This is a genomic window from Aeribacillus sp. FSL M8-0235 (genome assembly GCF_038000355.1).
GTDB classification, from domain to species: Bacteria; Bacillota; Bacilli; order Bacillales; family Aeribacillaceae; genus Aeribacillus; species Aeribacillus composti.
The window spans coordinates 2,230,488-2,345,830 of sequence record NZ_JBBOBW010000001.1 but is presented as its reverse complement, the minus strand read 5'-3'; the positions used below and the strand labels follow the sequence as shown (position 1 = coordinate 2,345,830).

At 39.4% G+C, this 115,343-nt stretch carries 116 protein-coding genes, 1 other RNA gene, 3 pseudogenes and 1 other annotated feature (2 of these 121 cut by a window edge); of the genes and pseudogenes, 102 read left to right on the top strand and 18 right to left on the bottom strand.

Annotation, left to right across the window (positions count from 1 at the left end):
• From qcrB to NSQ71_RS11305, 3 genes and pseudogenes are all read left to right on the top strand, one after another.
• Nucleotides 1–44: the final stretch of a menaquinol-cytochrome c reductase cytochrome b subunit gene (gene qcrB, locus NSQ71_RS11315; protein ID WP_063388568.1), read on the top strand. 631 nt of this gene lie to the left of the window's left edge; only the last 44 of its 675 coding nucleotides appear in the window; its start codon lies off the left edge, out of view; the stop codon is at nt 42–44.
• 64 nt (nt 45–108) lie between these two features.
• Nucleotides 109–876, top strand: a complete 768-nt coding sequence (locus tag NSQ71_RS11310) for a menaquinol-cytochrome c reductase cytochrome b/c subunit (RefSeq protein ID WP_063388567.1) — start codon at nt 109–111, stop codon at nt 874–876.
• 894 nt (nt 877–1,770) lie between these two features.
• Nucleotides 1,771–2,616 (top strand): annotated as a pseudogene (locus NSQ71_RS11305) (alanine/glycine:cation symporter family protein); the annotation flags it as partial.
• Between the two features lie 157 nt (nt 2,617–2,773).
• Here the strand turns inward: NSQ71_RS11305 and NSQ71_RS11300 are convergent.
• Nucleotides 2,774–4,024: an IS4 family transposase gene (locus NSQ71_RS11300; RefSeq protein WP_339192832.1), complete on the bottom strand. Its 1,251-nt coding sequence runs from the start codon at nt 4,022–4,024 to the stop codon at nt 2,774–2,776.
• A gap of 119 nt (nt 4,025–4,143) precedes the next feature.
• Here NSQ71_RS11300 and NSQ71_RS11295 point away from each other — a divergent pair.
• Nucleotides 4,144–4,737, top strand: a pseudogene (locus NSQ71_RS11295) (alanine:cation symporter family protein); the annotation flags it as partial.
• Nucleotides 4,738–5,125: 388 nt separating this feature from the next.
• Here NSQ71_RS11295 and NSQ71_RS11285 read toward each other — a convergent pair.
• On the bottom strand, nt 5,126–5,395 hold the full coding sequence (locus NSQ71_RS11285) for a hypothetical protein (protein WP_340733962.1): 270 nt from the start codon (nt 5,393–5,395) through the stop codon (nt 5,126–5,128).
• Nucleotides 5,396–5,545: 150 nt separating this feature from the next.
• Entirely contained in the window at nt 5,546–5,767 is a 222-nt protein-coding gene (locus NSQ71_RS11280) for a hypothetical protein (protein ID WP_340733961.1), read from the bottom strand.
• Between the two features lie 287 nt (nt 5,768–6,054).
• On the opposite strand from NSQ71_RS11280, the gene NSQ71_RS11275 reads away from it, so the two are divergent.
• Together NSQ71_RS11275 and ypjB are read left to right on the top strand one after the other, a co-directional pair.
• Entirely contained in the window at nt 6,055–6,654 is a 600-nt protein-coding gene (locus NSQ71_RS11275) for a DUF1405 domain-containing protein (RefSeq protein WP_327856242.1), read from the top strand.
• 64 nt (nt 6,655–6,718) lie between these two features.
• On the top strand, nt 6,719–7,498 hold the full coding sequence (gene ypjB / locus NSQ71_RS11270; RefSeq protein ID WP_063388562.1) for a sporulation protein YpjB: 780 nt from the start codon (nt 6,719–6,721) through the stop codon (nt 7,496–7,498).
• Nucleotides 7,499–7,707: 209 nt separating this feature from the next.
• Here the strand turns inward: ypjB and NSQ71_RS11265 are convergent, their stop codons facing one another.
• Nucleotides 7,708–8,577: a YitT family protein gene (locus NSQ71_RS11265; RefSeq protein ID WP_340733960.1), complete on the bottom strand. Its 870-nt coding sequence runs from the start codon at nt 8,575–8,577 to the stop codon at nt 7,708–7,710.
• A 141-nt stretch (nt 8,578–8,718) separates the two neighbouring features.
• On the opposite strand from NSQ71_RS11265, the gene NSQ71_RS11260 reads away from it, so the two are divergent.
• The 16 genes from NSQ71_RS11260 to NSQ71_RS11185 all read left to right on the top strand — a co-directional run bounded on the left by NSQ71_RS11260 (nt 8,719) and on the right by NSQ71_RS11185 (nt 21,516).
• A complete protein-coding gene (locus NSQ71_RS11260; protein WP_063388560.1) occupies nt 8,719–9,042 on the top strand; it encodes a nucleotide pyrophosphohydrolase in 324 nt (107 codons plus the stop codon).
• 15 nt (nt 9,043–9,057) lie between these two features.
• Nucleotides 9,058–9,837: a 4-hydroxy-tetrahydrodipicolinate reductase gene (gene dapB, locus NSQ71_RS11255; RefSeq protein ID WP_063388559.1), complete on the top strand. Its 780-nt coding sequence runs from the start codon at nt 9,058–9,060 to the stop codon at nt 9,835–9,837.
• An 11-nt stretch (nt 9,838–9,848) separates the two neighbouring features.
• Complete coding sequence (gene mgsA, locus NSQ71_RS11250) at nt 9,849–10,253, top strand: methylglyoxal synthase (protein WP_063388558.1); 405 nt, start codon at nt 9,849–9,851, stop codon at nt 10,251–10,253.
• A gap of 44 nt (nt 10,254–10,297) precedes the next feature.
• Entirely contained in the window at nt 10,298–11,440 is a 1,143-nt protein-coding gene (bshA, locus tag NSQ71_RS11245; RefSeq protein ID WP_340733959.1) for an N-acetyl-alpha-D-glucosaminyl L-malate synthase BshA, read from the top strand.
• Entirely contained in the window at nt 11,437–12,648 is a 1,212-nt protein-coding gene (locus NSQ71_RS11240; RefSeq protein ID WP_117016805.1) for a CCA tRNA nucleotidyltransferase, read from the top strand. The genes bshA and NSQ71_RS11240 overlap by 4 nt, the downstream gene beginning before the upstream one ends.
• Entirely contained in the window at nt 12,618–13,598 is a 981-nt protein-coding gene (locus tag NSQ71_RS11235; protein WP_063388555.1) for a biotin--[acetyl-CoA-carboxylase] ligase, read from the top strand. The genes NSQ71_RS11240 and NSQ71_RS11235 overlap by 31 nt, the downstream gene beginning before the upstream one ends.
• 246 nt (nt 13,599–13,844) lie before the next feature.
• Nucleotides 13,845–14,678, top strand: a complete 834-nt coding sequence (panB, locus tag NSQ71_RS11230) for a 3-methyl-2-oxobutanoate hydroxymethyltransferase (RefSeq protein ID WP_063388554.1) — start codon at nt 13,845–13,847, stop codon at nt 14,676–14,678.
• Complete coding sequence (panC, locus tag NSQ71_RS11225; RefSeq protein ID WP_063388553.1) at nt 14,675–15,523, top strand: pantoate--beta-alanine ligase; 849 nt, start codon at nt 14,675–14,677, stop codon at nt 15,521–15,523. The genes panB and panC overlap by 4 nt, the downstream gene beginning before the upstream one ends.
• Before the next feature lie 15 nt (nt 15,524–15,538).
• Nucleotides 15,539–15,922 carry an aspartate 1-decarboxylase gene (gene panD / locus NSQ71_RS11220; protein WP_063388552.1) on the top strand — a complete coding sequence of 128 codons (384 nt, stop codon included), beginning with the start codon at nt 15,539–15,541 and terminating at the stop codon, nt 15,920–15,922.
• Nucleotides 15,923–16,200: 278 nt separating this feature from the next.
• The gene (locus NSQ71_RS11215; RefSeq protein WP_065095534.1) at nt 16,201–16,371 is read left to right on the top strand and encodes a YpmA family protein; all 171 of its coding nucleotides are present in this window, start codon (nt 16,201–16,203) and stop codon (nt 16,369–16,371) included.
• Between the two features lie 12 nt (nt 16,372–16,383).
• Nucleotides 16,384–16,887: a cell wall elongation regulator TseB-like domain-containing protein gene (locus tag NSQ71_RS11210; protein WP_340733958.1), complete on the top strand. Its 504-nt coding sequence runs from the start codon at nt 16,384–16,386 to the stop codon at nt 16,885–16,887.
• An 18-nt stretch (nt 16,888–16,905) separates the two neighbouring features.
• On the top strand, nt 16,906–18,090 hold the full coding sequence (locus tag NSQ71_RS11205; RefSeq protein WP_340733957.1) for a pyridoxal phosphate-dependent aminotransferase: 1,185 nt from the start codon (nt 16,906–16,908) through the stop codon (nt 18,088–18,090).
• A 125-nt stretch (nt 18,091–18,215) separates the two neighbouring features.
• Nucleotides 18,216–19,508, top strand: coding sequence for an asparagine--tRNA ligase (gene asnS / locus NSQ71_RS11200; RefSeq protein WP_144598146.1), 1,293 nt, complete (start codon nt 18,216–18,218; stop codon nt 19,506–19,508).
• A gap of 104 nt (nt 19,509–19,612) precedes the next feature.
• Nucleotides 19,613–20,305: a DnaD domain-containing protein gene (locus NSQ71_RS11195; protein ID WP_063388653.1), complete on the top strand. Its 693-nt coding sequence runs from the start codon at nt 19,613–19,615 to the stop codon at nt 20,303–20,305.
• 41 nt (nt 20,306–20,346) lie between these two features.
• Nucleotides 20,347–20,997 (top strand): endonuclease III, encoded by a 651-nt coding sequence (gene nth / locus NSQ71_RS11190; RefSeq protein ID WP_063388548.1) that lies wholly within the window; start codon nt 20,347–20,349, stop codon nt 20,995–20,997.
• A 3-nt stretch (nt 20,998–21,000) separates the two neighbouring features.
• Nucleotides 21,001–21,516, top strand: a complete 516-nt coding sequence (locus NSQ71_RS11185; protein ID WP_133309192.1) for a YpoC family protein — start codon at nt 21,001–21,003, stop codon at nt 21,514–21,516.
• A 110-nt stretch (nt 21,517–21,626) separates the two neighbouring features.
• Here the strand turns inward: NSQ71_RS11185 and NSQ71_RS11180 are convergent, their stop codons facing one another.
• Both NSQ71_RS11180 and recU read right to left on the bottom strand, forming a co-directional pair.
• Nucleotides 21,627–24,254, bottom strand: coding sequence for a PBP1A family penicillin-binding protein (locus NSQ71_RS11180; protein ID WP_340733956.1), 2,628 nt, complete (start codon nt 24,252–24,254; stop codon nt 21,627–21,629).
• Nucleotides 24,255–24,294: 40 nt separating this feature from the next.
• The gene (recU, locus tag NSQ71_RS11175) at nt 24,295–24,891 is read right to left on the bottom strand and encodes a Holliday junction resolvase RecU (RefSeq protein ID WP_327863925.1); all 597 of its coding nucleotides are present in this window, start codon (nt 24,889–24,891) and stop codon (nt 24,295–24,297) included.
• 106 nt (nt 24,892–24,997) lie between these two features.
• Here recU and NSQ71_RS11170 point away from each other — a divergent pair, with 106 nt between their 5' ends.
• From NSQ71_RS11170 to NSQ71_RS11160, 3 genes are all read left to right on the top strand, one after another.
• Nucleotides 24,998–25,942, top strand: a complete 945-nt coding sequence (locus tag NSQ71_RS11170; protein ID WP_063388544.1) for a DUF2515 family protein — start codon at nt 24,998–25,000, stop codon at nt 25,940–25,942.
• 309 nt (nt 25,943–26,251) lie between these two features.
• Nucleotides 26,252–26,479, top strand: coding sequence for a hypothetical protein (locus NSQ71_RS11165; RefSeq protein ID WP_066251875.1), 228 nt, complete (start codon nt 26,252–26,254; stop codon nt 26,477–26,479).
• Nucleotides 26,480–26,529: 50 nt separating this feature from the next.
• The gene (locus NSQ71_RS11160; protein WP_340733955.1) at nt 26,530–26,895 is read left to right on the top strand and encodes a YppE family protein; all 366 of its coding nucleotides are present in this window, start codon (nt 26,530–26,532) and stop codon (nt 26,893–26,895) included.
• A gap of 243 nt (nt 26,896–27,138) precedes the next feature.
• On the opposite strand, the gene yppF is transcribed toward NSQ71_RS11160, so the two are convergent.
• A complete protein-coding gene (gene yppF, locus NSQ71_RS11155) occupies nt 27,139–27,324 on the bottom strand; it encodes a YppF family protein (RefSeq protein WP_063388541.1) in 186 nt (61 codons plus the stop codon).
• Between the two features lie 159 nt (nt 27,325–27,483).
• Here yppF and NSQ71_RS11150 point away from each other — a divergent pair, with 159 nt between their 5' ends.
• On the top strand, nt 27,484–27,798 hold the full coding sequence (locus tag NSQ71_RS11150; RefSeq protein WP_094246113.1) for a YppG family protein: 315 nt from the start codon (nt 27,484–27,486) through the stop codon (nt 27,796–27,798).
• A gap of 734 nt (nt 27,799–28,532) precedes the next feature.
• Here the strand turns inward: NSQ71_RS11150 and NSQ71_RS11145 are convergent.
• Entirely contained in the window at nt 28,533–29,000 is a 468-nt protein-coding gene (locus NSQ71_RS11145) for an Hsp20/alpha crystallin family protein (RefSeq protein ID WP_340733954.1), read from the bottom strand.
• Between the two features lie 147 nt (nt 29,001–29,147).
• Between NSQ71_RS11145 and NSQ71_RS11140 the strand changes: the two genes are divergently transcribed.
• The 11 genes from NSQ71_RS11140 to NSQ71_RS11090 all read left to right on the top strand — a co-directional run bounded on the left by NSQ71_RS11140 (nt 29,148) and on the right by NSQ71_RS11090 (nt 41,743).
• The gene (locus NSQ71_RS11140; RefSeq protein WP_340733953.1) at nt 29,148–31,430 is read left to right on the top strand and encodes a DEAD/DEAH box helicase; all 2,283 of its coding nucleotides are present in this window, start codon (nt 29,148–29,150) and stop codon (nt 31,428–31,430) included.
• Nucleotides 31,421–32,680 carry a ribonuclease H-like domain-containing protein gene (locus NSQ71_RS11135; protein ID WP_340733952.1) on the top strand — a complete coding sequence of 420 codons (1,260 nt, stop codon included), beginning with the start codon at nt 31,421–31,423 and terminating at the stop codon, nt 32,678–32,680. Before NSQ71_RS11140 ends, NSQ71_RS11135 begins: the two co-directional genes overlap by 10 nt.
• A 988-nt stretch (nt 32,681–33,668) precedes the next feature.
• Nucleotides 33,669–34,067: an IS200/IS605 family transposase gene (gene tnpA, locus NSQ71_RS11130; protein ID WP_094245197.1), complete on the top strand. Its 399-nt coding sequence runs from the start codon at nt 33,669–33,671 to the stop codon at nt 34,065–34,067.
• Between the two features lie 11 nt (nt 34,068–34,078).
• A complete protein-coding gene (locus NSQ71_RS11125; protein ID WP_003353586.1) occupies nt 34,079–35,191 on the top strand; it encodes an RNA-guided endonuclease InsQ/TnpB family protein in 1,113 nt (370 codons plus the stop codon).
• A gap of 278 nt (nt 35,192–35,469) precedes the next feature.
• Nucleotides 35,470–35,697, top strand: a complete 228-nt coding sequence (locus NSQ71_RS11120; RefSeq protein ID WP_063388536.1) for a CotD family spore coat protein — start codon at nt 35,470–35,472, stop codon at nt 35,695–35,697.
• 187 nt (nt 35,698–35,884) lie between these two features.
• Entirely contained in the window at nt 35,885–36,184 is a 300-nt protein-coding gene (gene gpsB, locus NSQ71_RS11115; RefSeq protein ID WP_063388535.1) for a cell division regulator GpsB, read from the top strand.
• Nucleotides 36,185–36,249: 65 nt separating this feature from the next.
• An RNA gene (gene rnpB / locus NSQ71_RS11110) (RNase P RNA component class B) lies at nt 36,250–36,625 on the top strand.
• A gap of 76 nt (nt 36,626–36,701) precedes the next feature.
• On the top strand, nt 36,702–37,847 hold the full coding sequence (locus NSQ71_RS11105; RefSeq protein WP_340733951.1) for a THUMP domain-containing class I SAM-dependent RNA methyltransferase: 1,146 nt from the start codon (nt 36,702–36,704) through the stop codon (nt 37,845–37,847).
• Between the two features lie 58 nt (nt 37,848–37,905).
• Nucleotides 37,906–38,079, top strand: coding sequence for a hypothetical protein (locus NSQ71_RS11100; protein WP_157728005.1), 174 nt, complete (start codon nt 37,906–37,908; stop codon nt 38,077–38,079).
• A gap of 200 nt (nt 38,080–38,279) precedes the next feature.
• Nucleotides 38,280–40,193: an ATP-dependent DNA helicase gene (locus tag NSQ71_RS11095; protein WP_445684691.1), complete on the top strand. Its 1,914-nt coding sequence runs from the start codon at nt 38,280–38,282 to the stop codon at nt 40,191–40,193.
• 26 nt (nt 40,194–40,219) lie between these two features.
• On the top strand, nt 40,220–41,743 hold the full coding sequence (locus tag NSQ71_RS11090; RefSeq protein WP_144597730.1) for a carboxypeptidase M32: 1,524 nt from the start codon (nt 40,220–40,222) through the stop codon (nt 41,741–41,743).
• A gap of 113 nt (nt 41,744–41,856) precedes the next feature.
• Here the strand turns inward: NSQ71_RS11090 and NSQ71_RS11085 are convergent, their stop codons facing one another.
• Together NSQ71_RS11085 and NSQ71_RS11080 are read right to left on the bottom strand one after the other, a co-directional pair.
• Nucleotides 41,857–42,294, bottom strand: coding sequence for a hypothetical protein (locus NSQ71_RS11085; protein ID WP_339210564.1), 438 nt, complete (start codon nt 42,292–42,294; stop codon nt 41,857–41,859).
• Nucleotides 42,295–42,621: 327 nt separating this feature from the next.
• Nucleotides 42,622–42,876, bottom strand: a pseudogene (locus tag NSQ71_RS11080) (IS110 family transposase); the annotation flags it as partial.
• Between the two features lie 139 nt (nt 42,877–43,015).
• On the opposite strand from NSQ71_RS11080, the gene NSQ71_RS11075 reads away from it, so the two are divergent.
• Nucleotides 43,016–44,266, top strand: coding sequence for an IS4 family transposase (locus tag NSQ71_RS11075; protein WP_340733408.1), 1,251 nt, complete (start codon nt 43,016–43,018; stop codon nt 44,264–44,266).
• A gap of 131 nt (nt 44,267–44,397) precedes the next feature.
• On the opposite strand, the gene NSQ71_RS11070 is transcribed toward NSQ71_RS11075, so the two are convergent.
• The 3 genes from NSQ71_RS11070 to NSQ71_RS11060 all read right to left on the bottom strand — a co-directional run bounded on the left by NSQ71_RS11070 (nt 44,398) and on the right by NSQ71_RS11060 (nt 47,691).
• Nucleotides 44,398–45,396, bottom strand: a complete 999-nt coding sequence (locus NSQ71_RS11070; RefSeq protein ID WP_340733950.1) for an IS110 family transposase — start codon at nt 45,394–45,396, stop codon at nt 44,398–44,400.
• A gap of 146 nt (nt 45,397–45,542) precedes the next feature.
• On the bottom strand, nt 45,543–46,628 hold the full coding sequence (locus NSQ71_RS11065) for a transposase (RefSeq protein WP_340733949.1): 1,086 nt from the start codon (nt 46,626–46,628) through the stop codon (nt 45,543–45,545).
• A 157-nt stretch (nt 46,629–46,785) separates the two neighbouring features.
• Entirely contained in the window at nt 46,786–47,691 is a 906-nt protein-coding gene (locus NSQ71_RS11060) for a COX15/CtaA family protein (protein ID WP_063388531.1), read from the bottom strand.
• A gap of 427 nt (nt 47,692–48,118) precedes the next feature.
• Here NSQ71_RS11060 and cyoE point away from each other — a divergent pair, with 427 nt between their 5' ends.
• The 6 genes from cyoE to ctaG all read left to right on the top strand — a co-directional run bounded on the left by cyoE (nt 48,119) and on the right by ctaG (nt 54,108).
• Nucleotides 48,119–48,991, top strand: a complete 873-nt coding sequence (gene cyoE / locus NSQ71_RS11055; RefSeq protein WP_340734429.1) for a heme o synthase — start codon at nt 48,119–48,121, stop codon at nt 48,989–48,991.
• Between the two features lie 105 nt (nt 48,992–49,096).
• The gene (gene coxB, locus NSQ71_RS11050) at nt 49,097–50,179 is read left to right on the top strand and encodes a cytochrome c oxidase subunit II (RefSeq protein WP_063388529.1); all 1,083 of its coding nucleotides are present in this window, start codon (nt 49,097–49,099) and stop codon (nt 50,177–50,179) included.
• 31 nt (nt 50,180–50,210) lie between these two features.
• Nucleotides 50,211–52,079, top strand: a complete 1,869-nt coding sequence (ctaD, locus tag NSQ71_RS11045) for a cytochrome c oxidase subunit I (RefSeq protein ID WP_339196681.1) — start codon at nt 50,211–50,213, stop codon at nt 52,077–52,079.
• Entirely contained in the window at nt 52,079–52,702 is a 624-nt protein-coding gene (gene ctaE / locus NSQ71_RS11040) for a cytochrome c oxidase subunit III (RefSeq protein WP_340733948.1), read from the top strand. The genes ctaD and ctaE overlap by 1 nt, the downstream gene beginning before the upstream one ends.
• A gap of 2 nt (nt 52,703–52,704) precedes the next feature.
• Nucleotides 52,705–53,034: a cytochrome c oxidase subunit IVB gene (gene ctaF / locus NSQ71_RS11035; RefSeq protein WP_063388526.1), complete on the top strand. Its 330-nt coding sequence runs from the start codon at nt 52,705–52,707 to the stop codon at nt 53,032–53,034.
• 174 nt (nt 53,035–53,208) lie between these two features.
• A complete protein-coding gene (gene ctaG / locus NSQ71_RS11030) occupies nt 53,209–54,108 on the top strand; it encodes a cytochrome c oxidase assembly factor CtaG (RefSeq protein WP_063388525.1) in 900 nt (299 codons plus the stop codon).
• Nucleotides 54,109–54,139: 31 nt separating this feature from the next.
• On the opposite strand, the gene NSQ71_RS11025 is transcribed toward ctaG, so the two are convergent.
• The gene (locus NSQ71_RS11025) at nt 54,140–54,499 is read right to left on the bottom strand and encodes a YugN family protein (protein ID WP_063388524.1); all 360 of its coding nucleotides are present in this window, start codon (nt 54,497–54,499) and stop codon (nt 54,140–54,142) included.
• A 200-nt stretch (nt 54,500–54,699) separates the two neighbouring features.
• On the opposite strand from NSQ71_RS11025, the gene NSQ71_RS11020 reads away from it, so the two are divergent.
• The 7 genes from NSQ71_RS11020 (at nt 54,700) to NSQ71_RS10990 (ending at nt 58,354) form a co-directional block, all read left to right on the top strand.
• Nucleotides 54,700–55,056 carry a CBS domain-containing protein gene (locus NSQ71_RS11020; protein WP_340733947.1) on the top strand — a complete coding sequence of 119 codons (357 nt, stop codon included), beginning with the start codon at nt 54,700–54,702 and terminating at the stop codon, nt 55,054–55,056.
• Between the two features lie 136 nt (nt 55,057–55,192).
• Nucleotides 55,193–56,224: a CAP domain-containing protein gene (locus tag NSQ71_RS11015; protein WP_340734428.1), complete on the top strand. Its 1,032-nt coding sequence runs from the start codon at nt 55,193–55,195 to the stop codon at nt 56,222–56,224.
• Between the two features lie 82 nt (nt 56,225–56,306).
• A complete protein-coding gene (locus NSQ71_RS11010) occupies nt 56,307–56,681 on the top strand; it encodes a YlbD family protein (RefSeq protein ID WP_063388521.1) in 375 nt (124 codons plus the stop codon).
• 5 nt (nt 56,682–56,686) lie between these two features.
• Entirely contained in the window at nt 56,687–56,923 is a 237-nt protein-coding gene (locus NSQ71_RS11005) for a YlbE-like family protein (RefSeq protein ID WP_063388520.1), read from the top strand.
• Nucleotides 56,924–57,104: 181 nt separating this feature from the next.
• On the top strand, nt 57,105–57,542 hold the full coding sequence (locus NSQ71_RS11000; protein WP_063388519.1) for a hypothetical protein: 438 nt from the start codon (nt 57,105–57,107) through the stop codon (nt 57,540–57,542).
• 64 nt (nt 57,543–57,606) lie between these two features.
• Nucleotides 57,607–58,047 (top strand): YlbF family regulator, encoded by a 441-nt coding sequence (locus NSQ71_RS10995; RefSeq protein WP_063388518.1) that lies wholly within the window; start codon nt 57,607–57,609, stop codon nt 58,045–58,047.
• A gap of 34 nt (nt 58,048–58,081) precedes the next feature.
• Nucleotides 58,082–58,354 carry a YlbG family protein gene (locus NSQ71_RS10990; RefSeq protein WP_063388517.1) on the top strand — a complete coding sequence of 91 codons (273 nt, stop codon included), beginning with the start codon at nt 58,082–58,084 and terminating at the stop codon, nt 58,352–58,354.
• A gap of 30 nt (nt 58,355–58,384) precedes the next feature.
• Here NSQ71_RS10990 and NSQ71_RS10985 read toward each other — a convergent pair whose 3' ends face one another.
• Nucleotides 58,385–58,774: a DUF7147 family protein gene (locus NSQ71_RS10985; RefSeq protein WP_130156241.1), complete on the bottom strand. Its 390-nt coding sequence runs from the start codon at nt 58,772–58,774 to the stop codon at nt 58,385–58,387.
• A 408-nt stretch (nt 58,775–59,182) separates the two neighbouring features.
• Here NSQ71_RS10985 and rsmD point away from each other — a divergent pair, with 408 nt between their 5' ends.
• Both rsmD and coaD read left to right on the top strand, forming a co-directional pair.
• Nucleotides 59,183–59,734, top strand: a complete 552-nt coding sequence (gene rsmD, locus NSQ71_RS10980) for a 16S rRNA (guanine(966)-N(2))-methyltransferase RsmD (RefSeq protein WP_340733946.1) — start codon at nt 59,183–59,185, stop codon at nt 59,732–59,734.
• Between the two features lie 21 nt (nt 59,735–59,755).
• Nucleotides 59,756–60,250, top strand: a complete 495-nt coding sequence (gene coaD, locus NSQ71_RS10975; protein ID WP_063388514.1) for a pantetheine-phosphate adenylyltransferase — start codon at nt 59,756–59,758, stop codon at nt 60,248–60,250.
• 40 nt (nt 60,251–60,290) lie between these two features.
• Here coaD and ylbJ read toward each other — a convergent pair whose 3' ends face one another.
• Complete coding sequence (gene ylbJ, locus NSQ71_RS10970) at nt 60,291–61,511, bottom strand: sporulation integral membrane protein YlbJ (RefSeq protein WP_094246100.1); 1,221 nt, start codon at nt 61,509–61,511, stop codon at nt 60,291–60,293.
• 153 nt (nt 61,512–61,664) lie between these two features.
• Between ylbJ and NSQ71_RS10965 the strand changes: the two genes are divergently transcribed.
• Both NSQ71_RS10965 and NSQ71_RS10960 read left to right on the top strand, forming a co-directional pair.
• A complete protein-coding gene (locus NSQ71_RS10965) occupies nt 61,665–62,459 on the top strand; it encodes a patatin-like phospholipase family protein (RefSeq protein ID WP_063388513.1) in 795 nt (264 codons plus the stop codon).
• On the top strand, nt 62,449–63,471 hold the full coding sequence (locus NSQ71_RS10960) for a SepM family pheromone-processing serine protease (RefSeq protein WP_340733945.1): 1,023 nt from the start codon (nt 62,449–62,451) through the stop codon (nt 63,469–63,471). The genes NSQ71_RS10965 and NSQ71_RS10960 overlap by 11 nt, the downstream gene beginning before the upstream one ends.
• Here the strand turns inward: NSQ71_RS10960 and NSQ71_RS10955 are convergent.
• On the bottom strand, nt 63,468–64,694 hold the full coding sequence (locus NSQ71_RS10955; RefSeq protein WP_066251837.1) for a nucleotidyltransferase: 1,227 nt from the start codon (nt 64,692–64,694) through the stop codon (nt 63,468–63,470). The two genes, NSQ71_RS10960 and NSQ71_RS10955, sit on opposite strands and share 4 nt — an antisense overlap.
• A gap of 135 nt (nt 64,695–64,829) precedes the next feature.
• Here NSQ71_RS10955 and NSQ71_RS10950 point away from each other — a divergent pair, with 135 nt between their 5' ends.
• The 4 genes from NSQ71_RS10950 (at nt 64,830) to NSQ71_RS10935 (ending at nt 68,955) form a co-directional block, all read left to right on the top strand.
• Nucleotides 64,830–65,354, top strand: coding sequence for a YceD family protein (locus tag NSQ71_RS10950; protein ID WP_063388510.1), 525 nt, complete (start codon nt 64,830–64,832; stop codon nt 65,352–65,354).
• A 28-nt stretch (nt 65,355–65,382) separates the two neighbouring features.
• On the top strand, nt 65,383–65,556 hold the full coding sequence (gene rpmF / locus NSQ71_RS10945; RefSeq protein ID WP_063388509.1) for a 50S ribosomal protein L32: 174 nt from the start codon (nt 65,383–65,385) through the stop codon (nt 65,554–65,556).
• 780 nt (nt 65,557–66,336) lie between these two features.
• Nucleotides 66,337–66,930, top strand: a complete 594-nt coding sequence (locus tag NSQ71_RS10940) for an RsfA family transcriptional regulator (RefSeq protein ID WP_339196664.1) — start codon at nt 66,337–66,339, stop codon at nt 66,928–66,930.
• Between the two features lie 255 nt (nt 66,931–67,185).
• Nucleotides 67,186–68,955: an IS1182 family transposase gene (locus NSQ71_RS10935; protein ID WP_445684709.1), complete on the top strand. Its 1,770-nt coding sequence runs from the start codon at nt 67,186–67,188 to the stop codon at nt 68,953–68,955.
• Here NSQ71_RS10935 and NSQ71_RS10930 read toward each other — a convergent pair.
• A complete protein-coding gene (locus NSQ71_RS10930) occupies nt 68,933–69,412 on the bottom strand; it encodes an N-acetyltransferase (protein WP_063388507.1) in 480 nt (159 codons plus the stop codon). The genes NSQ71_RS10935 and NSQ71_RS10930 overlap by 23 nt on opposite strands.
• 188 nt (nt 69,413–69,600) lie before the next feature.
• On the opposite strand from NSQ71_RS10930, the gene NSQ71_RS10925 reads away from it, so the two are divergent.
• The 43 genes from NSQ71_RS10925 to pyrF all read left to right on the top strand — a co-directional run.
• A complete protein-coding gene (locus NSQ71_RS10925; RefSeq protein ID WP_339196661.1) occupies nt 69,601–70,485 on the top strand; it encodes a 2-dehydropantoate 2-reductase in 885 nt (294 codons plus the stop codon).
• Nucleotides 70,485–70,868 carry a DUF3397 family protein gene (locus tag NSQ71_RS10920; protein ID WP_340733943.1) on the top strand — a complete coding sequence of 128 codons (384 nt, stop codon included), beginning with the start codon at nt 70,485–70,487 and terminating at the stop codon, nt 70,866–70,868. Before NSQ71_RS10925 ends, NSQ71_RS10920 begins: the two co-directional genes overlap by 1 nt.
• Nucleotides 70,869–70,934: 66 nt before the next feature.
• Nucleotides 70,935–72,590 carry a bacillithiol biosynthesis cysteine-adding enzyme BshC gene (gene bshC / locus NSQ71_RS10915; protein WP_340733942.1) on the top strand — a complete coding sequence of 552 codons (1,656 nt, stop codon included), beginning with the start codon at nt 70,935–70,937 and terminating at the stop codon, nt 72,588–72,590.
• A 123-nt stretch (nt 72,591–72,713) separates the two neighbouring features.
• Nucleotides 72,714–73,145: a division/cell wall cluster transcriptional repressor MraZ gene (mraZ, locus tag NSQ71_RS10910; RefSeq protein WP_063388503.1), complete on the top strand. Its 432-nt coding sequence runs from the start codon at nt 72,714–72,716 to the stop codon at nt 73,143–73,145.
• A 54-nt stretch (nt 73,146–73,199) separates the two neighbouring features.
• Complete coding sequence (gene rsmH / locus NSQ71_RS10905) at nt 73,200–74,135, top strand: 16S rRNA (cytosine(1402)-N(4))-methyltransferase RsmH (RefSeq protein ID WP_339192975.1); 936 nt, start codon at nt 73,200–73,202, stop codon at nt 74,133–74,135.
• Between the two features lie 10 nt (nt 74,136–74,145).
• Complete coding sequence (ftsL, locus tag NSQ71_RS10900) at nt 74,146–74,505, top strand: cell division protein FtsL (protein WP_130156250.1); 360 nt, start codon at nt 74,146–74,148, stop codon at nt 74,503–74,505.
• Nucleotides 74,506–74,510: 5 nt separating this feature from the next.
• Entirely contained in the window at nt 74,511–76,667 is a 2,157-nt protein-coding gene (locus tag NSQ71_RS10895) for a penicillin-binding protein (RefSeq protein WP_339192974.1), read from the top strand.
• A 141-nt stretch (nt 76,668–76,808) separates the two neighbouring features.
• Complete coding sequence (locus tag NSQ71_RS10890) at nt 76,809–78,746, top strand: stage V sporulation protein D (RefSeq protein ID WP_339192973.1); 1,938 nt, start codon at nt 76,809–76,811, stop codon at nt 78,744–78,746.
• 109 nt (nt 78,747–78,855) lie between these two features.
• On the top strand, nt 78,856–80,334 hold the full coding sequence (locus tag NSQ71_RS10885) for a UDP-N-acetylmuramoyl-L-alanyl-D-glutamate--2,6-diaminopimelate ligase (protein WP_339192972.1): 1,479 nt from the start codon (nt 78,856–78,858) through the stop codon (nt 80,332–80,334).
• A 102-nt stretch (nt 80,335–80,436) separates the two neighbouring features.
• Nucleotides 80,437–81,411, top strand: coding sequence for a phospho-N-acetylmuramoyl-pentapeptide-transferase (gene mraY / locus NSQ71_RS10880; RefSeq protein ID WP_339192971.1), 975 nt, complete (start codon nt 80,437–80,439; stop codon nt 81,409–81,411).
• Nucleotides 81,412–82,767: a UDP-N-acetylmuramoyl-L-alanine--D-glutamate ligase gene (gene murD / locus NSQ71_RS10875; RefSeq protein WP_445684690.1), complete on the top strand. Its 1,356-nt coding sequence runs from the start codon at nt 81,412–81,414 to the stop codon at nt 82,765–82,767.
• A 41-nt stretch (nt 82,768–82,808) separates the two neighbouring features.
• On the top strand, nt 82,809–83,909 hold the full coding sequence (gene spoVE, locus NSQ71_RS10870; protein WP_339192969.1) for a stage V sporulation protein E: 1,101 nt from the start codon (nt 82,809–82,811) through the stop codon (nt 83,907–83,909).
• A gap of 109 nt (nt 83,910–84,018) precedes the next feature.
• Nucleotides 84,019–85,125, top strand: a complete 1,107-nt coding sequence (murG, locus tag NSQ71_RS10865) for an undecaprenyldiphospho-muramoylpentapeptide beta-N-acetylglucosaminyltransferase (RefSeq protein ID WP_339192968.1) — start codon at nt 84,019–84,021, stop codon at nt 85,123–85,125.
• Between the two features lie 16 nt (nt 85,126–85,141).
• On the top strand, nt 85,142–86,053 hold the full coding sequence (gene murB / locus NSQ71_RS10860; RefSeq protein ID WP_339192967.1) for a UDP-N-acetylmuramate dehydrogenase: 912 nt from the start codon (nt 85,142–85,144) through the stop codon (nt 86,051–86,053).
• Nucleotides 86,054–86,226: 173 nt separating this feature from the next.
• Nucleotides 86,227–87,018, top strand: coding sequence for a cell division protein FtsQ/DivIB (locus NSQ71_RS10855; RefSeq protein ID WP_063388493.1), 792 nt, complete (start codon nt 86,227–86,229; stop codon nt 87,016–87,018).
• Nucleotides 87,005–87,712, top strand: coding sequence for a DUF881 domain-containing protein (locus NSQ71_RS10850; protein WP_063388492.1), 708 nt, complete (start codon nt 87,005–87,007; stop codon nt 87,710–87,712). The genes NSQ71_RS10855 and NSQ71_RS10850 overlap by 14 nt, the downstream gene beginning before the upstream one ends.
• 49 nt (nt 87,713–87,761) lie before the next feature.
• Nucleotides 87,762–88,484, top strand: a complete 723-nt coding sequence (locus tag NSQ71_RS10845) for a DUF881 domain-containing protein (protein WP_232515562.1) — start codon at nt 87,762–87,764, stop codon at nt 88,482–88,484.
• 2 nt (nt 88,485–88,486) lie between these two features.
• Nucleotides 88,487–88,858 (top strand): small basic family protein, encoded by a 372-nt coding sequence (locus NSQ71_RS10840; protein ID WP_340733941.1) that lies wholly within the window; start codon nt 88,487–88,489, stop codon nt 88,856–88,858.
• A 129-nt stretch (nt 88,859–88,987) separates the two neighbouring features.
• On the top strand, nt 88,988–90,274 hold the full coding sequence (gene ftsA / locus NSQ71_RS10835) for a cell division protein FtsA (protein ID WP_063388490.1): 1,287 nt from the start codon (nt 88,988–88,990) through the stop codon (nt 90,272–90,274).
• A 41-nt stretch (nt 90,275–90,315) separates the two neighbouring features.
• Nucleotides 90,316–91,449, top strand: a complete 1,134-nt coding sequence (gene ftsZ / locus NSQ71_RS10830) for a cell division protein FtsZ (RefSeq protein WP_063388489.1) — start codon at nt 90,316–90,318, stop codon at nt 91,447–91,449.
• A gap of 717 nt (nt 91,450–92,166) precedes the next feature.
• Nucleotides 92,167–93,093, top strand: coding sequence for a sigma-E processing peptidase SpoIIGA (spoIIGA, locus tag NSQ71_RS10825; RefSeq protein ID WP_327856266.1), 927 nt, complete (start codon nt 92,167–92,169; stop codon nt 93,091–93,093).
• Nucleotides 93,094–93,144: 51 nt separating this feature from the next.
• Nucleotides 93,145–93,864: an RNA polymerase sporulation sigma factor SigE gene (sigE, locus tag NSQ71_RS10820; RefSeq protein ID WP_340733940.1), complete on the top strand. Its 720-nt coding sequence runs from the start codon at nt 93,145–93,147 to the stop codon at nt 93,862–93,864.
• 131 nt (nt 93,865–93,995) lie between these two features.
• Nucleotides 93,996–94,772, top strand: coding sequence for an RNA polymerase sporulation sigma factor SigG (gene sigG / locus NSQ71_RS10815; RefSeq protein WP_063388486.1), 777 nt, complete (start codon nt 93,996–93,998; stop codon nt 94,770–94,772).
• Between the two features lie 95 nt (nt 94,773–94,867).
• Nucleotides 94,868–95,119 (top strand): YlmC/YmxH family sporulation protein, encoded by a 252-nt coding sequence (locus tag NSQ71_RS10810; protein WP_063388485.1) that lies wholly within the window; start codon nt 94,868–94,870, stop codon nt 95,117–95,119.
• 82 nt (nt 95,120–95,201) lie between these two features.
• Complete coding sequence (gene pgeF, locus NSQ71_RS10805) at nt 95,202–96,029, top strand: peptidoglycan editing factor PgeF (protein ID WP_063388484.1); 828 nt, start codon at nt 95,202–95,204, stop codon at nt 96,027–96,029.
• A 3-nt stretch (nt 96,030–96,032) separates the two neighbouring features.
• Nucleotides 96,033–96,704: a YggS family pyridoxal phosphate-dependent enzyme gene (locus NSQ71_RS10800; protein WP_130156254.1), complete on the top strand. Its 672-nt coding sequence runs from the start codon at nt 96,033–96,035 to the stop codon at nt 96,702–96,704.
• 22 nt (nt 96,705–96,726) lie between these two features.
• Nucleotides 96,727–97,188, top strand: a complete 462-nt coding sequence (locus tag NSQ71_RS10795; protein WP_063388482.1) for a cell division protein SepF — start codon at nt 96,727–96,729, stop codon at nt 97,186–97,188.
• A 9-nt stretch (nt 97,189–97,197) separates the two neighbouring features.
• Entirely contained in the window at nt 97,198–97,461 is a 264-nt protein-coding gene (locus tag NSQ71_RS10790) for a YggT family protein (protein ID WP_063388481.1), read from the top strand.
• A gap of 78 nt (nt 97,462–97,539) precedes the next feature.
• Nucleotides 97,540–98,316, top strand: coding sequence for a YlmH family RNA-binding protein (locus tag NSQ71_RS10785; RefSeq protein WP_063388480.1), 777 nt, complete (start codon nt 97,540–97,542; stop codon nt 98,314–98,316).
• Between the two features lie 95 nt (nt 98,317–98,411).
• Entirely contained in the window at nt 98,412–98,921 is a 510-nt protein-coding gene (locus NSQ71_RS10780; protein ID WP_063388479.1) for a DivIVA domain-containing protein, read from the top strand.
• Between the two features lie 51 nt (nt 98,922–98,972).
• Nucleotides 98,973–99,197: a binding site (T-box leader), on the top strand.
• Between the two features lie 52 nt (nt 99,198–99,249).
• Nucleotides 99,250–102,024, top strand: a complete 2,775-nt coding sequence (gene ileS, locus NSQ71_RS10775) for an isoleucine--tRNA ligase (protein ID WP_144597715.1) — start codon at nt 99,250–99,252, stop codon at nt 102,022–102,024.
• A 253-nt stretch (nt 102,025–102,277) separates the two neighbouring features.
• The gene (locus NSQ71_RS10770; protein WP_232515561.1) at nt 102,278–102,616 is read left to right on the top strand and encodes a molecular chaperone DnaK; all 339 of its coding nucleotides are present in this window, start codon (nt 102,278–102,280) and stop codon (nt 102,614–102,616) included.
• A gap of 109 nt (nt 102,617–102,725) precedes the next feature.
• Nucleotides 102,726–103,187 (top strand): signal peptidase II, encoded by a 462-nt coding sequence (gene lspA, locus NSQ71_RS10765; RefSeq protein WP_094246084.1) that lies wholly within the window; start codon nt 102,726–102,728, stop codon nt 103,185–103,187.
• A gap of 3 nt (nt 103,188–103,190) precedes the next feature.
• Nucleotides 103,191–104,105, top strand: coding sequence for an RluA family pseudouridine synthase (locus tag NSQ71_RS10760; protein WP_327873773.1), 915 nt, complete (start codon nt 103,191–103,193; stop codon nt 104,103–104,105).
• A 163-nt stretch (nt 104,106–104,268) separates the two neighbouring features.
• The gene (gene pyrR, locus NSQ71_RS10755; protein ID WP_063388474.1) at nt 104,269–104,814 is read left to right on the top strand and encodes a bifunctional pyr operon transcriptional regulator/uracil phosphoribosyltransferase PyrR; all 546 of its coding nucleotides are present in this window, start codon (nt 104,269–104,271) and stop codon (nt 104,812–104,814) included.
• Between the two features lie 783 nt (nt 104,815–105,597).
• Entirely contained in the window at nt 105,598–106,893 is a 1,296-nt protein-coding gene (locus NSQ71_RS10750) for a solute carrier family 23 protein (RefSeq protein WP_339209969.1), read from the top strand.
• Nucleotides 106,894–107,048: 155 nt separating this feature from the next.
• Nucleotides 107,049–107,963 (top strand): aspartate carbamoyltransferase catalytic subunit, encoded by a 915-nt coding sequence (locus tag NSQ71_RS10745; RefSeq protein ID WP_339196626.1) that lies wholly within the window; start codon nt 107,049–107,051, stop codon nt 107,961–107,963.
• Nucleotides 107,947–109,224, top strand: coding sequence for a dihydroorotase (locus NSQ71_RS10740; RefSeq protein WP_063388472.1), 1,278 nt, complete (start codon nt 107,947–107,949; stop codon nt 109,222–109,224). Before NSQ71_RS10745 ends, NSQ71_RS10740 begins: the two co-directional genes overlap by 17 nt.
• A gap of 1 nt (nt 109,225) precedes the next feature.
• Nucleotides 109,226–110,317 carry a carbamoyl phosphate synthase small subunit gene (locus NSQ71_RS10735; protein WP_063388471.1) on the top strand — a complete coding sequence of 364 codons (1,092 nt, stop codon included), beginning with the start codon at nt 109,226–109,228 and terminating at the stop codon, nt 110,315–110,317.
• Complete coding sequence (gene carB, locus NSQ71_RS10730; protein ID WP_066246575.1) at nt 110,310–113,498, top strand: carbamoyl-phosphate synthase large subunit; 3,189 nt, start codon at nt 110,310–110,312, stop codon at nt 113,496–113,498. Before NSQ71_RS10735 ends, carB begins: the two co-directional genes overlap by 8 nt.
• Before the next feature lie 13 nt (nt 113,499–113,511).
• Nucleotides 113,512–114,288, top strand: a complete 777-nt coding sequence (locus NSQ71_RS10725; protein ID WP_063388469.1) for a dihydroorotate dehydrogenase electron transfer subunit — start codon at nt 113,512–113,514, stop codon at nt 114,286–114,288.
• Nucleotides 114,282–115,217 carry a dihydroorotate dehydrogenase gene (locus tag NSQ71_RS10720; protein ID WP_063388468.1) on the top strand — a complete coding sequence of 312 codons (936 nt, stop codon included), beginning with the start codon at nt 114,282–114,284 and terminating at the stop codon, nt 115,215–115,217. Before NSQ71_RS10725 ends, NSQ71_RS10720 begins: the two co-directional genes overlap by 7 nt.
• Nucleotides 115,186–115,343, top strand: partial view of an orotidine-5'-phosphate decarboxylase gene (pyrF, locus tag NSQ71_RS10715; RefSeq protein ID WP_339209963.1) — the 5' end (the start) only. 559 nt of this gene lie beyond the right edge of the window; the window shows 158 of its 717 coding nt (coding positions 1–158); its start codon is at nt 115,186–115,188; its stop codon lies off the right edge, out of view. The genes NSQ71_RS10720 and pyrF overlap by 32 nt, the downstream gene beginning before the upstream one ends.

The following is a 115,343-nucleotide window of genomic DNA, read 5'->3' as shown; positions in this document are numbered from 1 at the left end:
ACTTCTTAATGATTCGCAAACAAGGGATTTCAGGTCCGCTATAAAATCCGGCTTATTCTTTTTTAGTAAGTTGTTCGTGGCGAACCGCTTAACAAAGGAGGGGAAACAATGCATCGCGGAAAAGGTATGAAGTTCGTTGGAGACTCTCGTGTGTCGGCTGAAAGAAAGCCGAACATACCGAAAGACTACTCCGAATACCCAGGAAAAACTGAAGCTTTTTGGCCCAACTTTCTTTTAAAAGAATGGTTAGTTGGCGCGGTCTTTTTAATTGGCTTTTTATGTTTAACCGTTGCCCATCCGTCACCGCTTGAGCGGGTTGCAGATCCTACGGATACTGGTTACATACCGCTTCCTGACTGGTACTTCTTATTTTTATACCAGCTTTTAAAATATTCTTATGCATCAGGTCCTTATACCGTTATCGGTGCAATCGTAATACCTGGACTGGCATTTTCTGCGCTACTTCTTGCTCCATTTTTGGATCGCGGACCAGAACGCCGTCCGCATAAGCGTCCGGTTGCTGTAGGAATGATGCTGCTAGCTGTAGCTTCCATCGTTTATTTAACATGGGAGTCGGTTGAGCATACGGACTGGGAATTAAAAGAGGAACAAGGGAAAATTAAAGCGGAAGCTAAAATTGATACAAATTCGGAAGGATACAAAATATTTCAGGAACAAGGCTGCGTCTCCTGCCACGGTGATAACCTGCAAGGCGGAGCGGCTGGACCTTCTTTAGTTGATAACGGATTGTCTCCGGAAGAAGTTGCGAAAATTGCTAAAGAAGGCGTAGGAAGCATGCCTCCTGGAATCTTTAAAGGTACGGATGAAGAGTTGAAAGTATTAGCAGAGTTTGTTTCTAGTGTTACATCGAAATAAAAAGAGCTGACATCGCGTTTGTCTGTATAGCTTGTAGAGAAAGGAAGATTTTTTCTCTACAAGCTTTTTTATTGTCTTATCTCCATTGACTGTGAAACAACTCTAACAATTAAGTCAGCAAGATTGATGCGATTGTATTTTCTTTTTGTAGACTGGTAAATGAAAAAATAGAGGAGGTCAATCGCCTTTGTTGACGGCTTTCTATCCATTTACTATTTTTTGACAAAATGATAAAGAAGGAGGGCTAGGACACCTGCTTATTATACGTTTCTCCTGTACACTCTAAACCAGCCACGTGTTCTAAATCGGTATTGGTTTCTATAGCCAGTATGCTAAGGCGTTTACTGTTTTGATTTTATGATTTGTGCCCTCTGCTCATGTGTAGGTATGGAGTGTCTGAAAGTATTCCATGATTGGGGTATTTGATAATTGAATTTTGAGCTGCTCCAATTATATATTTCACGATCATCGACACAACGATATCGTTTCACATAAACAATTCAAAACAACGGTTTATTTCATAAGGGTAATTCACAGATTTTCTGAACATTTGTGGTGAAAAAAGCCGTAAAAGGACAGCGTTCTTGCTAAAACCTTTTCTCTATTTAAACATTATAATGTGTTTCAAACATATGTTAAGTAACGACTTAAAATTCTGGAAATTCTAGTCGCACAGAAAATATGTTCAACCTCCTGACAATTGGTTGCATAGCACTAACATTCATTTCAAATAATTCAAAAATATTTTCTTTTTGTGTTATTTCACAAAAATTAATGAAGAATCTATTATAAATATAAATGCTGAGCTATAATTACTCATAACATTAAAATAAGGGGGAATTTTTTTTGGATGGTTTTATTGAAACATTGAGTGGGTGGCTTTGGAGTACGCCGATGATCGTATTTTGTATTGGAATCGGAGTGTTTTTTTCATTTATGACAAAATTTGCTCAAATACGATTGATCAAAGATATGGTTCAGCAAATGTTTAAAGGAAAAAGTTCCAAGTCAGGAATTTCTTCTTTTCAAGCATTGTCGATCGCATTATCGGGACGGGTCGGAACCGGGAATATTGCTGGTGTTGCTACTGCGATCGCATACGGTGGTCCCGGTTCAGTATTTTGGATGTGGCTAATTGCTTTTTTTGGTGCTGCTACGGCATATGTGGAATCGACACTTGGCCAAATTTATAAAGAAAAAGTGGATGGGATATACTGCGGAGGACCGGCTTATTATATTGAAAAAGGGTTAAATCGACGTTGGGCCGGAATGGTTTTTGCTGTGGCTGCGATTGTAGCAATGAGTGTTTTAATGCCGGGTGTTCAATCAAATGCCATTTCTTCTGGATTTAAAAAAGCATTCTCCGTTGATCCGACCGTAACAGGAATCATCTTAGTTGTACTATTGGGAGTGATTATTCTTGGCGGAGTAAAAAGAATCGCCAACGTCGCTCAATTAGTAGTGCCTTTTATGGCAATCGGATATATACTTATTTCACTTATCATTATTATCATGAATATTGAAGCAGTTCCTGGTGTGTTTAAACTAATTTTCTCTAGTGCGTTTGGAGCTAATCAATTATTCGGAGGGATTTTAGGAAGTGCGATTTCTTGGGGTGTAAAGCGTGGGATTTATTCAAATGAAGCTGGTCAAGGAACGGGGCCGCATGCTGCTAGTGCTGCCGAAGTTTCCCACCCGGCCAAACAGGGGCTCGTACAGTCATTTTCTATTTACATTGATCAGTAGCGTTGCATAAAAAAATTTAATGTTTGTCAAGCTCAATAAAAATTCCAGTTATTTCATGTAACTGAATATTCAGACATACAATCTTTCTAAGCAAGCTTAAAAGGACAATGACGTCTTAATCGGCAGTCCATTTCCACAATTTGGTAATATATTACAGAAACATTGGATCATAAACTAAATCGTCTAGGTGTTCCACCTCCCCTTCTTCAAATTGGTACACGATGGTTTCAAAATCTTTTTCCCAATGGTATTTTTTCCGACCGTTGGACGTTCGAATTGGCTTTTTAAAAAGGGAGCGAACAAAACAGTCAAAACCTTTAAAAAGCAGATTCTGTAAAGTTCGCTTGATCTCTAATAAAGGACCATCGTGATTCACTTTTAATTGGAGCATGGCCTGTAAGCAATAGGTGATTAGGGCGATCCAAATTTGATTGTAAACGGCATTTTGACTTTTTCCATAAAATCTTTTTATCTTAAGGTGCTGTTTCATCCATTTAAAGAAGGTCTCTATCTTCCAGCGATATCGGTATAAATCTGCAATCTCTTCCGCAGAAAGATCAAAGCAATTGGTTATGATGATCACGGGATTCCCTTCGCTGTCGACCGTTTCGATCAATCGGAGAGGATGAGTCATTTTGGTATGATTACGGTCATTTCCTAAAATGACAATCTGATCCCTATAAATCAAACGTTCTGGATTGGGAATCCGTTCCGATAAAACTTCAATCTCTGCGTTCTTTTTAAGCCGGGTAATGAATCGCACCCCTTCTCGGCATAAGCGGTCGAACTGTTTGTAATCGACATACCCTCGATCAAACAAGTAAATCGCATTTGGATCGATTTCAATGAGTTCGTCCATCTGTGTGCGATCGGCATGTTTCGCGGGTAAGATAATCCCTTGATCCGGAACAGTGATATCCTTCGTTACAACAACCTTTAAATGGAGTCGAACACCAGCCTTTGTCTTACGAAAAGTTGCCCATGGATATTGGCTCAAACTCATGCTCATCGTGGTAGAATCAATGACCAGAAGACGACCAATGTTTCGGATGATCGGGGCATTTTTCATTTGCCCTTGGATCTTTAAGACCAGATATTTAAATACTTTTTCAAACAGTTGAGGGGATAATTGGCCTAATTTGCGAGAAAGTTGCGAAGTACTAATTGCATCAAATTCCAGATATGTCTGCAACTCTTCCTTGTCTTTCAAATGTTTGGCCAATTTTGTTAAGCTTTCCAATTCGTTTAACTGAGCGATGATACAAAGTTGTAAAAACTTATACGCCGTTAATTTTTTAATGTATTTGTCAACGTCAATCACATTAATTAGTTTTGAAAAAGTTATTGGATCGATCTCTTTAAATAGTTCATTTATTGTGGATTCTGTGGTATTCTTATCCATAATGGTTTCTCCTTATTCTTAGGATTTGGATAGGACTGCCAATCCTAATTATAAGGAGTTTTTTTATATCCAAAAAGATGAAATTTAACATAAAATTGGGCTTGACAAATTAAAATTAACTTAATGCAATGCTACTGTACATTGATACATTGCTTGTCTGTTCAGCAACAGCTTTTATGATTTTGTTTACAAATTCCTACAATGTGTATGAGCCTGATCAAAAATCATTGCTTGTAAACAATATTGGAGAAACTGTTGAAGTGGGTACTGCTTATACTCAAATTGCAGTCGATTCCCAACTACCTGGATTTGGATCCCCCTTTGTAGCAGTGGCATTATTCTTCTTTGCATTTACAACAATAATGGCATACTATTATATTGCCGAGGTAAATATTATATATTTGTTTAAGAAAAAAAGTAAGAATATACCGATTCTTGTCTTAAAGTTAATTTTTTTGGCTGCCGTCTTTTACGGAACGGTTCGGACATCTGATATCGCATGGACTTTGGGAGATGTCGGACTAGGATTGATGGTATGGGTGAACTTAATCGGTCTCGTATTATTATATAAACCGGCCATCAGGGCGTTAAAAGACTATGAAAATCAGAAAAAACAAGGTGTCGATCCGACTTATGATTCTACAAAACAGGGTGTAAAAAATGCCGAATTTTGGGCAGACGGGTATAAACATGAAAATGAAGAAAGATCCTAAAGATTGCGTACCAACAATAAGCCCCTTTTTTAACGTAAATTGGCGAGAAGTCGCTCACCTTTATAGGCTGTGTGATGAATCGCCCTTTCTTTTCACTTGTGTTATGATCAGTTTATCAAAGGAAATGATCTTAATATAACATTGGGATTAGATAGTAATAATCATTCAGTGTTTTTCAGCATCGTAGACAATGATAGATGACGAAATATCAGAGTATGCAAACAGTACATTTGTTAGCATCGCTGAATCATATCACATGACTCTTTAGTCTTCCCTCCCGACTGTTAAGAGCTTCGGTATTCCTATGCGAAATTGTGGTAAACTCATTCTAGCCGGACGATCTTTGTTTCGCTTCTCCTCCAGGTCTGTTGATTAGCAAAATCTTTTATCAACCTGAGAATTCCTCGACAGCTGTACCGTACATTGCTGTACAACGGAAGAATTCTAAGTGAAACCGAGCAGTGCTGTATGCTCGATGAACGGGTTCACAGTAATCTTGTTTAAACCGCTCATAGCGGTTGTTGGAAAACAGTTTGATGAGAAAGTCAAGTTCATTCGCTTCAAAATCGCCAGTCGCAATCCAGTCCATGGCAAACATGCACTTAGCTTCTTTGATGTAATTTCCCATGGAACATCGTTTGTTGTAAAAACGCCACAAATTGAGCGCTTCCTACTCGAGGTTGGTGGCGATTGGTTTGTATCGAAATCCGTATTAAAGATTAGATTTAGAGCATCTGGCCGTCATCCACCACCTGTGTTTGGCATTATGATCTCAACAAGATGAGGGTTCTTCCAGAAGATCGCTTGGTTAGGTGACCGTCATGCCTTCTTCATCATCGACGTACCATTTCCAGTAACGACAGGCGGCATCTTCCGCAGCGAGACGTTTCGTTGATGCTGGCAAGTCCTGTAGCGCTTTCTCAGGCTTGATTTTTCGAATGCTCCAGGAATATTTGAATCTGCCGAAGTTGTTTGCATTTTGCGATGTACATTCGGTCTTGATTTTGTGGATAGGTGTGGTAGACTTCACCTTAAAGGTGCTCCTTTTTTGGTAGGTCATGTTCTTATCAAACAAAATTCTACCAAAGATGAGGAGCGCTTTCCTTATTTACAGAGAATGTTACTCTTGATAATCAGGATGAATATTGTTGCTGTGGAAGGCGATAAACTTATTTTTAAAATGCCTTCCTACATTTAGTTCTTCAAAATATAAGAAACATTTCTGCAATGAAAAAAGAGTGTTTTCTTGGCATACATAGTACAGGGTGTCTCATGATACATGACCCCGAATTCAATAAAACCAAGGAGTGAACTTGGATGGGTTGGTTATTTTTTTTATTAAGGCAGCGATCATTTTTATATTTGATGCTTTTAATCAATACAGCAGGAACAATTTATGGTTATATTTGGTATAAACAGCAGCTTTCCGAAACACCGCCACAGTTTATTGCGTTTGTTCCTGACAGTCCAACCGCTAGTTTGTTCTTTGTTTTCGTTTTGATTGGGTTTCTTGTTGGAAAGCATTTTAAATTGTTTGAAGCACTAGCGATGATTACGCTATTTAAATATGGAATTTGGGCGGTTGCCATGAACCTGTTTGTATATTTGGAAACGGGTGTTTTATCCATTTACGGAATGATGCTCATTTTGTCCCATTTAGGAATGGCAATAGAAGGGCTGTTGTATGCACCGTATTATCGGTTTGAAATGAAGCACTTGATGCTGGCCTCCATATGGACGCTTCACAATGAAATTATTGATTACGTTTTTGATATGATGCCTCAATATAGCGTTTTAAATCAATATTCTGCGCTAATCGGTTACTTTACGTTTTGGCTGAGTATTATTTCCATTGCGATCGCCTATTTTTTTGTTATAAAAAATCAAACATACAAATTTGAATTGAAAGAATTGTAAGAAACATGGTCTACTCTTGTCCACTCTTGAATAACTATTACTAGTAGTTATAGGGGGGACAAGAATGAAAAAATGGATCAGTACGTTGATTGTTCTCTTGCTTTTTTTCCTGCTTCAAATACCGATCAATGCAAAAGAAAAAAACAATTGGGAAACATTGGATGTCATGACGAATTATGCGTGGCAGCTTTCAAAGCAAAAAAAGTTTGATGAAGCGAAGCAGCTGTTATTATTTCTTGAAAACGAATTTAAAGAAAATAATGTTGAAAACCGCTTATCAATAAATGAGCTTCGGGTCATTTCTGCTTCTTACGAAAAAGCGTTGGATGCCGTTGAGAACGATGGAATGAGCTATGAAGATCGGATCGACAAAGTCACTCAATTCCGGCTTGTTGTTGATGCAATTCTGTCTGAACACCAGCCGCTCTGGAGCACAATGGAAGAACCGATCATGACGACATTTGCAGAATTAAAAACGGAAATGGAAAAAGAGGATTGGGCGGCTTTTCAGCATGAGTGGAATCGTTTTTTGTCACTGTACTCCGTTATTTATCCAAGCCTTACCGTTGATGTTGACAGCAAAAACATTGATAAGATTGAAACACATATTTCAGCAGTAAACGACAAAATGTTTTTTGAAATTTCGAAAAAGACAAGACAGAAGCATATGATGGAAATCGAAAAAGACTTAAAAAACATTTTTGATCGCGTCAAAAACGACGAAGCAGATCCATCGCTGTTATGGGTGATGTTTTCAACGGGCAGCGTCATTTTTATTGCACTAGCTTATACAGGATGGAAAAAATACAAAGGAGAAAAAACAGATAAAAGAAAAGAGAACTAGAGTGCGGGGCTGTCTAATAAGTCGTTTTTTGGCTTATTGACAGCCCCCTTTTATGTTTTTTAGAAACGTTGATATATCGATGTTTATGATTTTTTGTTTTCAAAAGGGATTTGACTTTCTGGACAGCCCCTGTCAGTGCTTAAACAGGTTTTTGTTTTCATGAAGGGTAAATCCTTCTTGAGCAAACATCGTTGACGACAAGAAACGCGTTAGTGCTCAATCGGATTTTTATTTTCATCAAGGGTAAAGCCCTCACCGAGTACATCATGAACGTCGCTGACGACAACAAACGCATGAGGGTCGACAGCTGTAATAACTTGTTTCAGCTTGACAAATTCATTTTTGGCAACGACGCAATATAAAATATTCCGATTCTGTTTTGTAAACGAACCTTGTCCTTTTAAAATGGTCACTCCGCGATCCATATCCTTCATGATTTTTTCGGCAATTTCCTCATGTTTCTCCGATATGATGGTCGCTGCTTTTGCTCTATAGGCACCTTCCTGAATAAAATCAATGACTCTTGTTCCGATAAAAACAGCCACTAATGTGTACATGGCTTCGCGATAGGATAAATAAAAAATGGACGATAAAGTGATCACGCACGCGTCAAATAAAAACATTGTTTTTCCCATGCTGATGCCGAAAAATTTATAAACAAGACGAGCAATGATATCAACTCCACCTGTTGTTCCGCCATAGCGAAAAATAATCCCTAGTCCAACGCCGATGAAAACTCCTGCAAACAGAGCCGCCAATGTTAAATCTTCATGTAGAGGAATATGAAATGGATGCAGCTGAAAAATCCATAAAAAGAACGAAACCGAAATCGTTCCAATTAATGTATACAAAAAAGTCGTCTTCCCTAAAAGCTTCAATCCAATAAAAAAAATGGGTACATTCAATACAAGATTGGAAATAGAGGGGTTGATTTGAAACAAAAAAAATAAAAGGAGCGTAATACCAGTAAAACCGCCTTCAGCTAAATTGTTTTGCATATTAAAATGAACGAGTCCAAACGAGAAAATAGCGGATCCGAGCAATATAAAAAAGAGGTTTTTCAATTTAAAAGGCAACAAACTCCCACCTCCTATTTTTTTCGATGTTTTTAATTATAATGGATCAGATTGTATGTTACAATTCAATCGACATTTCTTTTCATTGTCAAATGGTAAGGAATTAGCTAACATGAAAGAGAAGACAAATGAGGTGGTTGCCTAATGGAACGTAAAACAATTAAAGACCTGCAAAAAGAAGTAGATGATTACATATCCCAATTTAAGGAAGGCTATTTCAGCCCGCTGGCGATGCTTGCGCGATTAACAGAAGAGCTTGGTGAGCTTGCAAGAGAAATTAATCATTACTATGGGGAAAAGCCAAAAAAAGAAACGGAGAAAGAGAAAGAAATTGAAGAGGAAATTGGCGATTTATTGTTTGTCATCATTTGCTTGGCCAATTCTTTAAACATTGATCTTGAGAAGGCGCACGATCGCGTCATGCATAAATTTCAAACTAGAGATCGAAACAGATGGACAAAAAAATAGAAAGGTGATGGAATAATGGAACAAATTAAGATCGTCATTGCCGGCCCAAGAGGACGCATGGGGCAAGAGGCAGTAAAACTGGTAAATGAAACAGAGCATTTTACACTTTCAGCTGTACTAGACAAAATAAATGATGGCGAATGGTTTCAAGATCAAGTCCGCACCTATACAAACCCTGAGCAATGCTTTGCAGAAACATCGCCAGACGTGTTGATTGATTTGACAACACCAGAGGTTGGAAAAATACATACAAAGCTTGCGCTGGAGCACGGTGTCCGCCCTGTAGTAGGAACTACCGGCTTTCAGGAAGAAGACTTGCAGGAATTGAGAAAATTAGCGGAAGAAAAAGGAATCGGGGCAATTATCGCGCCAAATTTTGCGATTGGAGCTGTACTGATGATGAAATTTGCAAAAATGGCGGCCAGATACTTCCCTGATGTTGAAATCATCGAAATGCATCATGATAAAAAGCTTGATGCACCTTCTGGAACTGGAATCAAAACGGCTGAAATGATTTATGAAGTTCGCGGAAATAAAAAGCAAGGACATCCGGAGGAAAAGGAAACGATCAAAGGAGCAAGAGGCGGCGAATGGAATGGCATTCATATCCACAGCGTTCGTCTTCCAGGGTTAGTGGCTCATCAAGAGGTTTTGTTTGGCGGTGACGGTCAAACGCTGAAAATTCGCCATGATTCCTATAATCGTGCGTCTTTTATGTCAGGAGTAAAGCTTTCCGTTGAAACCGTGATGAAGATCGATACGCTCGTTTACGGGTTGGAAAACATTATTGAATGAGGGGGAAATATATGAAGATTGCACTCATTGCTCACGATAAGAAAAAGGACGATATGGTTCAATTTACTATTGCTTATAAACATATATTAGAAAAGCATGATTTATTTGCAACAGGCACAACAGGCTTAAGAATACAGGAAGCAACTGGACTGAAAATTCACCGCTTCCAATCCGGTCCGCTTGGAGGCGACCAAGAAATTGGTGCATTAGTCGCGAAAAACGAGATGGATGCCGTCTTCTTTTTTCGCGACCCGCTGACTGCCCAGCCTCATGAACCGGACGTTTCTGCCCTTATCCGTCTATGCGATGTGTATGCAATCCCCCTGGCAACCAATATGGGCACTGCGGAAATATTAGTAAAGGGGCTTGAACGGGGAGATTTTACATGGAGAAACATCATCCACGAGAAAAATTGAGCAGAAATCATAGTTTTGAAAATATCCTTTCCTGGTGATAATGAATGAAAAAATTGAAAATTGGCATTACTTGCTACCCGTCTGTTGGAGGATCAGGCGTGGTGGCGACAGAGCTTGGAAAATTGCTTGCAGAAAGAGGGCATGAAATTCACTTTATTTCCTCCAGCATGCCATTCAGGCTGAATAAGGTTTATCACAACATTTATTTTCATGAAGTGGAAGTAAATCAATACTCTGTTTTTAAATATCCTCCATATGATCTCGCTTTATCCAGCAAAATTGCCGAAGTCATTGAGAGGGAAAATTTAGATATTTTGCACGTTCATTATGCTGTGCCTCATGCGATTTGCGCTTTTTTGGCTAAACAAATGGTTGGAGGAAAAATAAAAATCGTCACAACTCTTCATGGTACTGATATTACTGTGCTAGGATATGATCCGACGCTCTCCATAGCGATCAAATTTGGGATTGAAGCTTCGGACCGCGTTACAGCCGTATCAAAGGCGCTCGTTGAACAAACATATGATTTATTGGAGCCTAAAAAAGAAATTGAAACGGTTTACAATTTTATTGATGAACGAATTTATCATAAAAAACATTTGCCTTCATTAAAAAGAGAGTACGGGATTCAAGATGATGAAAAAGTGCTTATACACGTATCAAATTTTCGGCAAGTGAAGCGAGTTCCTGATGTCGTCAAAGCATTTGCCCTCATCCGACAGGAAGTCCCATCGAAGCTGTTGCTGGTCGGCGACGGACCGGAAGTGTCGATTGTCATGAAATTAGTGAAACGGCTGCAATTGGAAGATCATGTGCTGTTTTTGGGGAAGCAAGAAAACTTAGATCAATTGTATTCCATCAGTGATTTAAAATTGCTGCTGTCAGAAAAAGAAAGCTTTGGATTAGTTTTATTGGAAGCGATGGCTTGCGGAGTTCCCTGTATTGGAACGAGGATCGGCGGCATACCGGAAGTAATTGAAGATCATAAAACAGGCTATATTGTTGAGCTTGGCGATATTGAGGATACCGCCGAAAAATCGATTCGCTTATTGGAAGATCAAACACTTCATCAAAAAATGTCAGAAAATGCGATACTGCTTGTCAGAGAAAAATTTCATTCTGAAAAAATTGTGTCAACATATGAGCAAATTTATTTTGAATTACTATCTGAAGGAGTTCCAACATGAAAGCGGAATTTGTGGAGGCAATACCGATTATAGAACAATTAAATGAGCATGGCCATGAAGCGTATTTTGTCGGCGGTTCTGTTCGTGATTTATTGCTGAATCGGAAGATCGGGGATATCGACATTGCCACATCAGCAAAGCCTGATGAGATTCAAAAAATTTTTCCGAAAACAATTGATGTTGGGGTGCAGCATGGTACAGTCATCGTTCTTCATAATGGAAAGCCGTATGAAGTGACGACTTTTCGGACGGAAGGGGAATACGAAGAGTATCGAAGACCTAAATATGTCCGTTTTGTCAGCTCGCTGCAAGAAGATTTAAAGCGGCGCGATTTTACAATTAATGCTTTGGCGATGGACAAAAACGGGCGCATTTTAGATTATGTCAATGGCATGGAAGATTTAGAAAACCGCATGATTCGTACAGTGGGAGATCCGTATGAACGCTTTTCCGAAGATGCGTTAAGAATGCTGCGCGCTTTAAGATTTGTCAGCCAATTGTCCTTTCGGCTTGAAGAAAAAACTTTGCAAGCCATAACCGTTTGGCATAAGCTTCTTCAGAACATATCGATCGAGCGAATAACTGCTGAATTTGAAAAGCTTCTGGCTGGAGCTTCCGCAAATGATGCGATACAACTATTAACTCTTACGAATGTTTATCAACATATGCCTGGATTAAAACAAAAGAAAGAACAGTTGAACAAGCTGCTCAGCTATCCAATGCATAATTTGTGTGAGCGGGAAGAATACTGGACTGTTTTGTTATTCGTTTTAGAAACGGATGATGGTGAATCATTTATGCGGAATTGGAAGCTTCCTAGAAGGGTGATCAAAAAAGTATGCAGACATCTTGAGTTGCTCAATTGTCTCTTCGAGAAAGACTGGACAGCCTTTCTTTTATATAAGACAGGGCTTGAGGATGCTCTTCAGCTGGAAAGAATAAGGCAGGTGCTGCAAAAAGAAAAAAACGAAGAAGCCATTCAGAAACTGCAAAAGTCGTACGAACAGCTTCCAATCCATTCTAGAAAAGAATTGGCCGTAACGGGGAATGACATTTTAAACATCGTGCCGAAAAAGCCGGGCAAATGGGTGGAGGAATATTTAACGCTGGTTGAACAACAGGTTGTCAATGGATTGATTGAAAATAATAGCGGCAAAATAAAGGAGTGGTTAAAAAATTGCAATCAGAAATTAGGCGAAAGCTGTTAGCAGCTTTTTCTGAAGCTGATGGAGGATATGTTTCAGGCCAAAAAATCAGCGAATTGCTCGGTTGTTCAAGAACGGCAGTATGGAAGCATATTGAGGAATTGAGGAAGGAAGGATTTGTCCTCGAGGCGGTGCGAAGAAAGGGGTACAGAATAGTCAAGACGCCGGAAAAAATTACAGCCAACGAAATACAATTAGGTCTGCAAACGGATTTTATAGGACAAAACATTGTATATTACGATACGGTTGATTCTACTCAAAAAATTGCCCATGAATTGTCGCAGAAAGGTGCTGAGGAGGGAACGCTCGTAGTTGCGGATGAACAGACAGGCGGAAGAGGGAGAATGGCTAGAGTATGGTATTCGCCAAAAGGTACAGGGATTTGGATGAGCATCATTTTGCGGCCGAACATACCTTTACAGAAAACTCCTCAGCTTACTTTATTGACAGCCGTTGCTCTCGTAGAAGGGATTGAAGAGGCAACAGGGCTTTCTCCGACCATTAAATGGCCCAATGACATTTTGATTAATGGAAAAAAAGCAGTCGGAATTTTAACAGAGCTTGAGGCGGAAGCTGATCAAGTGCATTCGGTGATCATCGGCATCGGTATTAATGTAAATCAGCAAATTGATGAATTTCCTGAAGCGATTCGCAATACCGCCACCTCCATAGCGATTGAAAAGGGAGAGAAAATTCATCGCGCCCTTATCATTCAAAAGTTTCTCGAACGTTTTGAAAAATGGTATACTACATATTTAGAGCATGGATTTAAACCGATTAAACTTTTATGGGAAAGCTATTCCATTAGTTTAAACAAAACGATCCATGCCCGGACATTATCCGGAACAGTTGTCGGCAAGGCTCTTGGCATTAATGAAGAAGGGGCGCTTCTCATTGAAACTTCTGAAGGAAAAATAGAAAAAGTGTATTCAGCAGATATTGATATCAAATAAATATATTTTACAATGAAATTTTGTTATACTTAACGAAAGGGCAGTATCCTGTTTGGAACTGCACCAAAAAAGTTTCATGTTGTCATTATTAAAAGATTGATTCTGCCTTGATCCAAAAGGACTGGGACAGAGGGATGAAGAAGCCGATAATAAGGAAATGGTAAAAATCCTTCTTTCTCAGTGAAAGAAGGTTTTTTTGATCGGTTCGTTCTTACCCTCTGCAATTACAAAAGAGGGGGAGTTTTTATGAAAACAAAGCTGGATTTTATTCAAATGAAACAAAAGCAAGAGCCAATCGTGATGATGACGGCATACGATTATCCGTCCGCTAAGCTTGCTGAACAGGCAAATGTTGATATGATCCTTGTCGGCGATTCGCTTGGAATGGTCGTTTTAGGGTATGATTCAACCGTACCTGTAACGGTGGAAGATATGATTCATCATACGAAGGCTGTAAAACGCGGAGCAAAAAATACATTTGTTGTGACGGATATGCCTTTTATGTCGTACCATATTTCGACAGAAGACACGCTGCAAAATGCAAAGAAAATGGTGCAGCAAAGCGGGGCAGATGCCTTAAAGGTGGAAGGGCCTGTTTTTGACGTCATATCTCTGTTAACAAATGCCGGCATTCCTGTTGTTGCCCACCTCGGACTGACTCCTCAGTCAGTAGGTGTATTAGGCGGATATAAAGTACAAGGAAAAGAAGCGAAAAGTGCAGAAAAGCTGCTGCTAGATGCGAAAAAATGCGAACAGGCTGGCGCGATTGCCATTGTATTGGAATGCATCCCGTTTCAACTGGCGGAAAAAATAACAAAAGAGCTGTCCATTCCAACCATCGGCATCGGCGCAGGAAAATATACAGATGGACAAGTGTTAGTGTTTCATGATTTGATTGGATTTGGAGTGGAAAGAGTGCCGAAGTTTGTTAAACAATATGCAAATGTAAATGAAAGCATTGTAAAAGCGATTGAAGCTTATAAAGATGAAGTGAAAAATCGGGACTTTCCATCGTTGGATCATTCGTTCCGCATGAATGAAGAGGAACTTGCAAGCTTATATGGAGGAAAAGGAAAATGAAAATCGTCACTACGATAGAGGAAATAAAAAAAGAAATCGATCTCAAGAAAAAAGAAGGAAAAACGATAGGGTTCGTGCCAACGATGGGATATTTGCATGAAGGTCATTTATCATTGGTTGAACGGGCCAAACAGGAAAACGACGTAACGGTGATGAGCGTTTTTGTGAATCCGCTTCAATTTGGACCGAATGAAGACTATCAAACATACCCTCGCGATATCAAACGCGACGAAGAGCTGGCAAGACAAAAAGGGGTTGACCTTTTTTTCGCGCCGACAAAAGAAGAAATGTATCCGGAAGAACCTGCCGTCACAGTAAAAGTGACGAAGCGCGTTGACGTTTTGTGTGGAAAATCAAGACCGGGACATTTTGACGGAGTGGCAACGGTTTTAACAAAGCTGTTTCACATCATAACTCCAGACAGAGCCTATTTCGGATTGAAGGATGCCCAGCAAGTTGCCGTTGTTACAGCACTTATAAAAGATCTTAATTTCCCAATTGAAATTGTTCCGGTGGAAACGGTTCGTGAAGAGGACGGATTGGCCAAAAGCTCTCGAAACGTACGGTTAGACGAACAGGAACGAAAAGAAGCCGTTCATTTATATCAATCGTTATTAATGGCAAAAGAAATGGTTGAGAACAAAGTGCATGATCAAGAAGCCATCATCGAAAAAATGAGAGCGTATATAACGGAAAAGACGAGCGGAGAAATTGATTATATAGATATTTTGACTTATCCTGACTTGAAAAAACCAAACGCACTTACGGGAAAAATTATCGTTGCGATTGCTGTAAAATTTAAGCATGCTAGGCTGATCGATAATATTATTATCGATTTGACCTAAAGGGGGGGTTCATACATGTTTCGTATGATGATGAACGGAAAAATTCATCGTGCAAGGGTGACGGAAGCAAATTTGAACTATGTCGGTTCCGTTACGATCGACCAGGATATTTTAGATGCCGTTGGGATTGTCCCGAATGAAAAAGTGCAAATCGTGAATAATAATAATGGCGAACGCTTTGAAACGTATGTGATTCCTGGAAAAAGAGGAAGCGGTGTCATTTGTTTAAACGGTGCGGCTGCCCGGCTTGTTCAGGTCGGTGATGTGGTCATTATCATTTCCTATAAGCTTGTGCATGAAGATCAATTAAAAAACCACCGTCCAACGATAGCCATCATGAATGAAAACAATGAAATCATCGAGTTAATTAAAGAGGAACCGGCGAACACGATTATGTGATAAACAAGGGTCAGGCTCTTAAGCTTTCGATAGGGCTTGACCTATTTTCTATTGCGGACGTAATTGGCCATAACTTTTCTGTACATATAGAAAAAAGAGGAGCGGCGATGACTCCTCAAAAAATTAGGTGTGGACTAGGAGAAATTTTATTTAGTGTGAGCCGTAAAGCTGTTATAATGGGTACAGATAACAACATATTGCTGTTGTATCTGTATTGTTTCCTGGATGCTTTGTAAGTATGAATTACAAATTTTGTTTTTGTAAAGGAGGAAGCTGACATGGAAAGCAAAATCGAAATTATATCTTCCGTTACGGTTGAGCATTCCGACGATTTGTATAAAATAGTTGATTTGCTAAATCGGACATTAAAAAGAGAACATTTATTATTCGGATTAGCCCTTGACAGCAAAGATCCAAATAAAGCGGTTTTTACTATTTATAGAACATAATCGGTGATCATAATGAAAGGAAAAATTTTTATTTCTTTTATATGCGCTCTTATCTTTTTAGTGGTGACGTTTGCTTTTCTTTATAATAGTGCAAAAGAAGATAAAACAAAAGGACACGAAACAGCTATACAAGCTGCGAAGGAGCATGGCTTTGCATCGATCGATGAAGTCAACACATTTTATAATCGAAATGTTTACTATATCATTCAAGGGAAAAATAAAAAAGGCGAAAAAATTATCGGCTGGATGAAAAAGAGGAACACGGATAAAATTTTAATTAAAAAAGCGAAGGAAGGCTTGAGCAAAGACGACGTACTTCAATTGATTCAAAACATTGACAACAGCAAGCCGAAGAAAATAAAGAAAATCATGCTTGGGTATGATGATACAGATTCGAAAAAATGGGATATACCGGTTTGGGAGGTCCAATATATTGACCAACAAAACCGTTATACATATTTTATTGTTAGCTTTACGGATGACAGAGTTTATAAAATGTACAGCATTAAGCAATAAGAAGGGAGCATTGTAAAAGTGAATTTATCTAAACGCGTATCAACTTTAACACCTTCATCTACACTGGCGATCACTGCAAAAGCAAAAGAATTGAAAGCAGCCGGGCATGATGTGATTGGTCTTGGGGCAGGCGAGCCGGATTTTAACACTCCTGATCATATTTTAGACGCTGCAGAAAAAGCGATGAAAGAAGGGAATACGAAGTATACGCCTTCTGGAGGACTTATATCATTGAAAGAGGCAATTATAGAAAAATTTAAAAAAGACCAGCATTTAGAATATAAACCGTCTGAAATTATTGTTTCAACAGGCGCTAAACACGCTTTATATACATTGTTTCAAGCTATTCTTGACGATGGTGATGAAGTGATCATTCCTTCTCCATACTGGGTAAGCTATCCGGAACAAGTGAAGCTTGCAGGCGGAGCTCCAGTATTTGTAGAGGGAAGGGAAGAAAATCAATTTAAAATTACGCCTGATCAGCTGCAGCAAGCGATCACAAACAAAACAAAAGCGGTTATTATCAATTCTCCGAGCAACCCGACCGGCATGATCTATACGCGGGATGAGTTGAAAGAATTGGCGGAGGTTTGCCTTAGCCATGATCTTATTATCGTTTCCGATGAAATTTATGAAAAATTAGTATACGGAGAAAATGAACATGTGTCCATCGCTGAAATTTCTCCTGAAGTAAAAGAAAAAACAATTATTATTAATGGTGTATCGAAATCCCATTCAATGACAGGATGGAGAATTGGTTATGCGGCGGGCAATGAGCGCATTATTCAAGCTATGACGAACCTAGCGAGCCACAGCACTTCAAATCCGACTTCAATTGCTCAATATGCTGCGATCGCGGCGTATGAGGGACCTCAAGAACCGGTCGAAATAATGAGAAGAGCTTTTGAAGACCGTTTAAATATCATTTACGAAAAACTTGTGCAAATACCTGGTTTCTCGTGCATTAAACCACAAGGAGCATTTTATTTATTTCCAAATGCAAAAGAAGCAGCAGAGATAACAGGTTTTCGTAATGTTGACGAATTTGTCGAGGCGCTCTTGGAAGAGGAAAAGGTAGCGCTAGTACCAGGAAGCGGCTTCGGTGCTCCAGATAATGTAAGATTATCGTATGCGACATCGCTAGAACTTTTAAATAAAGCGATTGAACGTATTGATCGCTTTGTCAACAATCATAAACAGTAAAGATTGTCAATAGCCGGTGGTTCTGCCGGCTTTTTCGCTGGTTTCCTTTATTGAAAAAAAAGGAATAACATATGTATAATAGAAAGCATCGAATAAAAAGGCGGTTTCATATGGAGGGTAAAGCTGTGAAAACAACGATTTCAAATGTTAAAAACCATGTCGGAGAACAAGTAACAATCGGCTGCTGGTTGGCGAATAAGCGATCAAGCGGAAAAATTGCTTTTTTGCAGCTTCGGGATGGAACAGGCTTTATTCAAGGGGTTGTTGAAAAATCGAAGGTGGATGAAGAAATATTTAAAAAAGCAAAACAACTCACACAAGAAAGCTCTTTGTATGTCACAGGAGTTGTGAGAGTGGATGAACGTTCACCTTTTGGATATGAGCTTGGCGTTGAAAATATAGAAATTATTCATGAAGCAAGCGATTATCCGATTACGCCGAAAGAACACGGTACTGAATTTTTAATGGACAATCGCCACCTTTGGCTTCGATCAAAGCGCCAGCACGCCATTATGAAAGTGCGCAACGAACTCATCCGTGCCACTTATGAATTTTTTAATGATCAAGGGTTTGTCAAAGTGGATCCCCCTATTTTGACCGGAAGTGCGCCTGAAGGAACGACGGAATTGTTTCATACGAAATATTTTGATGAAGATGCTTACCTTTCGCAGAGTGGTCAGCTGTATATGGAAGCAGCTGCTATGGCCTTAGGCAAAGTATTTTCATTCGGGCCGACATTCCGGGCTGAAAAATCGAAAACGCGCCGTCATTTAATTGAATTTTGGATGATTGAACCGGAAATGGCGTTTTATCAATTTGAAGACAACTTGCAGCTGCAGGAGCAGTACGTTTCCCATATTGTGCAATCGGTATTAAAAAATTGTTCACTTGAATTGAAAACATTAGAACGTGACATTTCCAAGCTGGAGCAGGTTGTTCCTCCGTTTTCGAAAATAACATACGACGACGCTATCGCGCTGCTGCATAAGAAAGGATTCAACGACATCGCATGGGGGGACGATTTTGGTTCGCCGCATGAAACAGCGATCGCGGAAAGCTTTGATAAACCAGTTTTCATTACACATTATCCGACAAGCTTAAAACCTTTTTATATGCAGCCTGATCCAAATCGACCAGAGGTTGTTCTGTGCGCGGATTTAATCGCTCCTGAAGGGTATGGAGAAATCATCGGCGGATCTGAACGCATCCATGATTATCATTTATTAAAAAAACGTCTTGAAGAGCATCATCTGGACGAAGCAGCTTATAAATGGTATCTTGAGCTGCGGCAATACGGATCCGTACCTCATTCCGGCTTCGGCCTTGGACTTGAACGAACTGTTGCTTGGATATGCGGTGTCGAACATGTTCGTGAAACGATTCCATTTCCGCGTTTATTAAATCGTTTATATCCGTAAACTGCATGAAGCCTCCTATCTTCAGGAGGTTTCGTTTTTCAGCCATGCATTCTGAAGCCATGAATGGCCGCAATCATGGTATACTTATTTTGAGGTGTCGAAATATGAAGAAAAAACAGTTCACCGAATTAGTGGAAGATGGATCACTGACCGTTCCCAATATACTGCTGCGGAATTATGCCGATTTAGGTTTGTCAGAAAAAGAATTTGTTCTCCTTTTGCACGTACATTCCCACATTCAAAAAGGAAATGCTTTTCCAACTCCTACAGAACTTTCCGACCATATGACAATCACAACGGCGGAATGTGTCAAATTGCTTCGGAGTTTAGTTCAGAGAGGTTTTTTAACGATAGAGGAATTTGAGCAAAACGGGATGATTTATGAGAAATATTCTTTAAAACAGCTATGGGAAAAGTTGTATGATGTAGTCGTCATGGACCAAGATCAAGAAAAAGTAGAAAAGGAAAATCAATTATACACCATCTTTGAACAAGAATTTGGACGACCTCTTTCCCCGATTGAGTGCGAAACGTTAGCTTTTTGGATCGACCAAGATCATCATGATCCCGATATTATCATTTCTGCATTAAGGGAAGCGGTGATCTCCGGAAAATTAAATTTTCGATATATTGACCGGATTTTATTTGAATGGAAGAAGAATGGAATCAAAACAATTGAACAAGCTAAGAAGCATTCACAAAAATTTCATGAATTCAATCAAAAACAAAAGCAGTCTACTCAAGGGGAGCAAGAATATAAAAGGAAGGTGCCTTTCTACAACTGGCTGGAAAACTAAAATTTTTTTCCTCGTTCAAGCTGATTGAAAGGTGATGGTACATGCTATCAAAAAAGAAAGTAAAAGAATGCTTAGAGGTTATCGGGAAAATGTTTCCTGATGCTCATTGCGAGCTTGTACACAGCAATCCTTTTGAACTGGTCATTGCTGTCGTTTTGTCTGCTCAATGCACGGATGCGTTAGTCAATAAAGTAACAAAAAATTTGTTTCAAAAATATAAAACACCTGATGATTATTTGTCTGTCCCGTTGGAGGAATTAGAACAAGATATTCGCTCCATCGGTCTTTATCGTAACAAAGCGAAAAATATTCAAAAATTATGCAAAATGTTAATTGAAGAATTTGACCGAAAAGTGCCGGAAACTAGAGAGGAATTAATGAGCCTTCCTGGAGTAGGAAGGAAAACGGCAAACGTTGTTTTATCTGTTGCGTTTGGAAAACCTGCCATCGCCGTCGATACACACGTTGAACGGGTGTCGAAGCGGCTCGGAATTTGCCGTTGGAAGGATTCTGTATTGGAAGTGGAAAAAACATTGATGGAAAAAGTTCCTGAGGACGAATGGGGAATCACCCACCATCGGCTTATTTTTTTTGGAAGGTATCATTGCAAAGCCCAATCACCAAAGTGTCATGAATGTCCTCTTCTTTATTTGTGCAGAGAAGGGGAAAAAAGAATGAAAGGAAAGGCATAAAAAATGCACGATAGGAAGATGTTTCATCTCCCTGAGCAATTTCAAAATACTGCATTTTTTGACGAGGAATCTGTATATTTGCATCCAACTGATTTTTTTTATTATGATCTTCAATATTTGGCTGGAATGGATGATACGAGACCATGGGAGGCGAGCGAGCAATTTTTGCCCAAGCTTTTTAAGCAGTGGAAGGAAATTCAAACCGAGATTCAACGCACGATAACAAAACCGTTTAAAATGGATCGACAAAAAATGATGACAGGGATCTGCCTCTATATCCAACTTCTTTATTGGCTCAATGAAAAGCCGGTTCATTCACTGCAATTAGACGAAATAAAGAAGCTGGATATAGCTCCCGTCAATATTGAAGATCGTCTAACGTTTATTTTAAAAAAGCCTACTCAATATCATGCATATATTCAATTAAATGAACTATTTACAGAAACGGAAAAATTGTTTTATAAACATCAGGCGATCAAAAAAGCAAAACAAAAGGGGGCTTCGAAAAATTCAGGGTAACTGAATTTTTCGAGCCCTCTCATTTTTTTTATAACAAAAGCCAGTGGAGAAAAACGAGCTGTTTTTCTTCACTGGCTCCATTTAGGAACTTATCGGACAGTCCCTTATTTTCATTGCTGAACAGCAGGCGTTTCGGTTTGTGAATTTCCGTTTCCACCCGTTTGTGAACGATTGAAGTTATTGCCTGGATCTTGAGGAGGAGTAGGTCCGCCGCCTTGATTGCCGTTTTGTGTACTGTCATTTGGCGTCTGCGGCTGTTCAGGATTCTCGTTTTGATTTTCCTCTTCATTTTGCCCGTTATTTTGTTCATTGTCATTTTCGTTCTCCAATTGATCCTCTTCATCTTGTCCTTCATTTTGTTCCTGTTCAGGCGGCGGCGTTAATTCATCTGGTAATTCTTCTTGCTCCTCTTCCTCCACAGAAGGTATTTCGATCATTGCGCTTGCAGGATCGCTTCGCATGCTGTCCCTTACAGCTGTAACGCTGAATTTATATACAGAACCAGGTTTCACATTTGACAAGACATACGATTTGTCTTTTGTAGTCGTTAATACTTTGGAAGCAGCGTTATCGATCGAGGCGCTCACTTCAAATGAAACGTCCGATTCACTGTGATTCCAGCTAAGTTTCACTGCATTCGTTTTTTGATCATAATTGATGGATAGGCCTGACGGTTTGTCCAGCTTTTCATATTTCGTTGAAACTTTTGTCGGCTCTTCGCCTCTTACAAAATATTCGTACGTAATCATATTTTTTGGCGTATATTTGCTTGCAAGCTTCGCCGGATTAGATCCTTTTTCGATTGCCTTTTTCACCACGCTTTTCGGCTGTTTGAAATCGGATGAATCCCCGTCAGATACATGCCGCATTAGCTTTCTAAAGATGTCTCTGGCAATTTGTTGTTCCCTTTTTGTTATATACATTTTCTCTTCATTTTTCTCATATCCAGTCCAAACAGCAGCTGTGTATTTTGGTGTATAGCCGACAAACCAATTGTCTTTTGCTGCACCGCGCTCCGGATGATATTTTGCTTTTTCTTGCTCTGTAAAGTTCGTTGAACCCGTTTTGCCGGCAATATTCAAGCCAGGCACCCGAGCTCTTGTACCGGTTCCTCGTTCTACAACGGTTTTTAACATATCGGTGATCATAAATGCTGTGTAATCGCTCATTGCTTCAACCGGATCTGGTGTTAAATCAGCTTTTGTTCCATCAACAAAAACAACCTTTGTTACGGAATATGGTTCATTGTATATACCGTTGTTGCCAAAGGCGCTGTAAGCCCCCGCCAATTGCAGAGGGGATATGCCGTGTTCAAATCCGCCGATTGCATATGCTTCTGTAATTTTATCGATTTTAATTCCCAATTTCTCGGCAAATGCTTTTGCCCTCGATTCACCAACCTCTTGAAACGCCTTTAATGCTGGGATGTTTCTTGAATCAGCCAATGCTTCTCTGATTGACATCTGCCCTTTATAGCTGCGGTCATAGTTGTTTATTGGTTTTCCGTTTGAATACGTGTACGGCTCATCAACGATTTGGTGATACGTTGACCATTTTAAATGCTCAATGGCAGGGCCGTAATCTAAAATAGGCTTAATGGTTGAACCAGGCTGCCGTTTTAAATCGACAGCATAGTTAAATCCGCCAATCGGTTGGTTTCTCCCGCCGCCGATGGCGCGTATTTCACCTGTTGTCGTGTCGATTAGAGCAATTCCAGCCTGAAAATATTTGCTCGGATAACTGATTTCGTCGCCGTTCAATAATTGTTCAACATATTCTTGAGCATCTGTATCGATTGTTGTATAGATTTTTAATCCTGCTGAGCTTGGATCAACGCCAAGCTTTTTTCTTACTTCTTCAATCGCATGTTCAATAAAGGCATGATATTTGTTTTGCTGCTGTTTTGGTTCAACTAATGATTCTGTGATGGATGTTTGTTTAGCTTTTGCCGCTTCCTCTTCACTGATAAATCCGTTTTTAACCATTAAATTTAAGACAACATTGCGGCGCTTTTCCGCCAGATCGGGATTTTTTCTAGGGTTGTATAGATCAGGATTTTTAATCATCCCAGCCAGCATTGCCGCTTCAGACAGCGTGATGTCTTTAAGATCCTTCCCGAAGAAAGCTTCCGTAGCTCTTGCGACGCCGTAATAGTTGCCGGGATAATAAATTCTGTTTAAATACATTTCAAGTATTTCATCTTTTGAATATTTTTGCTCCACTTGTAAGGCAAGCCATGCTTCTTGAGCTTTTCTTTTTAATGTTTTGTCAAGAGATAAAAAGGAAAGCTTGACAAGCTGCTGCGTAATTGTACTTGCACCTTCAGAACCGAATCCTTCTTTAAAGTTGGCAATTGCAGCGCCTCCAATACGAATTGGATCGATTCCGTTATGTTTATAAAATCGAACATCTTCCGTAGCAATAAACGCATCTTTTACAACTTGCGGAATTTCATCGATCTTCACATATGTCCGTTTTTCCGAACCGACCTCACCTATTTCATTTCCGTCCTTGTCATATACTTTTGATGACATATTTCCTTTTAAAAGATCATCATTTAGAGGAGGTGCCGTTGCTGCAAAATAAGCAAATGTCGATGTTCCTCCAATGATGCCTACAAGCCCTAACAAAAGAATGAAAAACACAATTTTTCTTGCGATTCCTTTTTTCTTCGGCTTTTTTTTCTTACTTGCTAAAGCTTTTCGTCTTTCTTCCCTCGATTTATATTGTTGACTCATTATAAATCCAACCTTTCATTTAGAATGAAAAGGGCAGTAGCTAAAAATATAACTTGTCTATTATACTAATATAATCAACTCTTGGGCAATAGCCAAGGGGGATATGGTGACCGCATTCTACAATTTCTTGATGCGAAATCGATTTTCTTCCCCCGTTTTTCTGTCTTTTCCAAAAATGCATCAATTTTTCAGCCTCTAAGAAGTATATTTGATTTAGTTTAGTGAATCGTATAATTAGAAAACATATTCCGTTTTGTTCGAGCACAGCTTTCATATGCTCGAATTGATGATCATGAATATTTTTTAGTGGAAAAGAGCTGTTTTTTGTCTCTTTTGCTTCAAAGTCAATATATTTGCCTTTATAAACTCCGTTGTAGTCGGTTGTTGAAGCCTGTTTAAAATAAGCTTCTTTAATGACTGCTGCGCTCCGTTTCGGATAATCAACCGAAACGATTTGGATCGGAGTCGGTTTTTTATGGATGACAGCTATTCCATTTTCCCTGTAATAAAGATTTGTCTCATTTAAGTCGTCCTCGAGGGTCATCCCTCTATTTGAATATTGTATTTCAACTGGGACTGGATTCGCTACATTTTGTTTAGCTTTCCACAACTTTCCGTTAGGATAACGAATAGCCAAGCGATCTCCTCCTTTTTCCGGCTATTTATATCTTAACAAAAAATGTTAACCTTTTTTCGATGAAATGACTTCATTATACATGATTTAAGTTGAAAGAGGGAATACTATGTCACTACATGATATAATATTACAAACAAAATTAAAAACAGATGACGGAAATGTTGATAATATTTCACGGACGGAACGATATGCAAAGTTTTATAAAAAACATCCGGAAGTAAAATGGGCGTTGCTGGCAAGCATGGTCTCCAGAAACGCCGGCTGGTTTATGACAGATTTAGAAGGTATTCCCCTCAAACAGGCTTTGCCTTATGAAAAACGGCAATGGCTCTTTTTATCAGTTGAAACCGCAAACTGGCTCATTTTTGCTGATGCTTATCCACAGCTTTTACTATATGAATATTCCAAGCGTTACAACAAACCGATGTTTTATTTGCTCGAAGCTTTTCATGTATCCGCCTTTATGATGGAGGAGTGGGAACGCTTTTTCCGCACAAAAGATGAGAAAAGGCTTTTAACCTCCCTTATTATTAATGAGCAGCATGTTATTCAAAAACCGGTTATTGATCATCCATTATTTAAAAAATTTGTCTTTCACAGCTTGCCGTTTATTTTTCAAGATCTATTTCATTTTCGCGTTATACTGTTTCCGACGTTAACAGGAAAATTGTACGGATTTTCCACCCATCAATTCAGCCATGTCAAAAAACGGATTGAATTGGGAAAAAGGCTGGCATGGCTTTTATTTCATCCTCTTTACCATGGACAGTTTCTAAAATTTTCAAATCGTGTAATACATACAGGATCACGGTATGATTATGAAAAATATATGAAAAAAACAACAAAAAGAAAATCCCCATATTTAAGGACGGCTTTTCCGATAATCTCACACGAAATAGACGAAAAAGAAAGAGAATGGTTTCATGGGCAGAGGCTCGGAAAGTATTATAAAGATCCAGAGATTCCGAAACGAATTGAATTAACTAACTGGTATGAGAAAAAACAGTCCCAGCTACATTTATTATGCATGATGAAGCAATACTTACAATAATGGTCAGGCAATGAGCCTGACCATTTTTAAGTAGAGGGTCTGTTTGGACCTTCAAGCTTTTTGTCTCCAACTCCTCGCTTTTTTTCTTTTTGACTATCATTTTGAATGGTTTTTTTATCGTTTTTCATCATAACACCTCCCATGTTTATTTTTTCTAACCTGAAAAAATACATGCGCACAATGAAGCGGATTTTTGAATGCAGGGAATTTACACTTTTTTTGCCGAATCACAACTAGTTTTGTCAAACAGGCAGGACTCATATTTAGGAAGAAGAATTTTTTAGCAAAAATAAGAAAAGAGGGATGCTGATGAGTTCGTTTATAGAAAAGCAAGAGGCATTAAAAAAATTGCAGGAAATTGAAAAACAAATTGATCTTTTAGAGCAGCAATTGACGCAAAATATAGATAAAGAAATTCATCGGACAAAACAAGCCGTTTCAAACTTTATAGAAAATGGAGAAGAAAAGATGAATAAATTTGAGAAAATGTGTGCAGAAAGGAAATTCGTGCGGAGCTTGAGAAAAAAGGTAGTATAAAATTTGGTAAAACAAAAAAAATTTGCTATGATGAATCTGAGGTGAGAACCTTGGATGAAGAACAAGTCCGGAAAATCACGGAGCAATTGCTTCAAGTGATCCAAAAAAGTGCTCAACGCTTCGAGAGAACCAAGAAGGAAGGACTGGAATACGATTTTTTTGCCGAAATTAAACCGAGTGTTGACAAGATTTTGCCAATATTGGATGAATGGGAAATTGTTGCGAAAAAATGGATCAATAAGTACCATCCTAGATACCTGCATTCGCAACAAATTGATACGGCGAAAGAGCATATTGAAAACATTGTGATCCAATCTTTTTTTCAAGATACAAGCAAGGTGAGATTTAAAAATATAAAAGAATCTGCTGAATACACATTAAGAAGCATGATCCGTGAAATGGAAAAAAATAAATAAAAATGGGGAAGCGGAGAAGCGAGCAGTTTCTCCGCTTTATTATGTGTGAATATATAGACACAATCTATTGGGCTTTCGATTTACGCAAAACCTTACTTCGTTTGAAGAAATCTTGGGGTTAAAAGATTCTATCTAAAAAATATCCGTTCTTTTTTATCAATCTATGTTATTGAACTGCCGTAAACGGGACTATTCGTAAGCGGCAAAAAGAGGCCGGAGAAAATTCTCCCGCCTCTGCTTGATTTAAAGGATGTATTCAGGTGTAACGGCTCCTTGCTGTTCTAGCGTTTTGACAATATTTCGAAAGTCTTTGATGCTGATGTTTTCATAAAGATACAATCTGCGAGCAAAGTCCAGCAATTCATTTGCACATTCTGCTTCGTATTGCTTCTCCATTTTAAATCTTTCCCTCAATGTTTGAACCGTCATAAAACATCCCCCCCTAACACTTATATTAATATGTTACCATCTCTTTTGTAATTATCAATTTTAAAAAAAATAAAAACTTCCGACACTATTTGACATCTCACCCTTTAAAAGGCAAAAACATATTTTATGATTAGTTAAGTTTTTATTGGAGGGATCAAAATGTATCATGATCATGCTTATGATTGGTTAAGACCTGTTTCTTACGATCAATATTTCATGATGAATCAACATGTTGTTCCTTATTTCCAATCTCCATATTATCAGCCTTTTATGAATCCGTATCCTCAGCCTTATCCAAGCACGCTGCCTATGATGATGCCAAAAGGGTCAAATCCTTCATTACTTTCTTCATTTAAAAAAGCGGACGGACAGATGGATTTTAACAAAATGATCGATACAGCAGGACAAGTTGTTCAAACGATGAATCAAATGAGCTCCCTTTTAAAAGGAGTCACGCAAATTTTTAAAGCTTGATGCTGAATAATGAGCTTTGAAACGATGTAAGGCGCTAGGGATGCCGTTCGCCGCAAGTCAAGGCTGTTTATGCTTTGTTGGATATACGAAAAAATCCTTTTTATACCAAAAACCTATTTTTGGAAAAAGAATATTTCCAATCGGGAACAACAGCTGATGACATAATTGCCCGGGGAATGATGAGTACCGATCACAAAACAGACAATTACAGGATGCAATAGGAAAAATGGGACTGCCCGATAAGTCCCTAAAAGGAAGCAAGCAGAGAGAAACAACGCGTTTCTCTCCACTTGCTTTTATATTTTTCGATTTTTATCTGAAAGTAGCTGGCGGATGCCGCTATTTCAGGAAGTGTAAGCTAATGAGAAAACAATACCTCATCTTGCATCGTCTTCACCATTTTGTCTATGACACGTGCCACGTGATGTTCTGGTATGAGCAATTCAATATCGAAAATTACTTGAACTTGACGGTTGTCATATAGTTTGAAAGTAGGAGGGAATGTTAATTTCCTTTGTCAGGAGTATTTTCTTCTTTTACATCTAGTGAAAGTGCTGTTTCCGTAGTAATCATTTGATTGGTTCATAAAAAATCGTCCTTTCTGTGATGTTGGGTCCCAACTACATTTTATTTAGAAAGGACGATTTTTTTTGCTTTTTTAAAAGTGGAAAAATGAGGGACTCCAAAAGTCAGTTACCCTGACTTTTTGGACAACCTCTTTGATTAGAAGCATATTAGTCAATATTTATTTTTGTTTTTTTGGAAGGGATCACAATTTTCAGCTTTTCATTTTGAAACGATGCTTTAATATGTTGTACATCTAAGTAAGCTGGCAAATAAAAGGATTTCGCAAATTTGCCATGAGACTTGAACATTTGCGTCATCTGTTTTTCATCATTTGTTTGTTCAATATGTTGATCTTGCTGAATGGAAATCGTTAATACATGATCATACGATTCGATGCGTATTTGCTCTTTTTTCACTCCTGGAAGCTTTCCCTCTAACACCCATTCTTGATCGGTTTCATGAGTGTCAAAATGAAAAAAGGGAAGGGACATTGCGGCATCAAACAAATCATGAAACGGTTTTAATAGCGATTGAATGTAGGCAGGATCGAAAAATTGTGAAAACCTGCCTGGAAGCGGATCTAGTTGGGAAAACACGGGCAAAAATTCATCATGTTCCTTTTTGTCTTTTTTCATCTTGCTCTCTCACTCCCTTTCTTTTTTTCACATTTATATGCAAAAGAGTTTCGAAAAGTTTATACGAAAGCTTCCAATGAAAACATGCTTTATTTACGAACGTTTATTCGTTAGAATAGATGTAGTGAATTCGAGGAGGAATGGGTCATGCTTGGGCGGAAACCTTTTGAAAAAGTCATCCATGATTTTAGACATGACGAGCGTTTTCGGGATCAGATTGTATATTGGCACACAATACCTGAAAAAGAAGCAATCACAGTTCCTTTTCCAGAAGATATGGATAACCGATTGAAGGAAATGTTGAAGAAAAAAGGAATTGAACAATTATACAGTCATCAAAAAGAAGCGTTTGAATTAGCGTTAAATCATCACAACATTGTCGCTGTAACCCCGACAGCGTCAGGAAAAACGTTGTGCTACAATTTGCCTGTTTTAAACGCAATATTAAAAAACAATAACACGAGAGCATTATATCTTTTTCCGACAAAGGCGCTAGCTCAGGATCAAAAAAGCGAACTGAATGAATGGATTGAAGGAATAAAAACGGAGATAAATTGCTATACATACGATGGAGATACTTCTCCAACGATCCGTCAAAAGATTCGAAAAGCTGGTCATATTGTTATGACAAATCCTGATATGCTGCATTCAGGCATTTTACCGCATCATACGAAATGGGTGTCGCTTTTTGAAAACTTAAAATATGTCGTCATCGATGAATTGCATACATATCGCGGAGTATTTGGAAGCCATGTTGCGAATGTAATCAGAAGGCTGAAGAGAATTTGCCGATTTTACGGAAGCGACGTTCAATTTATATGTACGTCGGCAACGATTGCAAATCCGTTGGAATTTGCTGAAACATTGATTGGAGAGAAAGCGGTTCTTATTGATCGAAACGGAGCCCCAAGAAGCAAAAAACATTTCATCTTTTACAATCCGCCTGTTGTTAACAAGCCTCTCAATATCCGCAGAAGCGCCATGATTGATGTAAAAGAGATTGCGAAAGAATTTTTAAAAAACGACATTCAAACGATTGTGTTTGCTAGAAGCCGGACAAGGGTTGAAATTATTTTAACGTATCTGCAAGAGATGACGAAAAAGGAATTGGGATCGAAAACGATACGCGGATATCGCGGAGGTTATTTGCCGAAGCAGCGAAGGGAAATTGAAAAAGGCCTTAGAGAGGGAAAAATTAAAGGTGTCGTCAGCACCAATGCTTTGGAGCTAGGGGTTGATATCGGTCAGCTGCAGGTTTGCATTATGACAGGATACCCCGGATCGATTGCCAGCGCGTGGCAGCAATCAGGCCGGGCGGGCAGAAGGGAAGAGGAAGCAGCAATTATTCTCGTCGGAGGATCGAGTCCATTAGATCAATATATTTTAAAGCATCCAGAATATTTGTTTGAAAAAAATCCGGAAAGTGCGATCATTCATCCAGATAACTTAATCATTCTCGTAGATCATATAAAATGTGCGGCGTTTGAGCTTCCATTTCAGTCAGGTGAAACGTTAGATGGGGTGGAGGTTGACGATATACTTGATTTTCTGAAAGAGGAAGGCGTTCTTTACGAAAACGGAGGCAGATGGTATTGGATGAGCGATTCGTTTCCTGCACATGGGATCAGCTTGCGTTCTGCTTCTCAAGAAAATGTCGTAATTATTGACACTACAAATGGCGCAAATGTCATCGGGGAAATGGACCGATTCAGCGCCATGACGATGCTTCATGAAGAAGCGATCTATTTGCATGAAGGAAGGCAATTTCAGGTTGAAAAGCTCGATTGGGAAGAAAAAAAAGCATATGTTTCTGAAGTCAATGTTGACTATTTTACGGATGCGAACCTAGCTGTTCAATTGAAGGTGCTTGAGGTGGATCAGGAAAAGGAAAGCAAGAGCATGGAGATTGGATTTGGTGATGTCATGGTGCTTGCCCAACCGACGATATTTAAAAAAATCAAATTTGGCACACATGAGAACATTGGTTCTGGTCCTATTCATCTGCCGGAGGAAGAGCTTCATACAACAGGTGCTTGGATTAGCTTTAAAAATGACGTTTTTTCTGTTTTATCGGAAGAACAAATGGAAAAAGCTTTAGTCGGCATCAGCCATGCTTTAAAATATGTGAGTGCTCTTGCAGCAATGTGCGATCCAAACGATCTTGACGTTGTATTTCAAGTGAAATCCATTCACAACGGAAAACCGACCATCTATTTGTATGACCGATATCCAGGCGGAGTCGGGCTGGCGAAGAAAGTATTTGATGAGTTTGAAAGCTTGCTTGAAAGAACGGAAGAAATGGTGACAAACTGTAAATGCGATGATGGCTGTCCTTCCTGCATCGGTCTTGATGGAGAATCGAGCGGAAGAAAGGTGGCGGCGCTTCGGCTGCTTCAATATATAAAGAAAGGACAGATTTTATGTCCATAAAACAAAAATTAAACAGATTAAAAAATCATATCGTTCATGAAGACGTATTGAAAAAGGAACAGGATATAGAGATTCCATACTTAAAACGCTGGGAAAGCGTTGGAGTCAAGCCGTTTTTCTTTGATGGCCAATATATTCTCATCCGTGAAGTAGAATATCCGCTCAATTATCGCCATGGATTGTATGAATTAAGCGAAGTAATTGATGTTGTAGATTACTGGAATGACAATGAAATGGAGCATCCGCTGTCAGCAAAAGGGCATAAACCTTATGAACTTTTCTTTTTCGATACGGAAACGACTGGTTTAAAGGGCGGAGCAGGCAATATGATCTTTTTACTTGGATTTGCGCGAATATTATTCGATAAAGTGGTGATCAAACAGCTTTTTTTGCCTGCTCCTGGCCATGAGGTTGCTTTATATCAACGGTTTTTAAGTGAAGTAAATATAAAAACATTAGTCACATACAATGGAAAAGCATTTGATTGGCCTCAAGTGAAAACGAGACATACTCTCATTCGCAATATGGTGCCGCAATTGCCTGAGTACGGCCATTTTGATTTATATCATGCAGCTAGACGTCTCTGGAAAAATAGATTGGAGTCGGTAAAATTATCAAATGTTGAAAAAGATATTTTGCAAGTGAACCGAAAGGAAGATACTCCCGGCTATTTAGCGCCGATCCTTTACCATCATTTTTTGAAAGACCCAAATCCTGATAGTGTGATCGGAATTTTTCAGCATAATGAGATGGATATTCTCTCCTTAATTTCACTTTATATTCATTTGTCAAAAAAGCTTTTGTTTCCCGATGACAACCATGATGATAAAGAACTGTTTGAAATGGCAAGATGGTTTCAAGCTCAAGGAAATGAAAAGCTTGCTTATTTTTCATATGCGAAAATAAACGAGCAGTCAAACAGCCTTCACCTCAAGGCGAAATTTGAAATGGCAATGCTGGCAAAACGAAACGGACGTTTGGATGAGGCAGTGAAACTATGGAGCGAAATTAAAAAACATGGACAAGGCTTTTTGAAAATAAAAGCTTTAGTCGAACTGGCCAAATTTTATGAGCATCATGAAAAAAATATTGATGCTGCATATATGGACACAAACGAAGCGATTCAAATTTTGAAACAGCTGGAAAGAATGGGAGTATCCAATCATTCAACACAAAAAGAAGAGCTGCTGAAAAGAATATGGAGGCTGGAAAAGAAAAAAAATAAGTTGGAAGATTTGGGAGAAAGATGAAACAATTACTCGATCACAACCGTCTAAATATAAGGATTTGTTAAAAGGAATAGATGCCGGCGGCAACATATTTTGGTATTATATACGAGAAAAAACGGCATCGCCTATTAGATGCTTTTTCTGTCAAATATAAAAAATTAAAGAGAAAGATTGACTAGCAAGACCTTCCATCGAACAAGAAGGTCTTTCTCTTGTGCGCCCGGCATGTACATGAACTATAGGGTGTAAGTCCCGAACCCCGAAGACAGAAGTAGAGGTTAGCCAAGAGCAAGGGTGTCCGTGGTGACGCGGAATCTGAAGGAAGCTGGAGGCAAAACACCGGTCCGAGGAACACGAACCTCATATAAGGCTAGGTATGATTGAGTGAGTTTGCAAAACAAAACAAAGCTCTTTCTGTCGAAGGTCATATCGAGTAAATGAGGCGGATAGATGGTGTGAAAGTGCATGTACTTACCCGGGGAGGTCTGGTGGATATGTGAAGTACGCTTCATAACCTACTTAGTGATAAGTAGCTGAACCGTCAGAAGTCAGCAGAGGTCATAGTATTAGTTGGTCTAGAACAACTAAGAAGGACCGAACAATTAAGAGAGAATAGCCCTTGGCATTCAGTGAGTCATGATGAACACAGAAAACGTAGTACCTCACTTGAGGGAGGAAGCGGTGAATCCCGTGGGAGATCTCTTGGAGGGTGGAGTGACCACTGGCATAAAGAGAACAGCTATTCACGGAAGTTATAAAGACTTGCGTCAATTATCTTAATGGAACCGCCGTATACGGAACCGTACGTACGGTGGTGTGAGAGGACGGGAGTTAATCGCTCCCTCCTACTCGATTCAAAAAATTTTAACGGATTTCCGAAAGAAGTCTCCCATCCTCAAGGAATGTGCAGGGCGTAGCCCAATGAGTAGGTGGGAGATGAATTTCGGTTGGCTTTAGCCAAAGGTTTTGATATAATCAGTCTTATATATAAAAAAGGATTGATATATCAATGAAATTGGATAGTAATAATCATTCAGTGTTCCTATTACATTATCATCTTGTATTAGTTGTAAAGTATCGCAGAGAAGTGTTCACCGATGAAATATCTGATTTTGCAAAAGATATGTTCATTGAGATCGGAAAAAAATACAACATTACTTTGACAGAGTGGAATCATGATAAGGATCATATCCACATCCTATTCAAAGCACATCCTAATTCTGAATTATCGAAGTTCATCAATACTTATAAGAGTGCAAGTTCTCGACTGATAAAGAAAAACTTTCCTCATATCCGAAAAAGACTATGGAAAGAGATGTTTTGGTCAAGAAGCTTTTGCCTGCTTACAACAGGCGGTGCACCAATAGAAGTCATAAAAAAATACATTGAAAATCAAGGTCAGAAGTGAGGTGATTTGATATGGCCAAACAAAACAAAGCCTTCAAATTTCGTTTGTATCCGAATAAAGAACAGAAAATCCAATTAGCCAAAACATTTGGTTGTGTTCGCTTTGTCTACAATAAGATGCTGGAAGAACGTAAGGAAACGTATGAGAAATTCAAAAACGATAAAGAAACGCTTAAACAACAAGCATTCCCGACACCAGCGAAATACAAAGATGAATTTCCATTCCTAAAAGAAGTGGATTCTTTAGCTTTAGCAAACGCACAGATCAATTTGCAAAATGCTTATAAGAACTTTTTTGAAGGTCGTGCGGAGTTTCCTAAATTCAAAAGCAAGAAAAATAAACAATCTTACACAACCAATATGGTCAACGGCAATATTAAGCTAGAAAATGGTCATATCAAACTACCAAAAATCAAAAAGCCAATGAAAATGAACCGACATAGAGAAATACCTGCTGATTATAAAATCAAATCTTGTACTATTTCTAAAACAAAGACAGGTAAATATTATATTTCGATTTTGACAGAATACGAGAAAGATATTCAGTCAGTAAAGATTCAAAAAGTAGTTGGCTTAGATTTTGCTATGGACGGTCTATATGTCGAGAGTGAACAGGGTGAGAAAGCCAATTACCCACGGTACTATCGACAAGCATTAGACAAACTGGCAAAAGCACAACGAATTCTTTCTCGCAGAAAAAAAGGTTCTGCACGTTGGGAAAAACAACGTTTGAAAGTAGCAAAGTTACAAGAGAAAATTGCCAATCAACGCAAGAATTTTCTTCACCATAAATCAAAAGAATTAGCATCAACCTATGACGCAGTTATCATTGAGGACTTAGACATGAAAGGAATGTCTCAAGCCCTCAATTTTGGAAAAAGTGTTCATGATAATGGCTGGGGTATGTTCACTACTTTCTTAGAATACAAGCTAAAAGAACAAGGGAAACAACTTGTAAAAATCGATAAGTGGTTCCCTTCTACTAAGAAATGTTCTTGTTGTGGCAAGGAAAAAGAAATGCCATTATCTAAACGTGTATATGAATGTTCTTGCGGTTTTGTATTAGATCGTGATCACAATTCAGCAATCAATATCAAAAATGAAGGATTACGCATATTAGCATAAAGAATAATAACTTTCGGAACGAGAGGGTAAGCTCGGTCAATTTCTTATCGTTAGATAGGATTACCCGAGAAGCCCCCACTTCAAGCGACCCGCAAGGGTGGTAAGTGGAGGGTAGTTCACTATAGTGCCTTAATCAATCGGTTATGAAGGAAATGCCTATACATGATAAATATCGCGCCTGCTTTTTTTTGAAAATAGGTATTTGAATTAGTACATGTACACTTTTATATTCATAGGCTAGTATTGTAAAAATAATAAAAAGGAAGGAGTTATATAATATGAAATGCAGACCGAACGTTCTTCAGCCGATTGTTCATCCGACGAAATGCTGCGTCAATCATACACATTCAACAACAATCGTTCCTCATATCCATCCAATTCATACAACAAATGTTAATCATCAAATGTATCAACATTTGCATTATTTCCCGCATACTCAATCTGCGGTAAATAACGTGTCACATCAACATTTTCAGTGCATGGGACCTGGTCCGTTTCCGAGATAATCTTTGAGAAGGGGCTGAGTAACCAGCTCCTTCCGTTTATAATCATTATTTTTAAACCTCTGAAGGCTTCATTTTTTCCCATAATAGGATGGAGACATGTTATTACCATAAAGAATAAATTGACATTAATCAGGAAGTTTGAAAAAATATAGCCTAGGAGGACTTCTGACGATTGAGGTGAACCGAGTTGATTTCAGATAAAATTAGATTAACGGCGAAAGAAATTTTGGAAAAAGAGTTTAAAACTTCGATGCGCGGTTATAAACAAGAAGAAGTTGATAAGTTTTTAGATATTATCATTAAAGATTACGAAACGTTTTACCAGGAGATCGAACAGTTGCGGCAGGAAAATATGCGGCTGAAAAAGCAGCTCGAAGAAGCATCGAAAAAACAACCGACGATGCAGGCGAATACAACGAACTTTGACATTTTGAAGCGTTTATCGAATTTAGAAAAACATGTATTTGGAAGCAAATTATATGAATAATGTTCATGGATGCCACTTGAATTTTTTATTCATTTTCACTATACTACATAATGCGGTTTAGCATAACGTTCGGGTAATCGCTGCAACGGATCATCCGTTGTAGAGGAAAGTCCATGCTCGCACGGTGCTGAGATGCCCGTAGTGTTCGTGCCTAGCGAAACCATAAGCTAGGGCAGCCTTTTCGGCTGACGGCGGGGAACGTGCCTAAGCTATTGATTAGTATGGCACTATTACCCTGAAAGTGCCACAGTGACGTAGTCTTGCGAGAAATCGCAAGAGTGGAACGCGGTAAACCCCACGAGCGAGAAACCCAAATGATGGTAGGGGCACCTTCTCTGAGGAAATGAACGAGGAGAAGGACAGAAGGGCTAAAACCCTTCTGTAGATAGATGATTACCACCCATGTACAAGCTGCATGGGGACAAAACATGGCTTACAGAACGTTATGGAATAAACCGCAATTTTTCGTGCTCTCCATTTGGAGAGCTTTTATTTTCTGAAAAAGACAGGTGAAAAAATGAGCAAACGGTTTACATTGATTGCAACAGCTGCAATGGGAATTGAAGCGATTGTTGCATCAGAAGTGCGCAATCTAGGATATACATGCAAAGTGGAAAACGGAAAAGTAACGTTTGAAGGCGATGAACTGGCGATTTGCCGAGCGAATTTATGGCTTAGAACGGCTGATCGAGTGAAATTAAAAGTGGCTGAATTTCCGGCGACGACATTTGAAGAACTGTTTGAAAAAACGAAAGCCATTGATTGGGCGGAATTTTTGCCTGAAAACGCTCAATTTCCTGTCATCGGAAAATCGGTGAAATCAAAACTGGCAAGTGTTTCTGACTGCCAGAAAATTGTGAAAAAAGCAATAGTTGAAAAATTGAAGCAGCAGTACCGAAAAACGACCGATTGGTTAGAAGAGACAGGGGCGGTTTACAAGATTGAGATCTCTTTACATAAAGACATTGCTACACTGACCATTGATACGAGCGGAGACGGCCTCCATAAACGAGGATATCGCGCTCGAAAAGGAAATGCCCCTTTAAAAGAAACGCTCGCTGCTGCACTTATTTTGCTAACGAATTGGACTCCTGACAGACCTTTCTTTGATCCATTTTGTGGTTCAGGTACGATTCCGATTGAAGCGGCGTTAATTGGGCAAAATATCGCGCCCGGCTTCAATAGAGATTTTATTTCAGAGCAATGGGACTGGATCGGCAAGGATGTATGGAGAAGGGCAAGAGAAGAAGCAGAGGATTTAGCTAAATATGATATTCGCCTCGACTGCATCGGGACGGACATTGATCATAAAATGATTGAGATTTCAAAAGAAAATGCCATGGAGGCCGGGCTTTCGGATGTCATTACTTTTAAACAAATGCAAGTTAAAGATTTACGTACAGTGAAGGAATTTGGGGTAATAGTCGGGAATCCACCGTATGGTGAGCGACTCGGAGAACGAGAAGAAGTGGAGCAATTATATAAGGAAATGGGGAAAACATTCTCGCTGTTAGATACTTGGTCGATTTACATTTTGACAAGCAATAAAAGCTTTGAACAGTTTTACGGAAAAAAGGCGACAAAAAAACGGAAACTTTTTAACGGGTTTATCGAAACGCACTATTATCAGTATTGGGGACCTAAACCGCCCAAAAAAGCATAAATAATACCAGCTCTGCATAAATTAAAATGGATAAAATTTATACGGGGTTGGTTGATTTATGACAAAGGAAGAATATGCGATTATTTCTCGCGCATTAAAAAATACGTATACTGCATTGGTAGAAAGAGGTTCAACAGAAAAAGCGCTCAGTCAAATCTTTGAAGCGGAAGGGCAATTGAAAAAGGCTATTTTTCACGGATCTCTTTCCGTTCGAGAGAAACGGCTTCCCTGAAAATGGGAAGTTTTTTCTGTTTTTAAATGATTTCGTTTCAACCGAGTCAATCGCTTATGCTTCAAACCTTACCGCTCGCTTCCTGCAAAAGCGAGGTTGACATGATTCTAATTGAATCGCGCGCTGCCAGAAAAGATATTGACGTTATGCGTAATAAGTGAAATAATTTTACTCTATGAATAATCACGGAGGTTGGAGTCATGATGTTTCAAGGTTTACCTTTCCCGCTGACAAAAAATGAAAGTTTTTATGAAGCGTTAAACAAATGGATCGGTGATGTTCTGTATGATATTTTGCCTGAAAAAGGCTTTGAATTGCGCGACGAACAAATTTTTATGGCTTTCCAGCTTGACAGAGCTTTTAAAGAAAAGAAAGTGATGTTTGCGGAAGCGGGAGTAGGGACAGGAAAAACGATTGTTTATTTGCTTTATGCGATTGCATATGCGCGATATACCGGAAGACCTGCCGTCATTGCCTGTGCGGACGAAGCTCTAATTGAACAGCTTGTCAAAAAACAAGGGGATATAAAAAAGCTTGAAGAAGCTCTAGGTCTAAAAGTGGATGTGCGATTGGCAAAATCGATGAACCAATATTTATGTTTGGACAAGCTTGAGGATTTGCTTGGAATGGACGATGATGAGGACTTTTTTGATCTTTATGAATCTCTCCCTGAATTCGTGCATGATCAGAGCGGATTGCAATCTTACTATCATTATGGAGACCGGAAGCAATACCCGTTTTTTTTCGATGAAAAATGGGAAAAAATCAGCTGGGATCCTTTTAAAAACTGTTTGTCATGCAGCAAAAGACATCGGTGCGGCTTAATTCTTTCCCGCGATTATTATCGGAAGGCGAAGGATTTAATCGTTTGCTCCCATGATTTTTATATGGAGCATATTTGGACGAAAGAATCCCGGAAACGTGAAGGACAGCTCCCGCTTCTCCCAGAGCACAGTTGCGTCGTGTTTGATGAAGGCCATTTATTAGAATTTGCGGCTCAAAAGGCACTTACGTATCAAGTGAAAAAAGAAACACTAGCAGCATATTTAGAAAAAATTTTAAAGAACAACATTCGTGAACAACTTGCTGAAATGGTCGAAGAAGCGCTTTTAGCGAACGATCATTTTTTTCATATGCTGTTTAAAAGTGCACATCAAAAGGAAGGCTCCAATCGGATGACAATCACGAGAACAGACGATTTGTTAGAAGCGGCCGGAAATTTGTACGAACGATTGAATCAGCTGTCTGAAGCTTTAGTTTTTGAAAGTGAACTATATACCATTGATGAATATAGCTTAAAGATTGTGGAAGAATACCTTGATCAAATGGAATTTTCTTTTCGCTTGTTTTTACAATTTGACAACACAATTACTTGGCTTGAACAAAACGTCGCGTCATCTTCTTTTGTGATCATGCCGCAAAGGATAGAAGATATTTTAAAAGAAAAAGTGTTTTCTCATAAAATACCTTATATCTTTTCATCAGCCACTTTATCGGATCAAAACGGATCGTTTGCTTATTTGGCGAATAGCCTTGGTATAAAAGATTATCTATCATTCTCCGTTTCCTCTCCTTTTGACTATGAAAAAAATATGAAAGTGTTTGTAAAAAAAGGTACGAGCGAGGAAAAATTGAACTGGACGGAATCTGTCATAAAATCAAACAAAGGGCGCACGTTAATTTTATGCAGAACGAAAGAGGAGCTGCTTTTCTTAAAAAAACATTTACCGCGCTTTTGGCATTCATGTTTATTTGAAGGAGATTATGAAATCAGCGAATTAGTGGCATCTTTTGAAAGAGATCCGGAAACCGTTTTGTGCGCTGTGCATTTATGGGAGGGGCTTGACGTTCCAGGACCGTCGCTTGAACATGTGATCATTTGGTCGCTGCCATTCCCGCCGGATGATCCTGTATTTGATGCGAAACGAAAATCCGCAACAGATCCTTTTTATGAAGTGGATCTTCCGTATATGATACTGCGGCTGAAGCAAGGGGTTGGACGCCTCCTTCGCACGAAAGATGACCATGGTACTGTAACGATTTTTATCAGCAAGGATGAGGGAGAAAATATTGTTTCGGAGGTCGTAAAAGCGTTGCCTGTCAAACCGAGCTGAAATATATTTTCAATTGGAAGAAGGGGATGATCAAAATGGGCTTAAAAGAAAAAGAACAAAAATTTTTCGATTACTTAAAGAAAATGGAAAGCTATGAAGAAGCATTAAATTTAATGTATTGGGATTTACGGACGGGTGCGCCGAAAAATGGATTGGAGCGGCGAGCTGAAACAATCGGCATTCTTTCTGAAGAGTGGTTCCAGATGTCCGTTTCAGATACTATGAAAGAGTTTCTTGATGAATTAACAGAAAAACATGTTTATGACAATCTCTCTTCGGTGACAAAGAAAGCTCTTCAGGAATGCAGAGAGGAGTATGAAAAAAACATTAAGATTCCGAAAGAGGAATATAAAGAATATGTCATTCTCCAATCAAAAAGCGAATCAGTTTGGGAAGAAGCGAAAGCAAATGCAGATTTCAATCAGTTTGCTCCGTATTTAGAAAAATTAATAGAATTCAATAAAAAGTTTATTTCCTATTGGGGCTATAAGGGACATAAATATAATACGCTCCTTCATTTGTATGAACCAGGAATAACTGTGGAGACGCTTGACAAGGTTTTTGCAGAGCTTAAAAAACATATCGTCCCATTAGTACAACAAATTGTACAATCATCAAAAAAAATCGACGTTTCGTTTTTGCACAAACCGTTTCCGAAAGAAAAACAGCGAAAGTTTTCCGAATATATTTTAAAGGAAATAGGCTACAATTTTGATGCCGGCCGCCTTGATGAAACCGTCCATCCTTTTGAAATTCGAATGAACCGGGGCGATGTTCGAATTACAACAAAGTATGATGAAACAGATTTTCGAACGGCCGTTTTCGGAACCATTCATGAAGCCGGACATGCGATTTATGAGCAAAACATAAATGAAGAACTGGAAGGAACTCCTCTTGCTGACGGCGCTTCAATGGGGATTCATGAATCTCAATCATTATTTTATGAAAATTTAATTGGGCGAAACTATCATTTCTGGAAGCGATATTACAACCAACTTAAAACGTATGCTCCAAACCAATTTACTGGGGTTTCTTTAAATGATTTTTACAGAGCGATCAATGAAGTTAAACCATCGCTGATCCGTATTGAAGCAGATGAATTGACATATTGTCTTCATATCATTGTACGCTATGAAATAGAAAAATTGCTGTTTGAAGGAAATTTGGATGTGTCTGATCTTCCAAAAGTTTGGAATGATAAATATAGCGAATATTTAGGTATTGCTCCAGATCATGATGGAAACGGGGTGCTTCAAGATGTTCATTGGGCGGGAGGAAGCTTTGGCTATTTCCCTTCATATGCTTTAGGATATATGTATGCAACGCAATTGATGCAAAAAATGGAGCAGGATCTTTCGAATGTTGAAGAACTTATTGAAAACGGAGAATTTCAGCAAATTCAAAGCTGGCTGACAAAACATGTTCATCTATATGGCAAAATGAAAAAACCGCTGGAAATATTAAAGGATGCGACTGGCGAATCGTTGAATCCGGCATATTTTATTCAGTATTTAGAAAAGAAATATAAAGACATTTACAGTCTTGATTAAAAGATTCGTTTGGAAAACTTTCCATCGTCAATCAGGGAAAAATTGTTTCGATTTTTAAAATGACATCCCACATTCTTAAAAAAAAACTTAGACGGCACAACCAACACAATAAATTAGTTGTGCCTTTTCCATTTCTCTTCAATAGTGTTTAAATATTCATTTGGTTCTTTTTTGAATCTTCTTTGTTTTATATGCTCACCAATACGTTGTTCCCATTTATTCGCTTCAGTTTTATATGCTGAATAATTAACATTTTTTATCATTTGTAGCCCTTCCTGTTCATTAGAGACATTTTCTACAAATACAATGTTTTCACCGTGTCGGATAATATATCGATTCCAAGTCCGACTACCTGTGATTCTTCGGTGTTTTTGCTTTATTCTTCTAAAAAAGAGTTCTAAATCATTATTCGTTCTCGGTATAAGTGGATAATCATAAAAGGTGAAAAGTCCTTTCCAAAATCCTTTACTATACTTTAATAGGTTCTCTACAAACGGTTGATCTTCTTTCCGATTGAGCTCTTTTTCCATTTGGTTTAAATATTGCTTCAATCTGTTTTCGACCCAAAAACTTGTTTTATTCTCAGAAGGTTCCATAATGGTGGCAATCCTTTTAAATCGTGTATCCCAACGTTTTACGAGTTGATAATCTTCCTTATAGTTATCCACATTTCTGACTATTCTGAACAACTTTTCAAGTAGAGGAGTCCCCTTTCTTACCTCTAGTCAAGTATTTTTTATTAAATAATTTGGTTAATATAGATTTTATTTTGGAAGGAAGGGGGACCCCTTCCTTCCAAAATAAATTTTCGCATGACAAATAGACCTCACGATTTCCATTTTTTTCGTCAGGTCTTTGTGATATAATCTTACTTACGATTACTGATGCATTGTTGCCTTTTCGTAATCGTATTTCAGATTATGTGTGATAAGGTGATAAGCCGATTTCAAGAACTTATTCACGCATGCTATGGACGCAACTTTATGAGGTTTCCTCTGGGGTTGCGTTTTTAATTTATCATAATAATCTACAATATGATTTTGTGTGTTTTTCCGTAGTTGGATCATGGTCTGGATCATGTAAAATAGAATCTTTCTAAGTTTGTTATTTCCTCTTTTATTAATCTTGTCTTTATCAGTAGCATTGCATTAAGTTAATTTTAATTTGTCAAGCCCAATTTTATGTTAAATTTCATCTTTTTGGATATAAAAAAACTCCTTATAATTAGGATTGGCAGTCCTATCCAAATCCTAAGAATAAGGAGAAACCATTATGGATAAGAATACCACAGAATCCACAATAAATGAACTATTTAAAGAGATCGATCCAATAACTTTTTCAAAACTAATTAATGTGATTGACGTTGACAAATACATTAAAAAATTAACAGCGTATAAGTTTTTACAACTTTGTATCATCGCTCAGATAAATGAATTGGAAAGCTTAACAAAATTGGCCAAACATTTGAAAGACAAGGAAGAGTTGCAGACATATCTGGAATTTGATGCAATTAGTACTTCGCAACTTTCTCGCAAATTAGGCCAATTATCCCCTCAACTGTTTGAAAAAGTATTTAAATATCTGGTCTTAAAGATCCAAGGGCAAATGAAAAATGCCCCGATCATCCGAAACATTGGTCGTCTTCTGGTCATTGATTCTACCACGATGAGCATGAGTTTGAGCCAATATCCATGGGCAACTTTTCGTAAGACAAAGGCTGGTGTTCGACTCCATTTAAAGGTTGTTGTAACGAAGGATATCACTGTTCCGGATCAAGGGATTATCTTACCCGCGAAACATGCCGATCGCACACAGATGGACGAACTCATTGAAATCGATCCAAATGCGATTTACTTGTTTGATCGAGGGTATGTCGATTACAAACAGTTCGACCGCTTATGCCGAGAAGGGGTGCGATTCATTACCCGGCTTAAAAAGAACGCAGAGATTGAAGTTTTATCGGAACGGATTCCCAATCCAGAACGTTTGATTTATAGGGATCAGATTGTCATTTTAGGAAATGACCGTAATCATACCAAAATGACTCATCCTCTCCGATTGATCGAAACGGTCGACAGCGAAGGGAATCCCGTGATCATCATAACCAATTGCTTTGATCTTTCTGCGGAAGAGATTGCAGATTTATACCGATATCGCTGGAAGATAGAGACCTTCTTTAAATGGATGAAACAGCACCTTAAGATAAAAAGATTTTATGGAAAAAGTCAAAATGCCGTTTACAATCAAATTTGGATCGCCCTAATCACCTATTGCTTACAGGCCATGCTCCAATTAAAAGTGAATCACGATGGTCCTTTATTAGAGATCAAGCGAACTTTACAGAATCTGCTTTTTAAAGGTTTTGACTGTTTTGTTCGCTCCCTTTTTAAAAAGCCAATTCGAACGTCCAACGGTCGGAAAAAATACGATTGGGAAAAAGATTTTGAAACCATCGTGTACCAATTTGAAGAAGGGGAGGTGGAACACCTAGACGATTTAGTTTATGATCCAATGTTTCTGTAATATATTGCCAAATTGTGGAAGTGGACTGCCGATTAAGACGTCATTGTCCTTTTAAGCTTGCTTAGAAAGATTGTATGTCTGAATATTCAGTTACATGAAATAACTGGAATTTTTATTGAGCTTGACAAACATTAAATTTTTTTATGCAACGCTACTGTGTCTTTATAAAAGGTATTCCCAGATTGATATCTCATAATATCAATACCGACGTAAGCATTCAGTTGTTTATGGTTTTTGAATCGTCGAATATCTCCTAATTCTCCAATTAAACGAACTGCAGTCGTTTCTCCGATTCCTGGAAATGAAATTAAAATCTGATACTCTTGTTTATCTTTCGATAATTTAACCATCTTTTGGACAAGTTGATCTCTTTTCTCCTTCAAGTCTGCAATCCGTTTGGCATAATCCCGCACTTGTTCACAGCGAATATCATCTTTTGAAATTGCTGGATACGCTTCTTTTGCTGCTTCGATTAAAGCGATCCCTTTTTCTTCAGCACGTGCCAATGATAAGTTTTTTCTTGTGTTGGCTTTTAAACGATTACGAATCACTGTTTTTGAACAAACTAACACATGATCCGGATGAGGGTATAATTGAACGACATTCAAAAATAAAGCAGAACGTTTACTGAATAGCTTTTCTAACTCGGGAAAACTCAATTGTAGAATCGCATGTAAACGACTATATAAATGCGTCATTTCACTACTTAATTCATCATAATATCTCGTCATTGCACGCATTTGTTTATAATATTCCCCTTCTTGATAAGTTTGTTCACGTTCAACTCTAAAGTGAGTTTTCGCAAGTTCATGAGCGTCGCTTTTATCTGTTTTTTGTCTCCTCATTGAAGCCATTTGAATATTCGCTTCGAGTGGGTTAACTCGATAATACATATAACCTTGATCACCTAAGAATCGTTCTAGTGGTTTTGAATATACGCCTGTTGCTTCAAAGACAATATCAGGTGCCTGTGCATCTTTTTGTGTTAAAGATATAAGGGTTTCGTTTAATTTCTCGAAAGAGTAGCGGTTATGGGTTATTTCACCCTCATATTCGCATTGACGATAACGGTCATAAATGACCATTGTACTTTTCCCCATACTGACATCAAATGCCACTACGTGTTTCATATTTTCTGCCTCTCCTTTTTAGCCAAACATAGAAGTTCTTCACATTGCCTTATTGATTCCATTTTCTTATACACGGTCTCTTCGGACCCAACATACTAAACTGATTCAAATAAGGATGTGAAGTTGGTCTGTTTTTAATACGGACTCTATTTGGTCCCAGGGGATGTTCGACCTTCCTTCACTTCTACTATAAAAAAATAGTAGCACAAACCTTGGCCTAGGTCTGTACTACTAATGTTAGTATGTTTTTTATCCAGGCATTTTTCAATCGAATCTTTAATCGCATTCGTTCGTTCAAAAACACAAGTGCCTGGTAATTCGAATGGTGGCTTACCATCTTCTAGAAGAACGGATCGAATAGCCGCAATATAGTCACTTGCTACCTCTTCTTCTATGTTTTTAGATGGAGAATTTTCAATTTTTCTTTCAACTTCCCTTATTCCCCTTAGCTTCTTTTTGATATTCGTTTTTAGTTTTCTATCTTTTTCAACTAATGGTTTGGCTATGTCTTTAAAGTAATGAAACTGACAATATTGATACGGAATATCTGGAGCTATTTGTTCAATTGCTAAACGAATGGATTGTTGCCCATCACTGATAAAACCTTGGATTGGATAACCCCAGTCTAAAATGGGTTGAATAATACCTATCAGTTCTTGAGAAGCACTGCTTTTTAAATTATGTGCAGCTAAAATAGTACCACTAAGAACTTCACGGATGACATACAATGTTTCGTTACCTTTTTCGGGTTGGACACCATCAATAGATAAGACAAGTCCTCCATGTTCTTTCACAATATTTTCTAATGTCTCTTTCATATTTTCTTTAACGCTTGCCCGCAGTAATAACGCATATCTTTCATAAAGTTTCTGTACTTGCCTCTCAGAAATTTTTACTTCTTTTTCCGATAAGATAGTAGCTATCTCAGATCGAGTCTTATGTTCTTTAAACCGTAAATATCCGATATATGCGATGACATCCATTCCATAAGTAATGTGCTTCATACTTAATTGTTCGGCTTCAGCTGAACGATATACGGTGTCATTAGAACAGGAGTTATTCTCACATCGGTATCCTAGATTTATGATTTTAAATTCACCTTTTAGGGTAGAAATTGTTTTTCTCCAAACAGGGTGACAGTATACTAATTTATTACCACATTCTGGACAATTAGTTATCTCGGGTCTAAAATATTTTGATTCGATTGGATTTAATCTATTTTTGGTACGCATAAATAATCACCAACTTAAATAAAATTCAGGTCTATTATAACCTAAATTTAATGTTAGTGTTATTTATTCCGTCTAAGAAAAAAATAAAAGATGGCGGATATCAGCTCTTTCGCCGATTTCCGCCATCATCAATTCTAAAGGCTTTAGACAGAGCCTTTTAATCATTCGAAGCTTTTGCCCGGCCTGCAAGAAGAACAAAATAGCACAACAGCCCGAACAAGCAGGAAATAAATAAAGCATGTGCCAAGGCAAGATAAAGATTTAAATCAGACAAGATCACGGATATGCCGGATAATGCTTGGAGAAGAATGAGAATGAAAGCTATAATCCAACCCCAATACATCACTTTTTGATCTTTATAATGTTTTATCGCATGAATAGTGGCAACCGCAATCCAAATAAACAGCAAGCCTGCTGCAAAGCGGTGGCCCATTTGCACCCATTCATGGACGGTTTGCGGGAACAAGCGATTTTCGCTGCAAAAAGGAATGCTTGGACAAGCTAGACTTGCGCCTTTATGCCGAACATATGCACCTGTGTAAATGACAATATAACTGTAAGTAATAATGCCATAAATATGAAATCGCATTTTTTTCCCAATGACAGCATTATCTGCGTCAAATTTTTTATCAACTTCAAAAATCAGCAGAGTAAGCAGCAAAACAGCTGCAAATGAAATGAGGGAAATTCCAAAATGAAGTGCAAGAACGGCATCGGATTGCCCCCATACGACAGCTGCAGCACCGATTAGCGCCTGCAAAACAATAAAAAAGATGGCCAGAAAACAAAGCAGCTTTGTTTCTTTTTTATGCCCGATCGCTTTCCAAGCCCAAATAACAAGACATAAAACAAGGATTCCTGCAATTCCGCTCACAAGTCGGTGTGAAAGTTCAATGATTGTTTCTAATGTCAAAGGGTCTGGAAGAACTTTTCCGTGGCAAAGCGGCCAAGACCGGCCGCATCCTTGAGATGATCCTGTTTTTGTTACGAGTGCTCCGCCAATTAAAACGAATAGCATGACGATTGTTGTCACGACGCCAAGCCATTTTAATAAATAGTGCATGTCTCATTCACCTTCTAACATCTTTAATAAGTTTAAAAAGCCGAAAGAAACTCCATAATGGGTATAGAAACATCAAACTTCGAAACAAATAGTTTCTTGTAGAATCAGAAAAAGCTTGAATATTCAAAAGGAGTTTGCTAGAAATATTATGGGGAAGGCATTTTGCCGAAACGTTCGACCAACTATTATTATAATCGGAAAATATTTTATTTTTAACCGCTTCACAATTTCGACAAACTTTATTCGCGAAATGTACACAAAAAATTGACGAATTATGGTTTAATACTATATGAATGCTTTTTTGTCTCGTGTTTTTTTTATATGATAGAGGCAAACGCTAAATGGTCTCAGATAGGAGGCCGTCCCAGAGGAGGTCATTCAATTGGGTAATACAAGGGGCGAAGTTGTTTTAAACGATCGGCAAGAAATAGAAGTGGCAACTTCCGCTTGGAAAGATTTTTTTTCATTAATTAAAATCGGAATCGTCAACTCCAATTTAATCACCACTTTTACCGGAATATGGTTGGCATTATATTTCAGCGGTAAAGGTTTTCTTGAAAATATAGATATTGTTGTGTTTACATTGCTTGGAACAGCAGCTATTATTGCTGGATCTTGCGCAATCAACAATTTTTATGACAGAGATATTGACCATGTAATGGAAAGAACAAGATTACGCCCAACCGTAACGGGCCGTATAAGCTCGTTTCAAGTATTGCTGCTGGGGACCGGCTTCATTTCCATTGGAACGATTTTGCTTCTAATGGTTTCTGTTTCCGCAGCCGTCATTGGTTTGTTAGGCGTGTTTTCCTACATAGTGCTATACACGATGTGGACAAAACGCCAATATACGATCAATACGGTAGTCGGCAGCATCGCTGGAGCTGTTCCGCCGCTGATTGGATGGGCTGCAGTTGATGATTTAAATATCATTGCATGGATTTTATTTCTAATCATGTTTATTTGGCAGCCGCCTCATTTCTTGGCACTTGCGATGAAGCGTTCGGAAGAATACCGTAAAGCTGGAATTCCGATGCTTCCAGTTGTTCATGGCTTTGAGGTGACGAAAAGACAAATCATTGTTTGGGTTGCCTGCTTGCTGCCCCTTCCTTTTTATTTGTTTAGCCTAGGCATTGGCTTCATCGTTTTGGCTACTGTATTGAACATTATTTGGTTGATTTTGTCATTAATTGGACTGAAAATGAAAAATGATTTAAAATGGTCTAAGTGGATGTTTATCTATTCAATTAACTATTTAACCATTTTGTTTGTGGCTATGGTTGCCTTTTCAATAATTTAACGTTCGGTAGTAATTCTTTCTAGATAAGAATTTATTCATAGAAGGAATTCTTCATTTTTTCTTTATGAACAGGATTTAACAAAGAAAGAGGGGTTTGATTTAGCGATGAAAAAGCTGAAATGGCGTCTTTTGTTACTACTTTCAGTCATGACGCTCGTATTGTCAGGCTGCGGCGAACCGTTTATTTCCACGCTGATTCCAGCTGGAGAAGTTGCCGATGAACAATTTTCGCTCATGATGTTGAGTACGGCAATCATGGTGATTGTTGTTGCAGTCGTAACGATTATTTTTATTTATGTCTTAATGAAATTCCGCCGGAAAGGAAGCGATAAAATTCCGGTACAAGTGGAAGGAAGCCATAAGCTTGAAATCATTTGGACTGTTATTCCTATATTATTGCTGATTGTATTGGCAGTTCCGGTAGTTGCTTCCACCTTTAATTTGGCGGATACCGACCCAATGAAAAAAGCGTTGGCAGACGATAAAAATGGAGGAAAAGATCCTCTTGTTGTCAATGTAAGAGCAAGTTTGTATTGGTGGGAATTTGAATATCCTGGCTATGGAGTCATTACAAGCCAAGATTTAGTCTTGCCGACTGATGAAAAAGTTTATTTTAACTTAAAAGCATCAGATGTGAAGCACTCATTCTGGATTCCTCCAGTTGGTGGTAAAATCGATACAAACACAGATAATGAGAACCAGTTCTGGTTAAAAATTGATTCAAAACGTGCGAAGGAAGCTGAAAACATTTTTTACGGGAAATGTGCTGAATTATGCGGACCATCTCACGCGTTGATGGACTTTAAAGTGAAGGCGGTTTCCCGAGATGAATTTAATTCTTGGATTAATAAAATGAAAAATTTCAAAGCTGAAACTGTTGCTCAAACAGCGTCTGCAAAACAGGGAGAACAAGTGTTCAAAGATAAAGGCTGTATCGGCTGCCATGCAGTATCACCAGCTGATAACCGACCTGAACAAGCACGAACGGCACCTAACTTAGCTAACTTTGCTGATCGTGAACGAGTAGCCGGCATCTTGGAGCACAATGAAGAAAATATTAAAAACTGGTTGAAAGATCCTGAAAAATATAAACCTGGCAACACAATGACAGGCACATACGGTAAGTTGACTGAAGAGGAACTTCAAGCATTAACAGATTATTTACAAAGCCTATCAGTTGAAAAGTAATGCTCACTAATTATAAAAGGGAGGTTACATCGTGAGTACGTTAGCTCGGAAAAAAGGGTTCTGGCCAACGGTTTGGGACTATTTGACAACTGTTGACCATAAAAAGATTGCCATCCTTTATTTAATCGCTGGAGGACTCTTTTTTGTAATTGGTGGAATTGAAGCGCTTTTGATGCGTATTCAATTGGCCATTCCAGAAAATGACTTTGTCAGTGCAGGTACGTTTAACGAATTGATGACAATGCACGGTACAACGATGATATTTTTAGCAGCTACGCCGTTATTGTTTGCATATATGAACGCAGTTGTTCCACTCCAAATTGGGGCTCGTGACGTTGCGTTTCCGTTTTTGAATTCTTTAGGCTTTTGGTTGTTTTTCTTTGGCGGTGTTTTCTTAAATTTAAGCTGGTTTTTAGGCGGGGCACCTGATGCTGGCTGGACGGCATACGCATCAGTGGCCTTGAATTCTCCTGGACATGGAGTAGACTTTTATATACTTGGCTTGCAAATTTCCGGTATAGGAACATTGATCGCCGGGATCAACTTTATTGTTACGATTATTAATATGCGTGCTCCCGGAATGACATACATGCGGATGCCATTGTTTACATGGACTACATTTGTGTCGTCATCGCTCATTTTGTTTGCGTTTCCTCCGCTAACTGTTGGAATTGCGCTTTTAATGTTTGACCGTTTATTTGGCGGGAACTTTTTCAATCCGGCTTTAGGCGGGAATACGATCATTTATGAACATATTTTCTGGATTTTTGGGCACCCTGAAGTTTACATTTTAGTTTTGCCGGCATTCGGAATTTTTTCGGAAATTATTCCAACTTTTGCTCGGAAAAGATTGTTTGGGTATACATCAATGGTGTTTGCAACAGTATTGATCGGATTTTTAGGATTCATGGTGTGGGCGCACCACATGTTTACAACAGGTCTTGGTCCGATTGCCAATGCGATTTTTGCGGTTGCAACTATGACAATTGGTGTGCCGACAGGAATTAAAGTGTTTAACTGGCTCTTTACGATGTGGGGCGGAAGCATCCGCTTTACGACACCGATGCTTTATGCAGTCGGTTTTATTCCATCATTTGTTATGGGTGGTGTGACTGGAGTCATGCTCGCTGCTGCTCCAGCCGATTATCAATACCATGATACTTACTTTGTTGTTGCACACTTCCACTACGTAATCGTTGGTGGTATCGTATTTGCTATTTTAGCTGCTGCCCATTATTGGTGGCCAAAAATGTTTGGAAAAATGTTAAATGAGACGCTTGGTAAAATAACATTTGTATTATTTTTCATCGGTTTCCATTTAACGTTCTTTATCCAGCATTTCCTTGGTTTAATGGGAATGCCGCGCCGCGTGTTCACATTCTTATCAGGCCAAGGCTTTGACACTGGAAACTTGATCAGTACAATAGGTGCGGTTCTGATGGGGGTAGCAGTAGTCGTTCTCTTGATCAATGTTGTGGTTACTTCTGTGAAGGGAGAAAAAGTAGGTGCAGATCCTTGGGAAGATGGACGTTCACTAGAGTGGGCAGTCGCATCACCTCCACCTGAATACAACTTTAAACAAACTCCGCTTGTTCGAGGATTAGATCCTTTATGGATTGAAAAAATGGAGGGCAAAAAAGGCTTAACACCTGCTGAACCGCTAAGTGATATTCATATGCCGAACTCTTCAATCTTGCCGTTTTTTATTTCATTAGGCTTATTCATTGCCGCTTTCGGCCTCATGTACCACAATGACTATTCGTGGGGTGTGCCGGTTGCGATTATCGGCTTTGTCATTACGTTCGGTACGATGTTTTTACGCTCGGTTATTGATGACCACGGATACCATATTCATAAAGAGGATCTTTTAAAAGATGATAATGGGGGGGTTCGGGCATAATGCAAGTAGAAGAAAAATTAACGGCTGAAACGTTTCCTGAGCAGCCAGAAAAGGCCACCCTCGAAGGGAAAAATAAGTTTATAGGTTTTTGGGTTTTCTTAGGCGGCGAAACTGTGTTGTTTGCCACGTTGTTTGCTACGTTTCTTGCGTTGAGAAATTCCACCGCTGGTGGAGCCTCAACGCAGGAGCTCTTTGATATCAAATTAGTATTTGTAGCGACAATGCTCTTATTAACAAGCAGTTTGACAAGTGTCTATGCAATTTATCATATGAAAAACTTTCAATTTGGCAAAATGCAGTTCTGGTTTGGTGTCACCGTATTATTAGGTCTTGCATTCTTAATTTTGGAAATTTATGAATTTAATCATTACATGCATGAATTTGAATTTAAGTTGACAAGCAGTGCGCTTGGTTCAGCCTTTTACACATTGGTAGGAACGCACGGTGCGCACGTTGCCTTCGGGCTTCTCTGGATCACAACGCTGATGATTCGAAATGCAAAACGCGGATTAAACTTATACAACGCTCCTAAATATTACGTCGCAAGCCTTTATTGGCACTTTATCGACGTTGTTTGGGTATTTATATTCACAGTTGTATACTTAATGGGAATGGTGGGATAACGATGGTGAGTGAAAATTCTCGTAACCCAAAAGTTGATTTAGCGTTTCGCCGCAAAAAAAATGCGGAAGAAATGAAGCACCAAGTCGTTTCATTTGCGTTAATGATCTTTTTAACGATTGTAGCTTTTATTACAGTAGGATATGATGGAATCGACGAATGGTTGAAAGTTCCATTTATTGTACTGCTTGCATGCATTCAAGTCATTTTTCAGCTATATTATTTCATGCATATGAATCATAAAGGACATGAAGGACCACAGTTTTTCATATGGTCAGGTATTTTTGTCACATTTCTGACGGTTCTTGCCTTTATGACAATTGTCTGGTGGTAAAATACTCTTTATGGAAGCAATCAGTTTTAACTGGTTGCTTCTTTTTTTAAAGGCAATATAAATCTGCTTGCTGAAAGAAATGCAAATTCATAGAACGTTCATTGAAAAAAGAAAAGGAAAGCATGTATAATGAAATGGAATCGACTAGATCGATGATTGAAAGGATTGATTCAGTTGAGTTTAGATATATTTGGCTTTCGCGCTATGTGGAGTCCGCTGTTTTTTATATTTTGTGTTATTTTAATTGTGCTTTACTTATTATTAACCGATTCGCTTCGTCACTATTTTAAAAATTCTGAACCGGTCAGCCTAAAACAAAAATTAGTGTTTATATTGGCAATCGTTCTCCTTTATGTCAGCAAAGGAAGCCCGCTTGATTTGCTGGGGCACATTACATTTACAGGGCATATGGCTTCAATGGCAATTTTGTTTTTAATCGTAGCACCGCTTTTGATTATCGGCGTTCCTGAATGGTTATGGAAGGCTGTTATGGAAAAGCCGGTCATAAAACCTGTTGTAAAATTTTTCACTAAACCGATATTGGCTATGATTTTGTTTAATTTATTTTTTTCCTTGTATCATGTTCCGTTTATTTTCGATACATTAAAATCAAATTATATTTATCATGAGGCGGCTACTACTTTTATTTTCGTTTTTGCCTTTTTTATGTATTGGCCATTGATTGGAAAAAGTCCAAATTGGCATCCAATTGGGGGTCTGAAAAAAATTGCCTACATTTTAGGAAACAGCGTTTTAATCACACCAGCCTGCGGTTTAATCATTTTTGCAGGTGCGCCGCTGTTTGAAACATATTCGAATCCGGAGGCGTGGGTAAAGACTTTAAGCTTATGTGTTCCTTCTGATACGTTGGCTGGGTTGTCTTTGTCAGGCCCGCAAATGTTTAGCGGAATGCCGCTGCTTGAGGATCAGCAGCTTGGCGGCATTATTATGAAAGTGATCCAAGAGCTTGTGTACGGAACATTTTTAGCTCATGTATTTTTTGAATGGGCGAAAAAAGAAAGAGAAAAAGACGACATCGATGTGCAAAATTTGTCTCCTGAACCAAATAAATAAAAAAAACTGCAGGTTATTTGCCTGCAGTTTTTCAAACAGTTAAGCTTTCAATCGCTTCTTTTGCCCGCTTTAACAGTTTTTCGCTCGACTCAACGATGACAGCTGGAAAATGTTCATCCTCTCCATATTCGACACCATGAGGATAATAATGTTTCCCTAATATTGGAGTTAGCAATTTAATAAGTGCGTAGCGGCCTCCCACATCGCCTTCAATACAATATCCTTGTACTCTTAAATAAAAAACATCGCCCTTATGCTCAAATTTCTTGTCAAACGTCACACGGTCATAATCCCATTGGCCGGCAAGGATAAAACCTAATTCTGACAACGCATCCTTAAGGTGAGACAATTCCACCGTCAGCCCTTCCAGGCCGATTTGTTCAAATTTCATATGTATTTCCCTCCTAAGCGCTTCGAACAAAAAATTGATTTCTCTCTACTGTTTAATAATAGTATGAATAATTAAAACATGCAATGTTATATATATAGCATTTACACAATGTTCAAATAAAATTCGGTATTCAAATGGAGACCGAATAAAGAAAATCGAAATTTCCCATAATAGATCAAAAAGCATAAGAGGTGTCCTCATTGAAAAAGGTAAAGGAAATTATGTCAACAAATTGTATTTTTTGCACACCGTTAGATAATGTGTTTGAAGCGGCTGTGAAAATGAAAGAGTCAAATGCTGATGCCGTTTTAATCGTTGAAAATAATCAATTAGCAGGAATCATAACCGATCGTGATCTTGTGACAAAAGGAATTGCAGAAAAACGTCCTGGTTCTACGAAAATTACGGATGTAATGAACGACGATGTTGTTACGATCACTCCTGATGCATCAGCAGAAGACGCAGCTGAGATGCTTGCAGCCCATCATATTCATCATTTGCCGGTTGTTGAGGATGGAAAGGTTGTTGGCATTATAACAGAACGTTGTTTTACATGATGAGAAGACAAAAACTACACCATTAAAAATGAGAGAAATGAATTTTTCATGAAATGTTTGCAAAATTTCCCCATTTTTGATTAAAATGACTTAAAACAGTATATATAAGAAACAAAGAAAGAAGAGGGGAATTGAACTGAAAAGAGTTACAAGAATTATATTGATATTTGTAATTATTACATTAACATATATCGTATATGTCACCTTTCAAAAGGAACCAGTACTGCCTCCGGAACAGCAAAATTTTCAAGAGAAAACGGACAAAGAAATAAAAGTGGGGGAAGGAGTTATCTCATTTGTCGGAAGATCTTCCAAAGAAGTACTAAAAACTTTTGGCAAACCTGATCGGATTGATCCATCAAGATATGATTATGAATGGTGGATATACCGAGATGATTTGCAGCAATACAAGCAATTCGGTGTTTTAAACGGAAAGGTCGTTACAGTTTTTGCTATTGGAAAAGAAGTAAATGTAGATCCGTTTCAAATTGGCCAGCCGTCTACCCAAGTATTTCATATTGTCGCTCCCAATTCATTTGTCACAGCAGATATTGGTTTAAACTCATACCGGTTCGAGCTGTCGGAAGATGATCTGAATGTCAGGCCGACAGTCCGTTTGAATGATGATCTTTATGTTCAGTTGTATATGGATAAATTCACTGGAACGTTATCGAGCATTAGAGCTTTTGATGTTCAAACATTAGTAAAACAGCGTCCATATGAAGTTGTATATAGAGGCGAGCTTTTAGCGGCAGAGCCTATAACAGAGGAAGAGCAGCGGAAAATTGAATACGGGGAAGAACAACAAATTGTTGACATAACAAATGTAATTCGAACAATAAATGGTTTAAGTCCTCTTAAGCAGGAAGAAAGCACAGCGAGAGTCGCTTATTCTCACAGCAAGGAAATGAGTGAAAAAGGATATTTTTCTCATGTGTCGCCTGAGAGAGGCTCTCTTTCCGATCGTTTGACATCGGCTGGGGTTCATTTTGAAATGGCTGGTGAAAATATTGCGCATGGATATATGGATGGAATTGACGTGGTCGAAGGCTGGCTGAATAGTGAAGGACACCGAAAAACGCTTCTTGATGAACGGTTCACACATATAGGGGTAGGAGTGTATGAAAAATTTTATACGCAAAATTTTATTGCAAAGCGAGCCAAATGAAGAGGCTCGCTTTTTCATTTTATCACCAATTTTTCCGTTATCGATATATTAAATATAAGAAAAACGTTTATGAGGTGATCGCATGAAAACAAAATCGTTATCAAAACTCGAATTGTTTAAACAATTTATTAAAAAACATCCAAAATTAATAGAAGAAGTCCGCAAAGAAAAGAAAACATGGAAGGAGATTTATGAAGATTGGCAGCTTTTAGGTGAGGAAGATCCTTTGTGGAATAAATACCGATCAAACAGTATGAAAAGCCGTAAACATCAACAAGGTGACTTTCTGAAAAATATTTTACAAACTTTTCAGCATTTAGATGTGGAGACGGTAAACGAACATTTATATAAAATGAATGATGCGATTTCAACCATTCAAAATCTTTTAAAAGAGATCGAGAGCAGCCGCAAATCAGATCCGAATCATTCGCATCCCTTATCGTTTAGAAAGGATTAATAACGATGAGAAAGGACTTGTATTTATATATTCAACAAAATCCCCTTTTAAAGCAATACATTCGCGAAAAGCCATATTGGTACCGCACCTTGACTAGACATCCTGAATTTCTTGAGAAAATGGAAATTAGCATGGCAAATGACTATTATCTAACTCTGCCGCATAAAATAGAAAAATTTTCGAATTCTATTCAAATGATGTCGATGATGCTGGCGATGCTGCAAGCATTTCGCGAAAATTAACGGTTCAAATGTGTTTGTACGAAAGCAATCATTTTTCCTAATGGAATGAAAAAAACGGGTTTTTGTTTGTATTCCGCATTCAGCAGCTTCCGAATTTGTGAATGACGCGTCAGCGTCTTTTTTATTTTTAAGCACATGTTTTTACATAAAGTGTTGAAAATATATGAAAAAGGAGGCATCAATGATTATGCAAATGAAATGGCTCGCAATGCTGACGCTTCTCACGGTTATGGCGGCTTGTTCCCCAGAAAAACCGGTACCGGAAGGAAATAAAAAAGACAGCATCGTTCCGACAGAAATTCATGAATCCGACAGAAATGCCATTGAAACGATGAACAGCCAAATAAGAAAATTTCAAGTTCGTCATCATGTAGAAGGAAACAACGTTTATGTAGAATGCTATGTGCCTGATTTTACATTTAACGGTGAACGGAACACGAAAAAAGAAGGAGAAGGTCATATCGTATTATATATTGATGGAAAGAAAAAAAGTGATATTTATTCTGCTGCATTTATTATAAAAGGATTGTCTAAAGGGCGGCACACAATTAACCTGGAATTAGTATATAATGATTCAACCAGCTATCAATTGAAAAAAGAATGGATTGTAAATATATGAGAAACGCAGGCGTTGTAAATAAGATGATGTTCGTGCTACAATCAATATTGGAGGTGTGATCTTAATGGTTACGTCAATGGAAAGCGTTCTGCTTTTAGATGAAGCGGAAGCTTTAGCAAAAATGATAACAGAATCAGAACTTGCGATCGAATATCGGCGTTCATTATATAATTTGCAAAATGATCAAGAAGCTCAAACAATCATTCAAAAATTTGTCAAAATAAAAGAGCAATACGAGGATGTCATGAGATTTGGCAAATATCATCCTGATTATAATCGAATTAAAAGCGAAATGAGGGAAATTAAAAGAGAACTTGATTTAAATGATAAAGTCGCTGCATTTAAAAAAGCGGAAAAAGAAATTCAAAAACTTCTCGATGAAATCAGCATGTATATCGGACGAGCTGTTTCAACAGCCATTAAAGTTCCGACTGGAAACCCTTATTTTGAAATGATGCCTAGCTGTGGATGCGCATCAGGCGGAGCATGCGGCTGTTCAGCTTAAACGGGTTTAGAAGCAAAGGAAAAGGAGAATCGGGATGTTTGAAAAAAGACAAGGAATTATTGTTTGGCTGCATTCTTTAAAATATGTAAAAAGTTTGCGGAAATTTGGAAACATTCATTATGTTTCAAAAAAAATGAAATATGTTGTTCTTTATTGTGATAGAGAACAAATAGACGAAATAATGGACACCATTGCATCATTTTCTTTCGTAAAAAGGGTCGAACCTTCTTACAGGCCGCTTTTAAAAATTGAATTTGAATCAAAAGTGGATAAAGCAAAAGAATATGATTATAAAATTGGATTATAAATAGGACAGCCGAGAATTTAGGCTGTCCTACTATTGTAAAGAAGGTATGTATCGGTTCATCCGCAATATGCCGATTAAATGCTGGTAATACAATTCAACATCAGAAAATTGGTCTGAAGGCTTTACAACAAGCTCGATCAGCTCATGACCATATGTTTCGGCAGCCTGTTGAAAAAGTTCAAATCGTTTGTTCGTTTTTTTCTGCGGATTTGGGATCCCTTCCCGGCAAATATAAAGAGGCTGGAAATCACCTATCTCCGTCGGTTTTAACACAATGACGAACGAACAAACCTCTTTTCCATTTTTTACTGTATAAAGGACTAGAAAGTGCGAAATCCGGTCTTGATTTCTTTTTGCGATCTCCAATAATTCGTATATATCTGAATATCCTTCTCCTAGTTCAATAAATCGCTGGATCATTTTTATCCTTCCTCCAATGGGTATTTGGTTGCTAAATTCATAAGCTAAATGTATTGCGCTTTTGTCCGTAAATAAATGTATCATGAAAATGGAAGAATTGAAAGAATAAAAAAAAGCCTGCAGATTGGATCTGCAGGATCCTTCCTAGCTTTGAAGCAAAATCTTCAAAGCAGAAGGGAAAGGGAGAGGAGAAACCGGAGGAAGAACTTATGGGGAAACGTAAGTCTTCTCCGCGGTTGGCAACAACACCATCACAACTGATGTTGTCACTTTCATTATGGTCAATTGGCAAAAAATTATACTCGCTTCTGCAAAAAAACAGCTGTCAAATTTAATTGATGATCTTACATTTTCTATGTTAATATTATTCCGAGCCAAAAGGAATTTTGTCAAGTTGTGGTGAATGGTATGAGAGTGGTTTCCGGTGCATTAAAAGGACGAGCATTAAAAGCGGTTCCTGGAAAGACGACAAGACCGACGACAGATAAAGTAAAAGAAGCAATATTTAACATGATCGGACCATATTTTGAAGGGGGACTTGCTTTAGATTTGTTTGCCGGCAGCGGCAGTCTTGGAATAGAAGCTTTATCAAGAGGGATAGAATGCTCTATTTTTATTGATAAAGATTTGAAAGCGATTCAAACGATTCGAGAGAATTTAGAAAATTTAAAGTTAAACGACTGTTCTGAAGTATATCGCACCAGCGCTGATCAAGCGTTAAAAGCTGTCAGCAAACGCGGGCTGAAGTTTCGGATCATATTTCTGGATCCGCCTTATAAAAAACAAAAATTAGAATCTATTCTAAAGGTAATTCATGAGCAGTCTTTATTGTCAACGGATGGTGTCGTTGTGTGCGAGCATAGCTATGAAGTAACATTGCCAGACCAAGTTTTATCACTTGCAAAAACGAAGTCTGAGAGATATGGTATAACAAGTGTATCTTTGTATCAAAATGTTTGAAGTCGGATGGGGGTATTTATTTTGGCAAGCATTGCAGTCTGTCCGGGAAGCTTTGATCCCGTTACATATGGACATTTAGACATCATAAAGCGGGGGGCAAATGTATTTGAAAAAGTGTATGTTTGCGTTTTAAACAATTCTTCAAAAAAGCCGCTATTTACTGTAGAAGAAAGATGTGAACTGCTGAGAAAGGTAACGGGCAACTTACCAAACGTATACATTGAATCCTTTCAAGGGCTGCTCGTTGATTATGCGAGAAGCAAAAATGCGAACGCTATATTGAGAGGCCTTCGGGCTGTTTCTGATTTTGAATATGAAATGCAAATCACTTCAGTGAACAGAGTGCTGGATGAAAATATAGAAACTTTTTTTATGATGACAAACAATCAGTATTCGTTTTTAAGTTCTAGTATTGTTAAAGAAGTCGCTAAATACGGCGGAAAAGTTTCTGAGCTTGTACCGTATGAAGTGGAAGAAGCATTAAAGAAAAAATATGAGCATATGTATAAAAAATAATTTTTTGAGGTTCGGAAAATTTTGGTTTCCGAACCTTTTCTTATGTTCCACTTTTATTTCTTAAACGAAAGTAATAAATCAAAATATACACAATGAGCGTGCAAATCGTGATAACGGGGCCGACTTTGGAAAGGAGCAGCCAATACTCCGTGAGAAAGCTTGGAGTTTTTTCAAATATAAATGCCGGTGCATAACCTTCATTCTTTGACAATAGATCGATATATAAAGGCTTGAATAAGATCAAAGCAGAGAGGCTTGAAAAAATCCCTTGCATAATGCGGGCGAAGAAAAAAGGCTTAAAGCGGATGTCTGTTTCTGCTAAAATGCTTGCCACTTGTGCTTGAACGGAGAAGCCGCTGAATGCCAATATAAAGCTTGTGATGATCACCTTATCCAGCATGGCGGCTTGTGCCTGGCTTGTAAGCTGGCTACCTAATGTTATTTCAAACAGTCCGGAAAAAAACGGAACGGAAAGCTCAGTCGGTATATGAACAAGAATAAACAAAGACGATATGAAAGTTGCTGCTATGTCCGCCACATGAACGATGCTTAAAATTTGATTTAATACCGAAAACAAAATGATAAAGCCCCCGATGACGAGCAGCGTTTGGACAGAATTGAGAACGGCATCCCCGATCATTTTTCCAAGAGGTTTTTCATTTTGCATTCTCATTTCGTGCATAAGCTGAAACGCTTTTTTAAATGATGGCTTCGAATGTACTGTTTCCTTTTGCGGCTTTTTTTCATCTTTTCCCCAAAATCTCATCGTTAGCCCGACGAAAACATTTCCTAAATAATGCGAAACGGCCAGCAGCAATCCGAGATTTTTATCTTGAAAAAAACCTATTGACACAGCTCCGAAAATAAATAGCGGATTTGAAGAGTTGGAAAAAGACACAAGCCTTTCCGCTTCATGTCTTGAGATCTGGTTTTCTTGTCTTAATCTTGCAGTTAATTTTGCCCCGGCGGGGAATCCGGAAGCCATCCCCATTGCCCAAACGAATCCCCCTGCTCCTGGAACTTTAAAAACGGGCCGCATAAGTGGTTCTAAAAACACGCCGATAAAACGGACCACACCGATTGATATAAGAATTTCCGAGACAATAAAAAAAGGCAGCAAGGAAGGAAAAACAATGTTCCACCACATATGTAATCCCCGCTTTGATGCCTCAAGTGAGGCGTCAGGAAAAAAAATAATCGCGCAGGTGATAAAGAAAATAACGGTTGCGTATAAAGCAGTTTTAATTTTTGCCTCTTTCAATTGTTATGCCCCCTATTGAAAACTGCACACGTATAAGCTGACATGATAGAATGAATAAGAGATTTTCGTACAACCTATAATTCAATATACGTGAATAGGGTGGCATTTTAGACCATATGATGAATAACAAATTCATGAAAGGGGGCTCCGTTTATGCCGAAACATCCAACAATTGGTGTGGCGTTAGGTTCCGGGGGAGCTAGAGGGTTTGCTCATCTGGGTGTTTTGAAAGTGTTGAAGCAGCATGAAATACCGATTGATATGATTTCCGGTTCGAGCATGGGGGCCCTTGTAGGAAGCTTTTATGCCTCAGGCTTAACTGTTGAACAAATGTATAAATTGGCGGCAGCATTTAAACGAAAATATTTTATCGATGTGACCGTTCCAAAAATGGGGTTTATTCAAGGAGACCGCATTAAACAGTTAATTCGAATTTTTACCCGAAATCAAAATATAGAAGATTTGCCGATTCCTTTAGCGGTCGTTGCAACCGATTTAAATGAAGGGAAAAAAGTTGTTTTTCGAAAAGGTCCTGTTGCGGATGCCGTTCGGGCAAGCATTTCGATTCCGGGAATTTTTGTTCCTTTTTCTTATAACGGCTCGTTATTAGTTGACGGAGGAGTGATTGAACGGGTTCCCGTTTCAGCGGTGAAAGAAATGGGGGCTGATATCGTAATAGCGGTCGATGTATCACATGTCAAAAAAGAAGCTCGCATTCAGTCCATTTTTGATGTCATTATGCGGAGTTTAGACATTATGCAAAATGAGTTAGCGCAGCATCGAATAACATCAGATGTAGTGATCTGCCCGCGTGTTGAACATTTTCACAGCGGAGCGTTTACGAAAATTGATGAAATTATTAAACTCGGTGAAGAGGAAGCAACGAAACATATTGATGAGATCAAGAATAAGATCAACCAATGGAAGGAGACCAATCATGAAAAGTAAACGCATTATTATTTCTCTTATCATCAGCATCATTGTCGCACTCTCCGGTTCCTTCATCAAGCTCCCTTATTATATTACAAAACCGGGATTGGTCAATGATTTATCCAATATGATTCATGTTGAAAACGGATATAAGGAAGAGGGCAGCTTTTCGTTAACAACAGTCCGTTTCGGGAGAGCAACATTATTTACGTATTTATGGGCAAAAATGCAGAATGATTATGAGATTATGCCGATTCAACATGTCCACCAAGAAGATGAATCTGATGAGGAATATATAAAACGTCAAATACATATAATGGAAGCTTCACAAAAAGCTGCGATTGCCATCGCCTATAAAGAAGCCGGCAAAAAAATTACTATTCAAAATAATGGCGTTACAGTATTGGAGGTTATGAAAGAAGTACCGGCAAGGGAAAAATTAAAAGTTGGCGACCGAATCGTCGAAGCCGATGGAATGAATATAAAAACTTCAGAGCAATTCACTGATTATTTAAAAGGGAAGAAAAAAGGCGATCATATATCACTAAAAATAAACAGAGATGGAAAAATAATTGAAACATCAGTAGAACTTGTCCAAATTCCTGGTTATCCTAATAAAACGGGTCTCGGTGTTGGCGTCGTGACGGATAAAAAATTGACGACTTCACCAGGTATTACTATCAATACAAAAGATATCGGCGGTCCTTCAGCAGGTCTGATGATGGCTCTTGAAATTTACGATCAGCTGACGGAAACGGATTTAACAAAAGGATTAGAAATTGCTGGAACAGGAACGATTAATGAAAAAGGGGAGATAGGTCCGATCGGCGGCATTTCACAAAAAGTGATAGCAGCAGACCGTGCTGGGATTGATATATTTTTTGCCCCTAACGAAAACGGAAAGAGAGGCTCCGATTATGAAGAAGCGCTGAAGACACGAGACTCCATTCATTCTGATATGAAAATCATACCGGTGGATACATTTGATGATGCCGTCCATTATTTAGAAACAATGAGGACTTCCGGTTAAGGAAGCCCGTAACGTATAGGAGGCATTGTATACTCGAGCTTCATAAACTCGGTTGCGGCAGGTTCGTTGAGGATGAGCGCATAAACATTTGTCGCTCTGAGATCCATTTCCAATACATCTGAAGAATAGGACGAAACTTTAGAAATAAGCGGCAGCTCCAACTGTTTTTTAACAGCTTGCAAATAGCTTTGCCCCCGCCCTGACATTCCGAGCAAACGAATATACGGGGCTTTTTTCGTTTTTAATATGCTCGCCATTTCTTCTTTTTTCGTATTGGTCAAAAGATAGGTGCATAATCTTTGCAATCTTGTCCATGTGTATCTTTTCGTTTTCAAGAGAGATAGAAACTGGTGGAATGATGCAGCCCTTTTAATATGGTGAACAACGCGGTGTTCCAAGCCTTCGTCCATTTCATATATTTCTTTTAATTCTGTTAAAGTTTTGGACAATATAGAATATTTTAAAAATGGAAAGTAAAGCTCCCAATCGTGAAAGGCTGAATAAGTTTGTTTATAATTCAGTAAAATGCGAAACGAACTTTCCGGAACATAATGTTTCATGGAAGACAAGTTTTGTTCATGAACAATGTTTTTTCGGATGCTTGTTGCGCTGGCAATGCTGGGGTGATGGTATGATTCATCATGGTAGCCGGCGCCAATTCTCTCGATTGTAAGAGGCTTCATCGAGCTTTTTTGTTGAACAATGGCTTTGACATATTGAAATCCTAATATATTGTTCGGTTTGCTTAAATCTAATAGCGTTTTTTCTCCGGAAGCAATTTTTTGAAAAGCAATGGAAACGGCCTTTGGATAACTGTTGCCTTTCGAAAGCGCTGTTTTCAAAAGATGAACGAAATCATCGCTTCTTTTTTCCAGCAATTCATATGTTTCAAGAAAAGCGTCAATTTTTCCGACCTCGCTTCCGAAACATAGTGAATCACAGCCAAGAGCATCTAAAATCGACACGGCGCCGCTGGCGAAAATTTCTGCGCTTTGCGTTGAAAAGGCAAACGGAAGTTCAAAAACTAGATCTGCGCCGCCTGCTAGAGCCATTTCTGTTCTCGCCCATTTTGAGACGAGTGCCGGCTCTCCCCTTTGCAAGAAATGACCGCTCATCACTGCAATGACAATATCAGCATTTGCTTTCTTCTTTGATTCGGCTAGATGGTGTAAATGACCGTTATGAAATGGGTTATATTCTACTACAATTCCGACCGCCTTCAAACTCCATCACCTTCTTTTTTTTCAATTCATCAATATATTTGTGCAATAATGCCTATATTATAGTGTAAAGGAAAAATATTGACAAATACTTATTTGAAAGCTATAATAACCTTTGTTGTCTTGAGGTGATATATGTTGAAATGGTCTGTTCATCAATTATATAAACTGCAGAAAAAAGGCTTACAAATCAATGAAGATGTCGATCTATATGATCTTGTCCAAAATCATCCTGATTTGCGGGAGATAACTCCTGTTCATGTTCAAGGACATGCAGATATAAGCTCTATGAAAGTCATCTTTCATTTAACAATTACTGGCGAAATGACGCTTCCTTGCGCAAGAACACTTGTTGATGTTAAATATCCATTTGAAATCCGCACATCGGAAACGTTTTTGTTTAGCTCCGACGAGTATGAAACGAGTGAGCAAACACATGTTGTTCAAGGAGAAGTCATTGATTTAATGCCAATCATTCATGAGCTTGTCCTTTTAGAAATTCCGCTTCAAGTGTTTAGTGATGAAGAGGAAAACAAGCAGGAAGCAGCACCTCAAGAAGGAAAGTTTTGGAAGTTAATAAAAGAGGAAGAACAACAAAACAAAATTGACCCAAGATTAGCTAGCTTAGCTAAGTTATTGGATAAGAAAGAAAATGATTCTTAAAGCATTGCTCTGTAAGGAGGTGGGAAAAATGGCAGTACCTTTTAGAAGAACATCCAAAACGAAAAAAAGATTGCGCCGTACACATTTTAAATTACAAGTTCCAGGTATGGTAGAATGTCCAAACTGCGGAGAAATGAAGCTGGCGCACCGCGTATGCAAATCTTGCGGAACATACAAAGGCAGAGAAGTAGTAAACAAATAATGAAAAGTGACCATACCCGTGTCAAGTAGACAATTTAGCTGCGGCCTTTTCTCGATATTCAGTCGGGGAAAGGCCGTTACATTTTGTGAAAGCAAATGCGGCTTAAGATCTGCTTGAACGGCTTGATCGTTTTTGGAGCTTTCTGTATTAAAGCGCGAGAAAAAGCTTTTCAATACATACATATTTTTTTCTCCTGGCACAAAGGCTTCCTTGAATCTTTGAAAATTTCTTAATCCATTCTGCAATCTGTGCATCCTCTTTATTCCTAAGGCCCCATGAAGCTGCCGAGAAAACGATCCTTCCTCTAATGTTAAGCGAACGACTTCACGAATATGAGTAGAAAATTTGTCCTTTTAGCATAAATCTCCTCCAAGCTAGACTCTAAAAAATATCCTCTTTTTTGACAGCCAGCCTGCTGGCGGAATGGGAAAAGATGTGAAGAAAATGTCGAATGCCGAATTAGAACAACCGCTTCTTCCAAATTTACTAATGCATCTCTCAATTCTCCCTCGATTTTCAAAAAAACTTTTTAGGAAGCAGAAGAAATGTCAATGAAAGAAGCACATTCTTTTTCCTTTCAACTAAAACTGTGCTTCTATCGTTTCTATTACAGGCATATATATTATTAAAAATTGCATGAAATAGTTGAGATGAGGCAAAAAGCTCGCATCACAAAATTTAGAAAAGAGAATGGAAGCAACAATTGATTTGTTACATCTCATTCTATTTTTAAAAAATCATTTTTTAAAAAAAGTCAAATCAAAACGGAGGGATGAACAAATGGCGGTGACACGGCAAGATGCATGGACAGAGGATGAAGATCTGCTCTTGAAAGAAATTGTTTTGCAGCATATTCGCGAAGGCGGAACACAACTAAAGGCTTTTGAGATCGTTGCGGAGAAACTTTCAAGAACGGCTGCTGCATGCGGTTTTCGCTGGAATTCATATTTGCGAAAAAAATATGAAACAGACATTGAACTTGCGAAACAGGAACGTAAAAAATTTAGACAGCAAAAAGAGAAGAAAAATTCCGAAAAAAAGCTGCTTCATTATGAGAAAGCAGGTGGAAGATCGGAAATCACTATCGAAGATGTGATTGCTTTTTTAAAGTCTACACAGCACCAACCGGTGAACAATCGGTTGGAAGAAGAAAATAAAAGCTTGCGTGAAAAAATCTCTTTTCTAGAACAAAAAGTAGAAGAATTTAAAAACGAAAATGAACAATTACATGAACAATTGAAGAAGATTGAAAATGAATTTTACGCTTTTATTAAAATGATGGAAAAAGTGAGGGAACGAGCAGGATTGAAAGAAGAGGCGGAGAAAGAAAAAATGAAACATAAAAAAAGACCGTTTCAGTTCGGTCAGGAATGAAAAAAGGGAGATTCTAAAAATAGATGAAACCGACAAAGCGTGCCGGTTTCATCAACTATCGACTTCTGACTTTGAAAAGGGGCTGTCCAAAAAGTCAGGGTAACTGACTTTTTGGAGCCCCTCATTTTTCACTTTTAAAAAAAATGCACAAAAAAATCGTCCTTTCTAGTAAAATGAAGTTACCACACAACATTACAGAAAGGACGATTTTTTATGAGCAATCAAATGATTACTCGTGAAAATTATAACACACAAATGACACTTCCTCTAGATGGAAAAGAAGAAAAAACTCCTGCCAAAAGAAATTTAGCCCCTACTTTCAAACCATATGACAACCGTCAAGTTCAAATGATTTATGATATTGAATCTCTTATACCCGAACATCACGTGGCACGTGTCGTGGACGAAATGGTGGAGGCGATACCAGATAAACAATTGTTTTCTCATTATAAAGGCGGCGGCAGAAGTTCCTATCATCCCAAAATGATGCTGAAAATCATTCTGTATGCTTATTCTCAAAAGGTTTATTCCTGCCGAGGAATCGAAAAACTCGTTAAAGAAAATATTCCTGCCATGTGGCTTTCAGCGATGCAACAACCAGATTTTCGCACCATTAATGAGTTCCGAGGGGAACGGATGAAAGCTTTCATGGATGAGCTCTTTGAAGTCATGATTCTCAAATTGATAAAAGAACATTACATCACGATGGAAAACTACTTTTTGGATGGCACTAAGATCGAAGCCAATGCCAATAAGTATTCTTTTGTGTGGAAAAAATCCACTTTGAAATTCGAAGAGAAATTAAAAGAAAAAATCCAAGAAACACTAAAGCACATTCATGAATTAACCCAATTAGAAGCCGGAACAGGGCAAAAGGAAAGCGATCAACATACAGAGATCACCGAACAAAACCTGGAGGAAACCGCAAAAGAAATAGAAGAAAAAGTTGAAACGCTAACGGAAGAAATCGAAAAGGAGACCGATACATCCATTCGGAAAGAGAAGCGAAAAAAACGCAGTCAATTAAAGAAATCGGTGAAACAAATTCGGGAAGATTTCCTGCCCCGAATGGCAAGATACAAAGAACAAAAGGAAATGTTCGGTGACCGTAACAGCTACTCGAAAACAGACAAAGACGCAACCTTCATGCGCATGAAAGAAGACCATATGAAAAACGGTCAGCTCAAGCCCGGATACAACGTGCAAATGGGGACAGAGAATCAGTTTATCTTGTTTTATACTATTCATCAACGACCGACCGATACACGTTGCTTTATCCCACATATGGAGAAGCTAGCCTCCAGTTCATTACCGATGCCCCAAACAGTTATTGCGGATGCAGGCTATGGTAGTGAAGAAAACTATGTATATGCAGTTGGTGATGAGAAAGAGCCCCGTTTTGAGTTTCTAATTCCTTATGGGAGCTATGTAAAAGAACAAACACGTACATACAAAAAAGACATTAAAAATGCCAAAAACTGGACCTATTGTGAAGAGGATGATTGTTTTATTTGCCCGAATGGAAGGAGAGTAACGTTTAAAAAATACCAAAACAAAAAGAATCCATCTGGCTATGAACAAAGCTTCAAAATATACGAATGTGAAGATTGTACCGATTGCCCATTGAAAGCGAAATGCACAAAAGCGAAAGGCAACCGACAAGTTCACTGGAATCCCATCTTCGAAGAAATGAAAGCAAAGGCCAAAACAGCCCTTGAATGTGAAGAGAAAGCCGCTATCTACGCTCGACGCAAAGTCGAGGCAGAAAGTGTGTTCGGTCACATCAAGGGCAATCGGTCGTTCCGCAGATTTTCTTTGCGGGGCCTCGACAAGGTACATGTTGAGTTTGGGATTGTGGCATTAGCCCACAACATACTGAAAGTAGCCGGTATCCGCCAGCTACTTTCAGATAAAAATCGAAAAAATATAAAAGCAAGTGGAGAGAAACGAATTGTTTTTCTCCACTTGCTTCATTTTAGGGACTTATCGGACAGCCCCTTTTTTAATGAGCTCCCTTTTCTTTGACAGTGACACCGTTAGGATACCAAACGAGAGGATTTTCTCCACGATCTCGTTTCATATCATACTTTACAGGGACAAAGCCCATCTTTTCCCAAAAGCCAGCCGATTTCATACGCGGATTTGTTTTTATAGGCAAGCCGAACGATTTGGCAAAATCAACTAGCGCTTTTCCATACCCTTTTCTTTGGTATTCAGGAAGCACTTCCAATTTCCATAACTCAAGATAGTCCTGTTTTGGCTCAAAATATTGATCATATTTTTTATCCACCCGATATAAACTCATCCGGGCAATTAATTTGTCTCCGTAGTAAATCCCGTAAAAGGGCGAATCGCTGTTATTTTCGATAATATTTGCTTCTAAATCCTCCAGCATGGATAATTCTTGTAAACCGTATTCTTTAAATTTTTTAAATTCCTCTAAAGTTTTATAATTGACTAATAATTTTTCCACTTTTACCATGGCGAATCTCCCCCAATTGCCGCTATAATGATAGACGCCTTTTCACTCACATTATACTAAACATAAAGAGAAAATAACATTGAAAAAATAATAAAAAAGCAAATATAATCAAATTTTTAATTATATTCAGGAAAAAGAAGAATTTTTAGTTTTTGTTTGTTATGATACATATGAGAGAGGTGGAGAACTTGAAGATCGGTGTAATTGGCGGAGGAGCTGTAGGCTTGTTAATATCGGCATACCTTAGCCGAAAACATGACATTACCCTTTATACAAAGACGGAAGAGCAGGCAATTTCGGTAAGGACAGAAGGGATACATGTCATAGGCCCGAACCCTTGGACTGCATATGTAAAATCACGTGCAGATGTATTATATAAAGAAGAAATATTAATTATTGCTGTCAAGCAATATAGTCTGCCGTCATTATTTGGAAATCTAAAGCAATTGCCGCCGAAAAAGATTGTATTTGTTCAAAACGGCATAACTCATATCGGCAGAATGAAAGAGCTTGCCCAACATGAATTGTATATAGGGGTTGTAGAGCACGGCGCCTTAAAAAAATCCCCCAATACCGTTCACCATACTGGTATTGGGAAAATTCGCATCAGCCCGTATGACGGCGGTGGGGCGCGGGAATTTATTGATCAGTTAAATACGTCTGATCCATTATTTTTGATACAATATGAAGAGGATTGGGTGCCGGTTGTATTGAAAAAACTGGCCGCCAATGCAGTTATTAATCCATTAACTGCCTTATTTCGAATGCCGAATGGCCACATCGTCAGCAATCCTTATGTTGCAAAGCTTGCCAAAAAGCTATTTCACGAAGTATGTGATGTTCTTGAAATAAATGAAAAGGATGATTTATGGGAATATATTGAAAGTATTGCAATAAAGACAAAAAACAATCGTTCATCAATGCTGTCGGATATTGAACATCATAAAAAAACAGAAATTGATTCAATATTAGGGGATCTCATTCAAAAAGGGAAAGAAAAGGGTGCTCATACTTGTACAATGGAATTTTTGTACAATGCGATTAAAGGGTTGGAAAACCAGGAGGAACGTTGATGGGAATTGTTATAGGAATCATCGCCTTTTTTGTGACGTTTCCATTGGCCGCGTGGCTGCTGTTTTTGGTTCTTTTTCGTGTTTTATTAAAGAGTAAGAAAAAATCTTTCCTTTTGAGCGTTGATGTGGCTACTGTATTTTTTGCCGTTTCATTTTGGATCAAGCTTTCTGTTATTTGGCATCATCCATCGTTTTTATGGCTGCTTTGTTTATATTTGCTGCTTTTTTTGGCGACAGCTGGACTTCAATTCGTATTCACTGACGAGATCAAATGGATGAAAGCATTGAAAATGATGTGGAGAAGCTCTTTTTTAATATTTTTTCTGCTGTCTGAGAGCATGGCGATCATCGGGGTGTTTATGTACATAATGAATCAAATGTGAATAAATAAAAGCAAAATTTTTTTGTTTAAAAATATTACATGCTATACTCTTGTCGGGGTAATGATAATGAACGAAGAAAGGAAGTTAATAGATATGGAGGCGTTTGAACTCTTCCTTCCTCAATCCAATCCTTTTGTGAACAATTATATAAATCGGCGATTAGAGGTTGAAAAATATTTTGATTATGATCCATTTCAAGAAGATGTATTTCAAAAAAGATATGACGATATTTTATCAAGGACTTATAAGAGGGAGGAGCTGGCGGATGTTTTAATCCAATATCATAAGCGGCTGAACGCAACAGAACAGATAATGGAGAATATTTTAAAATTAAAAAATCCGAATAGTGTCGTCGTTGTGGGCGGTCAGCAAGCTGGACTCTTAACAGGACCTTTATATACAATACATAAAATCATTTCCATATTGGCATTGGCGAAAGAGCAAGAGAAAAAGCTGAACATACCTGTTGTTCCCGTTTTTTGGATCGCGGGGGAGGATCATGACTTTGACGAAATTAATCATCTCTATGTGACAGACAGAGGGCGTTTGAAAAAGAAAACGATCATGCAAACACAGCGAAAAAAAACAATGATATCGGAGTTATCAATTGATAAAAACGCTTGTCGCATTTGGCTGGAAGAAGTTTTTGCGGCATTTGGCGAAACGAAATATACGAAACATTTGCTTGCTTCTTTGTATCATGAGCTTGACCAATCTGCCACTTATGTTGAATTTTTTGAACGATTACTCATCTCCATGTTCGGAGATGAAGGAATTGTACTCATCAACTCTGGATCAAAAGAATTGCGGGAATTGGAAAAATCTTATTTCGAACAAATGCTCATGGCAACTGACAGCATTTATCATCAAGTCGTCAAGCAGCAGCAAATTTTAAAAGAAGAAGGATATCAATATCAAGCAATTACAATGAGAGAAAACTGCGCCAATCTGTTTTATCAAATAGAAGATGAGCGCTATTTGCTCATAGAAAAAGAGAAGAATCTGTTTTCGATCCCTGAAATCAATTGGACGTCTTCGTTGTCTGATCTTTTAGAAGAAGTCAGAATAAATCCATGGAAGTTCAGCAATAATGTAGTGACAAGACCGGTCATGCAGGAATATTTGCTTCCGACTTTGGCTTTTATCGCCGGACCAGGAGAAATTGCGTATTGGGCAGAATTAAAAGGGGTATTTCATTTATTCTCGATGAATGTGCCGCCAGTTATTCCGAGAATTCATTTGACGATTTTAGAAAGAAACATAGAGTCGGACTTGCTAGAATTGGACCTGCCGTTGGAAGAGGTTCTTACGCAGGGGGTTGAACCGTTAAAACATAGGTGGTTTAAACAAAAGGAGCCGTTTGATGTCAGCACATATGTGTCGAAAGCAAAAGTAGAGATTGAGGACATTCATCGGTCATTGCGAGAAAAAATAGAGGATTTCGACCAAAGCTTAGCGCCCGTATTGCGGAAAAACGCACAATTTATCGAACAGCAGATAGATTTTGTGGAAAGGATCGTTCAAAAAAAGATACATGCAAAATATGAAGCAGAGCTGCAAAAGTTCAGGCGTATTGAGTATTCACTGAAACCGAATAATCAATGGCAAGAAAGAGTATGGAATATTTATTACTATTTAAACAAATATGGGCCGAATTTTGTAAAAGATTTGCAGCAGTTGACATATACTTTCAATGGAAAACATAAAATTGTCAAATTATAAAACTATTTTTTGAAAAATCCTGTGTCATACAGGGTTTTTTTTTATGTCCATTAATAGTACAATAAATTTGTGGTGAAAAGTGGGGGGAAGTGGTGGAAAAGAAATGAAAGTGGGGCCAACGTGATGTTTATGGGAGAATACCAACATACGATCGATTCAAAAGGAAGATTGATCGTACCCGCAAAATTCAGGGAAGGCCTTGGCGAGAAGTTTGTTCTCACGAGAGGTCTTGATCAATGCTTGTTTGGATATCCCCTCAGCGAATGGAAAGTGATTGAAGAGAAACTGAAAGCTCTCCCATTAACAAAAAAAGATGCCCGAGCTTTTACACGATTTTTCTTTTCCGGCGCTATTGAATGTGAAATGGACAAGCAAGGACGGATTAACATTGCGGCTCCACTTCTTGCTTACGCGAAATTGGAAAAAGAATGCGTCGTCATCGGCGTTTCCAGTCGGATAGAAATTTGGAGCAAACAAAATTGGGAGCAATACGTGGCTGAACAAGAAGAATCATTTGAAGAAATTGCAGAAAACATGATTGATTTTGATATTTGATGTTCATCCTATCCATGATCAAAACTTCTTCCGTTGGAAACGAGGTGCTGGATATTGTTTGTACATAAGACAGTTTTGCTGGATGAAGCGATTGAAGGTTTACGAATAAAAGAGGACGGAATTTATGTTGATTGCACATTAGGAGGGGCAGGCCATAGCGAACAAATTGCTAAAAGGCTGACAACTGGACATTTATACGCCTTTGACCAAGATGAAGCTGCAATTGCTTTTGCGAAGGAAAAACTCAAGCCCTTCCAAGATAAAGTAACCATCATCAAAAGCAATTTTAAACATTTAAAAGAAGAGCTTTTCTCTAGGGATATTCATAAAGTAGACGGGATTTTGTTTGATTTGGGAGTATCTTCGCCTCAGCTGGACACACCGGAACGAGGCTTCAGCTATCAATATGACGCTCCTCTTGATATGAGAATGGATCAAAACCAAGAGCTTTCCGCTTTTACCATTGTCAACACCTGGCCCTATGAAAAGCTTGTAAAAATTTTTTTTCAATACGGAGAAGAAAAATTTTCAAAGCAAATTGCTCGAAAAATTGAACTTGCCCGCAAAAAAAAGACCATTCAAACAACTGGCGAGCTGACGGAAATTATAAAAGAGGCCATTCCTTCCGCCGCTAGAAGAAAAGGCGGGCATCCTGCCAAACGCATCTTTCAAGCAATTAGAATTGCCGTCAATGACGAGCTTTCCGCTTTTGAAAGCGCGGTTAGTCAGGCAATTGAACTGTTAGCTCCAGAAGGGCGGATATGTGTCATTACGTTCCATTCTTTAGAAGATCGAATTTGCAAACTGGCGTTTAGAAAAGCTGCCAGCCAAGCAGAAATTCCGCGCAACATACCGATAATTCCCAACGAAATGCTGCCAGAAATCAAAATTATAACAAAAAAACCGATCGTGCCGTCGGAAAAAGAAATTGAAGAAAATCGAAGGGCGAGATCCGCTAAACTTCGTATAGCAGAAAAGATTAAAAAATAGGAGGTTTTCTATGAGCAATTTAGCTGTCAAAATTCAAGAAAGGCGACAAGAAGAAAAGAAGCATGCAAAACAACCCCTCGTTGTTAAACGAAAAAGATCCTCCATTACATTAGGCGAGAAACTGTTATTTGTTGTTTTTTTATTTTTGATGCTGGTATGCTCCATTTGGATTATCTCAAATAGTGTGAAATTGTATCAAGCAAATATAGAAATGCAGAAAATCGAAGCTAAAATTGAAAATCAGGAAAAAATCAACAGTGATTTAAACCTTCAGGTCGATGAATTGAAAAGACCTGAAAGAATTTATAAAATTGCTAAAGACTTAGGCTTCACATTAGATCCAAGCAAAGTAAAAGGCATACAGGACTGATTGGGATGAAGAAAAGCAAAAATATGAATCGGGGAGCAGCAATATTATCCGTAATATTTGTTCTGCTCTTTTTTATCTTATTTGGGAGGTTTTTCTACATTCAAGCGACAGGAACTGTCGATGGTCAAGTGCTAGCTGTTAAGGCAAAAGAAAAATATGAAAAAAAGCGCATGCTTGAAGCCCGCCGCGGCCAAATATTGGATCAAAAAGGAAACGTGCTCGCTGAAGATACTGTTACCTATACATTAGTAGCTGTATTGGATGAAAAAATGACAACGGATCCCGACCATCCGAATCATGTTGTCGATCCTGAAGAAACGGCAGAAAAATTAGCTCCCATTCTTGGAATGAAACAGAAAGAAATAGAAGCTATTTTGAAAAAAGACAAATTTCAGGTCGAATTCGGAGAAAAAGGAAGGAACATCAGCTTTGCGAAAAAACAGCAAATTGAAAAGCTTAAATTGCCCGGCATCGGTTTTATTCGCGATACAAAACGTTTTTATCCAAACGGAAAATTTGCATCATATGTGATTGGCTACGCCAAGCAAGATGAAAAGACAGGAAAAACAACCGGGCAGCTGGGGATAGAAAAAAGCTTAGATAAATATTTGCAGGAAACAGACGGATATGTGATATATGAAAGCGACCGAAGCGGCTACAAGCTGCCGGGCAGCAAAGACAAAATTGTTACGCCGAATAACGGAGCCGACGTTTATTTAACAATTGACCAAAAAATTCAAACGTTTTTGGAAGATGCGTTAAATGAAGCTGAAAAACAATATCAGCCGACGAAAATGATCGGAATTGTCGCAGACCCAAAAACGGGGAAAATTTTAGCGATGTCTCAGCGGCCAAGCTTTGATCCAAACGAGCGTGATATTCAAAATTTTTACAATGACGCTGTTTCTTACCGTTTTGAGCCTGGTTCGACAATGAAAATTTTTACATTAGCTGCTGCGGTCAATGAAGGGGTTTATAACGGCAACGAAAAATATAAGTCCGGGATGTATAAAGTAAAAGGCGCAAGTCCTATATACGATCATAACAATGTCGGATGGGGCACCATTACGTTTGATGAAGCTGTTCAGCGGTCATCCAATGTCGGTTTCGCCATATTAGCGCATAAAAAGATTGGGCTTGAGCGGTTTTATCAATATTTAAATCGTTTTGGGTTTTTAGAGAAAACGGGTATTGATTTGCCGAACGAAGAGAACAGCAAGTTGAACTATAAATGGGAGAGAGATAAAATTTCGACTGCATTTGGACAAGCGTCAGCTTTCACACCAATCCAGCTCGTACAAGCTGCAACAGCTATTGCCAACGATGGGAAGATGATGAAGCCTTATGTCATCGATAAAATTGTAGACCCTGACACAAATCGAGTGCTAAAGAAGACGGAACCATCGGTAGAAGGCGAACCAATCACAAAAGAAACTGCTGCGAAAACGCTTGACATTTTAGAAACTGTTGTGACATCTGAACATGGAACAGGGAAACCTTTTCAAATACCGGGGTATCACATCGCCGGGAAGACTGGGACAGCTCAAATAGCCGGAGAAGGAGGGCGTTATTTAACGGGCCGGGAAAATTATGTATTTTCCTTTTTAGGGATGGCTCCAAAAGAAAATCCAGAGCTCATTGTTTACATTGCTGTTCAGCAGCCGAAGTTGAAGCCGACAGAAACAGGTGCAGCTCCTGTTTCCATGATTTTTAAATCAGTGATGAAAAATAGTCTTGAATATTTAAAAATTGAACCGACGACTGCTGCTGCGAAGGAAGAAAAAAATGTTAAAAATGAAAAAGAAGTCGGAGTTTTACTGCCTGAATATAAAGGCCAGCCGGTTCAACAAGCCGTTCAACAGCTCGAAAAACAGCAAATTCAACCAATCGTACTAGGCGGCGGGGGCACAGTCACCTCCCAATATCCAAGCTCGACCTCACAGGTGATCGATAGAGAAAAAGTTTTTCTTTTAACAGATGGTACTGTGAAAATGCCGAACATTACTGGATGGTCTTTGCGAGATGTGATGAAGCTGTGTTCCATCATGGATCTTGAGCTGAAATATGAAGGAAGCGGATATGTTAACGCACAAAATATTAAACCAGGCACTGAAATTCGAAAAGGAGATCAATTGATTATTAAGCTGAAAAAACCTAAGTAGAGGAACACCCGCTTTTGAAAAAAAAAGATCTGCGAGCTTTTCGGCAAGCGGGCGCCTGCTTCCGCTTGAAGCTTGTTCTATATTAAATGGACGAGGCATATATTTTGATAGCGAACCTACATGAGGGGAGTTATCAGATATATGCGCGTTTCAAATGTAACAGTCAGAAAACGGCTCGTTTTCGTCCTATTGGCAGGTTTTTTAATTTTTGCCGTGATTGAAGTAAGACTAGGATATGTACAATTTGTGTTAGGAGGGCAATTAACCTCTCTTGCCAAAGATTTATGGAGCCGAAATATCCCTTTTGAACCAAAGCGGGGAGAAATCGTGGACAGGAATGGGGAGAAGCTTGCGACAAATGTCAGTGCTCCGAGCGTTTTTATCATTCCCCGGCAGGTCGAAAATCCAGCAGAAACGGCACAAAAGCTTGCTTCTGTCTTAAATATGCCGACGGAAAAAGCTTATCAATATGTAACGAAAAAAGAAATGATTGTCCGTGTTCATCCAGAAGGACGGAAAATATCTGACGAAAAAGCGCAAGAAATACGCAGTTTAAATTTAAAAGGCGTTTACATTGCGGAGGATTCCAAAAGGTATTATCCGTATAAAAGACTTTTAGCGCACGTTTTAGGCTTTACAGGGATCGACAACCAAGGGCTAAGCGGGCTTGAATTATATTATGATCGGCAATTGAAAGGGCAAAAAGGATATGTTAAATTTTATTCTGATGCCAAAGGAAAAAGAATGCCAAATGAAGTGGAGGAATATATGCCTCCTGTGGACGGCTTGAATTTAAAGCTGACGATTGATGCAAAAATTCAATCGATCATTGAAAGGGAATTGGACATTGCCGAATTGAAATACAATCCGGACGGAATGATTGCCATTGCTATGAATCCGAACAACGGGGAAATTTTAGGCATGGCATCAAGACCGACATTTGATCCGACAAAATATCAACATGTCGATCCGAAAGTATATAACCGAAATTTGCCGATCTGGAGCACGTATGAACCTGGATCGACATTTAAAATTATCACGTTAGCTGCCGCTCTTGAAGAAAATAAAGTTGATCTTTATAGAGAGCATTTTCACGACCCAGGTTATGTAAAAGTTGCCGGTGCGACATTAAGATGTTGGAAAAAAGGCGGCCACGGAGATCAAACGTTTCTTGAAGTTGTTCAAAATTCATGCAACCCGGGATTTGTTGAACTTGGACAAAGGCTGGGAACATCGACTTTGTTTGAATATATTAAAAAATTTGGCTTCGGTGAAAAAACGGGGATTGATTTATCGGGTGAAGGAAGCGGCATCCTGTTTCGTCAAAGTCAAGTTGGACCTGTTGAGCTTGCAACCACAGCGTTCGGCCAAGGGGTCTCTGTAACGCCGATCCAGCAAGTGGCCGCTGTTTCAGCCGCAATCAACGGCGGTATTTTATATACGCCGAATATCGCAAAAGAATGGATCGACCCGGATACAGGAGATGTTGTATCAAGAAAGACTCCTGAGGCAAAAAGACGCGTTATTTCCGAGGAAACATCCAAACAAATTCGTGCTGCTCTTGAAAGTGTCGTTGCAAAAGGAACTGGAAGAGGAGCGTTTGTTGAGGGGTACCGGGTCGGAGGAAAAACGGGGACTGCGCAAAAAGCTGCACCCGGCGGAGGATATTTGACAAACAATCATATTGTATCGTTTATTGGATTTGCACCTGCAGACAACCCTCATATAGTTGTTTATGTCGCAGTTGACAATCCGAAGGGAACGGTGCAATTTGGCGGTGTTGTCGCCGCACCCATTGTAGGAACAGTCATAAAAGACAGTCTCCGAGAGCTCGGTGTGAAGCCTAGAACGAAGCAAATGGAAAAAAAGGAAACTTGGCTGGATGAAAAGTTCGTTACAGTGCCGGACGTTTTAGGACTCTCAAAACAGGAGCTGGCCCAGCAGCTTATAAATTTAAAACTTGATGTAAACGGCGACGGCAAGGTAGTCGTTGAACAATCGCCAAAAGCAGGCGTAAAGGTAAAAGAAGGATCTACTGTACGAATTTTATTAGGGGACGAGGCGGCAACAGACGAATAATTTTCTAAAAAAGGGCTTTTTGAAACAACTGCTTTTGAAAAGCCCTTGTCGCACATTTTAAGCTAAGATAAAATAATGGAGAATGTTTTTTTGAGAAAGGATTATCGTTATGAAATTAGATGCAATTCTCACCGCTCTACAACATTATAAACGGTATGGGAATGGAAATCCTGAGATTACTTCATTGGAAATGGATTCGCGCGCTGTGAAGGAAGGCAGCTTATTTATTTGCATCAAAGGCTTTACGGTAGACGGTCATGAGTTTGCTTTAGAAGCAGTAAAAAAAGGCGCAGCCGCTCTGTTATCAGAAAAACCGCTAAACCATCTGCCGGATAATATCCCGGTAATTGTCGTAAAGGACACGAAACGGGCAATGGCTGTTCTGGCTGATTATTTTTATGACCAGCCAACACATAAGCTTCACCTCATCGGTGTTACGGGCACGAACGGAAAAACGACTACGACCCATCTAATTGATCATATTTTTCGCAATGCCGGCTATAAAACCGGTTTAATCGGAACAATGTATACAAAAATAAATGATCAACAATACGAAGTAAAAAATACAACGCCTGACAGCTTAACCCTGCAAAAAACATTTAAAAAGATGATCGAGGAGAACGTGACCCACGCCAGTATGGAGGTTTCCTCACATGCGCTCCATATGGGACGAGTCCACGGCTGTGATTTTGATGTTGCGGTATTTACGAATCTCACCCAAGACCATTTAGACTATCACCAAACAATGGAAGAATATCGAAATGCAAAAGGATTATTGTTTGCTCAGCTCGGAAATAAATACGACCATGAACATCCAAAATTTTCTATTTTAAATGGTGATGATCCAGCCTCTGACTATTACAGACATATGACTTCTTCCCATATCGTTACATATGGAATTGAAAACGAATGTGAGATTATGGCGAAAGATTTGAAAATGAATGCAAGCGGGACTTCTTTTCTCCTCGTTACTCCTGAAGGTACATTTCCTGTACAAATGAAATTAGTCGGGAAATTCAGCGTTTATAATGTTCTTGCTGCTATTGCGGCCTCTTTAGTTTCAGGTGTTGAGATCGAAAAGATCATCGAAGCGGTCGAATCGATGGAAGGTGTGCGCGGCCGATTTGAGTTAGTAGATTGCGGACAAAATTTTTCCGTCATTATTGACTATGCTCACACACCAGACAGCTTGGACAATTTATTGAAAACGGTGAAGGAGTTTGCCAAAAAGAGAGTCATTTTAGTCGTTGGCTGCGGAGGAGACCGCGATCGAACGAAGCGTCCGCTTATGGCGAAAATTGCTGTTCAGTGGGCGGACATTCCAATTTTTACTTCCGACAACCCTAGAAATGAAGATCCGCATCAAATATTAAAAGATATGACAGCTGGTGTCGACGGGGAACCTTTTCATTCAATTGTCGATCGAGAGGAAGCCATCCAATTTGCAATCAGCAATGCAGAAGAAGGAGATGTCGTCGTCATTGCAGGAAAAGGCCATGAAACATACCAACAAATCGGGGACAAAAAATTTGACTTCGATGATCGAAAAGTGGCTATTCGCGCTATTCAATTGAAAGAGAATAAATAATCAAGCAGGAAGAGGATTTGTTATGAAATTGGAATGGTTTAACATCAATAATCATATGGATATAAAGGCAAATGTTGGTTTTGGTGGGAGGAGGAAGTATCAATGCTAGAACAAGTCGTGCTTTTTACCATCTTAATGGGCTTTTTAATCAGTGTATTACTTTCTCCCATTTTTATTCCATTTTTAAGAAGGCTGAAATTTGGCCAAAGTATTCGGGATGAAGGACCAAAATCCCACCAAAAAAAATCCGGAACTCCGACGATGGGCGGAGTCATGATTATTTTATCCATCATCATCACCACTATTGTCATGACCAATAAATTTTCGGAACCGGGGATCGAAACGTTTTTGCTGTTGTTTGTAACGATCGGTTACGGACTCCTCGGATTTTTAGACGATATGATTAAAGTGGTGTTAAAAAGAAATCTCGGGCTGACTTCAAAACAAAAATTAATCGGTCAAATCATTGTTGCGGTTATTTTTTATTTTGTTTTAAATCAATTTGAGTTCTCTACAGAAATTCGATTGCCGGGGACGGAACTTTCTTTTGATCTTGGCTGGCTCTACCCCGTTCTTATTTTGTTTATGCTTGTAGGCGGCTCAAATGCCGTCAATTTGACCGACGGTCTCGATGGATTGTTGTCCGGCTGCGCTGCAATTGCTTTCGGAGCATTTGCTGTATTGGCATGGAACAATAGTCAATATGATATCGCCATCTTTAGTGTTGCAGTGGTCGGTTCCGTATTAGGCTTTTTAGTGTTCAACGCTCACCCTGCAAAAGTGTTCATGGGAGATACTGGCTCATTGGCTTTAGGAGGAGCGATTGTCGCTGTAGCCATTTTGACAAAATTAGAAATTTTGCTTATAGTGATTGGCGGCGTGTTTGTTATTGAAACATTATCAGTCATTATTCAAGTAATTTCCTTTAAAATGACTGGAAAAAGAGTGTTTAAAATGAGCCCGCTCCATCATCACTATGAATTAAACGGATGGTCGGAATGGAAAGTCGTCGTGACATTCTGGGCGATGGGTTTGCTTTTTGCAATACTAGGAATTATCATCGAGGTGTGGTTATAATTGAAAAATGTACAAATGTATGTCGATCAAAACGTTCTCGTATTAGGTTTGGCGAAAAGCGGCTTGAGAGCCGCTAAATTATTGCATAAACTAGGTGCTCGTGTTACCGTAAACGACATGAAACCATACGAAGCAAATGATGATGTAAAAGAACTTGAAAGTTTAGGGATCAAACTTATTTTAGGAGAACATCCGGAACAATTGCTCGAGGAGCATAATATTGATATTGTTGTAAAAAATCCAGGCATTCCATACACAAACCCAATCGTACAAAAAGCAGCGAGCCAAAATATTCCCGTTATAACCGAAGTCGAGCTTGCGTATCAAATTTCTGAAGCGGAAATTATTGCGATAACTGGATCGAATGGAAAAACGACGACGACAACTTTAATATACGAAATGCTGAAGGCAGATGGAAAACAGCCGCTGCTGGCAGGAAATATCGGAAATGTAGCCTGTGAAGTTGTGCAGGAAGCGACAAAGGAACATATTGTAGTTATGGAGGTATCCTCGTTTCAGCTTTTAGGGACCATTCATTTTAAACCTTCAGTCGCAGTCTTGTTAAATATTTTTGATGCCCATCTAGACTATCATGGAACTCGCGAAAACTACATGCAAGCGAAAGGGAAAATTTTTTCAAACCAAGATGACCAATCGGTTGCGGTTATCAATTCGGATGATCAAGATGTTGTGCGTCTGTCTGAACTGTCAAACGGAAAGAAAATTTATTTTTCAACCAATAAGGAAGTATCAAATGGTGCTTATATCCAAAATGAATCCATTTGGTATGATGGTGAAAAAATTATTGATATAAAAGATATCGCTCTTGTCGGCAAGCATAACTTAGAAAATATTTTGGCCGCTATTTGTGCAGTAAAGGCGAAAAATGTTGGAAACAAAGCGATTCAAAAGGTGCTGGCATCGTTTTCAGGTGTAAAGCATCGCCTGCAATATGTCGGCGAAGTTTCAGGAAGAAAATTTTATAACGATTCGAAAGCCACGAATATTTTGGCAACAACAAAAGCGCTGGAAGCTTTTTCATCCCCTGTTGTATTGTTGGCCGGAGGGCTTGACCGGGGGAATGAGTTTGATGAATTAATCCCGTATCTCAAACATGTGAAAGCAGTCATCACCTTTGGACAAACTGCCCCAAAAATAAAGAAGGCTGCAAAGAAGGCTGGAATAGAACTGATAGAACATGTCGATAATGTGGAACAAGCAGTCTTTGCGGCGTTTCGCATATCGGACATAGGTGATGTCATTTTGCTCTCTCCGGCCTGTGCTAGCTGGGATCAATATAAAACATTCGAAGAGAGAGGAGACATTTTCATAAACGCCGTGCATAAGCTAAAATAAGGGCTCGTACCCTTAAGCTTAAAAAAGATGGGGTGTTCGGCGTGTCGACAAAAAGCAAATCTCCAGATTTCGTTTTAATTTTGATCACTATTTTGCTGCTTTCGATCGGGTTAATCATGGTATATAGCGCAAGCGCCATATGGGCAACGTATAAATTTGACGATGCATTCTTTTTTGCAAAGCGGCAGCTGCTGTTTGCCGCCTTGGGCATTGTTGCCATGTTCTTTTTTATGAATATAGACTATTGGACATGGAGAACGTGGGCAAAGGTGCTTTTAATCGTATGCTTCGTTTTGCTGATTGCCGTGTTGATTCCTGGAATTGGCGTTGTACGAAATGGCTCCAGAAGCTGGATCGGTGTCGGGGCATTTTCCATTCAGCCTTCTGAGTTTATGAAGCTAGCGATGATCGCCTTTCTGGCTAAATTTTTGTCCGAAAATCAAAAATTTGTAACAACCATTAAAAAAGGGCTTTTCCCGTCCTTAGGATTAGTCTTTTTAGCATTTGGGATCATTATGCTTCAGCCGGATTTAGGAACAGCAACGGTGATGATGGGAGCATGTGTCGTCATGATCTTTGCAGCAGGAGCGAAAATTAGCCATTTTATCGGACTGGGATTGATAGGTGCACTCGGTTTTACCGCTCTTGTGTTATCAGCTCCTTATCGTATGAAAAGGATCACTTCGTTCCTCAATCCATGGGAGGATCCGCTTGGGAGCGGGTTTCAAATTATTCAATCGCTTTATGCAATTGGCCCTGGAGGCCTTTTCGGATTAGGATTGGGTCAAAGCAGACAAAAGTTTTTTTATTTGCCCGAGCCACAAACAGATTTTATTTTTGCGATCGTTGCGGAAGAATTGGGGTTTATAGGCGGTTCTCTTGTGCTTTTATTATTCTCTCTTTTGCTTTGGCGGGGAATTTTAATCGCGTTGAACGCGCCTGATTTATTCGGCAGCTTGCTAGCTGTCGGCATTGTTGCAATGGTTGCGATTCAAGTGATGATCAATATCGGGGTTGTCACAGGATTAATGCCTGTAACGGGCATCACCCTTCCGTTTTTAAGCTATGGAGGATCGTCACTGACGTTAATGCTGATGGCAATCGGGGTGCTTTTAAATATTAGCCGATATGCAAAATATTAAGCTTTCCAATCCGGATAAATATGGAAAAAAAGGGGCTTTTCGGCTTGTTTGCTCAGCCTCTTTTAACTGTTTTATAAAAAGTTTCTAACATTTCAGGGGGGCTTTTTGAATGAACATTGTCGTAAGTGGAGGAGGAACCGGCGGTCATATTTATCCTGCGCTTGCTTTCATAAAAGAAGTGAAAAAATATGACCCTCATGCCAATTTTTTATATATTGGGACGGAAAATGGACTGGAAAAAGAGATTGTGGCACGGGAAGGGATCCCGTTTAAAGCGATTAAAATTAGCGGTTTTAAACGAAAGCTGTCGTTTGATAATGTTAAAACAGTTTATCGATTTTTCAACAGCTTCGCCATCTGCAAAAAGCTGCTAAAAGAGTTTCAGGCGGATGTTGTAATTGGGACTGGAGGATATGTTTCGGGACCAGTCGTTTATGCGGCCAACAGACTCGGAATACCGACAATCATCCACGAACAAAACAGCGTGCCTGGTTTGACTAATAAATTTTTAGCAAAATATGTTGATAAAGTCGCCATTTCTTTTGAAAGCTCCAAAAAATTTTTTCCGGAAGAAAAAGTTGTTCTAACAGGAAATCCTCGCGCGCAGGAAGTGATTGGCGGCGATCGGGCAAAAGGTAAATCATCTTTAAATTTAACAGAGAATGTAAAATCCGTGCTCATCTTTGGAGGAAGCCGCGGGGCAAGACCGATTAATGAATCTGTCCTCAGCATCCTTGACGAATTATCGAAAAAGCCGTATCAAATTGTTTATGTCACCGGTGAGGTTCATTACAAGCAAATAATGGAACAAATAGGTGATTGCGGCCGGCTGAAAAATATTATTATCAAACCGTTTATCCACCAAATGCCGGATGTGCTGGCAGCAGTTGATTTAATCGTATCAAGAGCAGGTGCTACGACTTTAGCGGAAATAACAGCGCTTGGTCTTCCAAGCATATTAATTCCAAGCCCGTATGTTACAGCCAATCATCAAGAAGCAAATGCCCGAACACTCAGTGAAAGAAACGCTGCCGTTTTATTGCTTGAACAAAATTTAACAGGGCATCGTTTGTTAACGTTGATCGATCAAATTTTACTGAATCCGGAAACGTTGAAGAGCATGAGCGAAGCTTCTTTTGAACTGGGAGTTCGTGATGCAGCCAAAAGGCTTTATCAAGTCATGAACGAACTTGCCGCTGCTAATAACAAGATTTGAAAATGGGGGGATACATGTGAAGCAGCTGTTGGAAGAGTTAATTCGAGCTGATATAGGAAAAGTGCTTGAGAATGAGCCGTTAAAAAAACATACAACGATGAAAGTCGGCGGACCGGCAGATGTGTTTGTCGAGCCAAAAAGCATTGAAGGCTTAATGAAAACAATGGAAATCATCAAAAAGCATCATGCAGATTGGCGCGTAATAGGGAGAGGATCCAATTTACTTGTTTTAGATGAAGGAATTGCCGGGGTCGTAATTAAATTAGGGAACGGCATCAGCCATTTAACCATTCAAGATGAGGAGATCACAGTGGGGGGAGGCTATTCATTAGTCAGCCTGTCAACATTGATCAGCCGAAAAGGATTGTCTGGTTTAGAATTTGCCAGCGGCATTCCCGGATCTGTAGGCGGTGCGGTCTATATGAATGCGGGTGCGCACGGCTCGGATATTTCAAATGTTCTCAAAAAGGCGCATATTTTGTTTGCAGATGGGACATTAGAATGGCTTTCCAATGAAGAAATGGAATTTTCATACCGCAGCTCCATCTTGCAAAAAAAGCGCCCGGGAATATGTTTAGAAGCGGTATTTCAATTAAAAAAAGGAGATAGAGACAGCATCGTATCGACGATGCAAAAAAATAAAGAATATCGCCGTGAAACACAACCTTGGAACCACCCTTGCGCAGGAAGCATTTTCCGAAACCCCCTTCCTCATTATGCTGGTCAGCTCATTGAAAAAGCCGGCTTAAAAGGCTACAAAATCGGAGGCGCAAAAATATCAGAGATGCACGGGAATTTTATTGTCAATGAAGACAATGCAACAGCTTCAGATGTTCTGGCCCTCATCGATTTTGTAAAAAATACGATTTACGAGCAATTCCAAATCAAAATGGAAACGGAAGTTGAAATTGTTGGAAGGAATAAATAGGAAAAAATCTTTCTCCCTTTCAGCTTGTACATTGTGTTATAATATTTCAACAAGATTTTTTTAAAACGGCATACTATTGCCGTTTTTTCACCTTTAAACATTTTTTGCTCCTTTTGGACAAGCTTATATATTAAACCTGGATTCAATGAATCTAGGATGGGGTGAACATAGACTTGGAAAAAGAAAAAATCGTTTCAATCGAGGATCGGATACCGAAGCTCAAGCAGCAGCGCAAACAAAAGGCAAATAGGAGATTTATACTATTTATTCTCACCTTCTCCTTGCTTATTTTATTAATTATTTATTTAGAAACGCCGTTAAGCAAAGTGAAAAACGTAGAAGTGAGCGGAAATGTCAATGTTCCCAGCGATGAAATCATTTCGCTTTCCGGTATCGATCAACAGACGAATTTTTGGAGTGTTAATAAAGAAAAAACGATCAAAGCCTTGAAAAAACATAAAGAAGTGAAAGGTGCGAACATAGTCAAAATTTTCCCTCACACCATTCGGATTGAAATTGAAGAAATGAAACGAGTAGCCTACGTGTCCAATGGATCATCCTTTTACCCGGTTTTGGAAAACGGGGAAACTTTAGATGGACAAAAAAGCGTAAAAGTGCCTGATGCTCCGATCTTATTCGGTTTTGACGATGCTGAATTTGCTCATCTCATGACTGAACAATTGACAAACCTTCCGCATTCCATTTCCAATTCCATTTCTGAGGTTCACTATACGCCGGAAAAAATGGATCCGTACATAATTACATTATTTATGAACAACGGCTATGAAGTGAGAGCTTCTATGAAAACTTTTGCTGAAAAAATGCGTTCATATCCAATGATTGTAAAAGAACTCAACCCGAAAGTAAAAGGGATTATCCACTTAGAAGTCGGTTCTTATTTTGAGCCTTACAGCAAGAAAGGATCACAGAAGAATAAAGGGGACAAAGCCGATGAGGAAAGCTAATGCCAGCCATGTCATGTTATTTTTTATTATGCTCGTCGTCGGTTTCTTAATTTCATATTCTTTTCAATGGACAAAAGAAAGAAAAGATTTGAATGTATCACCAGAACAGTGGGAAAAAGAATATGAAACAAGAAAGCTGCTGATCAATCAAGAAGAAACAAACCGGAAGCTCCAGGAGGAGCTTTTTCAAAAACAAAAAAAAGTTACAGAAATTGAAGAGCAATTGAAAAAAGAGAAAGAGCTTTATTATAACTTAGTTGAAGATGTTGAAAAATTGAGGATGTTTGTAGGAGAGGTAGGGGTTGTCGGCGAAGGGATTGAAGTGACGCTCGAAGACTCTTCTTATGTTCCAGAAGGGGAAAATGTGAACAATTATATTGTTCATGAAAGCCACATCTTTAAAGTTGTGAATGAATTGCTCATTTCAGGTGCGACCGCTGTAGCGATCAACGGACAAAGAATATTCCATCATTCTTATATCATCTGTAACGGCCCCGTCGTAACGGTAGATGGAAACCAATTTCCCGCTCCATTTGTTATTTCTGCCATCGGAGATGCTGAGGTATTGACGCAGGCGCTAAACATTGCAGGAGGCGTTTTGGATCAGCTTGCCTATGAAAATATTGTTGTAAAGGTGGAAAAGAAAAAAGAAATTAAAATGGGGCCCTATTTGTCAAATGAACTGGATGATTAGCGGAAACCCTAGCTAACCTAGCTCTAGAAAAAAGAAAGGTGATGGACGATTGATTAAACCAAAATGGAAATTTGCCTTTACATTTTCCATCATTACAACAATTTTTGGGTTTATGCTTGGCGTGCAATATCGATCCATAGAAGAACCGGACGAGCGTGATACGAGGGATATGTGGGAGCTCCGTGAAGATTTAAAAAGAGAACAAAAGCTTCAAGTGGAATTGTTAGAAGAAATCCGCAAATATGACCAAATGCAAAGGGAAATGGAAAAAAACGAAAGTCCTGAAAAAGCGTTGAAAGATACTTTAGAAGAGCTGAAGGCGAAAGCGGGTTTAACCGAAGTAAAAGGTGAGGGTGTCGTTCTCACAGTTGAGCCTTTGTTTGACAGCAACCTGCTCGGAAAACCTATTCAGCCGATTTCGCCAGAGCTTTTAAAGCGTCTGATCAATGAAGTGAACTCTTATGAAGCAAAAGAAATTTCAATAAACGGATACAGAGTTGTCAACACAACCGTTATCCGCGATATTAACGGAATAACGAAAATTGACGGAAACAGTCTGAACACTTACCCGATTGAAATCAAAATTTTATCAAACGACGCTGAAAAACTTTACAGTAAAATAAATGGATCTGCATTGAAAGACGATTTTGCGATTGATAATTTGAAATTGACCGTATCTGCACCGCAGAAACAGCTAATTATACCGCCTTATGAAAAATCGATCCGCATTCAAAATATGGCGCCTCTTAAAGATGAAAAGGAAGGGAATTAGTTATGTGGCTCCCGGTTATCGGAATTCTTTTAGGTATCGTCTTAGGTCTGTACAGCAACATTCAAATTCCAGATGAATATTCCAACTATTTATCAATAGCCATACTTGCTGCGCTTGATACTCTGTTCGGGGGATTCCGGGCATACTTGCAAAACTCTTATGATGAGCTTGTGTTTGTTTCCGGATTCTTTTTTAATATACTTTTAGCTGCAAGTTTAGCTTTTCTCGGCGTTCATCTTGGTGTAGACTTGTATTTAGTAGCAATGTTTGCTTTTGGAGTTCGGCTTTTCCAAAATATAGCGGTTATTCGCAGAATTTTAATCGCAAAATGGAACAGCGGCAGAAATACGCACAAAAAAAAATCCAACTTTTAAAAGGGAAAATAGATCAAGTGTTGAATTTACACATATACAAATTGAAACAAATATGTAACGTTCGTTTCATTGTATTGTTCTATTGGACGTAATAGAATAGTAGTATTGGATAAGGAGGTGCCAAAAGCATTGAACAGCAATGAAATATTTGTCAGTCTTGACATCGGTACATCCAATGTAAAAGTAATCATTGGCGAAATGATGGATGAATCGTTAAACGTTATTGGTGTTGGTAATGTGAAATCAAAAGGCTTAAAAAAAGGATCAATTGTTGATATAGATGAAACCGTTCATTCTATTAAAAAGGCTGTGGAACAAGCGGAAAGAATGATCGGCATGCCCCTCCATAAAGTTGTTGTCGGTGTGAGCGGCTCTCATGTAAAACTTCAAGATTGTCAAGGAGTAGTGGCAGTTTCAAGTGAAAACCGAGAAATTCAAAATGAAGATGTAAGGCGTGTCATTGAAGCTGCACAAGTTTTATCCATTCCCCCAGATCGGGAAATTATAGATTGCATTCCAAAGCAGTTTATTGTAGACGGTCTTGACGGGATACATGATCCAAGGGGAATGTTGGGAGTAAGGCTGGAAATGGAAGGGCTGCTCATCACCGGATCAAAAACTATTCTACATAATTTACTGCGCTGCGTTGAACGTGCAGGCCTTGAAATTACGGATATTGCACTTCAGCCTCTCGCATGTGGTTCAGTTGCTTTATCCAAAGACGAAAAAAATTTAGGCGTAGCTCTTATCGATATTGGCGGGGGATCCACTACCATTGCAGTTTTTGAAAACGGAGAGTTAAAAACAACTTCCGTTCTACCGGTTGGGGGAGAACACATTACCAACGATTTATCAATTGGTCTTAGAACTTCCACAGAAAATGCTGAAAAAATTAAAATTAAACATGGACATGCCTTTTATGATCATGCATCTGAAGACGAGGTGTTTGATGTTCCGATTATAGGCAGCGATAAAATGCAAAAATTCAATCAGCTTCAAATAGCTGATATTATTGAGGCTAGAATGGAGGAAATTTTTCTGCTTGTAGCTCAAGAAATTGCAAAACTGGGCTTCAGGGAATTGCCCGGAGGTTTCGTGTTAACTGGCGGAAGTGCAAACATTCCTGGTGTGCTTGAACTTGCTCAAACTGTACTCGCCCACAATGTTCGGATTGCTAGCCCCGACTACATAGGTGTTAGAAATCCTCAATACATGACAGGTGTCGGTCTCATCCAGTTTGCCTACAAAAATGCAAAAATTCAAGGGAGACGGATTGGATCGAAGGTGGAGGTGGAACAGATTAAGCAAACTGTTCCGAGTGAAGCGAATGAAGTGACTTTAAAGCAAAAAACGAAGCGTCAAAATGAAGAAAAAATGAGCAGAGTGAAGAAATTTTTTGGGTACTTTTTCGAATAAATTTCGTCAATAGAGCATTGATGGATTAGGGAGGATTTTGCATGTTGGAGTTCGATACGAATATTGACGGCTTTGCAACAATTAAAGTTATAGGAGTAGGAGGCGGCGGAAATAATGCCGTCAACCGGATGATTGAACATGGTGTGCAAGGTGTAGAGTTCATTGCTGTCAACACTGATGCACAAGCATTAAACCTTTCAAAAGCAGAAACAAAAATGCAAATTGGCGCAAAATTGACAAGGGGCCTTGGTGCAGGAGCAAATCCAGAGGTCGGAAAAAAAGCTGCTGAAGAAAACAAGGAACAAATTGAAGAAGCTGTAAAAGGTGCAGACATGGTGTTTGTAACGGCTGGAATGGGAGGAGGCACCGGAACTGGTGCAGCACCTGTCATTGCGCAAATTGCCAAAGATTTAGGAGCACTGACGGTCGGCGTTGTCACGAGGCCGTTCACGTTTGAAGGAAGAAAACGCGCTATGCAGGCGGCTGGTGGAATTGCAGCCATGAAAGAAGCCGTTGACACTCTTATTGTGATTCCGAATGACAGACTTCTTGAAATTGTTGATAAAAATACGCCGATGCTTGAAGCTTTCCGTGAAGCGGATAACGTTCTTCGTCAAGGAGTGCAAGGTATTTCTGATTTAATTGCTGTGCCGGGACTCATCAATCTAGACTTTGCGGACGTGAAAACGATTATGTCGAACAAAGGTTCTGCATTGATGGGAATCGGAGTAGCAACGGGAGAGAACAGAGCGGCTGAAGCTGCCAAAAAAGCAATCTCAAGTCCGCTTCTTGAAACTTCAATTGACGGGGCGCAAGGAGTATTGATGAACATTACCGGCGGAACAAATTTAAGCCTATATGAGGTTCAAGAAGCTGCCGATATTGTTGCATCAGCCTCGGACCAAGATGTCAACATGATCTTTGGATCTGTTATTAATGAAGATTTGAAGGATGAAATTGTTGTAACAGTGATTGCAACTGGATTTAGAGAAACTGAAATAAATCCTAGCAAGCAAGAAGCGAGACCATTTGCTCCTAATAAGAAGCCAAATGTTGCAACTAAGCGTGAAGTGAAAAAGGAAGAGCCGACTCACGACATTACGAGCCGTGCATTGCAGCAGGCAGAAGATACGCTTGACATCCCGACATTTTTAAGAAACAGAAAGCGCCGCTAATAAAAGCATGGGTGACTATAGACGTCATCCATGCTTTTTTCTTAAAGCTCGTCAAGCGGGCAAAATGGAAGGTTTTTAATATTTGCATGCGTGAAAAAGTTTAAATATTGGACTGGAACATAAATATTTGCAGGATTCAGAGATTCCTATTAGGCATGATTTGTTCAAAAATCGCATTACGGCGGAAAGAATCAAAACATTATGTAAAAATAGATAAACAGATTTGCACGCGTTCCCGAAAATAGCAAAACGAATGAATCAAAACTTTATGAAAAAATACGACATGCCATTTAAAAAATTGCGGATCCTTGCTGAAAATTTAATGCCATGTATATGGTAAGTTCTAATATTTTTTGTGGAATGTAAATTGCAGATATATACGCGAAAGGACCTGGCTTTTTAGCCAGGCTTTTTCCTCGTTCTGAAAAAGTATAAACATTTACGCAGCTTTTTTAAGAAAAGATCTCCTGTAATTTCCCCATCGTCGCTTAACGAAAGTGTTTACAACTTCAGCAATTTAGCTTTCTTCCTCTAAAAGGCTTGTACCGTTTTTTTCTTTAACCATTTTTCCATTCGACGAAAACATTAGGAATCCGTCAAAAATTGTATGCTGTACTCGCCACTATTTGACACAATTTGGAATGAATAGCGTTTATACTACCTATTAATAGCAAGTCAGAAGCCTAGAAAATTGAATGGTGGGAGAGGAAGAGGCGGTTGACCATTTATTTGGATGCTATTTGGCTGATGAATTTTTGCTTTGATATCATGCTCCTTTTTCTTACAGCAATCATCTTAAAGAGAAACATTGTATGGAAAAAAATAATGATTGCTTCACTCATCGGCTCCGCTATTGTGATATTGCTTTTTTCGCCTTTCGCACAGCTGGCGAGCCGTCCGGAATCAAAACTAATCCTCTCATGTGTGATGGTTCTTTATGCTTTTGGCTTTAAGAAGTTTCGCTACTTTATAGAAAATTTATTGACTTTCTATTTTGTCACTTTTGCAGTTGGGGGAGGTATGCTTGGCACTTATTATTTTTTTCAAGTAGGCTTTTCATTTCAAAATAACATGATTTTAACAAATGGAAATGGCTTCGGAAATCCTGTCAGCTGGTTATTTATCGTGGTCGGCTTTCCGATTATTTGGTATTTTTCCCGCTTGCGGCTTGAACAGGTTGAAGCAAAAAAAATCCACTATGATCAAATTGTCGATGTTTCGATCACGATGATGGAGAAAAAAGTAATAGTAAAAGGATTGATTGACAGCGGCAACCAATTGTATGATCCCATCACTAAGAAGCCAGTCATGATTGCCGAAGCGGAAAAATTAATGACCGTGTTTCCTGAAAGTATGCACCAAGTCATTTCTAATCGAAATCCTATGGAGGCTGTGACAGCGATAGAACAGAAAGAATGGATCGGCAGGCTGAAAATTATTCCGTACCGGTCAGTTGGCCAGGATCTTCAGTTATTATTAGCTGTAATAGCAGACGAAGTGGTGATTCATACAAAAGAAGAATCATTAATGCTGTCCCGCCCGCTTATTGGACTAAATCATTCGCGGCTTTCAAGCGAAGACGATTATCAATGCATTATTCATCCAAAAATGATCCAGACGGGTAAACAAAAAGATGCTTCTTAGCCTTTATTCATAGCATACTCATAAACCAATTTGTTTAGAAGGGGGAACAACATGAAAAAAATTAAGCTTTATCTCACGTATATATGGTACAAGTTTTTAACAAAATTAGGGATCAAAACAGATGAAATTTATTATATCGGCGGAAGCGAAGCGCTGCCGCCTCCGCTTTCGAAGGAAGAGGAAGAAATGCTATTAAAAAAACTTCCGAGCGGCGATAAGGCTGCCCGTTCGATTTTGATAGAACGAAATTTGCGCCTTGTCGTGTATATTGCCCGAAAATTTGAAAACACCGGCATCAATATTGAAGATTTGATCAGCATTGGGACGATCGGGCTAATTAAAGCAGTCAACACCTTTAATCCCGAAAAAAAGATCAAGCTTGCGACATATGCATCTAGATGTATAGAAAATGAAATATTAATGTATTTGCGCAGAAATAATAAAACAAGATCTGAAGTTTCTTTTGATGAACCGTTGAACATTGATTGGGATGGAAACGAACTGCTTCTTTCGGATGTTCTCGGAACAGAAGACGATATTATTACAAAGGATTTGGAGGCTAATGTTGACCGAAAGCTATTAATGCGGGCGCTGCAGCAATTAAATGAACGAGAAAAACAAATAATGGAGCTTAGGTTTGGATTGCATGGCGGAGAAGAAAAAACGCAAAAAGATGTGGCTGACATGCTCGGGATTTCTCAATCTTACATATCAAGATTGGAAAAAAGAATTCTTAAGCGTCTTCGAAAAGAATTTAATAAAATGGTGTAATTTTTGCTTGCTAGTCGCATGTATAGCGAAAAATCAACAGCGTGTCCACTCTGAAAAGCTTGTGCATATTTTTCCCCTTCAGGGAGATACTTAACTTAAGACAGCAAGAACTCCTGTAAGGGGGAAACGAAATGACAAGAAATAAAGTTGAAATTTGCGGTGTTGATACTTCGAAGCTTCCTGTTTTAAAAAATGAAGAAATGCGAGAATTATTTAAACAAATGCAAAGCGGTGATTTATCAGCCAGAGAAAAGCTTGTCAACGGAAATTTGCGACTCGTTTTAAGCGTCATCCAAAGATTTAATAACAGAGGCGAGTTTGTCGATGATCTTTTTCAAGTAGGATGTATTGGGTTGATGAAATCTATAGATAATTTTGATCTGAGCCAAAACGTAAAATTTTCTACTTATGCTGTACCGATGATCATCGGTGAAATTCGTCGATATTTGCGAGACAACAATCCGATACGTGTTTCAAGATCATTGCGTGATATTGCCTATAAAGCTTTGCAGGTGCGTGAAAAACTCATGAGCGAAACGTCACGTGAGCCGAAGGCAGAAGAAATTGCTAAAGAGCTGAATGTGCCGCATGAAGAAATCGTTTTTGCTTTAGACGCCATTCAAGATCCAGTTTCATTATTTGAACCGATTTATAACGACGGCGGTGATCCGATCTTTGTCATGGATCAGTTAAGCGACGAGCGAAACCGCGATTCCAAGTGGATTGAAGAAATTGTTCTAAAAGAGGGGATCAGACGATTGAATGATCGGGAGAAGCTGATATTGAAAAAAAGGTTTTTTCAAGGCAAAACACAAATGGAGGTAGCAGAAGAAATCGGCATTTCCCAAGCTCAAGTTTCTCGGCTTGAAAAAGCTGCCATTAAACAAATGACCAAAAATATTCAATAATCATTGGGCCACATTCTTTTGAATGCGGCCCTTTATCATCATTCAAAAAAAAACTCATATACTGATTGTAAAAATACTTGAGGGGAGAAGCCGGCATGATCCATATTTCCGATTTGCAAATAAAAGATGTTGTGAATGTCCATGACGGAAAAAAATTAGGAAGCATTGAAGACGTTGACATCGACTTAAAAACTGGTAAAATTCAAGCGATCATGATCACTAGTCAAGGGAAGGTTTTAGGTTTTTTTGGAAAAGGGGAAGAAATTGTCATTCCTTGGAGGAACATCGTAAAAATCGGAAAAGATGTTATTTTAGTAAGAGTTTCGAAAAATGTTGAAACAGAATAAGAATCGCACGAATTTTGGTTAAATGTTGGCTTAAAGATATGTTAAAATAAAAATAAGAGAATTGTCGAAGAGGAATGGTACAATGAAACATGAACCGTTTCAATTAACAGATGAATCTTTTTTCTCCATACCTGCTTGGGCGAAGCTTCATTCTCAGATTACAGCAGGTTTTACGACGAGAAAAGGAGGATTTTCCAAGAATGGTTTTGCTTCATTAAATTTAGGTCTTCATGTGAATGATGAAAAGGAAACGGTGATCAAAAATCGAAAAATCATTGGGGACAAAATTCGTTTTGATCTACCGAACTGGGTATGTGCCGATCAAGTCCATGACAAACAAATTGTCAAGGTAGTAAATAAACATAAAGGATCAGGGGTTTTTACATATCGTCAATGCATCACTCAAACGGACGGCCTATACACATCGGAAAAAAATATATTACTTTCCCTTTTTTTTGCTGATTGTGTTCCGATTTTCTTTTTTTCTCCAAAAGACTCACTGATTGGCATCGCACATGCGGGCTGGAGAGGGACTGCGAAAAATATAGCAGGTGAAATGATCGACAGTTGGGTTTTGCACGAAGGTGTGCAAGCTCAAAATATATTTGCAGCCATAGGTCCTTCAATCGGCGAATGCTGTTATGTCGTCAATGACGATGTGATCGATGCGATCAAACCTCTTTTTGACAATGAGACGACATTTTATAAACAGCTTGAGAACGGCCTTTATTCTATTCATCTTGCAGAAATCAACAAAAGATTGTTAATGAAAAAAGGAGTGCCGGAACATCAAATCCTATTGACCTCATATTGTACAAGCTGCGATCAAGATTTGTTTTTTTCCCATCGAAGAGATCAAGGGAAAACAGGACGAATGATGGGATTTATCGGTTTGAAGGAGGGATACTAAGCCTTGTCAGTGAAAGAAAATTTAGCACGAATCCAACAGGAAATCGAACAAGCATGCAAAAAATCAAATCGAAAAATAGATGATATCCAAATTATTGCAGTGACGAAATATGTAACGGTAGAACGGGCTATAGAGGCGATAAATTCAGGCATTTTACACTTAGGCGAAAACAGGGATGACGGTTTTTTATCGAAATATAACAGCATTGGGTCAAAAGCTGTCTGGCATTTCATCGGCACACTTCAAACTCGAAAAGTGAAAAATATTATAGACAAGGTGGATTATATTCATTCGTTGGATAGAATATCGCTAGCAAACGAAATTGAAAAAAGAGCAGATCGAACGATCAAATGCTTTGTGCAAGTAAATACATCTGGCGAACAGTCAAAGCATGGTGTGGCTCCTGAACAATGCATTGATTTTATTCAACAGTTGAAGGAGTATCGCCATATCGAAGTTGTCGGATTAATGACAATGGCTCCATTTACAGAAGATGAAGATGAAATCAGAAGATGCTTCCGAAGTTTAAAGCAACTGCAGGAACAAGTGAAAGCACTAAATATACCGAATGCACCATGTACAGAGCTATCAATGGGGATGTCCAACGACTACAAAATCGCGGTTGAAGAAGGGGCTACTTATCTTCGCATCGGCTCCTCGCTAGTAGGTACATAAAACGAAACTGGAGGTAAATCAGATGAGCTTAAAGAATAAATTTAAAAGCTTTTTTGCCCTCGATGATGAAGATTATGAGATTGAAGATATGGAAGCTCCGGAAGAGAAACACCAACATGAACCGATTATGTTCAATCACAACAGCAGCGTTGAAAAAAATGCCGCTTTCGGAAAACAAAATGTTGTAAGTTTGCAAAGCGCCCAAAAATCCACTAAAGTAATATTATGTGAGCCAAGAACGTATTCAGAGGCGCAAGAAATTGCTGATCATCTGAAAAACCGCCGTTCATGCATTGTCAATTTGCAGCGGATCGGGCATGATCAGGCAAAAAGAATTGTTGATTTTTTAAGCGGCACTGTTTATGCGATTGGCGGAGACATCCAGCGTGTTGGAACAAACATATTTTTATGTACCCCAGATAACGTAGATGTCGCCGGCTCCATTTCCGATTTCATGGCAGATGATGAAAATAAAAGGTGGTAGAAATGATTGATGGGGACAATATATAACATATTAAGTTTTTTGCTCGATATTTATTCCTATGCGATTATCATTTATATTTTGATGTCTTGGTTTCCGAATGCAAGGGAAACGTCCATTGGACAATTTTTAGCGGCTATATGTGAGCCTTATTTAGAACCGTTTAGAAGAATCATTCCTCCATTAGGGATGATTGATGTATCTCCTATTGTTGCATTGATTGCCCTGCATTTTGCAGATTATGGGCTGTATGCTCTTTTTAGTATGATTTCATAAAATTCATTCGCCGATTGACATTCGAATTGTTTTGTATGCCAATCGGCTCTTTTCATATCATAATTGGAGTTGTCTCTTATGGAGAGTGTTTATCAGCATTTTCGCAAAGAAGAAAGGGAGTTCATTGACAAAGTCTTTGGATGGAAACAAATTGTGACTGAGCAATATCGGCCAAAATTGACCGATTTTTTAGATCCGCGGGAACAGAAAATCATTAAGACATTGATCGGTGAAAATCCGGATGTTCACGTGCAATTTTTCGGAGGCTATAAAAATGCTGAAAGAAAGCGGGCTTTTTTTTACCCTGACTATATTCAACCGACATTAGATGATTTTTCAATGTTCGCATTTGAAATCATGTTCCCGAAAAAATTCGTGACATTATCACATCGCGAAGTGCTTGGATCGCTTATGTCGCTCGGCTTAAAACGGAGCAAGTTCGGCGACATTATCATTCATGATGAAACGGTGCAAGTCATGGTTGCGCAAGAAATTGCCAATTTCCTGCAGCTGAACTGGAATAAAATTGGAAAGATTTCCGTTCGTTTGAAACAGATCCCATTCGAAGATGTGTTTTCTCATGAAGAAGAAATGGATATTTCTTTGATCACCGTTTCTTCGCTTCGGCTCGATGCTGTTCTAGCAAATGTTTATCACCAATCTCGGCAAAAAATAAAATCGCTTATTGAAAATAGTCTTGTCAAAGTCAATTGGAAAATTGTTGAGGATGCTCATTTTGAAATTGCGGAAGATGATGTGTTATCTGTCCGAGGATTCGGAAGAAGCAAAGTTTTGGCAATTGAAGGGAAAACAAGAAAAGATAAGTGGCGCATTAAGATCGGAATACAAAAATAATATTACAAATGGAAAGATTTTTGCCCATTCTGTCGAAAAATCGTTTATAATTGGATTAGTGTTTTGCGAAAAACATACATATGGAGGTGGAATTTGTGCCTTTAACCCCGCTGGATATTCATAACAAGGAATTTACAAAAGGCTTTCGCGGCTATGATGAAGATGAAGTAAATGAGTTTTTAGATCAAGTGATTAAAGATTATGAAATGGTCATCCGCGAAAAGAAAGAATTGGAATTAAAGGTGAAGGAATTAACCGAGAAGCTGAATCACTTTACAAATATAGAAGAAACGTTAAATAAATCGATTTTAGTTGCGCAGGAAGCTGCGGAAGATGTGAAAAGAAACGCTCAAAAGGAAGCGAAGCTGATCATTAAAGAAGCGGAAAAAAATGCTGACAGAATCATCAATGAAGCACTTGCTAAATCGCATAAAATTGCAATGGAAATCGAAGAGATGAAAAAGCAGTCAAAAGTATTCCGCACCCGTTTTCAAATGCTCATCGAAGCACAGCTTGATCTGCTAAAAAATGATGATTGGGATCACTTAATGGAATACAATGTCGAGCCAATCTTAGGAGAAGAAGCGGAAGAACCGAAAGTATAACTTGACTTTTTTGTTCGTGATTTCATATAATACGAAAATAAAACGGAATATGACAAAACAATGAGAGGGACAGTAGTCCTTTCAACCCCTTTATGACAGCGAACCGGGGACGGTGGAAGCCCGGGTAAAGGCGAAAGGATGAACATCACCCTTGAGTCCATAGCTGAAACATGCTAGTAGGCTGTGGCGGCCAAGTCCGTTATGTTTATGAGTGGATGTGCATGATTTGTGCGCATCTAAAAGGGTGGTACCGCGAGATTCCTCCTCGTCCCTTAGGGATGAGGAGTTTTTTTATTTTAGTGAACAAATATTATGTGGAGGAATGGGAATGGATTATAAAGAGACGTTACGAATGCCGAAAACAGACTTTCCAATGAGAGGAAACCTTCCGAAAAAAGAACCTGAGATCCAGAAAAAATGGGAAGAGATGGATATTTATGAAAAAGTGCAGGAGCGCACGAAAGGACGGCCTCTTTTCATATTACATGATGGTCCGCCGTTCGCAAACGGGGATATTCATATGGGGCATGCCTTAAACAAAATTTTAAAAGACATTATTGTCCGTTATAAATCCATGAGCGGATATTGCGCACCGTATGTTCCAGGATGGGATACGCACGGTCTGCCAATTGAAACAGCACTTTTGAAGAAACAAAAAATCAATCGAAAAGAGATGGATGTCGCGCAGTTTCGAAAACATTGCGAGCAATATGCATGGGAGCAAATTGAGCGCCAGCGCGTGCAATTTAAACGCCTTGGAATTCGAGGCGACTGGAAAAATCCATATGTCACCTTGAAACCAGAATATGAAGCCCAGCAAATTCGCGTCTTTGGAGAAATGGCAAAAAAGGGATATATTTATAAAGGCTTGAAGCCGGTTTATTGGTCTCCATCGAGCGAATCTGCCTTGGCAGAGGCGGAAATTGAATATTATGACAAACGCTCGCCTTCTATTTATGTTGCATTTGAAATAAAGGACGGAAAAAATATATTAACAGATGGAGAAAAAATCGTCATTTGGACGACTACTCCGTGGACTATCCCTGCAAACTTAGGAATTGCTGTTCATCCTGATTTGGAATATTCTGTAGTGAAGGTTGGAGCTGACAAGTTTGTGATCGCATCTGCCCTGCTCGAAGAAGTGGCAAAAGAGCTGGACTGGACAGAATATGAAGTAGTGAAATCGTTTAAAGGCAAAGAGCTGGAATATGTGGTTGCGAAACACCCGTTCTATGACCGCGATTCATTAGTGATCCTTGGCGAACATGTAACGACCGACGCTGGTACAGGATGCGTCCATACAGCGCCAGGCCATGGGGAAGACGATTTTGTCGTCGGACAAAAATATAACCTAGGCGTATTATGTCCTGTCGACGAAAGAGGGTACATGACAGAAGAAGCTCCAGGGTTCGAAGGATTGTTTTATGATGACGCAAATAAAAAAATAACGGAAAAATTAGAAGAAGTAGGGGCATTGCTAAAGCTTTCATTTATTACTCACTCCTATCCGCATGACTGGAGGACAAAGAAACCAACGATTTTCAGAGCAACAGCGCAATGGTTTGCGTCCATTAAAGATTTTCGAGACGAATTGCTGCAAGCAATTAAAGAAACGAAATGGATCCCTAATTGGGGAGAAATTCGCATTCATAACATGATCCGCGATCGAAGCGATTGGTGTATTTCCCGTCAGCGGGCATGGGGCGTGCCAATTCCAGTGTTTTATGGTGAAAATGGGGAGCCGATCATAACAGATGAAACGATTGAACATGTGGCAAAACTGTTCCGCGAGCACGGCTCGAACGTTTGGTTTGAACGCGAAGCAAAAGACCTGCTTCCAGAAGGATTTACACACCCTTCAAGCCCGAACGGCATTTTTACAAAAGAAACAGACATTATGGACGTTTGGTTCGATTCAGGCTCTTCTCATCAAGCAGTTTTAGTTGAACGGGAAGATTTGCAGCGTCCTGCTGATCTTTATTTAGAAGGCTCTGACCAATATCGCGGCTGGTTTAATTCATCGCTGTCTACAGCAGTTGCTGTCACCGGAAAAGCTCCATATAAAGGCGTTTTAAGCCATGGATTTGCGCTGGACGGCGAAGGACGGAAAATGAGCAAATCGTTAGGAAATGTTGTTGTTCCTGCCAAAGTGACGGAACAGTTTGGAGCAGATATTCTTCGTCTATGGGTAGCATCAGTTGATTATCAATCGGATGTTCGCGTCTCTGATGCAATCTTAAAACAAGTATCTGAAGTATATCGGAAAATTCGCAACACGTACCGTTTCTTGTTAGGAAATTTGTTTGATTTTGATCCAAATCAGCATCGTGTTTCTGTAGAAAAATTAAGAGAAGTGGATCGCTATATTCTCATTAAACTGAATAAACTAATTGCCAAAGTGCGAAAAGCATATGAAGAATATGATTTTGCATCCATCTATCATGACGTTCACAATTTCTGTACGATTGAGCTAAGCTCATTTTATCTTGATTTTGCAAAAGACATTCTGTATATTGAGGCTGCTGACAGCCATAATCGACGCTCTATCCAAACGGTTTTATATGAAGCGCTTCTTGCTCTTGTAAAGCTGATGACACCGATTTTGCCGCATACAACAGAAGAAGTATGGGGACATATTGAATCAGTCGAAGAAAAGAGCGTACAGCTTGTCGATATGCCGGAAGCTGTAGAGATTGAAGGCAGCAAAGAGATTGAAGCGAAATGGGATCAGTTTATGTCAGTTCGAGATGATGTATTAAAGGCCCTGGAAATTGCCCGAAATGAAAAAGTGATCGGCAAATCGTTAAATGCTGCTCTCATCCTTTATCCGAACGAAGAAATAAAAGAATTGTTCAATTCAATACAAGAAGACTTAAAACAGCTGTTTATTGTTTCCCAGTTAGAAATTGCCGGTGATTACAAAGATGCTCCAGAAGAAGCGCAAACATTTGATAGCATCAAAATAATTGTGAAGCAAGCGGATGGTGAAACTTGTGAAAGATGTTGGGTTGTTTCAACAGATATAGGCACTGATCAAGACCATCCGACACTGTGCAAAAGATGTGCAAGCATTGTGAAAGATCACTACAGCCATTTAGCTTAGTTTTATCAGCTCCCTGTGCAAACAGGGAGTTTTTTCATTTAGCAATGCTTCCTCATAAAGAAGTGTCATAAAAAGAACGATCTTTCATTGAAATCCGTCATAGTCAATTGGAAAAGTTTTCTCGGATGCTTTTTCAAAAATGAATACTTTGCTCAAAATTGAAAGAAGAATTCAGCTTTTTAGCTTTTAAAGTGTGAATCATTTCCAAGCCGCTATTTACGTGTGTGGAAAAACTTGAATGTGATAGGAGGCAGTGCGGCGGTTACAATATAAATACAAAACAGACGAGGGGGTTTTAATAATGAATCCGCTCGATCAAATCAAAGACGAATTAACGTTAATGAAGGACGAACTTAATGCGCGGCTCGCCAAAAGTCAATTGGATGACCCGATTTTTATCCGGGATGTAAAAAATGAGCTCAACGATGTTGAGCTTGCATTGGAAAAAATGGAATATGGACTTTATGGCATATGTGAAGAAACATTGCAAAAATTGCCGCTCGAACAATTGGCACAAATTCCGACAGCCAGAACGATTCATGATTTTCTCAATATGAAATCATATTTAAAAAAAACACTAGAATATCATTAAGAAGTGAAGTGAACAAGCTTCACTTTTTTGCTTGTTCCCCTTCTTTACTGTTTGTCAAAAAATGTGCTAAAATTTGATGGAAACTTGCCAGTGAGTGGAGGAACGCAGTGTGCTTAAATATTTGATTGCATTATTTGTCATCGCTCTCGACCAATGGACAAAATGGCTGATCGTAAAAAATATGGAAATTGGCGAAAGCATTGAAATTATCAACGGATTTTTATACATAACGTCTCACCGCAATAAAGGAGCGGCTTGGGGAATATTGCAAAACCAGATGGTGTTCTTTTATGTGATTACCATTATTGTTGTCGTAGCGATTATTTATTATATGCAAAAATATGCGAAACAAAATGCAATGCTGGGGGTTGCTCTCAGCTTAATGCTCGGCGGAGCGATTGGGAATTTTATTGACCGCCTTTTCCGCAAAGAGGTGGTGGACTTTATCCATACATATATTTTCGGTTATAATTTTCCAATTTTTAATATTGCCGATTCATCTTTAACAATCGGTGTTATTTTACTTTTCATATATTTTCTGTTTTTTGAAGAAAAGAAGCAAAAGGAGTAGAAAATGGAGCAATTTACTTTTGTTGTGACGGAAAAAGAGGAACATGAACGAATAGATAAATTTTTGGCCAATAAAGATGAGAATTGGTCAAGAACGTTGGTCCAAAATTGGATCAAGGACGGGGTTGTTTCAGTAAATGAAAAATCGGTGAAGGCCAATTACAAGTGCCAAATTGGTGATGTCATCACTGTATCTGTTCCAGAACCGGAAGAGCTGGATGTCAAGCCTGAGCCGATGGAGCTTGATATATACTATGAGGATGAAGATGTCATCGTTGTCAATAAACCGCGTGGGATGGTCGTCCATCCAGCGCCGGGACACACTTCAGGAACACTTGTGAACGGTCTTTTATATCATTGTAAAGATTTGTCCGGAATTAACGGAGTCCTTCGTCCGGGAATTGTTCACCGGATTGATAAAGATACTTCAGGTTTATTAATGGTTGCCAAAAATGATTACGCTCATGAATCATTAGCAAATCAATTAATGGAAAAGAGGGTTGAAAGGAGATATAAGGCGATTGTACACGGGGTAATTCCGCACGATCATGCCACAATTGATGCTCCGATCGGCAGGGATCCAAAGGATCGGCAAAAAATGACGGTAACAAAAACAAACAGTAAAGAAGCTGTCACCCATTTTCATGTGCTGGAACGATTTTCGGATTATACATATATTGAATGTCGACTGGAAACCGGAAGAACGCATCAAATCCGCGTGCATATGAAATATATCGGTTTTCCGCTAGCCGGCGATCCAAAATATGGACCGAAAAAAACACTTCCGATTCATGGACAGGCTCTTCATGCAGGCGTACTTGGTTTTGAGCATCCAAGAACAAAAGAGTTTTTGAAGTTTGAAGCATCGCTCCCGGAAGAATTCGAAAAGATTTTGCAAATGTTAAGAAATGATCGTTGACATTTACGAGCTGCTCTGTCATAATACGTTTAGACAATACAGCATCCTTTAACTGCAGTCCCGTGAGGCTGAGAAGGAATCGTATGGCAATAGGTGAGCTATGCACAAAACCTCTCATCCTCAGGATGAGAGGTTTTTTTAACCGAAATTTGAGGTGATGAGCATGCCGGAAAAAGCGGTTGTTTTAGATGAGCAGGCGATCAGAAGGGCGCTAACTAGAATAGCCCACGAAATTATCGAACACAATAAAGGTATAGATAATTGTGTTTTGGTCGGAATCAAGACAAGGGGAATTTATCTAGCCAAACGTCTTGCAAAAAGAATAGAGGACATTGAAGGAAAAGAGATACCTGTCGGCAACCTTGACATTACTTTTTACCGGGATGATTTAACACAAAAAACAGAAAGCGGTGAACCGCTCGTTAAAGGTTCAGATATCCCGATCGATATTAACAATCGAAAAGTCATTTTAGTAGACGATGTCCTTTACACGGGAAGAACGGTACGGGCAGCGATGGATGCCATTGTTGACTACGGCAGGCCAGCGCAAATCCAGCTAGCTGTACTTGTTGACCGCGGCCATCGCGAACTGCCGATCCGAGCGGATTATGTCGGGAAAAACATACCTACTTCAAAATCAGAAAAAATTGTTGTACAGCTTTTGGAAGTAGATGAAAAAGAAAAAGTATCCATTTATGAAAATGAATAGATGTCCCTTTTAATAGCAGTCCCGTGAGGCTGCAAAGGGGTCCGAAAGGTGTATACGCTATTTGTATGCACTTTGGCAAAACCTCTTTGTGCCTCATCGGCCAAAGAGGTTTTTTTGGTGCGCCCGGCATGTACATGAACTATAGGGTGTAAGTCCCGAACCCCGAAGACAGAAGTAGAGGTTAGCCAAGAGCAAGGGTGTCCGTGGTGACGCGGAATCTGAAGGAAGCTGGAGGCAAAACACCGGTCCGAGGAACACGAACCTCATATAAGGCTAGGTATGATTGAGTGAGTTTGCAAAACAAAACAAAGCTCTTTCTGTCGAAGGTCATATCGAGTAAATGAGGCGGATAGATGGTGTGAAAGTGCATGTACTTACCCGGGGAGGTCTGGTGGATATGTGAAGTACGCTTCATAACCTACTTAGTGATAAGTAGCTGAACCGTCAGAAGTCAGCAGAGGTCATAGTATTAGTTGGTCTAGAACAACTAAGAAGGACCGAACAATTAAGAGAGAATAGCCCTTGGCATTCAGTGAGTCATGATGAACACAGAAAACGTAGTACCTCACTTGAGGAAGGAAGCGGTGAATCCCGTGGGAGACCTCTTGGAGGGTGGAGTGACCACTGGCATAAAGAGAACAGCTATTCACGGAAGTTATAAAGACTTGCGTCAATCATCTTAATTGAACCGCCGTATACGGAACCGTACGTACGGTGGTGTGAGAGGACGGGAGTTAATCGCTCCCTCCTACTCGATTGCAAATTCCATAAGGAGGAAAAAACATGAAAAGAAATATTATACTAGATGTTCATGATAAACCTGATTTTATCACATGGCTCGCCTTAAGCTTCCAACATTTATTTGCCATGTTTGGAGCAACGATTCTCGTACCGTTTTTAGTCAAAATTGATCCTTCTGTTGCCTTGATTTCCAGCGGTCTCGGCACACTCGCATTTATTTTGATCACAAAAGGAAAAGTGCCGGCATATGTCGGCTCCTCCTTTGCCTTCATCACACCGTTAATTGCGGCTAAAGCTGCCGGCGGTGTAGGAGCGGCGATGATCGGCAGCTTTTTGGCAGGTTTAGTTTACGGAGTTGTCGCACTTATCATCAAACAGACAGGATATAAATGGATTATGAAATTACTTCCAACTGTTGTCGTCGGTCCAGTAATTATGGTAATCGGACTTGGCCTTGCATCAACAGCTGTGAGTATGGCCATGAACGATCCTAAAGGACATTACAGCTTGCTTCACTTTTCAGCAGGTCTTGTTACGCTTCTGATCACCATTATAACAATGGCATTTTTTAAAGGATTTTTTAACCTAATCCCTGTATTAATCGGAATTTTCGGCGGATATGTATACTCGCTTATAATCGGCATTGTCGACTTTCAAAAAGTGGCGGAAGCCAAATGGTTTCAGCTCCCGAACTTTATCATTCCATTTGTTGATTATACACCTCACATTACATCTGAAATCATTCTGCTGATGGTTCCAGTCGCAGTGGTGACATTATCCGAGCATATCGGTCACCAAATGCTGCTAAGCCAAGTAATCGGAAAAGATTTAATCAAAGACCCTGGACTTGCCCGTTCCATTCTCGGCGACGGAGCGGCAACCATGATTGCATCTCTTATCGGTGGACCGCCGAACACGACATATGGCGAAAATATCGGCGTATTGGCGATTACAAGAATTTACAGCGTTTATGTCATTGCCGGTGCAGCTCTATTCGCAATCTTGTTTGGCTTTATTGGAAAAATATCAGCCTTGATCAGTTCGATTCCAACTCCAGTAATGGGAGGCGTTTCAATACTTCTCTTCGGGATCATCGCATCTTCAGGATTAAGAATGATGATTGAGCATAAAGTTGATCTGAACGAAAAAAGAAACTTAATTATCACTTCCGTCATTTTAGTAATAGGAATTGGCGAAGCAATGATTAAGTTCGGTGAAAGCTTCGAATTACACGGAATGGCATTAGCTGCAATCATTGGCGTCATTTTAAACTTTGTGCTCCCAGGAAAAAAAGAAGAACATATTTTTGACACAAATGAAGAAGATTCTGTAGCGTAGCAATCACCTTTTAAAAAAGTCCAGAGAGGCTTTCAAGGGTGTGTGAGACAAATCAAGCTTCGCCATTTGCTTACACCCTGTCATGCCTTGGCAGGGTATTTTTTTTAAAATTCAAACGTCAATCGCTTTTATTTAAAGGAAAGGGGAAGAAAGCGATGAAACATTTAGTGACCATGAGCACGCTGTCAACTGAAGAGATTATTGCCATTTTGGATGAAGCGGAACACTTTAAAATGGGAAAACGATGGAAAGTCGGAGAACAAACATTTATCGCCAACTTGTTTTTTGAGCCGAGTACGAGGACGAGGTTTAGTTTTGAAGCTGCTGAAAAAAAACTTGGACTTGACATTTTAAATGTGGATGGAGCTTCTTCAAGCATTCAAAAAGGAGAATCGTTGTACGATACTGTAAAAACTTTAGAATCAATCGGTGTCGAGGCAGTCGTGATCCGTCATCCGCAGGATCGGTATTTTGACGAGCTGATCGGCCGTGTCCAAGTATCCATATTAAATGCTGGCGATGGGTGCGGACACCATCCAACGCAATGTTTGCTCGATTTGATGACAATTCGTGAAGAGTTTGGGAGTTTTAACGGATTGACGGTTTCCATCATCGGTGACATTCGCCACAGCCGTGTAGCAAGATCTGATGCAGAAGTGCTGACAAGGCTCGGGGCAACCGTATTGTTCTCAGGACCTGAAAAATTTCGGGACGACACCAATCCATACGGTACATACGTATCGATCAATGAAGCAATCGAAATGTCAGATGTTGTGATGCTCTTAAGAATCCAGCATGAACGCCACAGCGAAAAATGGACAGCTGATCAATATTTGGAGCAGTACGGATTGACAAAGGAACGGGAAAAAATGATGAAGGACCATGCGATTATTATGCACCCTGCACCGGTCAACAGAGGAGTTGAAATCGACGGAGATTTAGTAGAGTGCAGCCGATCGCGAATTTTTAAACAGATGGAAAACGGTGTATTTGTCCGCATGGCAGTTATAAAACAGGCGATTGAAAGTAAAGCACAAGGGGGAGAGAAGAAACATGTCCATTCTATTTAAAAATGCGCAATTGTTAACAGAGGAAGGCGAATTGACAAAACGGGATGTTCTTGTGGAAAACGGAATAGTCAAACAAATATCGGAAGAGATAGCTGATGGAGCGGGAGACGTGATCGATTGCAACGGAAAGCTTCTTTCCCATGGATTCATCGATCTTCACGTTCATCTGCGTGAACCGGGTGGAGAAGCGAAAGAGACGATTGCCACCGGCACGCTGGCTGCAGCGAAGGGCGGCTTTACAACCGTTGCCTCCATGCCTAATACGAAGCCGCCTATTGATACGAAAGAAAAAATGATCAATTTACAAAAGCGAATTAAAGAAACAGCAAAGGTTCGCGTTCTTCCTTATGCAGCGATCACACTTGGGCAAAGCGGAAGCGAATTAACGGATTTTGATGCATTAAAAGAGGAAGGTGCTTTTGCCTTTACGGACGATGGCGTAGGTGTCCAGTCGGCCGGCATGATGTTTCAGGCAATGAAAAAAGCGGCGGAGAAAGGATATTCAATTGTCGCGCATTGTGAAGACAATACCCTTATCAACGGCGGATCCTTCCATGATGGAGTTTTTGCAAAAAATCACGGTATATCCGGCATTCCATCTGTATGTGAGTCCGTTCAAATTGCAAGAGATGTTCTGCTGGCAGAAGCTAGCGGCTGCCATTACCACGTGTGCCATATTAGTTCAAAAGAATCTGTCAGAGCCGTCAGAGACGCCAAAAAAGCAGGCATCCGCGTGACATGCGAAGTGACCCCGCATCATCTTCTTTTATGTGATGAAGATATTCCGGAGCTTAATCCGAACTTTAAAATGAATCCGCCGCTTAGAGGCAGAGAAGACAAGAAAGCATTAATCGAAGGGCTGTTGGATGGAACAATCGATTTTATTGCTACGGATCATGCGCCTCATACGATGGAGGAGAAATCTTTAGAGGTCGATAAGGCGCCGTTTGGGATCGTCGGGTTGGAAACTGCCTTTCCTCTTTTGTACACATATTTTGTCGAACGGGGCATTTTTACATTGAAACAACTTGTTGATTGGCTGACGGTAAAGCCTGCTAGAGCTTTTAACTTGGATATGGGGGAATTAAAAGAAGGCATTTCTGCAGATTTGACGCTCATTGATTTACAGGAAGAAAAAAGAATAGATGCCTCAACATTTGCATCAAAAGGAAAAAATACGCCGTTTAACGGCTGGCTTGCAAAAGGCTGGCCTGTTTTAACAATGGTGGACGGCAAAATCGTTTGGAAAAGGGGAGAGTAATATGAAACGGCAATTAGTGCTTGAAAACGGCGATGTTTTCATCGGCGATGGCTTTGGAAGCGATCGTGACATCATCGGAGAGGTTGTGTTCACAACCGGAATGACAGGCTATCAAGAAACACTTTCAGATCCTTCATATTGCGGACAAATCGTAACGTTTACTTATCCATTGATCGGCAATTACGGCATCAACCGCGACGATTTTGAGACGATCCGCCCGTTCGTGAACGGGATGATTGTGAAGGAAGCCTGTGAAGCACCCTCCAACTGGAGAAGTTTATATTCAATCAATGATTTTCTCATAGAAAACGATATTCCTGGCATCAGTGGAATCGATACAAGAAGGCTGACTAGAATTATCCGCAACTACGGAACGTTAAAAGGTGCAATCTGTTCAGCTGAGGCGGATCCAAAGCAAGTGGCTGAGAAATTAAGAGAAACGGAGCTGCCGCGCAATCAGGTGGAAATTGTATCGACGAAAAGACCATATCAAAGTCCAGGAAGAGGAAAAAGAGTGGTTGTTGTAGATTTTGGCATGAAGCATGGAATCTTAAGAGAATTAAACAGCCGAAATTGCGACTCGATCGTCGTTCCATATGATACATCTGCGGAGGAAATATTGCGATTGAAGCCTGACGGCGTTTTGCTTACAAACGGACCTGGAGATCCGCAAAACGTTCCAGAAGCAATTGAAATGCTGCGCGATCTTATCGGGAAAACCCCTATCTTTGGAATATGTTTAGGGCATCAGCTGCTCGCTTTAGCATGCGGTGCGAAAACAGAAAAATTAAAATTCGGCCACCGCGGCTCAAACCATCCAGTGAAGGATTTAAAAACTGGGAAAGTGTATATGACTTCCCAAAATCACGGCTATGCTGTAAGCATCGAATCCATTAGGAATACAGAGCTTGAAGTAACACATGTTGCACTGAACGACGGAACAGTTGAAGGATTGAGACATCGCGTGCATCCTGCTTTCGCTGTTCAATACCATCCGGAAGCATCGCCGGGACCTGAGGATGCCAATCCATTGTTTAATCAATTTATCGAGCTGATGGAAAAGACTGCTCAAAGGGGGAATCTCAATGCCTAAGCGGAAAGATATTCAGAAAATTTTAGTTATCGGATCAGGACCGATTATTATCGGACAAGCGGCGGAGTTTGACTATTCGGGAACACAGGCGTGCTTAGCATTGAAAGAGGAAGGATATGAGGTTGTTCTTGTCAACTCGAACCCAGCGACAATTATGACGGATACGGAAATTGCCGACAAAGTGTATATGGAGCCGCTCACTCCGAGCTTTGTTGCCAAAATCATCCGCAAGGAAAGGCCGGATGCGATCCTGCCGACTCTCGGCGGACAGACTGGACTAAACTTGGCGGTCGAGCTTCATAAAATGGGTGTTTTAGAAGAGTGCGGCGTTGAAATTTTAGGAACTAAGCTTTCAGCCATTCAAAAAGCTGAAGACCGTGAACTGTTCCGCGAGCTTATGAAGGAGCTGAATGAACCGGTGCCGGAAAGCGCCATAATTCATGAGCTTGAAGAAGCGTTTCATTTTGTGGAGCAAGTCGGCTATCCGGTGATCGTCCGGCCTGCATATACACTTGGCGGGACCGGAGGCGGCATTTGTCACGATGAGGAAGAACTGATTGAAATTGTGACGAACGGTTTAAAGCTCAGCCCTGTTCATCAATGTCTGCTCGAAAAAAGCATTGCCGGCTACAAAGAAATCGAATATGAAGTGATGCGGGACTCAAAAGACAATAAAATCGTTGTCTGCAACATGGAAAATATTGACCCCGTCGGCATTCATACAGGCGATTCGATCGTTGTGGCGCCCAGCCAAACGATTTCAGACAGAGAATACCAGCTGCTCAGAAACGTGTCATTAAAAATTATCGGAGCTCTTGGCATTGAAGGCGGATGCAATGTTCAGCTTGCTCTTGATCCGGATAGTTTTCAATATTACGTTATCGAAGTGAACCCGCGGGTTAGCCGCTCATCCGCCCTTGCATCAAAAGCGACAGGATATCCGATTGCGAAACTCGCAGCGAAAATTGCCGTCGGTTTGACGTTAGATGAAATCATCAATCCAGTGACAGGGAAAACATTTGCTTGCTTTGAACCGGCGCTTGATTATGTTGTCACGAAAATACCGCGATGGCCGTTTGATAAATTTGAATCAGCCAACCGTGTGCTTGGCACTCAAATGAAAGCAACCGGTGAAGTCATGGCGATCGGCCGCACGTTTGAAGAATCGTTGTTAAAAGCTGTTCGTTCTCTCGAAGCAAGCGTCTACCATTTAACATTGAAAGAAAACGATGTCTCAGATGAAATGATTGAAAAGCGAATCAAGAAAGCAGGGGATGAACGAATCTTTTACATCGGCGAAGCGCTGAGAAGGGGTTTTTCCGTTGAGCAAATTCATCAATGGAGCAAAATCGACCGCTTTTTCTTGAATAAGATAAACAACATTATCGAATATGAACGAGAACTGAAAAAATCTCCATTTGATGTAAATGTGTTGAGAAAAGCAAAGCAACTCGGATTTTCTGATCACTTTATCGCTTCGTTATGGAATACAGATGAATCGGAAGTTTATGAGTTTCGGAAAAAACAAGGAATTGTTCCAGTTTACAAAATGGTTGATACGTGCGCAAGCGAGTTTGAATCCGAGACGCCTTACTTTTACGGCACATATGAAGAAGAAAATGAATCGATTGTGACTGAACGAAAAAGTGTTGTCGTGTTAGGTTCAGGGCCGATTCGAATCGGGCAGGGTATTGAGTTCGATTATGCAACAGTTCACTCTGTTTGGGCGATTCGCGAAGCAGGATATGAAGCAATCATTATCAATAACAATCCAGAAACGGTGTCAACGGATTTCAGCATTTCCGACAAGCTGTATTTTGAACCGCTGACGATCGAAGATGTCATGCATATTATCGACTTGGAGAAACCGATTGGCGTTGTCGTCCAATTCGGCGGGCAAACGGCAATCAATTTGGCAGGCAAGCTGGCAAAACGAGGTGTCAAAATATTAGGAACAAGCCTGGAAAATTTAGATCGGGCGGAAGACCGCGACAAGTTCGAACAAGTGCTTGAAGCTTTGGAAATACCACAGCCTGTAGGGAAAACGGCTCTATCCGTCGCTGAAGCGGTGGAAATTGCGGAAGAAATCGGCTATCCGGTGCTTGTCCGTCCTTCCTATGTGCTTGGCGGCCGGGCGATGGAAATTGTCTACCATAAAGAAGAATTGCTCCATTATATGGAACATGCAGTAAAAATTAATCCGGAACATCCCGTTTTAATTGATCAATATTTAACCGGAATAGAAGTGGAAGTTGATGCGATTTCAGACGGTAAACATGTGCTCATTCCGGGCATTATGGAGCATATTGAGCGGGCAGGCGTGCACTCAGGGGACTCGATAGCGGTTTACCCGCCGCAAACGTTATCTGATCAGTTGAAAACAGAACTTGTTGATTATACGATTCGTTTGGCAAAAGGGCTGAATATTGTCGGACTGCTAAACATTCAATTTGTAATTGCTGACGGGCGGGTATACGTATTGGAAGTGAACCCAAGATCAAGCAGAACAGTTCCGTTTCTAAGTAAAATTACCGGAATTCCGATGGCTAAGCTTGCGACAAAGGTGATACTCGGTGCTAGCTTGCCGGAACTCGGTGTGAAAACAGGGCTTGCAAAAGAGCCGAAAGGTGTATTTGTGAAGGTGCCGGTATTTTCATTTGCGAAGTTGCGCCGTGTAGACATTACGCTTGGACCAGAAATGAAATCAACTGGGGAAGTAATCGGAAAGGATGCCACCTTTGAAAAGGCTCTTTATAAAGGCTTTGTTGCAGCCGGTACGAATATTTACGAGCACGGATCAGTGCTGCTTACGATTGCTGATAAGGACAAAAACGAGGCTTTAGAAATTGCGGGCAGATTTCGCAATATCGGCTATCAACTGCTGGCGACGGAAGGAACCGCAAAGTTTCTAGAAGAGAACGGCATAAAAGCAAAGGTTGTCAGCAAAATCGGATCACGCGGCGACAACATTTTGGATGTGATACGCAATGGAAAAGCGCAATTTGTCATCAACACGCTGACGAAAGGAAAGCAGCCTGAGCGCGACGGCTTCAGAATCAGAAGGGAATCGGTTGAAAACGGTGTGCCGTGCCTCACTTCTTTAGACACTGCAAGGGCAATTTTACGCGTGCTTGAATCGATGGCTTTTACGGTTGAAAATCTCTCCGAACATAATAGGTAAAGAAGGTGATCCAATGATCAAAGCTTGGATGGAAATCATCAGCAACAGGCCAATTGCGAAAAACATTTATAAAATGGAATTAAAAGGAGAGCTCGTTCAACGCATTACTCGTCCGGGACAATTTGTTCAAATAAAAGTGGATGACAGTTTTGATCTGTTATTAAGAAGACCGATCAGCATTGCCGAATACAATGCCGAAAAAAACACGATGACATTAATTTATCGGGCAGAAGGCGCCGGAACGAAAAGATTGTCCAGAAAAAAAGCAAGTGAGCTTGTCGATGTTTTCGGACCGCTCGGAAACGGTTTTCCGGTTGAAGAAACGAAGGAAAAAGCATTGCTTGTCGGTGGCGGCATTGGCGTTCCCCCTCTTTATGAATTGTCGAAGCAGCTTGTTCAAAATGGAGTGGAAGTTGTCCATGTATTAGGATTTTCAACAAAAGCGGCGGTGTTTTACGAACAAGAGTTTAAGGAGCTGGGCGAAACGTTTGTGGCAACAGTTGACGGCACATTCGGCGCAAAAGGAACCGTTATGGATATCATCAATGAACAACGCTTCACATTTGAAACGCTCTATACATGCGGACCAACTCCAATGTTAAAAGCGATAGAAGAAGCATTTCCGCATAAAAAAGTGTTTTTGTCCCTGGAAGAAAGAATGGGCTGCGGAATCGGCGCTTGCTTTGCCTGTGTCCGCCGTACGAAAACCGATGCAAATGATTCGGGCTATAAGAAAATCTGTACCGACGGGCCTGTTTTTCGAATCGGGGAGGTGATGTTGGAATGTTAACTGTTAAGCTTCCTGGTCTTGAGTTAAAAAATCCGATCATGCCCGCATCAGGATGCTTCGGCTTTGGCCGCGAATTTGCCAAGCTGTACGATTTATCCAAGCTTGGAGCGATCATGATCAAAGCAACAACGCTTGAGCCTAGATTCGGAAATCCAACACCAAGGGTGGCGGAAACGCCGTCGGGAATGCTCAATGCCATCGGGTTGCAAAATCCCGGATTAAAAAAAGTGATGGAGGAAGAGCTTCCTTGGCTTTCTCAATTTGATGTTCCGATCATTGCGAACATTGCCGGCTCGACTGTTGAAGAATATGTGGAAGTGGCAAAAGAAATCAGTAAAGCGCCTAACGTAAAAGCACTTGAACTGAACATTTCTTGTCCGAATGTTAAACAAGGGGGGATCATGTTCGGAACAGTTCCTGAAGTAGCCGGACATTTAACAGAAGCTGTGAAAAACGTTTCTTCAGTACCGGTTTATGTCAAGCTTTCTCCAAATGTAACTGACATTGTCGCCATGGCAAAAGCGGTGGAAAAAGCGGGAGCAGACGGAATTACGATGATCAACACGCTCCTCGGCATGCGGATCGATGTGAAAACAGGCCGGTCGATTATTGCTAATGGAACAGGCGGGCTTTCTGGACCTGCTGTCAAGCCGATTGCCGTTCGTATGATCTATCAGGTTTCCCAAAGTGTAGAAATCCCGGTCATTGGCATGGGAGGAATTATGAATGTCGATGATTGCATAGAATTTTTGCAGGCAGGAGCAAAGGCAGTCGCAATTGGTACAGCGAATTTTGTCAATCCTTACGTCTGTGTTGAACTTATTGATGCGTTGCCGAATCGGCTGAAAGAATTAGGCTTTGATCATGTGAATGAATGTGTCGGAAGGAGCTGGAAAGATGAAAAATCGTCCTCTAATTCTTGCCCTTGATTTTGATACGAGAGAAAAAGCATTGCAGTTTGTGCAAATATTTGAGGAGCCTTTATTTGTTAAAGTGGGGATGGAACTTTTTTATCAAGAAGGCCCTTCTATCATTGAAGAATTACAGCGAAGCGG

What these genes read in the sequence shown, in the direction of transcription:
- NSQ71_RS11310 (WP_063388567.1), top strand. Translation starts at nt 109, where the DNA reads ATGCATCGCGGAAAAGGTATGAAGTTCGTTGGAGACTCTCGTGTGTCG.
- NSQ71_RS11300 (WP_339192832.1), bottom strand. Translation starts at nt 4,024, where the DNA reads ATGGATAAGAATACCACAGAATCCACAATAAATGAACTATTTAAAGAG.
- NSQ71_RS11275 (WP_327856242.1), top strand. Translation starts at nt 6,055, where the DNA reads ATGGGTTGGTTATTTTTTTTATTAAGGCAGCGATCATTTTTATATTTG.
- ypjB (WP_063388562.1), top strand. Translation starts at nt 6,719, where the DNA reads ATGAAAAAATGGATCAGTACGTTGATTGTTCTCTTGCTTTTTTTCCTG.
- NSQ71_RS11260 (WP_063388560.1), top strand. Translation starts at nt 8,719, where the DNA reads ATGGAACGTAAAACAATTAAAGACCTGCAAAAAGAAGTAGATGATTAC.
- dapB (WP_063388559.1), top strand. Translation starts at nt 9,058, where the DNA reads ATGGAACAAATTAAGATCGTCATTGCCGGCCCAAGAGGACGCATGGGG.
- mgsA (WP_063388558.1), top strand. Translation starts at nt 9,849, where the DNA reads ATGAAGATTGCACTCATTGCTCACGATAAGAAAAAGGACGATATGGTT.
- bshA (WP_340733959.1), top strand. Translation starts at nt 10,298, where the DNA reads ATGAAAAAATTGAAAATTGGCATTACTTGCTACCCGTCTGTTGGAGGA.
- NSQ71_RS11240 (WP_117016805.1), top strand. Translation starts at nt 11,437, where the DNA reads ATGAAAGCGGAATTTGTGGAGGCAATACCGATTATAGAACAATTAAAT.
- panB (WP_063388554.1), top strand. Translation starts at nt 13,845, where the DNA reads ATGAAAACAAAGCTGGATTTTATTCAAATGAAACAAAAGCAAGAGCCA.
- panC (WP_063388553.1), top strand. Translation starts at nt 14,675, where the DNA reads ATGAAAATCGTCACTACGATAGAGGAAATAAAAAAAGAAATCGATCTC.
- panD (WP_063388552.1), top strand. Translation starts at nt 15,539, where the DNA reads ATGTTTCGTATGATGATGAACGGAAAAATTCATCGTGCAAGGGTGACG.
- NSQ71_RS11215 (WP_065095534.1), top strand. Translation starts at nt 16,201, where the DNA reads ATGGAAAGCAAAATCGAAATTATATCTTCCGTTACGGTTGAGCATTCC.
- NSQ71_RS11210 (WP_340733958.1), top strand. Translation starts at nt 16,384, where the DNA reads ATGAAAGGAAAAATTTTTATTTCTTTTATATGCGCTCTTATCTTTTTA.
- NSQ71_RS11195 (WP_063388653.1), top strand. Translation starts at nt 19,613, where the DNA reads ATGAAGAAAAAACAGTTCACCGAATTAGTGGAAGATGGATCACTGACC.
- nth (WP_063388548.1), top strand. Translation starts at nt 20,347, where the DNA reads ATGCTATCAAAAAAGAAAGTAAAAGAATGCTTAGAGGTTATCGGGAAA.
- NSQ71_RS11185 (WP_133309192.1), top strand. Translation starts at nt 21,001, where the DNA reads ATGCACGATAGGAAGATGTTTCATCTCCCTGAGCAATTTCAAAATACT.
- NSQ71_RS11180 (WP_340733956.1), bottom strand. Translation starts at nt 24,254, where the DNA reads ATGAGTCAACAATATAAATCGAGGGAAGAAAGACGAAAAGCTTTAGCA.
- NSQ71_RS11170 (WP_063388544.1), top strand. Translation starts at nt 24,998, where the DNA reads ATGTCACTACATGATATAATATTACAAACAAAATTAAAAACAGATGAC.
- NSQ71_RS11165 (WP_066251875.1), top strand. Translation starts at nt 26,252, where the DNA reads ATGAGTTCGTTTATAGAAAAGCAAGAGGCATTAAAAAAATTGCAGGAA.
- yppF (WP_063388541.1), bottom strand. Translation starts at nt 27,324, where the DNA reads ATGACGGTTCAAACATTGAGGGAAAGATTTAAAATGGAGAAGCAATAC.
- NSQ71_RS11150 (WP_094246113.1), top strand. Translation starts at nt 27,484, where the DNA reads ATGTATCATGATCATGCTTATGATTGGTTAAGACCTGTTTCTTACGAT.
- NSQ71_RS11145 (WP_340733954.1), bottom strand. Translation starts at nt 29,000, where the DNA reads ATGAAAAAAGACAAAAAGGAACATGATGAATTTTTGCCCGTGTTTTCC.
- NSQ71_RS11140 (WP_340733953.1), top strand. Translation starts at nt 29,148, where the DNA reads ATGCTTGGGCGGAAACCTTTTGAAAAAGTCATCCATGATTTTAGACAT.
- NSQ71_RS11135 (WP_340733952.1), top strand. Translation starts at nt 31,421, where the DNA reads ATGTCCATAAAACAAAAATTAAACAGATTAAAAAATCATATCGTTCAT.
- tnpA (WP_094245197.1), top strand. Translation starts at nt 33,669, where the DNA reads ATGAAATTGGATAGTAATAATCATTCAGTGTTCCTATTACATTATCAT.
- NSQ71_RS11125 (WP_003353586.1), top strand. Translation starts at nt 34,079, where the DNA reads ATGGCCAAACAAAACAAAGCCTTCAAATTTCGTTTGTATCCGAATAAA.
- NSQ71_RS11120 (WP_063388536.1), top strand. Translation starts at nt 35,470, where the DNA reads ATGAAATGCAGACCGAACGTTCTTCAGCCGATTGTTCATCCGACGAAA.
- NSQ71_RS11105 (WP_340733951.1), top strand. Translation starts at nt 36,702, where the DNA reads ATGAGCAAACGGTTTACATTGATTGCAACAGCTGCAATGGGAATTGAA.
- NSQ71_RS11100 (WP_157728005.1), top strand. Translation starts at nt 37,906, where the DNA reads ATGACAAAGGAAGAATATGCGATTATTTCTCGCGCATTAAAAAATACG.
- NSQ71_RS11095 (WP_445684691.1), top strand. Translation starts at nt 38,280, where the DNA reads ATGATGTTTCAAGGTTTACCTTTCCCGCTGACAAAAAATGAAAGTTTT.
- NSQ71_RS11090 (WP_144597730.1), top strand. Translation starts at nt 40,220, where the DNA reads ATGATCAAAATGGGCTTAAAAGAAAAAGAACAAAAATTTTTCGATTAC.
- NSQ71_RS11075 (WP_340733408.1), top strand. Translation starts at nt 43,016, where the DNA reads ATGGATAAGAATACCACAGAATCCACAATAAATGAACTATTTAAAGAG.
- NSQ71_RS11070 (WP_340733950.1), bottom strand. Translation starts at nt 45,396, where the DNA reads ATGAAACACGTAGTGGCATTTGATGTCAGTATGGGGAAAAGTACAATG.
- NSQ71_RS11065 (WP_340733949.1), bottom strand. Translation starts at nt 46,628, where the DNA reads ATGCGTACCAAAAATAGATTAAATCCAATCGAATCAAAATATTTTAGA.
- NSQ71_RS11060 (WP_063388531.1), bottom strand. Translation starts at nt 47,691, where the DNA reads ATGCACTATTTATTAAAATGGCTTGGCGTCGTGACAACAATCGTCATG.
- coxB (WP_063388529.1), top strand. Translation starts at nt 49,097, where the DNA reads ATGAAAAAGCTGAAATGGCGTCTTTTGTTACTACTTTCAGTCATGACG.
- ctaE (WP_340733948.1), top strand. Translation starts at nt 52,079, where the DNA reads ATGCAAGTAGAAGAAAAATTAACGGCTGAAACGTTTCCTGAGCAGCCA.
- ctaF (WP_063388526.1), top strand. Translation starts at nt 52,705, where the DNA reads ATGGTGAGTGAAAATTCTCGTAACCCAAAAGTTGATTTAGCGTTTCGC.
- NSQ71_RS11025 (WP_063388524.1), bottom strand. Translation starts at nt 54,499, where the DNA reads ATGAAATTTGAACAAATCGGCCTGGAAGGGCTGACGGTGGAATTGTCT.
- NSQ71_RS11010 (WP_063388521.1), top strand. Translation starts at nt 56,307, where the DNA reads ATGAAAACAAAATCGTTATCAAAACTCGAATTGTTTAAACAATTTATT.
- NSQ71_RS11005 (WP_063388520.1), top strand. Translation starts at nt 56,687, where the DNA reads ATGAGAAAGGACTTGTATTTATATATTCAACAAAATCCCCTTTTAAAG.
- NSQ71_RS11000 (WP_063388519.1), top strand. Translation starts at nt 57,105, where the DNA reads ATGATTATGCAAATGAAATGGCTCGCAATGCTGACGCTTCTCACGGTT.
- NSQ71_RS10995 (WP_063388518.1), top strand. Translation starts at nt 57,607, where the DNA reads ATGGTTACGTCAATGGAAAGCGTTCTGCTTTTAGATGAAGCGGAAGCT.
- NSQ71_RS10990 (WP_063388517.1), top strand. Translation starts at nt 58,082, where the DNA reads ATGTTTGAAAAAAGACAAGGAATTATTGTTTGGCTGCATTCTTTAAAA.
- NSQ71_RS10985 (WP_130156241.1), bottom strand. Translation starts at nt 58,774, where the DNA reads ATGATCCAGCGATTTATTGAACTAGGAGAAGGATATTCAGATATATAC.
- rsmD (WP_340733946.1), top strand. Translation starts at nt 59,183, where the DNA reads ATGAGAGTGGTTTCCGGTGCATTAAAAGGACGAGCATTAAAAGCGGTT.
- NSQ71_RS10965 (WP_063388513.1), top strand. Translation starts at nt 61,665, where the DNA reads ATGCCGAAACATCCAACAATTGGTGTGGCGTTAGGTTCCGGGGGAGCT.
- NSQ71_RS10960 (WP_340733945.1), top strand. Translation starts at nt 62,449, where the DNA reads ATGAAAAGTAAACGCATTATTATTTCTCTTATCATCAGCATCATTGTC.
- rpmF (WP_063388509.1), top strand. Translation starts at nt 65,383, where the DNA reads ATGGCAGTACCTTTTAGAAGAACATCCAAAACGAAAAAAAGATTGCGC.
- NSQ71_RS10940 (WP_339196664.1), top strand. Translation starts at nt 66,337, where the DNA reads ATGGCGGTGACACGGCAAGATGCATGGACAGAGGATGAAGATCTGCTC.
- NSQ71_RS10935 (WP_445684709.1), top strand. Translation starts at nt 67,186, where the DNA reads ATGACACTTCCTCTAGATGGAAAAGAAGAAAAAACTCCTGCCAAAAGA.
- NSQ71_RS10930 (WP_063388507.1), bottom strand. Translation starts at nt 69,412, where the DNA reads ATGGTAAAAGTGGAAAAATTATTAGTCAATTATAAAACTTTAGAGGAA.
- NSQ71_RS10920 (WP_340733943.1), top strand. Translation starts at nt 70,485, where the DNA reads ATGGGAATTGTTATAGGAATCATCGCCTTTTTTGTGACGTTTCCATTG.
- bshC (WP_340733942.1), top strand. Translation starts at nt 70,935, where the DNA reads ATGAACGAAGAAAGGAAGTTAATAGATATGGAGGCGTTTGAACTCTTC.
- mraZ (WP_063388503.1), top strand. Translation starts at nt 72,714, where the DNA reads ATGTTTATGGGAGAATACCAACATACGATCGATTCAAAAGGAAGATTG.
- ftsL (WP_130156250.1), top strand. Translation starts at nt 74,146, where the DNA reads ATGAGCAATTTAGCTGTCAAAATTCAAGAAAGGCGACAAGAAGAAAAG.
- NSQ71_RS10895 (WP_339192974.1), top strand. Translation starts at nt 74,511, where the DNA reads ATGAAGAAAAGCAAAAATATGAATCGGGGAGCAGCAATATTATCCGTA.
- NSQ71_RS10890 (WP_339192973.1), top strand. Translation starts at nt 76,809, where the DNA reads ATGCGCGTTTCAAATGTAACAGTCAGAAAACGGCTCGTTTTCGTCCTA.
- NSQ71_RS10885 (WP_339192972.1), top strand. Translation starts at nt 78,856, where the DNA reads ATGAAATTAGATGCAATTCTCACCGCTCTACAACATTATAAACGGTAT.
- mraY (WP_339192971.1), top strand. Translation starts at nt 80,437, where the DNA reads ATGCTAGAACAAGTCGTGCTTTTTACCATCTTAATGGGCTTTTTAATC.
- murG (WP_339192968.1), top strand. Translation starts at nt 84,019, where the DNA reads ATGAACATTGTCGTAAGTGGAGGAGGAACCGGCGGTCATATTTATCCT.
- NSQ71_RS10850 (WP_063388492.1), top strand. Translation starts at nt 87,005, where the DNA reads ATGAGGAAAGCTAATGCCAGCCATGTCATGTTATTTTTTATTATGCTC.
- NSQ71_RS10840 (WP_340733941.1), top strand. Translation starts at nt 88,487, where the DNA reads ATGTGGCTCCCGGTTATCGGAATTCTTTTAGGTATCGTCTTAGGTCTG.
- ftsZ (WP_063388489.1), top strand. Translation starts at nt 90,316, where the DNA reads ATGTTGGAGTTCGATACGAATATTGACGGCTTTGCAACAATTAAAGTT.
- sigE (WP_340733940.1), top strand. Translation starts at nt 93,145, where the DNA reads ATGAAAAAAATTAAGCTTTATCTCACGTATATATGGTACAAGTTTTTA.
- sigG (WP_063388486.1), top strand. Translation starts at nt 93,996, where the DNA reads ATGACAAGAAATAAAGTTGAAATTTGCGGTGTTGATACTTCGAAGCTT.
- NSQ71_RS10810 (WP_063388485.1), top strand. Translation starts at nt 94,868, where the DNA reads ATGATCCATATTTCCGATTTGCAAATAAAAGATGTTGTGAATGTCCAT.
- pgeF (WP_063388484.1), top strand. Translation starts at nt 95,202, where the DNA reads ATGAAACATGAACCGTTTCAATTAACAGATGAATCTTTTTTCTCCATA.
- NSQ71_RS10795 (WP_063388482.1), top strand. Translation starts at nt 96,727, where the DNA reads ATGAGCTTAAAGAATAAATTTAAAAGCTTTTTTGCCCTCGATGATGAA.
- NSQ71_RS10790 (WP_063388481.1), top strand. Translation starts at nt 97,198, where the DNA reads ATGGGGACAATATATAACATATTAAGTTTTTTGCTCGATATTTATTCC.
- NSQ71_RS10785 (WP_063388480.1), top strand. Translation starts at nt 97,540, where the DNA reads ATGGAGAGTGTTTATCAGCATTTTCGCAAAGAAGAAAGGGAGTTCATT.
- ileS (WP_144597715.1), top strand. Translation starts at nt 99,250, where the DNA reads ATGGATTATAAAGAGACGTTACGAATGCCGAAAACAGACTTTCCAATG.
- NSQ71_RS10760 (WP_327873773.1), top strand. Translation starts at nt 103,191, where the DNA reads ATGGAGCAATTTACTTTTGTTGTGACGGAAAAAGAGGAACATGAACGA.
- pyrR (WP_063388474.1), top strand. Translation starts at nt 104,269, where the DNA reads ATGCCGGAAAAAGCGGTTGTTTTAGATGAGCAGGCGATCAGAAGGGCG.
- NSQ71_RS10750 (WP_339209969.1), top strand. Translation starts at nt 105,598, where the DNA reads ATGAAAAGAAATATTATACTAGATGTTCATGATAAACCTGATTTTATC.
- NSQ71_RS10745 (WP_339196626.1), top strand. Translation starts at nt 107,049, where the DNA reads ATGAAACATTTAGTGACCATGAGCACGCTGTCAACTGAAGAGATTATT.
- NSQ71_RS10740 (WP_063388472.1), top strand. Translation starts at nt 107,947, where the DNA reads ATGTCCATTCTATTTAAAAATGCGCAATTGTTAACAGAGGAAGGCGAA.
- NSQ71_RS10735 (WP_063388471.1), top strand. Translation starts at nt 109,226, where the DNA reads ATGAAACGGCAATTAGTGCTTGAAAACGGCGATGTTTTCATCGGCGAT.
- carB (WP_066246575.1), top strand. Translation starts at nt 110,310, where the DNA reads ATGCCTAAGCGGAAAGATATTCAGAAAATTTTAGTTATCGGATCAGGA.
- NSQ71_RS10725 (WP_063388469.1), top strand. Translation starts at nt 113,512, where the DNA reads ATGATCAAAGCTTGGATGGAAATCATCAGCAACAGGCCAATTGCGAAA.
- NSQ71_RS10720 (WP_063388468.1), top strand. Translation starts at nt 114,282, where the DNA reads ATGTTAACTGTTAAGCTTCCTGGTCTTGAGTTAAAAAATCCGATCATG.